Genomic DNA, 115,343 nt, shown 5'->3' on the forward strand with positions numbered 1-115,343 from the left:
GCCCGGGGCGACATCGAGCACCTCGTCGAGCTGCACGACCGCGCCCGGGAGGACCTCGTCGACGCGACCGTCCGCACGGGCGGTGACGGCGTCGCCGAAGCCGTGCGCCTCGTGGCCGAGGCCCCGTTCCGGGAGCGTCGCTGGGCCCTGCTCGCCATCGCCCAGTACCGGGCGGGGCGGCAGCAGGACGCCCTCACGACGCTGGCCCGGGCCAGGACGACGCTGGTGGAGGAGCTGGGGCTGGACCCCGGCCCTGAGCTGCGCGACCTCGAGCGGGCCGTCCTGGCGCAGGACGAGGCGCTGGCGTCCCAGGCCGCCCTGCCCCCGCCCACGCCGCACTGCCCCTACCCCGGCCTGGTCGCCTACGACGTCACGGACACGGCGGTGTTCTACGGCCGCGAGGCGGACACCTCCTCGTGCCTGCGTCGCCTGGCCACGGCGGGCGTCCTCGCCGTCGTCGGGCCCTCCGGCATCGGGAAGTCCTCGGTCGTGCGGGCCGGCGTCGCCGCGACCCTCGTCGCCGACGGCACGCGGGTCGACGTCGTCACCCCGGGCCGGCACCCGCTGGACGTGCTGCGCGGCGTGGGTCCGGGACGCGACGACGTCCTCGTCGTCGACCAGCTCGAGGAGGTGCTCTCGCCGGAGGTGCCCGAGGACGAACGCACCGCCTTCCTCACGGCGCTGGTCGAGCGGGCGGGCTCCGGGCGCCCGCTCGTCCTGTCGCTGCGCGCCGACCGGATCGGCGACCTCGGCACCCACCCCGGGATGGCGGGGCTCCTGGAGCGCGGGCTGGTGCTGCTCGGCCCGATGTCCGCCGGCGACCTGCGGCGCGCGGTCGAAGGACCGGCGGGCGAGGCGGGTCTGCGGGTCGAGGCCGGTCTGGTCGACCTGCTGGTCGCGGAGGTCGACGGCGAGCCGGGAGCCCTGCCGCTCCTCGCGCACGTGCTGAGGTCGACGTGGGCCCAGCGCGAGGGGCGGGTGCTGACGCTCGACGGCTACCGCAGGTCCGGTGGCGTGCGCGACGCGGTCGCCCGCACGGCGGAGTCGGTGTACCGCACCCTCGACCCCGAGGGCCGGCGCGCGGTCCGCGACCTGCTCCTGCGGCTGGTGAGCCCGGGGCCCGACGGGGTCCCCGTGGCCAACCGGCTCCCCACCCGCGCGGTGCCGGCCGACGCGGCCCACACGGATGCCGTGGAACGCCTGCTGCGCGCCCGCCTCCTCGGCAGCGACGGCGAGACCGTCTCGGTCGCCCACGAGGCGGTCGCGGACGCGTGGCCGCGGCTGCGGTCCTGGCTCGACGACGACGTCGAGGGGCAGCGCATCATGCGCCACCTCGCCGTGACCGCCGACAGCTGGGACGAGCTGGGCCGGCCCGAGAGCGAGCTCTACCGCGGCAGCCGCCTGTCCCGCACCAGGGACTGGATCGAGCGGGCCAGGCCGTCGCTCACCACCACCGAGGACGACTTCCTCGAGGCGTCCACCGACCTTGCCCGCCGCGAGGCCCAGGATGCCGAGGAGCGCCTACGCCGCGAGCGCCGGCTCACCCGCCGGCTGTACGCCGGCCTGGCGACGGTGGCCGTCCTGCTCGCCGTCTCGGTGCTGGCGGGGACCGCGGCCATATCTGCGGCCGACCGGGCCGACCGCCAGGCGACCGTCGCGGACGCGCGACGGTTGGGGGCCGAGGCGCTGCGCACCCCGGACCTGGACCGCGCGCTGTTGCTCGCCGCGGCGGGGGTGGGCCTGGACGACTCGCTCGAGACGCGCAACAACCTCCTCACCAGCCTGGCCCGTGGCTCCGCGCTCGCCGGCAGCGCACGAGCCTCCGGCGGGATCTTCGGCATGAGCGTGGACGGCTCCACGGGGCAGCTCGCGGTGGCGGCCCCCTCCGGCGCGATGGAGCTCTACGACGGGCAGAGCCTGCGACGCGTGGCCGTGGCTGACGGCCTGAGCGCGAAGGGGGTCGTCAGCAGCCCGGACCGGGAGCTGTACGCGGTCTCGAAGGCGGACGTCGAGATCGGGAACGGACCTGCCGTCGTGCTGGTCGACCACACGCTGGAACGGTCCCCGGTGCAGCTCGGCGGGCAGCCCGAGGACGTCTACGCGTGGGACTCGGGTTTCAGCCCGAACGGACGGTGGTTCGCCGTGTCCCTGATCCACCTCAGGCGCGCTCGGCCCCCGGTCACCGGCGTCTGGGACCTGAGGTCGCCCTCCCGCCCGGTCGCGGTGCTCGAGCTCGAGGCACAGGCCGCCCCGACGGTGAGCGACGACGGGCGCACGTTGTACACGGTGGGCAACGGCACGCTCCAGGTGACGGACCTGCCGAGCGGAGCGGTCCGACGGGTCGTCGAGCCCGAGGCGCTGCGGGTGCGTGAGCTCGGTGAGCAGCTCGCGCAGAGCCCCGATGGCCGGCGGCTCGCGGTGGGGGCAGGCGTCGAAGCTGTGCTCGTCGACCGAGAGACGCTCGAGCCCCAGGCGTACCTCCCCGGGGAGGGCTGGGTCTCCGGCCTGGCCTTCTCCCCCGACGGCCGCCAACTCGCGGCGAGCGGGGAACGTCTTGCCGTGTGGGACGTGAGCGGGCCGGAACCTACGGAGATCCTGCGGCAGGAAGGCCCCACGGACGTGCCTGGCTTCAGCTCGGACGGGCAGACCGTGTACACGGCCCACGGCAACCTCATCCAGGCCTGGGACCTGTCGGGGACACGGCGGTTCCTCGCGCGCCAGCCCGGTGAGGTCCTCGCCTGGGACGCACCGGCCGTCGGTATCTCCCCGGATCGACGCCGGATCGGTTACGCGGCGACGATCCCCCTGCGGTTCCGGGTCAGGGACCTGGTCACCGGCGGGCTCGGCAAGGAGGTGGTGGCCGAGGGGATGGAGCACGGGACGTTCTTCGACCTGGCGTGGCACCCCGACGGGACGCTGCTCACCATCACCAGCGGGGCCCCGGAGGTCCGCACCTGGGACGCGGCCACCGGCCATGAGGTCGCCAGGCACCGGCTCGGGCCACCCGGCTCGGAGGAGGGCGCCTCCGTCGCCCGATTCAGCCTCGACGGCCGGCACCTCCTCGTGGGGACCACCACCGGACGGCTGCACGTGCTCGACGGCCACACGCTCGTCCCCGCCCGGGACCCGATCCAGGTGTTCCCGCCGGACGAGGACTCGGACTCGGACTCGGAGGTCATCGTGTCCTTCGGGCCCGGTGGGGACGGCCGCACGGCATTCGTCGGCAACCGCGTCGTCGACTACCGCGACGGCACGGTGCGCCCGCTCCCGGACCTCGGCGACCCCGCCCCCGAGGTGGTTGCGTCACCTGACGGACGCCGGCTCATGGTGAGTGCCGGTGCCGCGGGCGTCGGTCTCCTGGACACCACGACCATGCAGTGGATCTCGCGGCCCGACCCCGCACAGGCGGGTCTCGTGGGAGCCAGGAGTGCCTTCAGCCAGGACGGCTCCCTCTTCGCGAGCTCCTCGAGCGACCACCTCAGCTACTGGAACGCGGCGACGGGGGCCCTCCTCGGATCCAGTGTGGTCGATGTGGAGGGGGCACCGGCGTTCAGCGCGGACAACTCGGCGTTGACGCTGGCCGGAACCGAGGGGTCGGTCCTCACCTGGAACCTGGATCCCCGGTCGTGGGTGCGGACGGCCTGCCAGCTCGCCGGGCGCGAGCTGACCGAGGAGGAGTGGCGCTCCTACCTGGGCGAGCGCCCCTACGAGCCGGTTTGCCGTGGCTGAGCACCGTGCGCCAGCTCGCGCAACGCCGAGCGCGCCTCGGCCTCGGCCCCGGCGAGAGCAGCGCGGGCACGCTCGAGGCGCGCGACGGCATCCGGCCGCGGCTCGAGACCCCGGCGCCGCACGCGCGCGAGCACCTTGTCGGCCGCGAGGTGCGGGGGCAGGGTCTCGGGGATGCCGTGCAGCAGGTCGGTGTCGTACCCCGCGCCCCCGGCCGCCTGCTTCTCCTCGGCCTTGATCCGCTCCCAGGCCTGCTCGACCTCGGCCGGGGTGCTCGCGTCGCCGTCGGCGAAGACGTGGGGGTGGCGGCGCACGAGCTTGTCGACGAGCAGGCCCGCGACGGTGTCGATGTCGAAGGCCGCCTCCCCCGCGTCCTCGGCGACCCGGGCGTGGAACACGACCTGGAGGAGGACGTCCCCGAGCTCCTCGGCGAGGTGGCGCGGGTCGTCGGCCGCGATGGCGTGCAGCACCTCGTGGGCCTCCTCGACGAGGTAGGGCGCGAGGCTCGCGTGGGTCTGTTCGGCGTCCCACGGGCAGCCACCGGGCGAGCGCAGCCGGTCCATCGTCGCGACGACGTCGAGGAGCCGCCCGCCCTGGACGTCCCACGACCCGACGACGAGCTCGACGTCGGGCGGGGCCTCGAGGCGCGACACCTCCGCCGCGACCGCGTCGGCGAGGCCGGGGTCGCCGTCGGACGCCCCGAGCCACACGACCGGCACCGTGGCGGCGAGGTCGACGAGCCGCCGGGCGAGCTCGGGTGGCGACGCGTCACCGACCTCGTCGACGGCGAGCCCGGCCTCCTCGACGGCCTCGGCGAGGGGGTCGTCGAGGCTGCGGGCCAGGCGCACCGCCGAGGCGTCGACGACCTGCCAGGCGCCGTGCGACAGCAGGCCCGGGGCGACCCGCGGCGAGGTGACCAGCAGCGCGAGCCGGCCGGGGGTCGTCACTGGGCGTCGACGGGCGTGACCCACTCCGGCGAGACGAGCTGGACCGAGGCGGTGTCGGGGTCGAAGGTGCCGTAGCGCGGGTTGACCTCGATGTCGAGCGACCGGAGCTGCTCGGTGAGGGCGGCGCCGTCGGCCTCGGTGAGCTGGCCGGACTGCTGGGCGGCGGTGATCGACGAGGCGAGCCGGATGATGTCGAGCGTGCCCTCGCTCGGGTCGGTGACGCCGCGCTCGCGGGCCTCGCGCCGGGCGAGCGAGTCGGAGACGACGATGCCCCGCTCGCCGAGGTAGCCGAGCACGACGGGCGCCTGGACGAGCGCGGTGAGGGTGCCGGTGGGGGTGAGGGGCTGCTGGAGCAGCGCCGGGTCCATGCCGTTGACCTCGGCCATCGCGGTCTGCAGGTGGGTCTCGCTGATGACGGTCCCGTCGACGACGGCGGCCCGGTCGGGCCCGGCGGCCCCGCAGCCGGCGGTCACGAGCGCGGCACCGACGGCGAGCGCCGCGAGGGAGCGGCGAACCGAGAGAGTCACGGGCAGTCCTTTCGAGGTCGGGTCCCGCTACGCGCGGGCGGTGGCCACCCGGGCGGCCTGCCCCACATTGTCCATGACGACCGACCGGATGACCTCACCAGCCCACTCGAGCACCTCGCGGTCGCGCAGCGGCCGGCCGGCGACCGGCGCCGTCACCGGCTTCGGCACGAGCACGGTGCCGAGGGCCGCCTTGACGATCGAGCGCGGGTGGAGGCGCTGGAGGCGCAGCTCCTGGCTCTCGCGCAGCGCGACCGGGCCGAACCGGACGTGGTTGCCCTGGACGCTGATGTCGGCGATGCCGGCCGCCCGGGCGACGGTGCGCAGCCGGGCCACCTCGAGCAGGTTGCGCACCGGCTCGGGCGGGGCGCCGTAGCGGTCGACGAGCTCGGCCTCGATCTCGGCGAGCTGGGCCTCGTCGGCGACGGCCGCGAGCTTCTTGTACATCTCGAGGCGCAGCCGCTCGTGCGGGACGTAGTCGTGCGGCAGGTGCGCGTCGACGGGCAGCTCGATCCTGATCTCGGCCGGGGTGTCGTCGGCCTCACCGCGGAAGCTCGCGACGGCCTCGCCGACGAGCCGCACGTAGAGGTCGAACCCCACCCCGGCGATGTGGCCGGACTGCTCGCCGCCGAGGAGGTTGCCGGCACCGCGGATCTCGAGGTCCTTCATGGCGACGTGCATCCCGGACCCGAGGTCGGTGTGGCTCGCGATCGTCTGCAGGCGGTCGAGCGCGGTCTCGGTGAGGGGGCTCTCGGGCGGGTAGAGGAAGTAGGAGTAGGCCCGCTCGCGACCGCGCCCCACCCGGCCGCGCAGCTGGTGCAGCTGCGAGAGGCCGAGCCGGTCGGCGCGCTCGACGATGAGCGTGTTGGCGTTCGAGATGTCGAGGCCGGTCTCGACGATCGTCGTGCAGACGAGCACGTCGAAGCGCTTCTCCCAGAAGTCGACGACGACCTGCTCGAGCCGGTGCTCGCCCATCTTGCCGTGGGCCACGGCGATCCGGGCCTCGGGGACGAGCTCGCGGATGCGGGCCGCGGCCCGCTCGATCGTCGACACCTTGTTGTGGACGAAGAAGACCTGGCCCTCGCGCATGAGCTCGCGCCGGATGGCGGCGGTGATCGTCTTCTCGTCGTAGGCGCCGACGTAGGTGAGCACCGGGTGGCGCTCCTCGGGCGGGGTCTGCAGGGTGGACATCTCCCGGATGCCGGTCACGGCCATCTCGAGGGTGCGCGGGATCGGGGTGGCCGACATCGCGAGGACGTCGACCGACGTGCGCAGCGCCTTGAGCTGCTCCTTGTGCTCGACGCCGAAGCGCTGCTCCTCGTCGATGACGACGAGGCCGAGGTCCTTGAAGCGGACCTCCTTCGACAGCAGCCGGTGCGTGCCGATGACGAGGTCGACGGTGCCGTCGGCGAGGCCGTCGAGCACCGCCTTGGCCTCGCGGTCGGTCTGGAAGCGCGACAGCGCCCGCACGACGACCGGGAACCCGGCGTAGCGCTCGGAGAAGGTGTTGACGTGCTGCTGCACGAGCAGCGTCGTCGGGCAGAGCACGGCGACCTGCTTGCCGTCCTGGACCGCCTTGAACGCAGCCCGCACCGCGATCTCGGTCTTGCCGTAACCGACGTCCCCGCAGACGAGCCGGTCCATCGGCACCGAGCGTTCCATGTCGGCCTTGACCTCGTCGATGGTGCTCAGCTGGTCGGGGGTCTCGACGTGGGCGAAGGCGTCCTCGAGCTCGCGCTGCCACGGGGTGTCCGGGGAGAACGCGTGCCCGGACGTCGCCATCCGTGCGGAGTACAGGCGGATGAGCTCGGCGGCGATCTGCTTGACGTAGCGCCGGGCCCGGCTCTTCGTCTGGTGCCAGTCCGAGCCACCCATCCGGTTGAGGGTGGGCTGCTCGCCGCCGACGTAGCGGGTGACCTGGTCGAGCTGGTCGGTGGGCACGTAGAGCCGGTCGCCGGGGTGGCCGCGCTTGCTCGGGGCGTACTCGATGACGAGGTACTCGCGGGTGGCCGTGGCGACGGTGCGCTGCATCATCTCGACGAACCGGCCCACCCCGTGCTGCTCGTGGACGACGAAGTCACCCGGGCGCAGCTGGAGGGGGTCGACCTGGTTGCGGCGGCGCGACGGCATCCGCCGCATGTCCTTCGTCGAGGTGCCCGAACCGCCCGCCGAGCCGGTGAGGTCGGCCTCGGTGACGACCGCGAGCCGCACGCCCGGCACGAGGAAGCCCGGGCCGACGGCCCCGGTCGTCACCGTGACGACGCCGGGCCGTGGGTCGGCGTCGTCGGCGACGAGCCGGCTCGCCACCTCGTGGTCGGCGAGCACCTCCGTGACGCGCTTGGCCAGCCCGGGACCCTCGGTGGCGACGACGACCGACCACCCGTCGGCGACGAGCCGGCTCAGCTCGGCGACGGCCGCCTCGGTGTCGCCCCGGAACGTCGGTGAGGGCTCGAGACCGAGGTCGAGCGTGTCGTCGTCGGCGTCACCGGCGAACGGGGTGAGGTCGAGCCAGCGCACCCCGAGGTCGCGGGCCACGGCCCGCAGCTCGGCGAGGGTGCGGAAGGATGCCGTGCCGAGCACCGCCTGGAGGTCGATGGGCACGGCGTTGCCGCTCGCGGCGTTGGCCCACCCGGCCTCGAGGAACTCCTGGCTCGTCGCGACGAGGTCGTGGGCCCGGGTGCGCACCCGCTCCGGGTCGCACGCGACGAGCAGGGAGCCCTCGGGCAGGACGTCGAGGAGGGTCTCCATGCCGTCGACGAGGGCCGGCGCGAGCGACTCCATACCCTCGACGGCGATGCCGTGCGCGAGCTTCTCGAGCAGGTCGGCCGCGCCGGGCAGCCGGTCGGCGAGCGACGCGGCACGCTCGCGGACGGCATCCGTGAGGAGCAGCTCGCGGCACGGCGGTGCCCACAGGCCCTGGTCGGCGACCTCGAGAGAGCGCTGGTCGGCGACCTTGAACCACCGGATCTCCTCGACGGTGTCGCCCCAGAACTCGAGGCGCAGCGGGTGCTCCTCGGTGGGCGGGAAGACGTCGAGGATGCCGCCGCGCACGGCGAACTCCCCGCGCCGCTCGACGAGGTCGGTGCGGGTGTAGGCCGCGGCCGCGAGGTCCTCGACGACGCGGTCGAGCGGGACCTCGTCGCCGGCCGAGAGGGCGACCGGGCGCAGCTCGCCCAGCCCCGTGGAGAAGGGCTGGAGCACGGCGCGGACCGGGGCCACGACGACGGCGAGCGCGCCGTGGCTGGCGTCGCCCGCCTCGGGGTGGGCCAGGCGGCGCAGCACCGACAGGCGCTGGCCGACGGTGTCGCTGCGGGGGCTGAGGCGCTCGTGCGGCAGGGTCTCCCAGGACGGGAACAGGCCGACGACGCCGGCGCCCAGGCTCGCCTCGAGGGCCGCCTGGAGGTCCTCCGCCTCGCGGCCCGTCGCGGTGACCGCGAGGACGGGCGCCCCGGAGCGGGTCGGGGCGAGCGCCGAGACGACGACGTGGCGGGCTCCGGGAGGGGCCGAGGCGGTGACCTCGGCGTCGGGGGCGGCCAGGGCCTCCCCGAGGCGCGCGATGCCGGGAGTCGCGAGGGCGCGGGTGCGCAGGGCGGACAGCGAGGGCATTTCTCACACTGTAGTCGCGGCCGCCGACCGCCCCGGCATCGGCGGCCCGGCCCGCTCGCCCCGTCGGGTCAGCGCGGGGCGTGGACGCGCTGCTGGGCGTCGAGCAGGCCGAGGACGACGAGCGACTCGACCGCGTCGGCCGCGTCGTCGAGGAGGAAGGGCAGGTCCTTGCGCTCGGTCGGCGAGAAGTCGCGCAGCACGAAGTCCGCGGCATCCATCCTGCCCGGCGGGCGCCCGATGCCCACCCGGACCCGGTGGTAGTCCTTGGTGCCGAGTGAGGAGCTGACCGACCTCAGCCCGTTGTGGCCGCCCTCACCGCCGCCGCGCTTGAGCCGGACCGTGCCGGCGTCGAGGTCGAGCTCGTCGTGGACGACGACGAGCCGCTCGGGCGGCACCGAGAAGAACCGCAGCAGCGCCGAGACCGGGCCGCCCGACTCGTTCATGTAGCAGCTCGGCACGGCGACGACCGCGGCCGGGCCGGGGACCCCGCCGGGGCCGGTGCCGAGCCGCACCTGCGCCGCCTGGGCCCGGGCCTTGTGGGAGCGCAGCGCCACCTGGTGGCGCCGCGCGAGCTCGTCGACGACCATGGCGCCGACGTTGTGGCGGTTGCGGGCGTACGCCGGACCGGGGTTGCCCAGCCCGACGACGAGCCAGGGTCCGCTGTCGGTCACCCGTCCAGTATGCCGGGCGCGGGTGCACGCGCCGGGGCCCGGTCCGTGCGGACCGGGCCCCGGTGTGCGGTGCGGTGCGGCGGTGCGGCTCAGGCCTCGTCGGCAGCCGTCCCGGCCTCGGCGGCCGCGTCGCCCGCGGCGGGGGCGGACCCGGCGGCCTCGTCGGACTCCTCGCGCTCGATGCCGGCCTCGGCCTCGGCCTCGGACAGCTCGGCCTCGAGGGCCTCGGCGGTCACCTGGGCGGTGACGTTGACGACGAGTGCCTCGGCGTCGGTGACGAGCGCGGCGCCCTCGGGCAGCTCGACCTGGCCGGCGAGGATCTGGGTGCCGGCCTCGGCGCCCTCGACGGAGACGACGACGTGCTCGGGGATGCTCGTCGCCTCGACCTCGAGCTGCAGGCTCGTGTGGTCCGTGGTGACGACGGTCTCGGGGCCGGCCTCACCCTCGAGGTGGACGGGGACGTCGACGACGACCTTCTCGCCCTTCCTCACGATGACGAGGTCGACGTGCTCGATGACCGGCTTGATCGGGTCGCGCTGGACGTCCTTGGCGAGCGCGAGCTGCTCCTTGCCGTCGAGGACGATGGTGAGCAGCGCGTTGCTCGACTTGAGCGCGAGCATCGCGTCGTGGCCGGGGAGGGTGATGTGCACCGGGTCGCTGCCGTGGCCGTACATGACGGCGGGGATCTTGTGGTCGCGGCGGATCTTGCGCGCCGCGCCCTTGCCGAACTGGGTGCGGGGCTCGGCGGTCAGCTTGAGGTCGGACACGGGGACTCCTGGGGAGTGAGGGGAATCGGGCAGTCGGTCCTCGACGCGGGACGCGGCACCGGAGGACCGGCGCGCGAACGCCCGCGGATCACCAGGATCTGCGGCCGCCAGCGTCGATCACGGATGCGTCGACCGCGTGTGCGGTCTCCCGGACGCCAGTGTCCGGTGCGACGTCCCTCGCCGAGGCAACCCCGCGAGTCTAGGCGACGGGCGAGGGAACCTCGAAATCGGCCTCTCGGGCGGTGGCGCGGTCGCGGTCGCGCTCACCGAGCCGCACGACGACGACACCGCCGAGGAGGACGACGCCGCCGAGCAGCTGGATGAGCCCGGGCAGCTCGGCGAGGACGAGCCAGGCGAACAGGACGGCGAAGAGCACCTCGGTGAGGCCGACGAACGAGGCCAGGGTCGAGCCCAGGTGGCGGGCGCCGAGGATGCCGAGGACGTAGGCGAGCGCCGCGGCGACGACGACGAGCTCGGCGAGGGCCACCCAGGCCGGCACGTCGGCGCCGGCGACGGACACGGTGGCCGCGCCGACCTCCATGGGGATGACGCCGAGCGCCCCGACGAGGGCGAGGGCGACCGCCCCGGTCGTCAGGCCCAGGCCGGCGAACGCGACCGCCGGCAGCGGGGTCGGCCGGGCCGCGAGGACGTAGTGCCCGGCCAGGCCGGTCGCGGCGAGGAGCCCCCAGAGGACACCGACGAGGTCGGGCGTCGCCTGGCCGGTGACGTCGAGCACGAGGGCGAGGCCGACGAGCGCGAGGACGATGCCGACGAGGGTGAGCCGGTGGGGGGCCCGGCGGGTCAGCGCCCACACCCAGAGCACGACGAGGACGATGCCGAGGTACTCCACGAGCAGGGCGACGCCGACCGGCATCCGGGCGACGGCCTGGAAGTACCCGAGCTGGGCGGCGGCCACCGCGAGGGCGCCGTAGAACGCGGCGTGCGGGAGCGCGCGCAGCAGCACGCCCCAGCGCCCGCGCACGACCCAGAGCGTGAACGGGAGCAGCACGAGCGCCGCCCCGGTGATCCGGGCGAGGACGACGGCACCGGGGGTCCAGCCGGCCTCGATGAGCGCCTTCGCGAACGGCCCCGACGTGCCGAAGGCGGCGCAGGACAGGAGCATGGCGAGCAGGCCCAGGCCCATGTGCCGCCGCATCGCCTCGACCACGGCATCCTCCGTCTCGCGCCGTCGCCCCGACGTCCGGCAGGTTGGGCCCCTGGGGCCCCACGGTGCCGGACGTACCGGCTCAGACCCGAGCGTCAGGAGCAAAGTATGATGTCACCCATGACACTAGTCGTCCCCGACGTCAGGAGTCAAGATGATTTTCACCCATGACACCGACCTGACGCTCATGCATGCCGCGGCCTTGGCCAACACCGGCCCGGCGCGCGGCAGCGAGCACCGGGAGGAGCTGCCCGACCTCGCCTCGCTGCTCGCGTGGATGGACCGGTGGGAGTGGACCGGGCGCCGACCGGGAAGCGAGGCGGAGGCGGCTGCCGTGCGCGCGCTGCGCCCGCGGCTGCGCGAGATCTGGGGGCGGTCCGAGGACGGTCTCGTCGAGGCCGCGAACGCCCTGCTCGAGGAGGGGCGGGCCCTGCCGCGCCTCGTGCGGCACGGCCCGTTCGGCTGGCACGTGCACGCGACGTCCGACGACGCGCCGCTCGCCCGCCGGGTCGCCGTCGAGGTGGGGATGGCCCTCGTCGACGTCATCCGCGCCGGCGAGACCGAGCGGCTCAAGGTCTGCGCCGGCGACGACTGCGAGGACCTCATCGTCGACCTCAGCCGGAACCGGTCGCGCAAGTTCTGCGACGGCACCTGTGGCACCCGGGCCAACGTCGCGGCCTACCGCGCCCGCAGGAGCCGCGAGGCCAGCACCCCCTGAGCGCTGCTCCATGCGGAGTCAGGAGCACTTCGCCGGCTCATGGTCGTGTACGGCCCTGACTTCGCGGAGTGCTCCTGACTTCGCGAGAGGAGTGCGCCGGGTCAGGCGCGGCCGGCGAACAGGCTCGTCACCGAGCCGTCCTGGAAGACCTCCTTGACCGCCGCGCTGATGAGCGGGGCGATCGAGAGCACGGTGAGGCAGTCGATCTCCTTCTCGGGCGCGATCGGCAGGGTGTTCGTCACGATGACCTCGACCGCGGCGCAGTCGCGCAGTCGCTCGACCGCCGGGTCGCTGAGGATCGCGTGGGTCGCGGCGATGACGACGGCCCGGGCGCCGTCGGCCATGAGCGCGTCGGCGGCCTTCGTGATCGTGCCGCCGGTGTCGATCATGTCGTCGACGAGCACGCAGACCCGGTCGCGGACGTCGCCGACGACCCGGTTCGCGACCATCTCGTTGGGACGGTTGATGTCGCGGGTCTTGTGGATGAACGCCAGGGGCACCCCGCCGAGCCGCTTCGACCACTGCTCGGCGACCTTGATCCGGCCGGCATCCGGCGAGACGACCGCGAGGTCCTGGTCGCCGTACCTGCCGGCCACGTACTCCGAGAGGATCGGGATGGCCATGAGGTGGTCGACCGGCCCGTCGAAGAAGCCCTGGATCTGGTCGGTGTGCAGGTCGACGCAGATGAGCCGGTCGGCCCCGGCCGTCCTGAACATGTCGGCCATGAGGCGGGCGCTGATCGGCTCGCGGCCCCGGTGCTTCTTGTCCTGGCGGGCGTACCCGTAGAACGGCATGACGACGGTGATCCGCTTGGCACTGGCCCGCTTGAGCGCGTCGACCATGAGCAGGTGCTCCATGATGCACTCGTTGATCGGGCTCGTGTGGCTCTGGATGACGAAGGCGTCCGACCCGCGCACCGACTCCTCGAAGCGCACGTAGATCTCACCGTTCGCGAAGTCGTACGCGCTCGTCGGCACGAGCTCGGTGCCGAGCTGCGACGCGACCTCCTGGGCGAGCCCGGGGTTCGCGCGCCCCGTAAACACCATGAGCTGCTTCTTGGGGCGCTTGCGGATGTTCGCCGAGGGTGGTCGCTGTTGGCTCACGTCTCGGTCCCCTCCGGGGCGTCCGGCCGGGGCTGCGGATGCCGGGCGCGCGCCTGCGCGGCCGCCGTCGCCGTCGCCGTGCCAGGCCGGGCGCGCTCCACCCAGCCGTCGACGTTGCGCTGACGCGACCGGGCGACGGCGATCTGGCCGGGCCCGACATCCGCGGTGAGCGCGGTGCCGGCCGCGACGTAGGCACCGTCGGCCACCTCGACCGGGCTGACGACGACGGTGTGCGAGCCGACGAAGGCGTGCCGCCCGACGGTCGAGTGGTGCTTGGCGACGCCGTCGTAGTTCGCGAAGACCGTGCCCGCCCCGATGTTGGCGCCCTCGCCGATGGTGACGTCACCGGCGTACGTGAGGTGGGGCACCTTCGCCCCCTCGCGGATGTCGGCGTTCTTCGTCTCGACGAAGCCGCCGATCTTGCCGCGCGCCCCGAGCCTCGTGCCCGGGCGCAGGTAGGAGTACGGGCCGACCGTGGCGCCGGGCCCGACGGTGGCGAGGTTGGCGACGGCCCGGGTCACCTGGGCGCCGTCACCGACCTCGGTGTCGGTGAGGGTGACCTCCGGCCCGACGACCGCGTCGCGCCCGATGCTCGTCGCCCCGAGCAGCTGGGTGCCCGGAAGGACCGTCGTGTCCTGCCCGATGCTCACGTCGACGTCGATCCACGTCGTCGCCGGGTCGACGATCGTCACCCCGGCGCGCATGTGGGCCTCGCAGACCCGGCGGTTGAGCTCGCGCCCGAGCGCCGCGAGCTGGACCCGGTCGTTGACGCCCTCGGTCTGCCAGAGGTCGTCGACGACGTGCGCCCGCACGGGGTGGCCCGCGGCGTGCGCGATGGCGACGACGTCGGTGAGGTACCGCTCGCCCTGGGCGTTGTCGGTGCCGACCTCGGCGAGGGCCGCGCGCAGCACGTCGGCGTCGAACGCGTAGATGCCCGAGTTGATCTCGGTGATCGCGCGCTCGTCGGGGGTGGCGTCCTTGTGCTCGACGATCCGCTCGACGCGCCCGTCCGCGTCGCGCACGACCCGGCCGTACCCCGTGGGGTCGGCGATGTGGGCGGTCACGACGGAGACGGCGCTGCCCGTCTCGGTGTGCGCGACGGTGAGCTCGACGAGGGTGTCACCGGTGAGGAGGGGGACGTCACCGTAGGTGACGAGAACGGTGCCGGAGAGGTCGGCCGGCAGGGCGCCGAGACCGCACTCGACGGCCCGGCCGGTGCCCTTGACGTCGTCCTGGTCGGCGATGACGAGGCCCTCGTCGAGGGCGGCGCACTGCTCGACGACCCGTTCGCGGTCGTGGCGCACGACGACGCCGACGTGCTCGGCACGGGTCGCGCGGGCGGCGCGGATCGCGTGGCCGACGAGCGGGACGCCACCGATGCGGTGCAGGACCTTGGGTGTCGCGGACCTCATCCGCGTTCCCTCACCGGCGGCGAGGACGATGACGGCGGCCGGGCGGGGGGTGCTCACGCGCGAGGACTCCAGGTCTGGTGCGGGGTGCCACGGGACGGGCGCCATGCTACCGGTGACCACCACCGCGCCGGTCATCCGCGGCCCCCCACCGGCCCGCCCGACGGGCGAAGTCGCAGGTCATCCACCATGATGGGCCCGAACCGGCGCAGACGCCGGGCACCCAAGGCCGGAGAGGAGCTCGCCGTGACGTCGACGACGCCGCGCGTCACCGCACCCGACGGGGCGCGCCGACCCGCACGAGCCCCGGCCACCGGGCTCGTCCGCCTCGTCGCGTCGGTCGCCGTCGCCGCCACCGCGTCGGTCGCCGTCGCCGCATCGGTCGCCGTCACCGCGCCGGTCGCGACCGCCGCGCCGGTCGCCGTCGCCGCGCCGGCCGTGGCTCCGCTCGCCGGCGCCCCGGCGACGCCTCCCCCCGCACGGGCCGCGGCCGTCGCGTCCCCGGCCGTCTCGACGGCCGCGCACGTCGCGACGATCGGCTGGATGCCGGCGGTCACCGACGGCGCCACCGCCGGCACGACCGGGCGCGCCCTGGACCTGCAGGCGCTGCGGGTCACGACCACCGTGCCCGGCACCGGCATCCGCTACCGCGCCCACGTCGCCACCGTGGGCTGGCAGCCCTGGCGCACCTCCCCCGACACCATCGGCACGACCGGGCGCTCGCTGCGCCTCGAGGCCCTGCAGATCACCCTGACCGGCGACGCCGCCGCCCGCTACGGCATCGAGTACCGCGCCCACGTCGCCGGCATCGGCTGGCAGCCCTGGCGCGCCGAGGGCGCCGTCGCCGGCACCACCGGGCAGGGCCGGGCCGTCGAGGCCGTCGAGGTACGCCTCGCTCCGCTGCCCAGTGTGTCGACGAGCGCCCACGTCGCGACGATCGGCTGGATGCCGGCGGTCACCGACGGCGCCACCGCCGGCACGACCGGGCGCGCCCTGGACCTGCAGGCGCTGCGGGTCACGACCACCGTGCACGGCACCGGCATCCGCTACCGCGCCCACGTCGCCACCGTGGGCTGGCAGCCCTGGCGCACCTCCCCCGACACCATCGGCACGACCGGGCGCTCGCTGCGCCTCGAGGCCCTGCAGATCACCCTGACCGGCGACGCCGCCGCCCGCTACGGCATCGAGTACCGCGCCCACGTCGCCGGCATCGGCTGGCAGCCCTGGCGCGCCGAGGGCGCCGTCGCCGGCACGACCGGGCAGGGCCGCGCCGTCGAGGCCGTCGAGGTACGCCTCGCTTCCCGCACACGGATCACCGCCACCGCCGACACCGGGATGGCCGCGGCCGCGCAGGGCGTCTTCGCCGGGATGGGCGCGCGCCGGGCCGACCTCAACCTCGTGCTCGGCGACCTGTCGTACGAGCCGATCGGTCGCGAGCCCGCGTACTGCGCCATGGTCCGGGCCCGGGTCAGCGGCCCGACGCTCGTCCTCGCCGGCAACCACGAGGACGTGAACATCCGCGAGGGCACGATCGAGAACTTCGCCCGGTGCCTGCCCGACCGGGTCGGCGTCACCGGGGCGTACGGCAAGGACTACTGGGTCGACTCCGGCCCGGTCCGCACGATCCTCATCAGCCCCTCCATCGCGCTGTCGACGGGCACGAAGACCTACCGGTCCGGCACCGCCGCGGCCGCGTGGCTCACCGCGGCCATCCGGCAGGCCCGGGCCGAGGGGCGGTGGGTCGTCGTCGGGATGCACCTGCCGTGCCTCACCGTCGGCATCCACGGGTGCGCCTCCCACCCCGAGCTCACCGACCTGCTCATCCGCGAACGGGTCGACCTCGTCCTCGCGGGTCACGACCACAACTACAGCCGCAGCCACCAGCTCGGCGGCACGACGGGCGCCCCGGTCGTCGTCGACCGCGACGGCCAGTTCGTCCGGGGGTCCGGCACGGTGTTCGCCGTCGTCGGCAACGGCGGTCACGAGGCCCGCACCGTGGGCCCCCAGACCGCCCTCTGGGCGGCCGTCAACGGCACGAACAGCCCCGGTGGCTTCGTCTACGGGTTCGCCGACGTCGATGCCACGACGAGCCAGCTCAGCTACCGGCTCGTGCGCACCTCCGGCGGCACCCTGACCGACGGCTTCACCCTGACCCGCCCGTAGCCGCGAGGGCCACGGGCGGGAGGACAGCGGGACGGCCGCCCCGGCATCCGCCTCGGGTGCGGACGTGGTCGCTGGGACGACCACGTCCGCACCCGAGGGCGGGGGTGCTCGCGTCAGAGGAGGTCGGTGAGCTCGCTGCGGGCGGCCGCCCGGACCGTCTCGAGCGCCTCGCGCGCGGTCGCCGCCGTTCGCGCGGCCGCCGCGAGGGCCTGGCACTCCGGGAGGGTGTGCAGCGACAGGGCGAGGCGCACGACCGGCACCTTGCTCGGCGCCATCGACAGGCTCGACACCCCGAGCCCGGTGAGCACGAGCGCCAGCAGCGGGTCGCCCGCCGACTCCCCGCACACGCCCATCGGGCGACCCGTCGTCCGCGCCCCGTCGCACGCGGCCGCGACGACGTCGAGCACCGCCGGCTGCCACGGGTCGAGCAGGTCGGACAGCGCGCCCTGCATGCGGTCGGCCGCCATCGTGTACTGGGCGAGGTCGTTCGTGCCGAGGCTGCCGAAGTCGACCTCCGCGAGCACGTGGGCGGAGCGCAGCGCCGCCCCGGGCACCTCGATCATCACCCCGGCCTTGGGCAGGCCGTTCTCGCGGACCCGGCGCGCGAACCACGCGGCCTCCTCGACGGTCGCGACCATCGGAGCCATGACCCGCACGTCGGCCCCGGTGTCCTTCGCCGCGACGGCGAGCGCCTCGAGCTGGGCGTCGAGCAGCTCGGGGCGCTCGGCCGACAGGCGCAACCCGCGCCGGCCGAGGGCCGGGTTCTCCTCCGGGCCGAGGTCGGCGAACGCGAGCGGCTTGTCCGCCCCGGCGTCGAGCGTGCGCACGACGACCCGTCGGTCGCCGAAGGGCCGGAACACCTGCCGGTAGATCTCGGCCTGCTCCTCGACCGTCGGGGCCCGGTCGGCGGACAGGAAGACGAACTCCGTGCGGAACAGCCCGACCCCCTCGAGGTCGAGGCCACCCGCCGCCTCGGCGTCCTGGACGCCGCCGATGTTCGCGAGGAGTGCGACGGGGTGGCCGTCGCGGGTGACGCCCGGCCCGCGCCCGCTCGCGAGGGCGTCGGCCCGCCGCTCCCGGCGCAGCCGCTGCGCCTCGACGAGCTCGGGGTCGGGCGAGATCGTGACCTCCCCGGAGTCGCCGTCGAGCGCGACGAACGTGCCGGGCGGGATGCCGGTGGCGTCCGGCAGCTGGACGACCGCCGGGATGCCCATCTGCGCCGCGAGGATCGCGGTGTGGCTCGTGCGCCCGCCGGCCTGGGTGACGATGCCGACGACGAGCGAGCGGTCGAGGGTCGCCGTCTCCGCCGGCGCGAGGTCCTCGGCGACGACGACGCTCGGCTCGGTGAAGTGCGGGACCCCGGGGGCCGGCACCCCGAGGGCGGCCGCGACCGCGCGGGAGCCCACGTCGCGCAGGTCGGTGACCCGCTCGGCGAAGTAGCCGCCGAGGGCCTCGAACTGCGCGCAGTACTCCTCGACCGCGTTCGCGATGGCCGTGGCCGGGCCGCGCCCCGCGGCGAGCTGCTTGTCCGCGGCCTTGACCAGCCCCTTGTCCCGGGCGATGAGTGCGGTGGCCTTGAGGATCTGCTGGGCGGTGTCGTCGGCGTGCCGGGCGCGCCCCTCGAGGGCGACCGCGACGGACTCGAACGCCGCCCGCACCTCGGCCAGCGCGGCCTCGCGGTCCGGCGCGGCGGGCTCGTCGGCCGGCGGCCGGACCGGGGGCGCGACCTGCACCACCGGCCCGTACGCCGAGCCCGGGCTGACCCCGATGCCCAGGCGGGTCTGCGTCGCGGTCACCGCGCTCACTCCGCGTCGAGGTCGCGCGAGAGCAGGGCGACGAGTGAGTCGAGCGCCTCGTCGGCACCATCGCCCTCGGCGGTGAGGACGACCTCCTCGCCGTGCTTGGCGCCCAGGGCCATGACCCCGAGGATGCTCGTCGCGTCGACGGCGTCCTCACCGGGGCGACCGATCTCGACGTCGAGGCCGGTCTCGCCCGCCGCCTCGACGAACAGGGCGGCCGGGCGGGCGTGCAGGCCGACGGACGAGGCGATGGTGACGGTGCGCTGTGCCATGGGGTGCTCCTTGGGTCTCATGTGGTGCGCGGGACGGTGCATGCGTGCGTGGGGGTGCGTGGGGTGACGCTACGGGAACGGGAGGGGGCGGGGAGGGTGGAGGCGGACGGCATCCGGGCGATCGTGACCGGATGCCGTCCGCTCACCGGGCGGTCAGACGGTGGCGACGGCCTCCACCTCCGCGAGCCGGCTGTCGCGCGACTTGAGGAAGATGACGGTCGAGGCCATGACGGCGACCCCGACGGCCAGGGCCACGACGAACAGCAGGACCTGGGTGATGCTGCCCATGATCGGCGTCACCCACAGGCCACCGTGGGGGGCCCGGATGCCGACGCCGAAGGCCATCGCGAGGGCACCGGTGATCGCAGACCCGACGACCGACGAGGACATGATGCGCACCGGGTCCGCGGCGGCGAACGGGATGGCACCCTCGGAGATGAAGGACGCGCCGAGCAGCCAGGCCGCCTTGCCGTTCTCGCGCTCGGGCTCGGAGAACAGCTTCGGGCGCACGGTGGTGGCCAGGGCCATCGCGAGGGGGGCGACCATGCCGGCGGCCATGACCGCGGCCATGATGAGCAGCTGCGGTGAGTCGGCCGCCGCACCGGCGCCGGCGAGGCCGGCCGTGGCGAACGCGTAGGCGACCTTGTTGACCGGGCCACCGAGGTCGAAGCCCATCATCGCGCCGAGGATGGCGCCGAGCAGGATCGCGCTCGTTCCGGTGAGGCTGGACAGTGCGTCGTTGAGGGCGTCGGTGAGGGCGACGATCGGGCGGCCGAGGAGGGTGATGAACAGGCCGGCGGTGATGAGCGTGGACAGCAGCGGGATGACGACGACCGGCATGACGCCGCGAACCCCCTTGTGCACCTTCCAACCGGAGATCCACCGGGCCACCAGGCCACCGACGATGCCGGTGACCAGGCCGCCGAGGAAGCCGGCGCCCATCGTCGCGGCGATCGATCCGCCGACGATGCCGGGCACGAGCCCGGGCCGGTCGGCGATGGCGAACGCGATGAACCCGGACAGGATCGGCACGAGGAAGCCGAAGGCCGCACCGCCGATGACGAAGAGCAGGGCCGCCCACGACGTGAGGCTGAGCGGGCTGAAGTTCTGGGTGATGTTGAACTCGCCCTCCTTGAGGAGCCCGTACTTGACGATCTCGATGGCACCCTGTTCGCCGATCGCGAACTGCGCGAGCATGAAGGACAGGGCGATGAGGATGCCGCCCGCGGCGACGAACGGGATCATGTAGGACACACCGGTCATGAGCCACTGGCGCACCTTCGTCGCGGTGCTCGCGTCGCTGTCGACCTTGGTCGCGAGCCCGCCGGACACCGCCGGACCCGCCGCCATCGCCTCGGCCGCGAGCTGCGGGTGGGCCCGCCACTGCTCGGCCATCCGCTCGGCCTCGGCGACGAGGGCCGGGCCGTCGGAGATGCCCTTCTTGACCCCGACGTCGACGATCGGCTTGCCGGCGAAGCGGCCGGCGTCCTTGACCGGGAGGTCGTGGGCGAAGATCACCGCGTCGGCGGCGGCGATCTCGGCCGCGCTGAGGGGGGTCGACCCGGCAGAGCCCTGGGTCTCGACCTTCATCGTGTGGCCCGCCGCCTTCGCGGCGTTCTCGAGTCCCTCGGCGGCCATGTAGGTGTGCGCGATGCCGGTCGGGCACGACGTGACGCCGACGAGGTTGAGCGAGCGCGGCGCCTCCGCGACGGCCGCGGCGGGCGCCGCCGATGCCGCGGCGGATGCCGGGGCGGATGCTGGGGCGCCTGCGGGCGGCGCGGTGGGAGCGGCGGGCGCGGGACCGGCATCCGGCGTCGTGGCGGCCACCGCGGGTGCGGAGGCAGCAGGCGCGGCCGCGGGCGCGGCATCCGGTGCGGGGTCGAGCGCGACCTCGGCCTCGACGATGCGGACGACCTCGGCCTCGGTCGTGGCGGCGGCGAGGGCCGCCTTGAAGTCCTTCTTCATGAGCGCCCGGGCGAGCTTGGGCAGCATCTGCATGTGCGCGTCGCCACCGCCCTCGGGGGCCGCGATGAGGAAGACGAGGGTGGCCGGGCCGTCCTTGGCGCCCCAGTCGATGCCGTCGGCCGAGCGGCCGAAGACGAGCGAGGGCTCGGTGATCGCGGCGCTGCGGGCGTGGGGGATGCCGATGCCGCCGGGCAGCCCGGTCGCCATCTTGCTCTCGCGCTCGCGCACGTCGGCGATGAAGGCGTCGAGGTCGGTGCATCGGCCGCTGGCCACGAGACGCTCGGCGAGGGCGCGGGTGGCCTCGTGGCGGTCGGCACCGGACAGGTCGAGGATGACCTGCTCGTCGGTGATGAGGGGCATGGTGCGTCCTTTCGGGGTCAGCTGAGCTGAAGGGTCGGGTCGGGGGTGCCGGTGACCTCGACGGGGATGCCGAGGAGGTCGTCCGGGGTGGGGACGCGGCTGCCGGGCAGGGTGACCGCGGCGGCCCCCCACGTGACGGCAGCCGCCAGGGCGTCGGCGGCCGGCAGGCCACTCGACAGACCGTGGAGCAGGCCGGCGAGCATGCAGTCGCCGGCGCCCACGGTGGACAGGGGGGCCGTGATGGTGGCCCGGGCGTGGACCACCTCGTCGGCGGTGACGAGCAGCGCGCCGTCGCCACCCAGGCTCACCGCGACGACCTCGATGCCGTCGGCGACGAGCTCGCGGGCGGCGGCGTGCACGTCGCCGAGGGTGGGCAGGGGGTGGTCGACGAGCTCGGCGAGCTCTTCGTGGTTGGGCTTGATGAGGCTGGGGCGCGCGGCGACGGCGAGCGGCATCGGGGCCCCGGACGAGTCGACGGCCACGCGGATGCCGTGCGCCCGCACCCGGGGGACGAGGGCGGCGTACAGGTCGGTCGGGGCTCCCGGCGGGAGGCTGCCGCAGCCGACGACCCACGCGGCGTCCCCGGCGGCGTCGAGGGTGGCCGCGAGGAGGGCGTCGACCTCGGCGGCGGACAGCTGCGGGCCGGGCTCGTTGAGCTTGGTCGTCGTGCCGTCGGGCTCGAGGACGCTGACGTTCATCCGCAGGCTCCCGGCGACGGGCACGCTGCGGCGGGGCACCCCGGCGGCGTCGAGGAGCTCTTCCATGAGGTGGCCCTCGGGGCCACCGGCGGGCAGGACGGCGAGGGTGGCGCCGCCCTGGGCCGCGAGGGCCCGGCTGACGTTGACGCCCTTGCCCCCGGGGTCGATGCGGCTCGAGGTCGCCCGGTGCACCTCGCCCCGGTGGAGGGCGTCGATGACGATCGCCCGGTCGATGCTCGGGTTCGGGGTCAGGGTGACGATCACGCCGTCACCACCTCGGGGCCAGCGGCGCGCAGCTCCGCAGCGACGTCGTCGGCGAGGTCGCGGTCGGTGACGACGAGGTCGACGTCGGCGATCTCGGCGAAGCGGTGGAGGTGGTCGTCGCCGGCCTTGCTCGAGTCGGTGGCGAGCACGACCCGCCGCCCGGCGCCGACCATGGCGGCCTTGACGCGGGCCTCGGCCTGGTCCGGGGTGGTGAGCCCGCGGCTCACCGAGAAACCGTTGGTGCCGAGGACCGCGACGTCGACGACCACCCCCGCGAGGGCGGCCGTGGCCCAGTCGCCGACGGCCGCGCCGGTGACGCCGCGGACCCGTCCGCCGAGGAGGTAGAGCTGGATGCCGGGGTGCGTCGACAGCGCCGCCGCCGCGGCGACCGAGTTCGTGAGGACGGTGAGGTCGAGGTCGGGGGGCAGCAGCTGGACGACGGCCTGGGTCGTGGACCCGGAGTCGATGAGGACCGTGCCGCCCGTGGGCAGCTCGTCGAGGACCCGGGCGGCGATGCGGCGCTTGACGTCGGCGAGGCGGGTCGAGCGGGTGGCCAGGCTCGGCTCGACCTCGAGCCGCTCGACGGGGATGGCGCCGCCGTGCACCCGGCGCAGCGACCCGCGCAGCTCGAGGGCGGTGAGGTCGCGCCGCACGGTCTCGGCGGCGACCCCGAGGTTGTCGGCGAGGGCGGCGACCTCGACCCGACCGGCCCGGCGGGCCTCCGCCATGATCCGTTGCTGCCGCTCCGCTGCGTACATCGGACTCCCTCGTCCTCACCGGTGACCCCTCGTCGGGTCGTTGTGACCATCAAACCACCTGACCGGGCTGATGTAAAGAGATACGGGCACCCGTTTTTGTGGGTTTCGCCCCGTGGATGTGGGGAGTCGCGGTCGGGCGGGGGCCGGGGACGGCGGCGGGGCGGGGACGCCAGGTCGGGCGGGGGCGGGGACGGCGGCGGGGCGGGGACGCCCGGCGGGCGGGGCGGGGAGGCCGGGCGCACCACCCCCGGCCTCCCAGCGGAACCGAACGCGCCGGCATCCGTGCGCGCCGGCATCCCTGGGTACTCGACCGCCCGCGGCGAGTGCGGAAACGGTGGCCCGGACCACCACGTTCGCCCGCGGTGCGCTCCCCGGGGCGGAGCCGGGTCCCCGAGCGACCTTCCCTCGGCGCCTCGGTGACGCTCGCGGACTCCTGCCCGGGCGCTGGCGTGCTTCGTTGCGCCAGCTCCCCGGGTAGGAATCGAAACTCTCACCCATAGGATTGTGGTCGGTGCTGTCGACCTGCCGAAATGCCTATTTGCCCTGCTGAGCGCCACAATACGCAGGAGGCACGAGCGTGCACAAGTGAACACGCGGTACCGTTGATGTCGCACGCTAGTAGCACGATGACAGGGGCCACCGATGGGCAGGCGACGCGGTTTCGGCTACCTGCGACGACTCCCCTCGAAGCGCTGGCAGGCTTCCTACATCGGCCCGGACCTCGGGCGGCACAACGCGCCGGACACATTCGAGACGAAGGGCGACGGCGAAGCCTGGCTGGCGGCCGAGCGTCGTCTCCTCGCCGCTGACGACTGGCTACCGCCCGGGCAGCGTCGCCGCCAGGGTCTGACGTTCGAGGCCTACGCGGGTCACTGGCTCGAGGCGCGAGAACTGAAGCCGAGCACGCGAGCCCTGTACCGCGGCATCCTTCGCCGCGAACTGCTCCCCGAGTTCGGGGAGACATCCGTGACGCGGATCGGCGCTGCCGACGTGCGCGCCTGGTACGCCACGCTCGACCCAGGACGCAAGACGCGCCGAGCCCACGCCTACTCGCTGCTGCGGGCCATCCTCGACACCGCCGTCACCGAGGAGGTCATCCCGTCCAACCCGTGCACGATTCGCGGGGCAGGGCAGACGAAGCGGGCGCGACGAATTGAGCCGGCGACGATCGACGAGCTGGCCGCCCTCGTGGCTGCGATGCCCGAACGGCTGCGCCTCATGCCCTTGCTCGCCGCGTGGTGCGGTCTGCGATTCGGGGAGGTGAGCGAGTTACGCCGCCGAGACCTCGACCTCGAGCGGGGCCGGCTGGCCGTGGCCCGTGGTGTGGTGCGTGTCGACGGGGCGGACGTCGTGGGAACGCCGAAGTCCGCCGCGGGGGTGCGAGTCGTCGCCATCCCGCCCCACCTCGTGCCGGTCATCACTGCGCACCTGGCCGAGCACGTCGGGCCCGGGCGTGAGGCCCTGCTGTTCCCTCACAGCGCCGCAGAGCCCAAGCGCCACATGACGCACGCGCGCTACTACGGCCGGTTCCACATGCCGGCGCGCGAGGCGGCGGGCCTTCCCGACCTGAGGTTTCACGACCTGCGCCACACCGGGGCAACCCTCGCCGCCCAGACCGGCGCGACGCTGGCCGAGCTCATGGGCAGGCTGGGGCACTCGACCCCCGGTGCCGCTCTTCGCTACCAGCACGCCGCCCAGGGGCGAGACGCCGAGATTGCACGGCTGCTGTCCGTCATGGCCGAGCCGCCGAAACGTCGAAAGGGCAAGGGCCGCCGGGGCGCCGGCTGACCCCGCGAGACGCGGTCCCGACGCAGCTGGCCCAGCAGTCGCGGGCAAAGCAGGGACGTGACCGATGCGCGGCCAGAGTGAGACGTTCTCCTCTTCGACGATGCCAACCACTCCCCGGCGCGGCAGAGCGGGTGGAAGAAACATCGTCAACTAGCGGTTGACCCCTCGTGCGTTGTCAGCCTAGGGTTGACGGGGTGAGGGTGACGGACTCAGCGTTCAAGCACGGCATCGCCGAAGCCGACATCCTGCACGCGTACACCAATGCCGTGCGACTAGTGGAGGTCGAGCAGTACGGCGAGGACCGGCTCATCGTCATTGGGCCGGACCGGGCAGGCAACTGGTTGGAGCTGGTGGCCATGCCCGCCGACGAGGCCGATCGGATCATCCACGCCGACCGTCTCCGACCGAAGTTCTATGAATTCCTGAAGTGAGGTGATCTGACATGGCAACCACGAACATCAACGAGGTCGAGGACATGCTCGACAATCTCGACCCCTCGACGGTCAAGGCCCGCGATGCGGTGCACTTCCGGCGGATCATCGCGGCCCAACACGGTGTGGCCCGCGCCGATCGTGAGCTTCATGACGCGGTCCGCGCTGCGCGTGAGGCCGGGGACTCCTGGCTGAGTATTGGAATGGCCCTAGGCGTCACCAAGCAGGCGGCTCAGAAGCGCTTCGGACACTGACGCCCCACGCCCTGAAGCGCCGACAGCCGTCTGGCCCGACAAGATGGTCACAGCACCGTCCGCGGCAGAAGCGGACGATCTCCGGCATGCTGCTCGCGTGAACGCTTGGGAATCTGAGGGTCGTCACTTCGAAGTGCTCATGGCCTCGGATGTGGTTCGCGACGGCATGGGCTTGGAGCTCACAGACCTTGGCCAGACGTCCGGACCGGGACCGGCGCTGGAGATCTTCTACTCGGACGAGGACGGCAGCATGACGTTCTCAGCCCTCAGGGCTGTCGATGTTCCTCTCGAGATCCTGACGCGCTTCGTCGAGGAGGCGCGAGCGAAGCTTCCGCCGACCCGGTAGCCAAAGCTACTCACACAGAGCGGCATGTCCGGTAAACCACCCACGCTGATGCTCGCCCGTCCGAGGGTGGCGACACACTCGCCCTGCCTTTGACCGATCATGGACCTCATGGACGATCAGCCTCCAACCGAGATCCACCCCTACATCTACCGAGGGGACAACTACGGCGGGATCATGGCCCCCGTCTTCGCCGTCGTGTTCGGGGCTGTGTGCGTCTTCGTGCTTGCTACATCCCTTCGTGGGGATGGGCCGCCCCTTTGGTTCGCCCTGCTGTGGGTCTCACTCGTGATTGCCATCTTGGGCACCACCACGTTCCTCTTCGCCACGAAGATCGTCGTTAGCCACACGCTCATCAGCTGGAACTACCTGGGCCGGCGCGGTGGGTCTGCCCTCGTGGAGGACATCGAGAGCGTCGGGGCCTTCGGGTGGGCGATGCCGGGGTGGGTACAGCTTAAGGACGGCCGCCGGATCTGGATCCAGACCACTCCTGGCTTTCGCCACCTGCGCGAGGCGATCGGCCAAGTCAGTCCCGGCGCCCGCGTCTGAACTCCACCGGCCGCTTGAGGAGCAGGCACAAGTGCGTCTGGCACGCGGCAATTGGGGAAGCATCTGGCTCCATCCGCCGCCGAGAGGCGTGTGCGCGAGCCTGTACTCAGTGCCTGCGTTCCCGCTGACGACGCAGCCTGCGAACCTGGAACGGCGACATGTCTCCTCGTGCGTGAGGGGGCATGGCCACACGTGGCCAGTAGAAGTAGGGGAGGATCAGACCGGCCCAGATGAAGGCCTGTGACGCGAAAAGAATCCAGATCTCCCCGTCGAAGCTGGCGTGAAACAGGCTGTCCCACAGCCCAAGCCCGACGATCAGGAGGAGGCCGATGTAGATCGGCCATCCCAGCGCTACCAGCCCACGGGCGTATGCCTGCGATGGCTGGAACCTGCTTACGGCCGACAGCCGTCCGGCCTGTTTGAGATATGCCTCGCGGTCTCTGCGCCAGCGGATCGTCTTGACGAGCACAAAACCGAGGACCAGAGCCATGAGACACAGCAGGGCGAGGGCGTATCCAGGGTGGCGATTGAGGAATTGATCCTCCGGTCGCTCCATCACCGGCGAAGTATCGCAGCGGACCTTTCACCCCAAGGGGAGAACGTGCGGACATCGGCATTATGTGGGTGATCGGTGTCAAGAGGCTTCGGTGTCCTCCAGGCCGGTGATGAGCTGGTCGAAGATCTCGGCTCGTCGGACTTGGCCTTTGTTGCAGGCGTCTTGGCGTTGGGCGAGCAGGGTGGGTCGGAACTCGATGCTGGTTTGGAAGAACGTGCACGACTCGCAGATTTTCTCGAACTGGCAGTCCATCACCTTGGGTCGGGCGCAGTAGCCGTTGCCGAGCATCCGGTGGTGCTCACGGTTCAGGCGGGCCATGTTCGGCCCGAGGTCGTCGGCGGGTAGCTGGGCGGGTGAGGCGTACAGGGCGTCGACCTTCTCGGCGACGGTGAAGTACTCCTCGGCCACGGTGCGGTTGGCCATCTTGGCGTACACCAGCGTCATGTCCAGCGACTTGTGGCCCAGCATCGCGGCGATCGCCTCGATGCTCATGCCTCGGTTGATGGCCTGAGTGGCCAGGGTGTGCCGCAGCTGGTGGGGGTGGATGTGACCCAACCCGGCCGCGGCGCCGGCCTTGTTGATGTAGCGGGTGACACCGTGGCGGTCCATCGGTTTGCCGTTCTCGCGTGGGAGCAGCAGCGGGTGCCCGGTCGGGACGTGCGCGGCGCGGTAGGCGTCGATCAGTTCCACGATGCGCGGGTGCAGCGGCAGGTAGCGGTCTTCGTGGAGCTTGCCGACCGGGACGTGCAGCCAGTGGGTGTCACCGATCAGCACGACGGCGTCGGCGGGCAGGGCGGTGTACTCCCCGACCCGTAGCCCGGTGCGCAGGAGGAACTCCACGGTGACCCCGACGAGCATCCGCTTGTCGGCTTGGGCGGCGCGCAGCAGCTTCGCGGCGGTGGCGTCGTCCAGGGCCTTGGGCAGGGCGTGGTGCTGCTTGGGGACGTCGCCGAGGAACATCGGCACCCGCGGCGGTGCGTCGTCCCAGCCCCATTCGTCGATGCGCAGGAAGAACACCCGCAGCGTGCCGAGGCGGTGCGCGATGGTGGCCGGGGTCAGCTGGGCACGGTTTTGTCCCGGGCGGGCCGCCAGCCACGGCTTGAACCCCTCGATGTGCGCGCGCCCGATGTCGCGCACCCGGTGCAGCTCAGGGTGTTGATCGGCCAGGTAGGTCGCCAACGAGCGCAGCGCGAGGTCGGCGCCACCGACGCTGCCCGGTCGCAGCACGCACGCGATCTGATCCAGGTAGGCGCGCATCGTGGCCACCACCTGCGGGTGGGTGACCTCCAGGTCGCGCCAGGTGGGCAGCAGCAAAGGCCCGCTCACCGCAGCCTCCGAAAGCCCGGGATCGGCGCCCGCTGCGTCGGCGGCGGTGGTGGGCTCCCGGTCGGGGCGCCGGCGAAGACCTGGGCGTCGATGACCTCCGCGGCGCGGCGGTACTGAGAGGCCAGCCAGTCATCGGCCAGGTGCAAGTAGATCCTGGTCGACTCGATCGACGCGTGCCCGGCCTGGGCCTGGACCGCCTCCAACGGCATCCCCGCTTCACGCAGCCGGGTCAGGCAGGTGTGCCGCAGCTCGTGGCAGGACGCGTGCGCCAGCCCGGCTCGGGCCCGGGCGTCGTCCATGACCTGGTCGATCCCGTACGCGGTCAACGGCTGGCCCCGGCGGGGACGTTTGAGGACCAGGAACAGCGCGTCGGTGTCGGCGTCGGCGGGGCGTTCCTGGTCCAGGTAGGCGGCCAGGTGCTCGAAGAACCGCGGGGAGATCGGCACCAGCCGCTGCGAACCGCCCTTGCCCTCGTTGATGAACACCCGCCGCTCACCCGCGTTGACGTCACCAAGTCGAAGACCAAGGACCTCGCAGCGGCGTAGCCCGCCCAGGACCATCGCGGCGACCATCGCCCGGTCCCGGTGGGTGCGCAACGCACCGGTCAACGCGTCGACCTCGGCCGGGGTCAGGATCCTCGGCAAGGTCCGGCGCGGGGCCCGCACCAACGGCACACCCTGACCGGGTCGGCCCTGCTCACGGCGGGTCGGCAACCCTCGCGGGACCGGGTTGGTCGGCACGTCCCCGCGCACCGCCAAGAACGCGTACAACCCACTGACCGTGGACAGCCGGCGACGGATCGTGCGCGAGCACACACCCACCGGGTCCGTTGGCGCCGCCCGCACACCGGGCTCGGGCAGGCACCGGGCGCCGGTGCGCTGCGCGGTGATGAACCCCAGCACGTCAGCCGCGCTCACCGCGGCAACCGGTTTGGCCACCACCTCGAAGAACACCTTCAGGTCGAACCTGGCCGCCATCACAGAGTTCGGTCGGCACCGAACGGCCAGGAAATCCAGGTAGTCATCCAGCAGCGGCTCACCCAACCGATCAGGCGCCACCACCTCAGCAGGCGGAATCAGACACGGCAGAACACTCGACATCAGGGTGCCTCCTCGAGGAGAACGGACACCCCAACGTAGGAGCGCCGGTGACCACGCGGATCACCCACATATCAAGCATGTGGGTGAACATCCGGGCTCGGGGGAAGGCCACGAATCTTGGCGGGACTAGCGTGAGGTCCTGCGGACCCAGGCGGTGCCGAGTCGCTCCAAGGCCGGCCCGAGCGCGACGAAATCCCGGTCGTAGATCCGACCGGTTTCCAGCCCGGCCGAGAGCCGGTCGACCGCCCAGATGAGCTCAGGCACCGTGGCCGAGGAGGCGGGCGGCGCCGGCGCCGGGTCGGGCTCTCGTCGCACCGGCAAGGTCGTGACCGGCAGGTTGCGAACGGAATGGCCGAGCCTCGCCCGGACGTCGGCCCAGACCTCGCTGTCGAGCTCACCGGCCAGCCTGCGCCGTTCCAATCGGTCCAGCAGCTGGCGAGTCAGTCGTGAGGATCGGGCCACTCGTGAGAGCGCCGACTCGTCGCGTTCCTCCCTCGTCGGGACATGCCCGGGACGCGGCTTGGGCGCCTTGGGGACATCGATCATCCGGATCTCAACAGCCGCCTCACGCGCACCGCGGCGGGTGACCGCGGCGGTGTTCCGGCACCGGCTCGAGCACCAGACCGGTCGCCGGCCGCGGCCCCCGTAGGAGACCGCCGCTCCGCACTGCGGGCACCTCCTGAGCTCCTCTCGTGCCATGCATGCACGGTACCGAAATGAGTGGCATTTGGCATCACTGAAACATCCCCAACCCGAGAATGCATCGGGTGTGCCGTTGACGGCGGTTCGGCATTGCGGGGGAGGAACTTTCGTCGGGGCACGAGGCTGCGTCGTCCCATAGAGTCCACGCATGCTGTCGGCTGATTGGGTGGGGTCGCTCGACTGGGGCACGGTGCCTGAGTGGCTGGCCGCCGTGGGCGGTATCGGTGCTGCCACTGGCGCGCTGGTGCGCTCAGGCGCGAGGGGGCGCAACTACAGGACCTCCAGCGCGCCGAGGTGCAGCGGGCGAAGCAAGAGGAACGGAAGTACGCGACCCGCGAGTTTGTCAGCGCGCCCACAGTAGGTGGGATCTCGTCCAACGGGACTCAGGCCTCGCGGAAGGTGAAGGTTGCCGTGACGAATGAGAGCGAATCGGTGGTCAACAACCTCGTGTTGACCGTGGCCCTGGTTGACCCGACTGGCGTCACTGGACCGGCCTCCGTTGATCACCGCCGCGCACGCCTGCTGCCGGGCGCCCGAGAGGATCTCGAGTGTCACTTCACCTTTGACGCTCAGGGCAAGGCGGCCAGCCATCCGTACCCTGAGGCCGTCCGCGCTTCCCTCGACTTCGAGGACGTCAACGGGGTGCGGTGGCACATCGGCCCGGACCATAGCCTGACGCGCGAGTGAGGCGCGTCCCGGGGGAGACCGGCGGGACCTCGACCCCGAGACGCTAAGCCCGCATCACCCGGGGGGGGACAGGCGCTTTGGGCCTACTCCGATTTTCCCAGCACGCGCCGCCCTCTGGGGGTGAGTGTGACGCGCCGAACCGCCCCGCCCTCGGTGTGAGGACGGGGCGGTTCGTGTGAGGCCGTCAGGGTGCCTATGCGGGGTCGAGCCCTAGCACCTCCTCGAGCGTCATGCCGAGCGTTGCCGCGAGGGCCGCCACCTGGCTGGCGTCGACTGCGGTCGAGCGGATCCGTTCCGCCACTCGCCGGGCAATGTTCGAGGTGCTCGTGGCCGGGGCACCCTCGAGCAGGTCGCATGTGGCGACGATGGCGGCAGCAAACGCCCGCCCCTGGTCAGTGGTCATCTGGCCGTCCGCGTCCGCGTCGAGCGCGGCCGGGGTCGGGCCATCCACGGAGTGACCGACGACCCACCGGCCCTCGGTGGTCTCGCCCTCGACGTCTGCGCCGATGTGGAGCGTGGTGTCGCCACCCCACTGGACGCCGCCGTGCACGTCCTCGGGACGGACATGGTTGACGCACCAGCTCGGACAGTCGGTGGTGGTCATGGGGGTGGTGCTCGTGATCGTGCTCATGGGTGGTGCCTCTCTCTCGGTTGTGTGAACTCTCTCGCCGCCTACCGACGGCGGACCCGCGTGCGCGGGACTGGTGGCCTTGCTTGACCCCTCCCCAACAACCCACGAACCAAAGCCCCGCTATCGCGTCGCGCCCAGCACTGATAGCCCCGCGGCGGTGAGCGCGCGTGGCTTGCTGGACCCGGCGCGCGGTGATCATTCGCAGTCGCTGGGTGCCCTCGCCCGGCTCGAGGGTCTAGGGCCCGGGTGTCTACCGTTTCGCGGCTGGAGACGAGGAGAGGCGCCGTGGTGCTGCTCAGGTGCCGGTGTGCACCTCGCTGCCTGTCGTGGCCGCGGAGTGCGCCCTGTCGGCACGCGAGGGCAGGCCCTCGCCACGCTCGAGGCGACGCACGCACGCCGGGCACTGCCACAGTGAGCCGGTGGACCCGTCCGGGTGCGTGAACGTCGGGCGGAAGGGTGCTTCACTCCACCCGCGGGGCAGGTCGAACAGTGACAGGCGCCCATCCGACGCGAGGGCCACCGGGCGACTCATCCGGCCGCAGAACTCGCAGCACGCGCGCACGCGGCCCGAGGCCGTCGTCACGGTGTTCACGACTGGTCGCCCTGGTCGGGCGTGGTGAGGATGAGCCACGCGGCCGGCACGATGGCAAGGCCGAGGAGCGAGAGAACTAGGGCGACGTTCGCGGCGGACTGCCACACGTCGGGGGAAGCGGATACGCTGTGTCCCACGATGAACCCTTCCCGGTTCGTCGTCAGGCCCTCGGACGCTCCAACGTCGCGGGGGCCGATCTATGGTCGCAGCGGGTGCCATGTCGCACGCTTATCGCACGCGAAACGCCCGCTGACTGCGTTTTCGCAGGTCAACGGGCGTTTTGGCTTGCTCCCCGGGTAGGAATCGAACCTACGTCGCTTGTCCTGATTCAAAGTCAGGCGGGCCCTGCCAGCAGACCAACCGGGGACCGCCGCGCCCGGTGGGCGCACGGCATACGGCGAGGGTAGTGGACCCGGGCCGGGCACCCACGCGACGGATGCCGGGCGCCGGCGCCCCGCTGGGCTGCGGCGCGCCACCCACCCGCACGCGGGCACAATGGCCGGGTGAGCGATCCCTCGAGCGACAAGCCCTCCCGCGCCGGGCGAGCCCGGATGACCGGACGAGAACGGCGCGAGCAGCTCATCGGCATCGGCCGCAAGCACTTCGCCGACAAGGGGTTCGAGGGGGCGACGATCGAGGAGATCGCCGCCTCGGCGGGGGTGAGCAAGCCCGTCGTCTACGAGCACTTCGGCGGCAAGGAAGGGCTCTACGCGGTCGTCGTCGACCGCGAGATCGAGAGCCTCCTCAACGCCGTCCAGGGGGCCCTGACCTCCGGCGGGTCCTCCCGCGAGATCATCGAACGGGCCGCGCTCGCGCTCCTCGGCTACGTCGAGACGTCGACCGACGGGTTCCGCATCCTCGTGCGCGACAGCCCGGCCGGCCAGGCGACCGGCTCGTTCGCGAGCCTCATGAGCGACATCGCGAGCCAGGTCGAGCACATCCTCGCCGCGGAGTTCAAGAGCCACCGGCTCGACCCGAAGGCCGCGCCGATGTACGCCCAGATGCTCGTGGGGATGATCGCCCTGACCGGGCAGTGGTGGCTCGACTCGCGCAGGTTCAAGAAGCACGAGGTCGCCGCGCACGTCGTCAACCTCGCGTGGAACGGCCTCACCGGGCTCGAGGCCAAGCCGACGCTGACGACCGACCAGACCTGAGGGCGCGCGGACGGCATCCTCTCGGGCTCCTGGGCCGGACCGAGGTCGTGCATCCGTTCGGTCCCCGACGGGACCGAGGTCGTCAGGAGGTCTCAGGAGGTCTTGCGGGCGACCGCGAAGACGCGCCGGAACGGGAAGAGCACGCCGAGGGGGGTGCGGGGGTACGCCTCGGCGAGCAGCGCGGCGTACGGCTCGAGGAACGCCCGGCGCTCGTGCTCGTCGGTGAGGATGTCGAGCACCGGCCGCAGCCCGGTCGCGGTGACCCAGCTGAGCACCGGGTTGTCCTCCTCACCGTCGGGATCGAGGACGTGCAGGTAGGTCGTCTCCCACGCGTCGACGGTGCAGCCGAGCCGGGTGAGGTAGCGCAGGTAGGTCGCCGGCTCCCCGACCGCGGGCAGGTCGAGGGCGGCGCCGAGCTCGCCGGCCCGCTCGTGGTGCTCGGCCGTCTCGCGCATGAGCCGGTGGCTCGGGGCGTCGAAGTTGCCGGGCACCTGTAGGGCGAGCCAGCCCCCGTCGGCGAGCGCCGCGACCCACGCGTCGAGCAGGTCGAGGTGCCCCGGGACCCACTGCAGGGTCGAGCTCGTGACGACGACGTCCGGCGCCTGCCCGAGGGAGGCCGGGTCCCACGTGCGCAGGTCGCCCTGGACCCACTCGACCCGCCCGGACCGGTCGAGCTCGCGGGCCGACTCGAGCATCGCCTCGGACGCGTCGACGCCGACGACCCGCGCCCGGGGCCAGAGCTCGGCCAGCGTGAGCGTCGCCGGGCCGTGGCCGCAGCCCAGGTCGACGACGAGCTCGGGGTCGTCCGTGCGCACCTGCGCGAGGAGGTCGGCGAAGGGGCGGCTGCGCTCGCTCGAGAAGCGGGCGTATGCCGTGGGGTCCCAGCTGACGTGCTCGCTCATGTCGCCTCCTGGCGGGGTCGGATGCCGTGGCGCCCGGACCGTCGTCCGTCGCGCGTGGTGCCGGATGTCGTGCTGCCGTGTCGTCGTCGGTTCGAGGTTCGGCTCCGGCACCCCGTCGAGGCCGCGCCCGAGGCAGGCGCTGTCTCGATGTCAAGAAACTTGACGGGCAGTAGAGTCGGTCCATGGCCGCTGACGATGTCGACCGTATCGTCTCCGCGTGGCGCCGCGAACGTCCTGACCTCGACGTCACGCCACTCGAGGTGTTCTCGCGCGTCTCGCGCCTGGCCCGCCGGCTCGACCTGGCGCGCGGCACGGCCTTCGCCGAGTACGGCCTCGACGGGTGGGAGTTCGACGTGCTGTCGGCTCTGCGCCGGGCCGGGAGCCCGTACGAGCTGAGCCCGGGCCAGCTCGTCGCCGAGACCCTCGTGACGAGCGGCACGATGACCAACCGCGTCGACCGGCTCGCCGCGCGCGGCTACGTCGAGCGCCACCCCGACCCCACCGACCGCCGCGGCGTGCTCGTGCGGCTCACCCCGAGCGGCATGGCCGTCGTCGACGCCGCCCTGTCGGACCTCCTCGCCCACGAGCACGACCTGCTCGCCGAGCTCGGGGTCGGTGAGCGGGGGGAGCTCGCCGGGCTGCTCCGCCGGCTGTTGCGCCCCTTCGAGTCCGACGCGGGCTGAGCCACCAGCGGCGCGCCCGAGGCGCGTCACACCACCGCCCGACGTACGTCACACCCCCGCACGACGCACACCAGCCCATCCGCCCGACGTACGTCACACCATCCGCCCGACGCACGTCACACCACCGTCGCTTGAGAGGTAAGGCTTACCTCACTACTCTCGCCGTGTGCCCGTCCCCCCCACCGCGCGACCCACCCCCGCCGCGACCCTCCCCACCCCGCGGACTCAGGGGAACTCCGCGGGCTCAGGAGGGCACGGCATCCTGAGTGGGCGAAGTGCTCCTGACTTCGCGGTCGGGGACCTCGGCGGGTGGCTCGGTACGCCGGTCCGGGTCGGCACGCCGGCGGATGCCGTGCCGGCACCTCCCGCGGACCTGGCGGATGCCGTGCCGGCACCTCCCGCGGACCCGGCGGGTGCCGTGGCCGCACGTCCCGCGGACCCGGCGGACGCCGCGGTGTCGACGAGCCCGGCGGACCCCTCGGCGCCGGCCGTCCACCACCGGGCGGCCGACGGCTCCCTCGAGACGCTGACCCGGGGCGACCTCGCCGACCGGGTGCACGCCACCGCACGGCTGCTCGCCGGAGCGCGGCGCCTCGTCCACGTCCACGGCAGCCAGACGCTCGGCAGCCTCGTCGGCTACCTCGCCGCCCACGCGGCCGGGCACGCCGTGCTCCTCAGCCCGCCCGGGTCCCCTGCCGCGGCCCTCGCCGCCACGTGGGACCCGGACGTCACCGTCGACGCCGAGGGCGCCGTCGAGGTGCACCGCGAGCACCCCGCCCGCGCGCTCCACCCCGACCTCGCCCTGCTCCTGAGCACGAGCGGGTCGAGCGGGTCGCCCCGGCTCGTCCGCCTCTCGTGGGACAACCTGCGCAGCAACGCCACGGCGATCGCCGACTACCTCGCCATCCGGCCCACCGACCGCGCCGTGACGAGCCTGCCGCTGCACTACTGCTACGGGCTGAGCGTCGTGCACAGCCACCTCCTCGTCGGCGCCTCGGTCGTGCTCACCGACCTCTCGGTGGCCGACGACTGCTTCTGGCGGCTCGCGCGCGACACCGGGGTCACGACGCTCTCGGGCGTTCCCCACACCTTCGAGCTGCTCGACCGCGCCGGCTTCGCGGCGATGGACCTGCCGCACCTGCGCACGGTGACCCAGGCGGGCGGGCGCCTCGACCCCGACCGCGTCGTGCAGCTCGCCACCCTGGGCCGTCGACGCGGCTGGGACCTGTTCGTCATGTACGGCCAGACCGAGGCGACCGCGCGGATGGCCTACCTCCCGCCGGACCTCGCGCTCGAGCACCCGGACGCCGTCGGGGTGCCCGTGCCCGGCGGCCGGGTCGACGTCGTCGACGGCGAGATCGTCTACTCCGGCCCGAACGTCATGCTCGGCTACGCCACGACCGGCTCCGACCTCGCCCTCGGCCGCACCGTCGACCGGCTGCACACGGGCGACCTGGGCCGGTGGAACGCCGCCGGCCTGCTCGAGGTCACCGGGCGGCGCTCGCGCGTCGCGAAGGTCCTCGGCCACCGCGTCGACCTCGACCACGTCGAGCGCACCCTGCGCGCCGAGGGCTGCGACGTGCGCTGCGTCGACGGCGGCGAGTCGCTCGTGCTGTGCGCCGCCGGGACGACCGACCCGGGCGACCGGCCCCGGCTCGCCGACCGCGCGAGCCGGCGGGCCGGCATCCCGACGCGCTGCGTGCGGGTCCTCGCGCCGGGCGACCTCGGCCTCGACTCGCTGCCCCACCTGCCGACCGGGAAGGTCGACTACGCCACGCTCACCGGGCTCGCGGCATCCGCGCCCCCGCCCGAGGAGCCGTCCGCGGCCTCGGGCACGCTGCGCGAGCGCTACGCCGCGCTGCTCGGCCTCGCCGCCGTCGCGCCGGAGGACTCGTTCACCTCGCTCGGCGGCGACTCGCTCTCCTATGTCGAGGTCTCGCTCCACGTCGAGGAGCGGCTCGGGTACCTCCCGGCGGGCTGGCACGTGCTGACGGTCGCCGAGCTCGAGGCGCTCGAGGCGGGTGCGGTCGCGGCGCTGCCGGATGCCGGGGACGTCGCCGGCGCGCGGGACGGTTCGGCTGCCGGGCCCGTCGGCGGCGTGCGGCGCCGCGCCTGGTTCGGCGGCCGGCTGCCGACCCGATCGGTCGAGACGAGCGTCGTGCTGCGCGCCGTCGCGATCCTGCTCATCGTCGGCACGCACGCCCACGTGTTCCGGCTCCAGGGCACCGCCCACGCCCTGCTCGTGCTCGTCGGCTGGAACCTGGCCCGCTTCCGGCTCGGGGAGGCACCGCGCGCCGAGCGGGTCCGAGGGCTGCTCATCGCCGTGCGCCGCATCGCCGCACCTGCCTTGGTGGTGGTGGCCGGCGCGCACCTGCTCACGGGGCAGTACGCCTGGTCGACGATGGCGCTGCTCAACTGGGCGTTCGGCGAGGAGCGGCTCGGCCCGGAATGGCGGTTCTGGTTCATCGAGGCCGCCGTGCTCGTGCTGCTCGCCGTCACGGCGGTCGTCGCGACGCCGTGGGGCGATCGCCTCGAGCGGCGCCACCCGCTGGGCGTCCCGCTCGGTCTCGCCGCGGTCGGGATGGCGTGGTGGCAGGGGTGGCTCTTCCCCCCGGTGCCGCACATGCAGGGGTCGGCGCTCGTCGTGTCGTGGCTGTTCTGCCTGGGCTGGGCCGCCGCGAAGGCCCGCGGCCAGGCGCAGCGGCTCCTCGTGACGGCGGTCGCGGTGCCCACGATCGGGACGTTCTCGGGCAACCCGCGCCGCGACCTGCTGACCCTGACCGCGGCGTTGCTCGTCATCTGGGTGCCGACCCTGCGGGTGCCCCGCGCGGTCGTCCCGGCCTTGCACGTGCTCGCCGCGAGCTCGCTGTTCGTCTACGTGCTGCACTGGCAGGTGCTGCAGGCGATGCGCTCGACTCCGTGGCTCGGCTATGTCGCGGGACTGGTCGCCGGGGTCGCCTACTGGTGGGTGTGGACGCGCGGGCCGGGCCTCGTCCGTGCCTCGCGGACCCGGCGGCTCGAGTCACCGGATGCCGCCCAGGCTGGCCTGCTCCGAGTCGAGTGAGCACAACACGCCCGGGATGCAGGAGCCCCACCGGCGTGTTGCGCTCACTCGACTGCAGCCCGACGGCGACGCCGCCCTTCATGTCGACGGCCCGGCACCGGCCGGACACCCCTGACTCTCAGCCGATGACCTCGGCCGCCTCGAGCCACTCGAGCTCGAGCACCTCGCGCTCGTCGACGATCTCGCGCAGCTCGCGGTTGAGCGTGAGGACGCGCTCGTGGTCCGTCGCCGCCGCGAGCATCGCCGCGTGCACCCGCTCCTCGCGCACGGAGAGCCGGGCGAGCTGCTTCTCGACGCGCGCCATCGCCTTGCGGGCCTCGCGGGCCTGCGCGGGCGAGACGGCGGATGCCGCGCCCGTGCCACCCCCGCTCGGGTCGCCGCCGGGGGCCGCCGAGCCCGAGGCGGCGCCCGGGCCGGCGAGGGCGGCCGTCGTGGACGCCGCAGCCGCAGCCGCAGCCGCAGCGGCAGCCGAGCGCCCGGCATCCCAGGAGGCCGCCGGCCCGCCCGCGGCCGCGGCCCGCAGCCGCAGGTACTCCTCGACACCCCCCGGGAGGTCGCGCAGGCGGCCGTCGCCGAGGAGCGCGACCTGGCGGTCGCACACCCGCTCGAGCAGGTAGCGGTCGTGCGAGACGACGACGAGGGTTCCGGCCCACCCGTCGAGGAGGTCCTCGAGCGAGGTGAGCGTCTCGATGTCGAAGTCGTTCGTCGGCTCGTCGAGGAGCAGGACGTTGGGCTCGTCCATGAGCAGCCGGGTCAGCTGGAGCCGGCGGCGCTCCCCGCCGGAGAGGTCGCCGACCCGGGTCTGCTGGCGCGGCCCGGTGAAGCCGAGCCGCTGCGCGAGCTGCGCCGCCGTGAGCTCCCTGGAGCCGAACCGCACGACCGACCGGACGTCCTCGACCGCCTCGATGACCCGCCGCTCGGCCCACGCCTCGAGCTCGCGGACCTCCTGCGAGAGCATCGCGAGGCGTACCGTGACGCCGACCGTGCGCCGACCGCCGGCGAGGGGCGCCTCGCCGGCGATGGCGCGCAGCAGGGTCGACTTCCCGGCGCCGTTGACCCCGACGACGCCGGTGCGCTCGCCGGGCGCGAGTCGCCACGTGACGTCGTCGAGGAGCACCCGGTCGCCGACGGTGATCCGGGCGTCGAGGAGGTCGACGACGTCCTTGCCCAGCCTGGTCGTCGCGAACCGCACGAGCTCGACGTCGTCGCGCGGCGGGGGTTCGTCGGCGATGAGAGCGTTCGCCGCGTCGATGCGGAACTTCGGCTTGCTCGTGCGGGCCGGGGGTCCTCGGCGCAGCCAGGCGAGCTCCTTGCGCAGGAGGTTGTCGCGCCGCTCGGCGACGACGCCGGCCTGCCGCTCGCGCTCGGCCTTGGCGAGGACGTAGGCCGCGTACCCACCCTCGTAGGAGTGCACCGCGCCCGAGTCGACCTCCCAGGTCCGGGTCGCGACGGCGTCGAGGAACCACCGGTCGTGGGTGATGGCGACGACGGCGTTGTCGGGGCGGGCGTGCCGGGTGACGAGGTGGTCGGCGAGCCAGGCGACGCCCTCGACGTCGAGGTGGTTCGTCGGCTCGTCGAGCAGCAGCAGGTCGGGGGCCGCGACGAGCAGCCCCGCGAGGGCCACCCGCCGGCGCTCCCCGCCCGACAGCGGGCCCACCGGTGCCGACAGCCCGCCGACGACCGGGGCGTCGAGGCCACCGAGGAGGCCGCTGAGCACGTCTCGGATGCGCGGGTCGGAGGCCCACACGTGCTCGGGGAGGTCGCCGAGCACGCTGGCCCGCACGGTCGCGAACGGGTCGAGCTCGTCGTCCTGGGTGAGCACCCCGACGGTGAGCCCGCCGACCCGGGCCACCCGCCCGGCGTCGACCTCCCGGATGCCGGCGAGGACGCGCAGCAGGGTCGTCTTGCCGCCGCCGTTGCGCCCGACGACGCCGATCCGGTCGCCGCCGCCGACACCGAGGGAGATGCCGTCGAGCACCTGGGCGGTGCCGAGCGCGAGGGACGCGCGCTCGACCGAGACGAGGTTGGCCACTTAGTCGACCCGGTGGTGGATGACGTGGGCCCCGTGCACGGGGCCGCTCGCCCGCCGGACGTCGCGCACGACGCCGCTGGCCGTCAGGGCCACCGCGAGGTCGATGCCCGCCTCGTTGTCCTCGACGAGGAAGGCCGTCGTCGGGCCGGAGCCGGACACGATGCCCCCGAGCGCGCCGTACTCCATCCCGGCCGAGAGCACCTCCCCGAGGTCCGGGCGGAGCGACAGCGCGGCATCCTGCAGGTCGTTCGCGAGCTGCGGCGCGAGCTCGTGGGGGTCCCCGCTGCGCAGCGCGCTCATCAGGGCCGGGTTGGCCACCGGGTCGGGCACCGGTGTCGAGCCCCGCAGGCGGTCGCACTCGGCGTAGACGGCCGGGGTCGGCAGCCCACCCTCGGCGAGGGCGAAGACCCAGTGGTAGGTGCCGCGGGCCAGCACCGGGGCGAGCAGCTCGCCGCGCCCGCTGCCCACGGCGGTGCCCCCGGCGACGAGGAACGGCACGTCGCTGCCGAGCTGGCTCGCGAGCTCCTCGAGCTCCTCACGGTCCAGGCCGAGCTCCCAGAGGTGGTCGAGGGCGACGAGCGTGGCGGCGGCGTCGGCCGAGCCGCCGGCCATCCCGCCGGCGACGGGGATCCCCTTGCGGATCGAGATGTGCACCGGCTCGACGTCGAAGCGCGCGTCGACGAGGCGGGCGGCGCGCATCGCGAGGTTGTCCGCGTTCTCGGGAACCCCGTGCGCGAGCGGGCCGTGGACGCTGACCCCCCACTCCTCCGCAGCGGCAACGGTGACGTCGTCGTAGAGGCTCACGGCCTGGAAGACCGTGGACAAAGCGTGGTAGCCGTCGTCGAGGCGGGGCCCGACGAGGAGCTCGAGGTTGACCTTGGCGGGGACGCGCGCCGTCACGGGGGCGGGCACGAGGGAGGCCGAGGTCATGCGCACACCCTAGTCAGGCGCGAGGCCCCCCGGAGACCCGTGCGCGGGCCGAGGCGATCGCCGCGAAAGCGGCCACGTCGAGCTGCTCACCACGGGTGCGCGGGTCGACTCCGGCCGCGACGAGGGCCTCCTCGGCGAGCGCCGGTGAGCCCGCCCAGGGGGCGAGGGCGGCCCGCAGCGTCTTGCGGCGCTGGGCGAACGCGGCGTCGACGCAGGCGAACACCTCCTCGCGGGTCGCGACGCTCGGCGGCGGCTCGCGCCGGGTCAGCGCGACGAGCCCGGAGTCGACGTTGGGCACCGGCCAGAACACGCTGCGGGACACCTGGCCGGCGAGCCGGACGTCGGCGTACCAGGCGGCCTTGACGCTCGGGACGCCGTACGTCCTCGACCCCGGCCCGGCGGCGAGGCGCTCGGCGACCTCGAGCTGCACCATGACGAGGAGGGTCCGCAGGGTGTCGAAGAGCTCGAGGAAGCGCAGCACGACCGGGACCGAGACGTTGTACGGCAGGTTGGCGACGAGCGCGGTGGGCGCCGCGCCGGGCAGCGCGCTCACCGCGAGGGCGTCGGCGTGCACGACCTCGAGCCGGTGGGCGAGCGCCGGCGCGTGCCGGAACACGGTCTCGGGCAGGGCCGCGGCGAGCACGGGGTCGACCTCGACGGCGACGACCCGCTCGACGGCCGGCAGCAGGGCGAGGGTCAGGGAGCCGAGCCCCGGCCCGACCTCGACGACGGTGTCGTTCGAACCGACCTCGGCGACGCGCACGATGCGACGCACCGTGTTGCCGTCGACGACGAAGTTCTGTCCCCACTGCTTCGTCGGCCGGATGCCGTGGCGCGCCGCGAGCTCGCGGATCTCACCGGCCCCGAGCAGTGAGGCCTCGGGGCCGGGGCGGACGGCGTCGGGCCTGGGGATGGAGGGGGCGGCCCCGGGCGGGGAGCCCTCGGGGCCGGGGCGATCGGCGTCGGCCCCGGGGAGGGAGGCGTCGGGCCGCTCGGTCATGGGCTCACCCTAGCCACGCCCCCGACAGCGGAACGTGGGTGAAGACCGTCGCCTCGGCGACGGTCTTCACCCACGTTCGCAGGCCTGGGGGTCAGGCGGCGTGCGCGCAGCCCCAGGGGGAGAGGCCGGCCTTCGCGTAGTAGCGGTTGGCGACGGTGATCTGCTCGGCGCGCGACGCGAGGTCGGCGCGCGGGGCGAAGTCGTCGCCACCGTTGGCCAGCCAGGAGGCGGTCGCGAACTGCAGGCCACCGTAGTAGCCGTTGCCGGTGTTGATGCTCCAGTTGCCACCGGACTCGCACTGGGCGATGCGGTCCCACATCGCGGCGTTGGCGAGGTTGATGCCGGCCCCGGAGGTGTTGCCGGCCGAACGCCCGGTGGAACCCCCGGACGAGCTGCCCGACGACGTCGCGGGACGCGACTTGGTGCCGACCTTGACGACGGCGGTCACCGGCTTGGCGACGACCTTCGTCGACACGATCCTGCTCTTCGACTTCTTGCCGTCGACGTAGGTGACCTCGCGCACGACGGTCTTCTTGCCCTTCTTGCCGGCCTTGACGACCTCGGTCTGGCCCTTGTAGAGCGAGGAGTCCTTCTGCTTGGTCGTCTTGTAGCCGATTGACTCGGTCGCGGTCTCCTTCTTGACGTCGACCCGCTTGAGGACGACCTTCATGCCCTCCTCGACGGCGGTCGGCATCCCCGGGTTGACGACGTCGTTGAGGCGCTTGGTGACCCCGAGCTCGGCGAGCAGGCCGAAGACGGTGTGGCTCGTCGAGGTGACCTTGCGGGTCTTGCCGTCGACGACGACGGTGACCTGCTTCGGGGTCGTCACGGCGAAGGTGAGGCCACCGCGGCCCAGCGCCTGGGAGCGGGATGCCGTGAGCACGGCACCGTCGGCACGGATGCCGAGCTCGTCGAGGGCGGAGTCGACCGTCGTGGCCGTCGTCCAGTACTCCTTGGTGACGCCGTCGAGGGTGACGGTCAGCTTGCGGCCGTACCGCACCGAGATGCGGTCGCCGTCACTGACCTCGGTCGCGGGCGAGGGGACGACGACGTCGTGGGGGCCGATCTCGATGCCCTCCTTGTCGAGGACGTCGGCGACGGTGCTGCCGAGGACGTGCACCGAGGTGGCCTGCCCGTCGACGGTGAGGTCGACGGCCTTGTCGTAGTGGGCCACGGCCACCGAACCGGCGGCCACGACGAGCGCGGCGGCGCCCTGTGCGGCAAGGCGAAGAGGTCGAGAGAAAAGCACACGTGCTCCAGGATTCGTGTTCTCCGGGCACCGGCGTCGGACCCAGCCGCGGGCGGCCACGCGCCCCGGTCGGGGCGCCCGCGCACGACCAAGGGGGCCTCCGGCACCTGCGGCGGAGGGGGTGGTCGTGCGTGTCGTCCGAGGCGAACCGGCCCCGGCCATCCGTTCCAGCCTGCAGGAGCGTTCGCGCCAAGGTCAAATTTCGGTAACGGTGCGGCGGCCGCCAGCGCGCCCCATCAGCACCACCAACCCCATCGGTCACACGCGCAACGAGACGTCCGTCACGGGGCGGGTCAGGAGCGCACGACAGCCGACCGACCGGCCTGCAGCCAGCGCCCAGGAGCTCAGCGCTTGGCTGAGCTGTCCTCCGTCCCAGGTGGTCGGCCGCGCGTCACGGACACTCGACCCGTCACCAGGGGCCGTAGAGGCGTTCGGCGTTCTCCGACAGTGCCTCGCACAGCGTGGGCACGGCCACCCCGAGCACCGCCGCCATGGCCCGCACGGTGAGCGGCACGAGCTCGGGGCTGTTCGGCGCCCCCCGCCACGGGTGCGGTGTGAGGTAGGGGGCGTCGGTCTCGACGAGGAGCAGCTCGAGCGGGGTCTGGGTCAGGGCGTCGCGCAGCACCTTGGCGCTCTTGAAGGTCACCGTGCCGCTGAACGACAGGTGGTAGCCGCGCGCGACGCACTCGCGGGCGAGGTCGGGGCCGCCGGAGAAGCAGTGCATGACGGTGCGCTCGGGAGCGCCCTCCTCGGCGAGCACGCGGAGCACGTCGTCGTGGCTGTCGCGGTCGTGCACCTGCAGCGCCTTGCCGAGCCGCTTCGCGAGGTCGATGTGCCACCGGAACGAGTCCTGCTGCGCCGGGACGCCGTCCGGGCCGGTGCGGTAGTAGTCGAGACCGGTCTCGCCGACGACGCGCACGCGCGGGTGCGCCGCGAGCCGCTCGATCTCGGTGTACGCCGCGTCGAGACGACCGTCCGCCACGAGCCCGGGCACCTCGTTGGGGTGCAGCGCGACGCCGGCGAGCACACCGGCATACCGCTCCGCCGCCTCGACGGCGAACCGCGCCCCGGGCACGTCGCAGCCGACCTGCACGACCCGGTCGACGCCGACGGCAGCACCCGCTGCGAGCACCGGGGCCAGGTCGTCGACGGACACCTCGAGGCCCTCTCGGTTCATGTCGAGGTGGGTGTGGTTGTCGACCACCGGGATCGGCAGCGGGTCGGGGGGTTCCGGGATGCCGCGGCGGCTCGGCTGGGTCGTCACGGGTCAGCGACCCTCGGCGCGCGCGAGCTCCTCGTCGACGACGGACTCGTCGAGCTTCGTGAACACCGGAGCGGGCTTGCTGATCGGCGTGCCGACGACGACCGGGCGGGACTGCCACCGCGGCGTCCCTGAGTAGTCCCCCGTGATGACGGGGTACGAGCGCCCCTCGTCGCCGGCGTCGAGCCCGGCGACCGTCTCGAGCCGCGGCATCGGCACGAAGGCACCGTCGCCGCCGAGCACGGCGTCGACCCGGTTGGCCGCGTGCGGCAGGAAGGGCGCGAGGATCGTGTTGAGGTCGGACACGCACTGCACGAGGGTGTGGAGCACCGTGGCGAGGCGCTCGCGCTCGTCGGCCCCCTTGAGCTTGAACGGCTCGGTGCGCGAGACGTAGGCGTTGACCTCCCCGACGACGCGCATCGCCTCGGCGATCGCGGCCTTCTGCCGGTGCCGCTCGAGGAGGTGGCCGACGCCGTCGAAGCCGGCGAGCACCGTGGCCCGCACCTGCTCGTCGACCGGCTCGAGGGGCCCCGGGGCGGGGACCTCGCCGAAGTTCTTCGCGACCATCGCAGCCGTGCGCGAGACGAGGTTCCCCCACCCGGCGACGAGCTCGGAGTTGTTGCGCTGGACGAAGTCGCGCCACGTGAAGTTGGCGTCCTGGCTCTCCGGGCCGGCAGCGCAGATGAAGTACCGGATGCCGTCCGGCCCGTAGCGGTCGAGCACGTCGCGCACGAGGACGGTGTAGCCGCGCGAGGTGGAGAACTGCCTGCCCTCCATCGTGAGGTACTCGCTCGAGACGACCTCGGTGGGCAGGTTGAGCTCGCCGAAGACCCCCGGCTCCCCGCCCCGCTCACCCCTGCCGGCATACCCGAGGAGCTCGGCCGGCCAGATCTGCGAGTGGAAGGTGATGTTGTCCTTGCCCATGAAGTAGTAGGACAGCGCCTGCGGGTCGTTCCACCACTCGCGCCAGCGCTCGGGGTCACCGGTGCGCCGGGCCCACTCCACCGACGCGGACAGGTAGCCGACGACCGCGTCGAACCACACGTAGAGCCGCTTCGACGGGTTGTCGCGCCAGCCGTCGAGCGGCACGGGGATGCCCCAGTCGATGTCGCGGGTCATCGCCCGAGGCCGGATGTCGTCGAGGATGTTGAGGCTGAACCGGATGACGTTGGGACGCCACGTCCCCGACGCCTCGCGCCCCTCGAGCCAGGTGCGCAGCGCGTCGGCGAGCGCGGGCAGGTCGAGGAGGAAGTGCTGGGTCTCGACGAACCGCGGGGTCTCGCCGTTGATCCGGCTCCGCGGGTCGATGAGGTCGGTCGCGTCGAGCTGGTTGCCGCAGTTGTCGCACTGGTCGCCGCGCGCCTCGGCGTAGCCGCAGATCGGGCAGGTGCCCTCGATGTAGCGGTCGGGCAGGGTGCGGCCGGTCGACGGGGAGATCGCACCCTGGGTGGTCTGCTCGACCATGTAGCCGTTGCGCCACACCTGGGTGAACAGCTCCTGGGCGACGGCGTAGTGGTTGGCCGTCGTCGTGCGGGTGTAGAGGTCGTAGGAGCAGCCGAGGTCGGTGAGCTCGGCAGCGATGACGGCGTGGTTGGTGTCGACGAACTCGCGCGGCGAGACCCCGGCCTGGTCGGCGAGCACGAGGATCGGGGTGCCGTGCTCGTCGGACCCGCTCACCATGAGCACGTCGTGGCCCGCCATCCGCATGTACCGGCTGAAGACGTCGGAGGGCACCCCGAACCCGGCGACGTGGCCGAGGTGGCGCGGGCCGTTGGCGTAGGGCCACGCGACGGCGGAGAGGACCTTCATGGGTCCAGATCCTAGGCGGGTCGCCGCCGTTCCACCGACGTCGGGTGCCGGGGGCCAGGTGCGATCGCCGGCCTACCCCGCCTCCCCGATGCCGGGTATCCCGGCACCCCCGTCGCCGGCTGCGGGCCAGTCGAGGATCGCGCGCACCGACGGCTCCACGGGGCGCGGGACGACGGCCTCGCGCGGGAAGCTGAGGGCCGCGAGCACGAGGGAGAGGAGCACGGCGGGGGTCCCCTCGAGGCGCCGGCCGCAGTCGGCGAACACCGCGACCACCCAGGACCGGCCGTCCAGGTCGTACCCGCCCGCGCCGACGACCGCCTCGTGGCCGCCCTCGACCAGCGCACGGCGCTCGGCGTCGTCCCCCGTGCGGCGGTCGGCGCGGAAGACCCCACCCTCGCTGGCCCGCATCCGTGCGGGGTGGTCGCTCGACAGCAGCGACCTCCTGGAGCCGGTCGTGCCACCGACACCATCTCCCTCGGCGCCGGTCGGCTCACCGGCACGAGCCACGTCGTGGAGCCGCCCGTGGTGCGCCACCTCGACGCACCACGAGCTGGCCCCCACTGCTGCCGCCACGCGGCTGGTGACGAGCGCGAGGCGGGCTCGGGTCGTGGCGTCCGGCATCAGGTCGAGCACCTCGGCGCAGTGGAGGACCACGTCCACGAGGTCGTCGGGACCCGCGCGCCCGGTGTCCACGTCCGTCGCCGCCGGCTCCCGAACCGTTGCGGACGATGCATCCTGCTCGGCCCGCACGCTGAGGAGGGCCACGCCGAGCACCGCCGCGAGGAGGCGACCGCGGCGGACCTCGGCCCGGCCGGGCGGGCCCTGGAGGTAGGTCAGGCGCAGCTCACCCCAGGGCTCGCCGTCGCACACGACGGAGTGGCTGCGGACATGCCCCTGCACCGGCCCCGCGTGGTCGCCCGGCCCACCCGTGGCGCGCTGCCCCGGCCGCACCTCGACCTCGTCGCAGCCCACGAGCGCCGGGGCACAGGACTCGACGTACGCGAGCAGCTCGTCGAGGGACGGGCTCGATGGTGCGACGACGAGGATGTCGGTGAGCGTGGCGGACCTGAGGTGGCTGTCATCGAGCACGGTGCGCTCCCAACGTCATGCCCGGGCCGGTCACCTCGCGGCGCCGCCCAGCGGCCCATCCCTGCCGGCGAGATGTTGCACCGTGGGTCGCTTACGGACATCAGGGAGAGTCTGCCTCGCCCCCGCCCATCTGCGCACTCTTTTGAGGAATTCGGTCGGCGGGCTCTTGCGGAGCTCGGTCGGCGGCCACGGCCCGGGGGGTGCCGGTCAGGAGGCGACGAGCACCAGGCTGCCGGTGTCGGGTGTGCCGGCGAAGCCCATCCCACGCATGACCTGGAGCGAGTACGCGCCGTAGGCCTCCTCACGCTCGGCACCCGTGAGCGGACCGAAGACCTCGAGCGAGACGGCGCCGACGAGCGCCGAGACGGCGCCGACCGCGAGGGACCAGGCCTCAGCGGTCACCCCACTGCTGCTCGACAGCGTCGGCGTGGCGACGGGCACCGCCGGCGCGGGCACGAGGTCGCCGCTGCCGATCGCCCGGTCGACCGTCTCGACCGGCACGCTCATGAGCCGTTCGGCAGCCGCCATCAGGTCGGGGTGACCCGGGTCGATGCCCGCCAGCCGCGGTGCGATGACGAGGGAGTACTCGTCGACGTGGTCGAGGGCCCAGCTGCGCATGACGAGCGACCCCCGGAACCAGCGCGTCGTGGGGTCGTCGTCGGGGTGAGCCGACTGGGCCTGGGTCAGCGCGGTGCGCAGCGAGTCGCGGGCGTCGACGCACAGCGCGGTCAGCAGGGCCCCGTGGTCGTCGAAGTACCGGTACAGGCCGGACGGGGTCATGTCGATGGCCCGGGCGACGCCGCGCATGGTGACGCCCCGGGCACCGTGCTGCCGCAGCTCGTCGAGCGCCGCCGCCTTGATCTCGCGGACGGCCGAGTCACGGCCGCGCTGCCGCCGGGACGTGGTGAGGGGAGGCGCGGGAGAGGTGGTCATCGGCAGGGCTCCAGCGGAGGGACGGGGGACGGCATCCGGTCGCCGAGGCGTGGCGGACGGACGGTAAGCACTTCGATGGTAGCGCTCATCGACCCCCCTCGCCCGTCGAGAGGCACTCGAAAGCGAACATTGTTCACGATGTGATTGCGAACACTGTTCACGATGTGTACGGTGTTCACAACTCGCCAGGCGGGTTCGCGGCTCCAGCAGGGGGAGCGACGAGCCGGCGCCGCGGACGACGACTGCCCCCCTGCGCCCGTTTCGTCGCACGCGACCCGGCCCCAGGAGAGCAATGTCGACCATCCTCCCGCAGTCGTCCGCCACCGCGCCGCACCCCGCCCGGGCCGCCGAGCCACCGCGCGTCCGGGGCGAGCGGTAGGGCGTGCGATGACCACCGCGACGCCGTCCGCCACCGCTCGGCCGGCCGCGGGCGCTCGCAGGGCGGTGCACGTCGACCTCGCGGAGTACGGGCACGCGAGGGTGCGCCACGACCTGCGGTCGTGGCAGCGGCAGCACCGACTGCTCACGCTCGTGACGGACGCCGCGGCGGCCGCGCTCGGCCTGCTCGTGGGCCTGAGCGTGCGGTCCCTCGTCGTGGGCCACGACGCGGCGCTGTGGGGCTCGACCGACGCCATGGAGGTCACCTCGGTCGCCATCGCCGCGCTGTGGCTGCTCCTGCTGGGCCAGCGCGGCGCCTACGCCACCCGGTTCATGGGTGCGGGCACCGAGGAGTACCGCGCCGTCGCTCGGGCGGCCGTCACCCTCGTCGCGGTCGTCACCTTCGTGTCGTTCACCGTCAAGCTCGAGTTCTCGCGCGGCGTCCTCTTCGTCGCCGTGCCCACGATGCTCTCGGCGACGATCATCGGCCGCCACCTCCTGCGCCGCCGGCTGGCCGTGGCCCGGGACCACGGGCTGTGCCTGCAGCCGGCGGTGCTCGTCGGAGACGCCCGGGCCGTCCTCGAGCTCGCGCGCCGGATCGGAGCAGCCCCGCGCACGACCGGTCTGCAGGTCCGGGGCGTCTGCGTCGGCGACCCGACCTCCGCTGCCCTGGCCCCCGAGGAGCTCGACGGGCTCCCCGTCCTCGGCGCCGAGGCCGACACCCTCGCCGTGGTCGACCGGGTCGGGGCGGAGGTCGTCGCCGTGGCGAGCTGCCCCTCGCTCGCCGGCCAGGCGCTCCGACGGCTCGGATGGGCCCTGGAGCAGCGCAACGTCGACCTGCTCATCGACCCGGGTGTCATCGAGGTCGCCGGGCCCAGGCTCACCCTGCGCCGGGCGAGCGGGCTTCCCATGCTCCACGTCGAGCGACCCGTGTGCAGCGGCGTCCGGTACGCCGCGAAGCTCGCGGTCGACCGCCTCGCCGGGCTCCTCATCCTCGTGCTGGCCGCTCCGCTGCTGCTCCTCGTCGCCGCCCTCGTCAAGCTCGACTCCCCCGGGCCCGTGCTCTACGGCCAGCGGCGGGTCGGTGAGGGCGGACGCCTCTTCACGATGCTCAAGTTCCGCACGATGTGCGCGGACGCCGACGCCCGCCGCGAAGCCCTGGAGGGCAGCCACGACGGCAACGAGCGGCTGTTCAAGCTGCGGCACGACCCCCGCGTGACGCGCCTGGGCGCCGTGCTGCGCCGCTACTCGGTCGACGAGCTGCCACAGCTGCTCAACGTCGTCCGCGGGGAGATGTCACTCGTCGGCCCGCGCCCACCCCTGCCCCGGGAGGTCGACCAGTACGAGAGCGACGCGGTCCGCCGGCTCCGGGTGCGCCCGGGGATGACCGGCCTGTGGCAGGTGTCCGGGCGCAGCGACCTGCCCTGGGTGGAGTCGCTCCGCCTCGACCTCTGGTACGTGGACAACTGGTCCCTGGCGCTCGACGCGCAGATCCTCGTGCGCACGGCCGGCGCCGTCGTCCGCGGGCGCGGGGCGTACTGATGACCACGGCGCGCGCGGTGGCGACCACCCGGCATCCGACCCCGCCCGGGGACGGCGACGGAACCACCCGGTGTCGGGGGGCGCGGAACCACTCCGTCGTCCCAGGGGACCTCTCCAGGAAGCGAGTGCAGTCATGAGAGTTGCCATCTTCGGCCTCGGGTACGTGGGAACCGTGACGGCCGCGGGCCTGGCGTCACAGGGCCACGACGTCGTCGGTGTCGACGTCGAGCGGAGCAAGGTCGCCGCGATCAACCGTGGCGAGAGCCCCGTCGTCGAGCCCGGCGTCGACCGGCTCGTCGCCCAGTCGGTCTCCGCGGGCAGGTTGCGAGCCACGACCGACGTCCGGGAGGCGGTGGACCGGGCCGACGTCTCGCTCGTGTGCGTCGGGACGCCCTCGACGTCGCGGGGTGACACGAACCTCACGTACATCGCCCGGGCGCTCGCCGACCTGCGCGAGGCACTCGCCGACGCCACTCCACCCGCGTCGGGGTTCCACTCCGTCGTCATCCGGTCCACCGTGCCGCCCGGCACCGGGTCCTCGGTCGTCGCCCCCGCGTTCACCCCGGAGCTGCTGCCGGCCGGCTGGTCGGTCGGGACCGCCATGTGCCCCGAGTTCCTGCGCGAGGGATGCGGGGTCGACGACTTCTTCTCGCCGCCGTTCGTCGTCGTCGGCGCCGCGGACCCTCGGACCCGGGAGGCCTGCGATGCGCTCTTCGACTTCCTCGACCACGAGATCCACCACGTCGACGTCGCCACGGCCGAGGCGCTGAAGTACGCGTGCAACGCCTTCCACGCCGTCAAGGTGACCTTCGCCAACGAGATGGGCCGGATCTTCTCGCAGTACGGCGTGGACTCGCGGGGCGTCATGGAGATCTTCTGCGAGGACCACAAGCTCAACATCTCCTCGTCCTACCTCCGGCCCGGCTTCGCCTTCGGCGGGTCGTGCCTGCCGAAGGACCTCCGGGCCCTGCAGGGCATGGCGCGGGCCAGCGGTGTCGACGTCCCCCTCCTGAGCTCGACGCTCACGAGCAACGAGATCATCGTGCGGGCGCTCGTCGACCGGGTGCTCGAGACCGGCCACCGCCACGTGGCGATCCTCGGGCTCAGCTTCAAGATGAACACCGACGACCTGCGCGAGAGCCCCAACCTCGAGATCGCCGAGCGCTTCGTCGGCAAGGGCCTCGACGTGCGGATCTACGACCCGATCGTCAACCCGGCCAGGCTCGTGGGCGCCAACCTCGAGTACCTCCAGAGCAAGCTCCCGCACGTCAGCCGCCTCATCGTCGACCGGCCCGGGCTCGCCCTCGAGGGCGCGGAGGTCGCCATCGTGGCGACCTCGGACCCCGACTGCCTCGCGGCGCTGCAGGTCGCCGCCCCGGAGCTCGTCATCGACCTCGACGGCCGGCTCGGCGAGGCGGTCGAGCACATCGAGGGATACCGGGGAGTGAGCTGGTGACCCACCGGACCCCGACACCCGGGCAGCGACCCCGGGTGGCCATCATCGTCCAGAACCTCCCCGTCCCGTTCGACCGGAGGGTGTGGCTGGAGTGCCGGTCGCTCGTGGACCGGGGCTACGACGTCACCGTCGTGTGCCCGCAGGGTGAGGGGACCGGCCCCTCCCAGGTCGTCGACGGTGTCCGGATCCTCGCCTACCCCGCGTACGCCCCGGGCGGGAGTGCCCTCGGCTACCTCGTCGAGTACGCCTGGTCCTTCCTCTCGACGGCGCGGCTCCTGCGCACGGCCCGGCGCGACGGCCCGTTCGACGCGCTGCAGGCGTGCAACCCACCGGACATCTTCTGGCCGATCGCGCGGTGGCTGCGACGGCGCGACGGCACGCGGTTCGTCTTCGACCACCACGACCTGTGCCCGGAGCTGTACCTCTCCCGCTTCGAGGGCACCCGGGGTGCCCAGTACAAGGGCCTGCTCCTCCTCGAGCGCGAGACGTTCCGGGCCGCCGACCGCGTCACCTCGACGAACGAGTCGTACGCCGCCATCGCCTCCTCCCGGGGTGGCAAGCCCCCCGAGCACGTCAGCGTCGTGCGCACGGGACCCGACCCGGACCGGCTGCGTCGGCACGAGCCGGTGCCCGACCTGCGCCGCGGTCGGCGGCACCTCGTGGCGTACCTCGGCGTCATGGGCCCGCAGGACGGGGTGGACCTCGCCCTCGCCGCGGCCGACGTCGTCGTCAACCGCATGGGGCGTGACGACGTCGCGTTCACGTTCATGGGGTCCGGCGACTCCTACGACGAGCTCGTCCGGCGCCGCGACGAGCTCGGCCTCGCCGACGCCGTCCACCTCCCCGGACGGGTCCCGGACGACTTCGTGCGCGACGTGCTGTCCACCGCTGACGTGGGGCTGTGCCCCGACCCGCTCAACCCCCTCAACGACGTCTCGACGATGAACAAGACGATGGAGTACATGGCCTTCGGCCTCCCCGTCGTCGCGTTCGACCTGCGCGAGACCCGGGTGTCCGCCGCCGGCGCGGCCCACTACGTGCGGCCCAACGACGTCGACGAGTACGCCCGGGCCCTGACCTCCCTGCTCGACGACCCGGCGAGACGCTCCGAGATGGGACGGCAGGGGCGCGAGCGCGTCGAGCGGCACCTCGCCTGGGAGCACCAGCAGGAGGGCTACGTGCGGGTCTTCGACGAGCTCGTCGGCCGCACCGCCGACACGGCCCCGCTCGCGGACGCGGGGGCCTGACGGTGTGCGGCGTCGCGGGGGCCTACCAGCAGGCCGACGGCAAGGTGCTCGTCACGGCGATGACCGACCGGATCTCGCACCGGGGACCGGATGCCGGTGCCGTCGTCGAGCTCGTCGACCCCGACACCGCGGTCGTCCTGGGTCACCGCCGGCTGTCGGTCATCGACCTGTCGAGCGCCGCCGACCAGCCGTTCGCCAAGGGGGGCCTCACCCTCACCTACAACGGTGAGCTCTACAACTACCGCGAGCTGAGGCACGACCTCGAGGGGCGCGGGGCCCGCTTCGCGACGGCATCCGACACCGAGGTCGTGCTCGAGGCCTGGCGGGCCTGGGGACCGGGCGCACTGCGGCGCTTCCGGGGGATGTACGCGTTCGCGATCCACGACGAGCGCACCGGGGACCTCACGCTCGCCCGCGACCCGCTCGGCATCAAGCCGCTCTACGTCATGCCGCGCGGCGACGGCATCCTCTTCGCCTCCGAGCTCAAGGCGATCGTCACCGCCGTCGGGCCCGAGCTCGTCATCGACCCGGCCGCGATGGTCGCGTCGACCCTCTACTACTGGCTGCCCCAGGAGTTCGACGCCGTCCGTGGCGTGCAGCGCCACCCCGCCGGCACCTGGGCCGAGTACCACCGGGACGGCTCGGTGACCCGAGGACGCTTCTGGGACACCGCGGCCGAGGCGGCACTGGCCGCGCAGGGCCCTCGCGCGGACATCCGCGACGTCGTGGCGACCTCCGTGCGGGCGCACCTCGTCGCGGACGCCCCCGTGGCGTCGTTCCTCAGCGGTGGTCTCGACTCGAGCATCGTCACGGCGCTGGCTCACCGCAGCGACCCGTCGATCGAGGCCTACACGATCGTCTTCCGCCCCGAGGACCAGCGCCTCGAGTCGATGCCCGACGACGCCCGCTACGCCCGCCGCCTCGCCGAGCACCTCGGGATCCGGCTGCACGAGATCGAGATCCACCCCGACATCGTCGACATGCTCCCCCGGATGGTCGACATCCTCGACGAGCCGATCGGGGACCCCGCCGCCATCAACACGCTGCTCATGTGCGACGCCGCGCGCGACGCCGGGGTCAAGGTCCTGCTCTCCGGGATGGGTGCCGACGAGCTCTTCGGCGGCTACCGCAAGCACCTCGCCATGCTCGTGGCGGAGCGCTACGGCCGGATGCCGGGAGCCGTGCGGGCCGCCGTCGGCCCCGCCGTGCGCGCCCTCCCGGTGGCCGTCGGAGGCCGCGGGCTGCGCACGGTCCGCTGGGCACAGCGCTTCCTCTCCTTCGCCGACCTCCCGGAGCAGGAGGCGTTCCGGCGCAGCTACACCCTCTACGACCGGGACGAGCTCACCGGCCTGCTCGACCCCGCACTGACCGGGCACGTCGACACGGTCCTCGACCGCCATCAAGAGATCTACGACGACAACGACCTCGCCGACGTCGTGAGCCGGATGTGCCTCGCGGACACCCGGATGTTCATGCCGGGGCTCAACCTCACGTACACCGACCGGGCCAGCATGGCGGCATCCACGGAGGTCCGCGTGCCGTTCGTCGACCCGGTCGTCATGGCCGCGGCGTTCTCGCTCCCCCCGTCGGAGAGGATCAGGGGCCGGCAGCAGAAGGCCGCGCTCAAGGACGCCGCCCGCGCCTGGCTGCCCGACGAGATCGTCGACCGGCCCAAGGCGAGCTTCGGAGCACCCCTGCGGGCGTGGGTCACCAACGACCTGCGGGAGCTCGTCGACGACGTGCTGCTCCACGGTGAGCTCGTCGGCACGGGGTTCCTCCGGGCCGCGCCCCTGCAGCACCTCGTCGACGACCAGCGCAGCGGGCGACGCGACGAGTCCAAGCAGGTGTGGCAGCTGCTCAGCCTGGAGCTCTGGTACCGCAACGCCCGTGCCGCGGGGGTGGGGACGCCATGACCCGCGGGGACGACGTGCGCCGGCAGCAGCCCGGACGACCGAGGAGGACGCGATGAAGCAGGTGGGGCAGAACTACCGGTCGGGCGAGCTCGTCGTGCTCGACGTGCCCGAGCCGGCGTGCCGGCCCGGAGGCGTCCTCGTCCGCTCGCTGTACTCCCTCATCTCCACCGGCACCGAGCTGATGAAGGTCACCGAGGCCCGCCTGTCCCTCCTCGGCAAGGCCCGGGCCCGGCCCGACCAGGTGAGGAAGGTGCTCGACTCGATGTCCCAGCAGGGACCGGTCGCGACCTACCGGAAGGCGATGACCAGGCTCGACAGCTACACCCCGCTCGGCTACTCGCTGTGCGGTGTCGTCATCGAGGTCGGGGCCGGCGCGGAGGAGTTCGCCGTCGGCGACCTCGTCGCGGCGGCCGGCAACGAGTTCGCGCTGCACGCCGAGGTCAACTGGGTGCCGGTCAACCTCTGCGTGCCGGTCCCCGAGGGCGTCGCCCCGGAGCACGCGGCCTTCGCCACCGTCGGGGCCATCGCGATGCAGGGGGTGCGCCGCGGGGAGCCGCAGCTCGGCGAGATGGCGTGCGTCATCGGTCTCGGGCTCGTCGGCCAGCTCGTCGTGCGGCTGCTCGTGGCGGCCGGGGTGCACGTCGTGGGTGTCGACACCGTCGACGAGCGCTGCCGGCTCGCCGAGTCCGCCGGTGCCGTGAGCTGCGCCGCGCCGGACGACGAGGGCGCCGCCTACATCGAGCAGGTCATCCGCACGGCGACCGGGGGCCTCGGGGCGGACCACGTCTTCCTCGCCGCCGGAGGCCACAGCAACGGGCCGGTCGAGCTCGCCGCACGGCTGGCCCGTGACCGGGCCCGTGTCGTCGACATCGGGAAGACCCGGCTCGACCTGCCGTGGAACGCCTACTACGAGAAGGAGCTCGACGTCCGCTTCTCGCGCTCCTACGGCCCCGGCCGCTACGACGACCGCTACGAGCTCGACGGCATCGACTACCCCGCCGGCTACGTCCGCTGGACCGAGCGGCGCAACCTCGGCTGCTTCCTGGACCTCATCGCGAGCGCCTCGCTCGAGGTCTCCTCGCTCGTGTCGGGCACCCGGCCGGTCGTGGACGCCGCCGAGGTCTACGAGCAGCTGCGCACCGGCTCCCTGCGCGGCGTGGGCTTCCTGTTCGAGTACCCGCGCGTCGACCCCCCGGCCGGCTCCGCAACCGGCTCCACGGCCGGCCCCGCAACCGGCACCGCGGTCGGGTCGGGGGCGGTGGCGGTCCCGTCGCTCCCCCTCCGGCCCACCCGGCCCACGACGTCCACGGTGCGCGTCGGGTTCGTCGGCGCCGGCAGCCATGCGTCCTCGATGCTGCTGCCCCACCTCGCGAAGCACACCGGGGTCACCCTCACCCGGGTCGCCACGACGCGGTCGCTGTCGGCGGTCAACGCCCAGCGCACCTTCGGGTTCGAGGGGACGACGACCGACGCCGACGAGGTGCTGGCCGACCCGTCGATCGACGCCGTCTTCGTCGTGACCCGCCACCACTCCCACGCCGCCTTCGTCTGCCGGGCCCTCGAGCAGGGCAAGGCCGTCTTCGTCGAGAAGCCGCTGGCGCTCACCCGAGCCGAGGTCGACGGCATCCTCGAGGTCGTCGCGCGCACCGGGAACGACCGGCTCATGGTGGGCTTCAACCGGCGCTTCGCCCCGCTCCTGGTCGGGATGCGGGAGCGCTTCGGCACGGCCGGCTCCCCGCTGAGCGCGAGGTACCTCGTCAACGCCGGCCGGCTGGCCGCCGGCAGCTGGTACCTCGACGAGCAGCTCGAGGGCTCCCGGTTCCTCGGTGAGGGCGGGCACTTCATCGACACCGTCAGCTGGTGGGTCGGCCAGCACCCCGTCGAGGTCTGGGCCCTGGGCACCCCCGACGGGGCGGACCTGCAGGCCACGATCCGCTTCGGCGACCGCTCACTGGCGACGATCACCTACTCCACCGACGGCGACGCGCGGGTGCCGAAGGAGACCCTCGACGTCTCCGGCGGCGGGCGCAACGCCCGGCTCGACAACTTCTCCCGCGCCACCGTGTGGACCGGGGGCGGTCGCGACACCAAGCGGTCCCTCGTCGGCCAGGACAAGGGCCAGCGCGCCGAGCTGGACGCCTTCGTCGAGGCGGTCCGCGTCGGTGCGGCCATGCCCATCGGCCTGGAGTCGCTCGTCGCGACCACCCGCACGACGATCGCCGTGGGAGAGAGCCTCACGAGCGGTGGGGCGGTGGCCCCATGAGCCGTTCGGTCCAGTGGTACGCGCAGCGGCTCCGCCGGATGTCCCCGGAAGAGGTCATCACCCGGGTCGGCGACCGGATGCGGCAGGCGCGCTGGGCCGAGCGCCAAGTTCGACCGGGCGAGGCGGCGCCCCCGGCGGGGGCCCTGCTGACCCCCCGGGGGCTCGCGAGCCCGGTCCCGCGCGCGGCCCGGGCGCACGTCGCGCCCGAGGCCGCGCGACGGCTCGTCGCCGCCGCCGACCGCCTGCTCGCCGGGGACTGGGAGGTGCTCGGCACGCCCCGACCCGACGTCGTGGACCCCGACTGGTTCCACGACCCCGTGACGGGCCGGCGCGCCCCGGACTCCGCGCTGGCGTTCGGCATCGACCACCGCGACGAGGCCGTCACGGGCAACGTGAAGTCGGTGTGGGAGCTCTCCCGCCACCACCACCTCACCGTGCTCGCTGCCGCCTGGTGGCTCACGGGTGACACCCGGTACGCCGACGTCGTCGCGGCCCAGCTGCGGTCCTGGTGGGGCGCCAACCCCTTCCTGACCGGCATCCACTGGACGAGCGGGATCGAGCTCGGCGTGCGGCTCGTCAGCTGGGTGTGGGTACGCCGGCTCCTCGACGACTGGCCCGGTGTGGCCGACCTGTTCGAGGAGAACCCGCAGGCCCTCGCGCAGCTGCACTGGCACCAGGAGCACCTCGCGGCCTTCCACAGCCGGGGGTCCTCCGCGAACAACCACGCGGTGGCCGAGTCCGTGGGCCGGCTCGTGGCGGCGTGCGCCCTCCCGTGGTTCCCCGAGAGCGAGGGCTGGCGCCTCGACGCCAGCCGTGAGCTGGCGCGGGAGCTGGACGCGAACACCTTCCCCAGCGGCCTGAACCGCGAGCTCGCCACCGACTACCACCGCTTCGTCACCGAGCTCGGGCTCGTCGCCCTCGTCGAGACCGAGGCAGCCGGGCAGCCCCTCGACGACGCGACCCGGTCGCTCCTCGCGCGTTCGCTCGACGCCGCTGCCGCCCTGCTCGACGCGGCCGGCGCCCCGCCGCGACAGGGGGACGGTGACGAGGGGCGAGCCCTCGTCCTGGACGCCCCGGACGCCGACCCGTGGGCCGTGCTGCTGGCCTGCGGCGCAGGCACGCTCGGCCCCTGCGACTGGTGGCCGCCGGTGGCACCGGGGGTCATGGGCACCCTGCTCGGCGCGGTCGCGCCGGCGCGCACCGTGACCGCGCGGCCCGCCGTCGCCCCGCGAGGGTTCCCGGATGCCGGGCTGCACGTCCTGCGCACCTCGCCGGCCGACGGGCCCGAGGTCTGGTGTCGCTGCGACGGCGGCCCCCACGGGTTCCTCTCCATCGCGGCGCACGGTCACGCCGACGCCCTGTCGATCGAGGTGCGGCACGACGGCGTCGAGCTGCTCGTCGACCCCGGCACGTACTGCTACCACGGTGAGCCGCAGTGGCGCAGCTACTTCCGGTCCACGCGGGCCCACAACACCGTCGAGGTCGACGGCGAGGACCAGGCCCTCGAGGCGGGCCCGTTCATGTGGGCACAGCACGCCGACGCCGTGCTCGACCTCGCCGTCACCGGACCGCAGGGGCCGCAGGTGTGGGCGGCCCACCACACGGCGTACTCGCGCCTGGACGCCGCACTGTGCCACGACCGCGAGGTCGTCCTCGACGCCACCGGGCCCCGGCTGCTCGTCACCGACACCCTGACCGGCAGCCGGCAGCACGGGCAGCGGATGTTCTGGCACCTCGGCCCGGACGTGACGGCGGAGCTCGTCGACGGCGCCGCGCGGCTGACCTGGACCGGACGTGACGGCAGGACCCACGTCGGCCACCTGAGGCTGCCGATCGCCCTCGAGTGGTCGGCGCACCGCGGCGAGACCGACCCGCCCCTCGGCTGGTACTCCCCGAGGTTCGGCACCCGCGTCCCCACGACGACGCTCGTCGGGGTGGGCGACTGGGTCGGAACCCTGACCCTGCGCACCGAGCTCGCCCTGCCCACCACCGGCGGCCCGGACGCGACCACCACGGCCCGCGCCGCCGACCCGGCCGATGCCGGGGCGCCCGCCCCGTCGCCCGAGGCCGTGGGCGCCGGACGGGGGGACAGGCCGTGAGCGAGCAGGTCGTCGACCTCCGGTCGACGTGGGCGATCCTGCGCCGGCGGGGAGGCACCCTCGCCGCTGCCGCGGTCGTCGGTGCCGCGGCGGGGGTGGGGGTGCTCTACCTCAACCCACCGCTGCACGCGAGCACCGGCATCGTCCTGCTGCCCGCGAGTGCGACGCCGGGCTCGGCGGACACCGCGACGTACGACGCCCAGACGCAGGTGCTCATCGCCGAGAGCGCCGAGGTCCTCGGCCGCGCCGGCAGCAGGGTCGACCCACCCCTCGACGCCGCAGGCGTGGCCGACCGGGTGGAGATCACCGCACCGGCCCCCACCGTGCTGCGGTTCACCGCCACGGGGCGGACCGCCGACGACGCCGAGGCGCTGTCGTCGGCCCTCGCCGAGGCCCACGTCGCCTACCTCCGGGAGGCGTCGACGTCCCTGACGCGGGAGCGCCAGGCGGCCCTGCAGGAGCGGGAGGCGACGCTGACCGCCAGCCTCCAGGCCCTCGAGGCCGAGATCAGGACGACCTCCGACCGCCTGGCCGTCGAGGGCCGGGCCTCCCCCGAGGGCCGGGCCGACGCGGCGACGCTCTCCGAGCTCACCGCCCAGCGTGCGGGCACCGTCCTCGAGCTCGACGACCTCACGACGCAGCTCGAGGGCGAGGGCACGACCGGCAGCGGACCGCTCTCCGTGCCGGCCAGCGTCATGCAGCACGCCTCGCCGGCGGAGAGCTCGGACCTGCTCAACCGGCTCCTCACCTTCGTCCCGGGCAGTGCCGGCCTGGCGCTGCTGCTCACGGCGGCCTACCTCGTGCTCACGACGCGCCGTGACCTCAAGCTGCGCTCCCGGGACGAGATCGCGGATGCCGTCGGCGTGCCCGTCGTCGCCTCCGTGGCGAGCCGCCCGGCACGCAGCGCGAGCGGCTGGACCGAGGTCCTGCACTCCTACGCACCGGACAACGTCGACGGGTGGGCTCTCCGTCGGCTCGCGCGTCGGGTCATGTCGCCCGAGACCGGCACGGGCACTCCACGAACCGTCGTCGTCATCTGCCTCTCCGACGACCACGGCGCCCTCGCCACGGCGCCGCAGCTGGCCTCCTTCGCCGCATCGACCGGCATCGACACGGCGCTCGTCGCGGCCCAGTTCCACGAGTCGGCGATGGCGCTGTGGGCCGCGTGCTCGCGCACCCGTGACGAAGGGCCGCCACGCCGCGGGCTGACCGTCACCACCCGGCACGACGAGCCGGTCGGGGCCGACCTCGTCGTCCGCCTCGTCGTGCTCGACGCCGACCACCCCCAGCCGGACCCCGCCGACGCCGCCGGTGCGCTCGCCCTGCTCGCCGTGAGCGCCGGGCGAGCCACGGCATCCGGGCTCGCAGCGGTCATGGTGGTCGCGGATGCCGCGGGCTACTTCGTCGAGGGCGTCGTCGTCAGCGACCCCGACGCGCTGGACCGCACGACCGGGCGCCTCGTCCCCCGTGAGCCCCGCAACGCGCCGACGCCCGCCACCCCGGTCGCCGAGGTCGCGTCGCGCTCGCAGCAGGCACCGGCGAACGGCCGGCCGAGCGGGTCCAGGGCCCGGGGCGGGAGCCGCCCGTGATGGACACGAGGTGGCGGATCGAGGACGAGGTGACCGACCAGGACGTGGCCGGCGCTCCGCGACCCCTGCTCACGACCTGGCACGTGCTGCTCGGCGCGCTGCGCCGCGGCTGGCGCACCTGGGTCTTGCTCGCGGTGCTCGGGGGCCTCGCCGCCCTGGCCGTGCTCGTCGTCCGCCCACCCGGTGGAGTCGCCACCGCGACGATCCTGCTCGTCCACCCGACGGCGAGCGACCCCTCCGCGATGGCCACCGACGTGAGCCTGCTCGAGACCCGCGCCGTCGCCACGCGCGTCATCGCCGACCTCACGCTGGACCTGAGCCCGGACGCCTTCCTCTCCACGGTGTCGGCGGAACCGGTGACCAACCAGATCCTCGAGGTCTCCGTCACGGGCCCGACCGACGCCGCGGCACTGCAGCGGGCCGACTCCCTCGTCTCGGGCTTCCTCGACTTCCGCAGTGACCAGCTCCGTTCCCTCTCGGGCGGACTCGTGCGTGGCTACCAGGAGCAGGTGGTCGAGCTGCAGGCCCAGCTCGAGGACGTGACCCGCGAGTACAACGAGCTGGGTGGCACGGACGCCGCGTCCCGGACGCGGGCGACGGACCTGCTCAGCGCCCGCACCCAGCTCAGCTCGGAGATCAACGCCACCCAACGTGCCATCGAGGACGCCTCGTTCTCGACCGACGCCGCCATCTCGTCGACCCACGTCGTCGACGACCCCTACCCCGTACCCCACTCCCGGCTCAAGGCCGTCGTCCTCCACCTCGGCTCGGGCGTCATTGTCGGTGCGGCGCTGGGGTTCGGTCTCGTCGTCTTCCGCGCCCTGACGTCCGACCGTGCCCGCACCCGCCGCGAGGTGTCGCGGGCCCTCGGGGTGCCCGTCCGTGCCAGCGTGCGCACGGTCGGCGCACCGACGAGCTGGCTCGGACGACTCGTGGCCTCGACGGCGGCCGGAGCCGCCTCGGCGCTCGACCGGGTCCCCCGGGCGGCACGACTCCTCCGGGGGCACCTGCGCCGCCGGGGAGCGCCGGCACCGGGTGCCGCGGTGCTGGCCGACGCCCTGGCGCAGGCGCTGCCCCGCGCCCGGAGCCGGCCGGCTCCACCCGCCCGCCCGGGCCGGGCGCCGGCACCCGAGGCCCTCACGGCCCAGCGGATCCGCGCGGCCACGACCGGGGTGGGGCTCGCCGCCATCGACGACGCGCGCGCCGCCGCGCTCGTGCTGCGCGCGCTCGGCAGCCGCCTGGTGGGCCGGGGGCTCACCGTGCTCCTCGTCGACCTCAGCGAGTCGGGGGCCCTCGCGGACCCCGACGAGGAGGGCACCCCGGTCTTCCGTCCCTCCGGCGTCCCGTGGTTGTCCCGCGGGCCGGGGCGGCCGGGCTCGGGCGCCGTCATCGACCTCCAGGAGCAGGACCGGCTGCGCGGGGCCTGGGGTGACGCGGACGTCGTGCTCGTCCTCGTCGAGATCGACCCCGGGATGGACATCGCGAACCTCGCGTCCTGGGTGGATCGGGTCGTGCCCCTCGTCACCGCGGGCAGGAACCGGGCCGAGCTGCTCTCCACGATCGCCGAGGTGGTGCACGCCGCAGGAATCGCCCTGCCCTTCGCCCTCATGACGGGCTCCGACACCACGGACTCGACAGCCGGCATCCCCGACGAGCCGGAGGCAGCGGACGAGGCGAGCGCGCCACGGTCCGCGGGGCGACGATGAGCACCCGGCGCGCGCCGCTGGCGCTCCGGGCGACCGCGCCGGGGGGCACCCTCGTGACGAGCGCGGGTCGCATCCCGCGGCTGCTGCTGGTCGTGTGGGCCCTGCTGCTGTTCAACGTGCTGGCGCCATCGGCGAACCCGACCCTCGTCCCGATCCCGCGCAGCATCGCACAGGCCCTGGCGCAGGGGTCGCTCGTGCTCGCGCTCGGGCTCGCCCTCGTGCTCAACCGCCGGCTCCTCATCCGGCCGAACCACCTCCTCGTCCTGCTCAGCGTGCTCGCGGTCATGTCGCTCGTCGCGAGCCTGCACAACGAGTTCGTCCTCGGCTCGGTCTACCGGGGGCTGCGCCTCATCGCCTTCGTGACCTGCCTGTGGCTGCTCACGCCGTGGTGGGGACGGCGCGACATGGTCCTGCTCAGGGCCCACCGGCTCTGCCTCTGGGGGGCCCTCGGCACCGTCGTCATCGGGGCCGCCCTCGCACCCGGCAAGGCCTTCTCGTTCGAGGGGCGGCTCTCGGGTGCGGTGTGGCCGATGCCGCCGCCCCAGGTGGCCCACTACGCCGCCGTGCTCTTCGGCACCTCCGTCATCCTGTGGATGTGCCGGGTCATCACCGGCCGACACGCGCTCCTGGCGGGCATCGTGACCGTGGGCGTGCTCGTCGGGACGCACACCCGGACCGCCATCGCCGGCGCCGTCGTCGGCCTGGCCATCGCATCAGCCAGCCTGTTCCTCGGTCACGCCCGAGTGCGTCGTGTGTCGGCCTCGACCCTGCTCGGCCTCGGGGCGGCGGTGCTCCTCTTCGCCCCGCAGATCGTCACCTGGCTCGCCCGGGGGCAGTCCGCCCAGGACGCCACCCAGCTGACCGGACGCACCAAGGTGTGGTCCGAGGTCTTCGCCACCCCCCGGCCCACGCTGGAGCAGTTCTTCGGCTCGGGCCTGTCCAACAAGTCCTTCCGGGGGTTGGCGGTCGACAGCAACTGGGTGGCGACCTACCTCGACCAGGGCTGGTTCGGCATCGTCGTCGAGGCCGGCATCCTCGTCCTGCTCCTGCTCATGGCCGCCACCCACGTGCGCGGTCCGCGACGGGCCGTCGCCCTCTTCCTCGTCGTCTACTGCACCGTGGCGTCGTTCACCGAGACCGGGCTCAGTGACGCCTCTCCCTACCTCCTCGACCTCGTCGTCGCGGCCTCCCTCCTCGTCCGACCCCCGCAGCGGGTGGCCCCGTGAAGGTCGTCGTCGTGCACGGGAGGTACCGCTCGACCGCGCCGAGCGGGGAGAACCACGTCGTCGACCAGGAGCGGGCAGCACTGCGTCGAACCGGCCACCGCGTCAGCACCTTCGAGCGGCACAGCGACGACATCGCCGCCTGGTCGCTGCCCCGCAAGGCGGGACTACCGCTGCGCAGCGTCCGTGACCGGGGGACGCGCCGTGACCTGGCCCGGCACCTCGAGCGGGAGCGACCCGACGTCGTCCACGTGCACAACACCTTCCCGCTGCTCAGCCCCTCGGTGCTGCAGGCCTGCGCGGACGTCGGAGTGCCGGTCGTCGCGACGATCCACAACTACAAGCTGCTCTGCGCGAGCGGCGACTTCTTCCGCGACGGTCGGCCCTGCCACGACTGCGCGGACGGGCGTGGCGCCCCGGGCCTGCTCCACGGGTGCTACCGCGGCAGCCGCCTGGCCACCGCACCGGTCGTCCTGGGCTCGGTCGCCAACCGCGACGCGTGGCGCCGGCTCGTGTCCGCCTACGTCTTCATCTCGGGTGCGCAGCGTGACCTCATGGCGCCGCTGCGCCTGCCCGCGGACCGGGTCTTCGTCAAGCACAACTTCGTCCCCGAGCCGGGACCGGTGCCCGGTGAGCGCGAGCGGTGCGTCACCTACGTCGGTCGCCTCGACGCGGCCAAGGGCGTTCCCCTGCTCATGGCGGCGTGGGACTCCTTCCGGCGCCGGCACCCCGACTCGACCCTCCGGCTCGCCGTCGCGGGCGGCGGGCCGCTCGACGGGCCGGTCCGGGCGTGGGCCCGCACCCACCCCTCGGTCGACGTCCTCGGCCTGGTCCCGCGCGAGGAGGTCTGGCCCCTGCTCGCCCGGTCGATCGCCGTCCTCGTTCCCTCGCAGTGGGAGGAGACGTTCGGGCTGGTCGCCGTGGAGGCGATGGCCGCATCCGTCGCCCCGGTCGCGCCGGCCTCCGGTTCCTTCCCCGAGCTCGTCGACGACGGCGTGGACGGCACGCTCTTCCGCCCCGGGTCCGCCGAGGGCCTGGCGCTCGCCATCGCGGGCGCGGACGCCGACCCGGGCTCGTACGTCGAGATGGGCCGGCGCGGTCGCCGGACGTACGAGCGGCGGTTCACGCTCGAGCGCGGCGTGGACCGGCTCGTCGAGATCTACCGCTTCGCGACGACGCACCCGGTGGTCCGGGACCGATGACGGCGCCCGAGCTGCAGGCCGGCGACGTCTCCGCGCGTGCCGCCGGGTCACCGCGCCGGCCTCCGGGCGGACGTGCCGTCGCGACCGCCGCGGTCGCCCTCGGCGTCCTCCTCGCCCTGTCGGCGCTCGTCGCCTCCGGGAGCACCGTGCCACTGGACGACCGGGCGAGGGAGCTGTTCCGGCCGAACGACGAGTGGGGTGCCCTCCAGGTCCGCGTGGACACCGTCGTCGAGGGTCTGCGGCCGCGTATCACCGGTGCGCTGGTCGTCGTGCTGGCGGTGGTCCTCGGCCTCGTGCGGCGCTCGTGGTGGCCGGTGCTCTCGGTCGCGGCGGTCGTCACCACCGGGGCTCTGCTCACGCTCACCCTCAAGGGCCTCGTCGGCAGGGCAGACACCCACGGCGACCTCGGCGCGCTCGGTGGCAGCTACCCGTCCGGGCACGTCGTCATGGTGCTGCTCCTCGGCGGCTGCACGGCGCTGCTCGTGCGGGAGCACCCGGGTCCCCTCGCCTGGTCGCTCGTGGGTCTCGGGGGCGCCGTCATGGCGTGGGCCCTGCTCGTCCAGACCGCCCACTGGCTCACCGACGTCGTCGGGGGCGTGCTCGTCGGCGTCGTCGTGCTCGCGCTCGCACCACGGCTGCCGTTCACGCCAGCGAGCGGCTCGGCGACGGCCGGACCCCCTCGTCGGAGCCGAGCAGCGCGGACGAGACCGCGGTGAGGTGCGCTGCCACGTCGCGCTCGACGTCGACGAGCGCCGCGGCGATGACCCGGGTGACGGCGTCCTGCGTCGCGAGGAGGCGGTCGACGTCGGCAAGCACCCGCTCGACGTCGAAGGCGTCGACCGGCTGGTCGAACCCCTCGAGCCCGAACCGCTCGAGCAGGTCGGCGTTCTTGCCGGCGTAGCCGAGCGAGACGACCGGGCGCCGGGCCTTCAGGGCGCAGATGATGTTGTGGAACCGCGTCGCGACGACGACCTCGGCCGCGGCCATCTCGGTCATGAGGCCCGCCAGGTCGCGTGCGTGGGACGTCGTCAGCGAGTCGCCGAGGAGGGGCCGCGCCTCGCGCACCCTGTGTTCGAGCGTCTCGGCGAGCCCGAGGTCGGCCCGGTCCCCGACGAGGAAGGTGACGGTGTGGCCGCCGTCGAGCAGCCGGGTGACGACCTCCGTCATCCGCGCGCGGTACGCCTCGGCCACCTCGGGGCCGCGCCCGGGGTCGTCGGCCGCGCCCGAGTAGGACATGACCCCGACGACGACGTGACCGGGTCGCACGGCGACGCCGACGGGGTCCGGCAGGGCGAAGGCGACGTCCGGGGCGACGGTGCCGGGACGCCCGGCCGCCCCCATGCCGCGGGCGGCCTGCGCGGATGCCGTGTCGCGGTACGTCACGTGGGTGGCGGACCGCACCGCCTGCCGCATGAGCAGGCGGGTCGCGGCGCGGGTCGCCGGTTCGGCTCCGACGCTGACGAGGGCACTGGGCCGTCCCCGCAGGTGGCAGGCCGTGAACGCGATGGCCATCCAGTAGGGAAGGCCCCAGGGGGTGGACATCAGACGGCTCTCGAGCACCCCCGTGCCCGGGACGACGAGCACGTCGACCTGGCCCACCATCCGCACCGTCCGGGGCACGTCCCACAGGCGCCCGAGCACCTTGCGCGCCCGGGTGACCAGCCGTCGGTCGCCCGGACGTGCCCGGAACGCCATGAGCTGCCGCCCGGGGACGCCGTGCTCGCGCTCGACCTGGGCGGCATCGGCCCCGAAGCACACGACCTGCACGTCGGGGTGTGCGGCCCGCAGGTGCGCGACGACCGCCGCGAGGGAGCCCTCGTTGCCGAGGTTGCCCATGCCGAAGAAGCCGTACAGCCCGACGCGCAGCGGCTGCGTCGGCGCGACCGCCATCACGTGACCGGGACGTGCAGCTGACGGGTGCGACCGATGCGTGCGGTGACGGTGCCGACCCAGCGGGTGACCTCGACGTTGCAGCGCCACCGGTCGGCGGCGCTGAGGGGCGCCCTCCGGATCGTGCGGTAGTAGCCCGCGACGTACTCACCGTAGAGGCGCACCTCCGGGTGCCGAAGACGGCTGCGCCGCAACGGGTCCAGCCCGGCCGCCCGGTCACGGGTCGAGGCTCGGCTCAACCGGTTGGGGTGCTCGCGCCGGAAGTAGAGCACCTCGGGCACCTGGTGGAACGGCCCGTAGAGGGACAGCCCGGCCACGAAGACCCGGTCGGCGTTGAAGTAGCTCCCGTGCGGCCCGAGCCGTCTCAGCACGTCGGTGCGGATGACGCCGTAGAAGTCGTCGCCGCCGTCCGTGTGGAGCAGGCTGCGCAGCCGGGCCGCGGGTGACGGGTTGGCCGTGTCGAGGGTGTACGGCCGCTCCGGCAGGCGGTTGCCCTCGGGGTCGATCCGGGCGTCCCAGCAGTGCACCAACGTCGCGTCGGGGTGCATGCGGAACACCTCCATGCACTTGCGGAGCAGCTCGGTGTCGTAGACGTCGTCGTGCGACGCCCACTTGAAGTACGGTGCCCTCGCCATCGGGGGCAGGATGTTGTGGTTCGGCCCCGCGCCGATGTTCGTCGGTTGGCGCACATACCGGATCCGCCGGTCGTGCGCGGCGTACTCACGGCAGATCTCGGCGGTGCCGTCGGTCGAGGCGTTGTCCGAGATGATCAGCTCGAAGTCGGTGAACGTCTGCGCGAGAAGGCTGTCCAGCGACAGGCGGAGGTACCGCTCCCCGTTGTGGACGGGGAGCCCGAGGGTCACCGCGGGCACCCGGCCCTCGGACGACGGGGTCAGGACTGGGATCTCGGACGTGGATGTCACTGGGCCTCCTGGACGGTGACTGCGGCGGGACGCGACGACGGCTCGTCGCGGCGGTCGTGGAAGTCGTGCTCGTGGTAAGCCCGGAGCAGTCGGCTCCACCAGATCCCCGTGGCGATGGTGGTGGCGCACGCGACGCCCCAGCACGAGCCGCGGGCGCCGTCGAGGACGGCTCCGCCGACACCGCCCACGAGGTACAGCGCGGCGTTCGACAGCTGGGCGGCGAGGCTGTGGCGCGCCGCGCCGAGGGCCCGGACCCCGGTCATCGCGCCGTTCTCGAAGCAGCCCACCGCCATGTTGATGAGCACGGGCAGCAGCAGCGCGTACGCTCCCACCCACAGCTCGCCGAGCAGGAGCTCACCGAGCCCCCGGGGGACGAGCACGATCATGAGGGCGCCCCAGGCGACCGCCGCCAGGGCCTGGACCGACCCGAGGAGCAGGCTGAACCGCAGGAGCCGGTGCCCCGAGCGCTGCAGCACCCGCACCCCCTCGGGCACCGCCACCTGGCTCACGCCCATGAGGATGACCATGAAGGGGCCCATGAGGATCTCGGCCGCCCGTACCTGCCCGACGGCCGCGAGCCCGGCGATGACCCCGAGCAGCGTCATCCGCAGCTGGCGGGCGCCGCTGATGCTGAGGTTCTCGGCGGCGTACCGCAGGGCGAGGGAGCGCTGGGTCACGAGCCACCAGCGCACCCGGCCCACGTGGGGCAGGACCCGCAGCTGGAGCCACCCGACCATGGCGGCGACGAGCGCGGTGGCCCCGAACGCGAGCGTGGCGGTTGCGACGGTGACGTGGCAGGTCAGGTACAGCGCTGCCGCAGAGAGGGTCTGGAGCGTTGCCCAGACGACGTCGTTCGCGAAGGCGACGGCCGGCCGCCCTGCCGCGAAGGACGCGAAGCGCAGGGCGTCCTGAAGCAGCAGGCCCGGGAGCACGACCCCGAGCGCCATGACAGCCGTACCGAGCGGTTGGGACAGAACGGATCCCACGCCGACGCACACGACACCGCTCACCGCGCCCACCGCCACGGCCGTTCCCGTCGAGGCCTGCACGGCTGACCGCCAGGCCGAGTGACCGCCATGGCTGAAGCGCACCACCAAGGGGTCCGTCGCCAGTCCTCGCGAGAGGTTGAGAAGCATGCCGTAGGTGACCCAGGCGAGCGCGAAGGCGCCGAACTCGTTCGGGGACAGTGCTTTTGCAACCAGGATCGAGAACGCGAAGTTGCCGAGGCTCGCGACACCCTGGTCCGCGACACCCCAGCCGAGCCGTGCCACGGGCGCGAACCACCCCGTGGTCACAGCGACCATGCGCCCTGCACGCATCCGCACCGCGTCACACCTACCCGTCCGGGTCACCGCTCGTCGGGCACGAACCGGCGTACTGTCCGATGGGCCACCTCCGTCACGATGATAGGGACTGAGGCGTTAGAGAACAATGTTCTCCAAACCCCTTACGCAGCGGTCGTCGGACTGGCAGCATGCTGTCCACAGACCGAAGGCAGGGGTGTCGTCCATGCGTGTACTCGTCACCGGTGACCGCGGCTACATCGGCCAGGTCCTCGTCCCCACGTTCCGGTCCGCGGGCCACGAGGTCGTGGGTCTGGACGCCTGCTGGTACGAGGGGTGCGACTTCGGCCCCCTCGTCGACGACTACGAGCAGCGGGTCGGCGACGTGCGCGACCTCGGCCCCGACGACCTCGAGGGGTTCGACGCGGTCGTCCACCTCGCGGCGATCTCGAACGACCCCATCGGGCACCTCAACCCCGGTGCGACGTACTCGGTCAACGCCCACGGCGCGGAGGTCACAGCCCGCGCGGCGAGGACCGCCGGCGTCCCCAGGTTCGTCCTCGCCTCGTCGTGCAGCCTCTACGGCGCGGCCGGGGACGCCCCCGTCGACGAGGAGTCACCCTTCAACCCGGTGACCCCCTACGGCGAGAGCAAGGTCATGGCCGAGCGGGCCCTGTCGGCGCTCGCGGGTGAGCACTTCAGCCCGACCTACCTGCGCAACGCGACGGCCTACGGATCGTCCCCGCGGCTGCGGGCCGACATCGTCGTCAACAACCTCACCGGCACCGCCCTGACCCGCGGCGAGGTCAGGCTCCAGTCGGACGGCAGCCCGTGGCGGCCACTCGTGCACGCGTCGGACATCTCGAGCGCGGCCCTCGCCGTGGTGGAGGCGCCGCGTGGGGTCGTCCACGACCAGGCCTTCAACGTCGGCCGCGACGAGGACGTCGTGCAGATCCGAACCATCGCCCTCCAGGTGGCCGAGCAGACCGACTGCCCCGTCACCTTCGCCGAGGGCGCCGGCCCCGACGCCCGCAACTACCGGGTCAGCTTCGCCAAGATCAACCGGCTCCTTCCCGCCTGGCGGCCGCAGTGGACGGTCCCCCAGGGCATCGCCCAGCTCGTGGCGCACATGCGCGAGTACGGCCTGACCGCCGACGACTTCGAGGGGGCCCGCTACGTGCGGCTCGCCCGGATCCGTGAGCTCATGGGCGCCGGCCGCCTCGACGAGAACCTCCGGATGACGACGGCGGGAGTGGCCCGATGAGCGCCCCCCTCTGCCGGCTGTGCCGCGCGGAGCTCACGGTGACCTTCGTCGACCTCGGCATGTCGCCTCCCTGCGAGAGCTACCTCGCGGCCGACGAGCTCGACCGGGGTGAAACCTTCTACCCGCTGCACGTGCGCATCTGCTCCGAGTGCCTCCTCGTCCAGCTCCCGGCCTACATCTCGGGTGAGGAGATCTTCAGCCACTACGCCTACTTCTCCTCGTACAGCGACTCGTGGGTCGCGCACGCGAAGGCCTACGTCGACGACGCCGCGCAGCGGCTCGGCCTGGGTCCCGGCTCCTTCGTCGTGGAGGTCGCGAGCAACGACGGCTACCTACTCCAGCACGTCGTGGAACGCGGCATCCGGTGCCTGGGCATCGAGCCCGCGGCGAACGTCGCGGAGGCGGCCCTGGAGAAGGGCATCCCCACCGAGGTGTTCTTCCTCGGAGAGGAGTCGGGCAGCAAGGTGCGGTCCGCCCACGGGCCCGCCGACCTCGTCGCCGCGAACAACGTCTTCGCCCACGTGCCCGACATCGTCGACTTCGCCAAGGGGCTGCGGGCGCTGGTCGCCGACACCGGCCGGGTCACCATCGAGATCCCGCACCTGCTGCGGCTCATCGAGGGCAACGAGTACGACACGATCTACCACGAGCACTACTCCTACCTGTCGCTGCTCACGACCCAGCGGGTGCTCGCCGCCGCCGGGCTGACCGTCGTCGACGTCGAGGAGCTCCCGACACACGGCGGGTCCCTGCGCACCTGGTCGGCACCCACCGAGCACGCACCGCAGCCCTCCCCGGAGGTCGAGCGCCTGCTCGGCGCGGAGGCCGCGGCCGGCCTCGGCACGGTCGAGGGGCACGCAGGGTTCGCCAGCCAGGTCGCCGAGGTGCGCAACGACCTGCTCGAGTTCCTCATCTTCTGCGCGCGCCGCGGGGAGACCGTGGTGGCGTACGGCGCCCCCGGCAAGGGCAACACGCTCCTGAACCACTGCGGCATCCGGTCCGACCTCGTGCGGTTCGCGGTCGACCGGAACCCGTTCAAGCACGGGAAGTTCCTTCCCGGCACGCACATCCCCATCCATCCCGTCGAGGCACTCGCCCCGGCCCGACCCGACTACGTGCTCATCATGCCGTGGAACCTCCGCGAGGAGATCTCCGCCCAGCTCGCCCCCGTCGTCACGGACTGGGGTGGTCGCCTCGTCGTGGCACTGCCGCACCTCGAGGTCATCTGACGCAACAATCCGCCAAGACCTCTGCAGGGAGGGTCCGGGATGAAGGTCGTTCTGTTCTGTGGTGGGCTCGGGATGCGCATGCGTTCCGGCCCGGAGTCGCTGCCCAAGCCCATGATGCCGATCGGCAGCCGCCCGGTGCTGTGGCACGTCATGCGCTACTACGCCCACTTCGGGCACACCGAGTTCATCCTCGCGCTCGGCTTCGGAGCCCACTCGGTGAAGGACTACTTCCTCCACTACGAGGAGACCGCGTCGAACGACTTCGTGCTCACCAAGGGCGGGGCGCACGTCGAGCTGCTCGGCAGCGACATCTCCGACTGGAAGATCACCTTCATCGACACCGGCATCGACACCCCGATCGGGGAGCGGCTGCGACGGGTGCGCGACCACCTCGAGGACGACGACGTCTTCCTCGCGAACTACGGGGACGTGCTCACGGACGCCCCGATGAACACGATCATCGACGAGTTCCTCCCGACGGATGCCGTGGGCTCGCTCCTCGCGGTGCGCCCCCAGGACTCCTTCCACGTGCTCGAGCTGCGGGACGAGACGACGATCGCCGGCTTCCACCCCGCGGCCGACATGGCCTTCCGGATCAACGGCGGCTACTTCGTCCTGCGTCAGGAGATCTTCGACTTCATGGGCCCGGACCAGGACCTCGTCATGGACGCGTGCGTCAACGCCGCGGCGGTGGGGCGGATGCGGGCGGTGCCCTACGAGGGCTTCTGGGCGCCCATGGACACGCTCAAGGAGCGCGCGGCCCTGGAGGAGATGTACCGCCACGGCGAGTGCCCGTGGGCCGTCTGGCGTGCGGACCGGTTGGCCCTGGGCAGGCGGACCAACCCCGTCGACGTGGCGATCCCGGTGTGACGGTCACCGACTCCCTGCCCGCGAGTGGCACCTTCGCGTGCCGGGCCTGTGGCCGGCCCGACCCACCGCTCGTGCTCGACCTCGGGGAGGTGCCGGCCTCCGACCAGTTCCCGCGGGCGGACGAGCCGGGTCCCGACCCGACGTGGCCGCTGACGCTGCACATGTGCCCCTCGTGCCTCCTCGTGCAGCTCGGCCCGGGGCGCGGGGCGTTCCCCGAGCCCCAGCTGGCCGTCGACTCGGCGACCGCGCTGCAGCACGCCCGCACCTCGGTGACCGAGGTGCTCGCCGCGGAGGGCATCGGCCCCGGCGCCACCGTCATCGAGCTCGACAGCTCGCACGGTGCCTCCTGGCTGCCGCGGTTCCTCGAGGCGGGACTGCTCGAGGCTCCCCCCGACGGCCGGGCCGACCTCGTCGTCGACGTGCACCACCTCATGCACGGCGAGGACCCGAACCCGGTCCTCGCCGCCCATGCGGCCCGCGTGGCCCCCGGGGGGCGGTTCGTCTGCGAGTTCTTCCACGTGCTCCCGGTCGTCGAGCAGACCCTCATCGACACGATCCGGCACGGCCACTTCGTCTACCTGTCGGTGCTCGCGGCACGCCCCCTCCTCGCCCGGCACGGGCTCACCGTCACCCGGGTCCAGCTCGTGGACGTGTACGGCGGCAGCGTGCGGCTCACGGCAGCGCGCGCCGACGAGGCACCGGTCGTCGACCCCGGGGTCGAGGAGGTGCTCGCCCGGGAGCGGGCCGCGGGCCTCGACCGACTGGAGACGCTCGAGGCGCTCGGCGCACGCGGCGCCCGTGCGGCGAGGGAGTTCCGATCGCACCTCGAGCTGTTGCGCGGCGAGGGCCGACGGGTCGCCGGCTACGGCGCCCCGTCCAAGGCTCCGGTCCTGCTCGCCCTCTCGGGGGTGGGTGCCGGCCTGCTGCCGTACACGGTCGACCTCTCACCGGCCAAGGGCGGGCGCCGGGTGCCCGGCGCGGGCGTTCCCATCCGGTCCGTGCAGTACCTCGTCGACGACCGGCCCGAGGACGTCATCGTCCTCACCTGGGACATCGTCGATGAGGTGGCGGCCCAGCTGGCCCGGATGAGTGCGGGCAGCGGGTGGCAGCCGCGGCTCTGGGCACCGCTCCCCGAGCCCCGTGAGCTGTCGTTGCCCTGATGCTCCGTCCCCAGCGGTCGTGGGCGCCGCCCGCCGTCGGCGTCGCCGTCGCCGTCGCCCTCGCGATCGTCATCGGTGTGGACTCCTCGCGCCGGGCCGCCGGACCAGAGGGTTCGGCGACCCCGACGGCCGTGGCCGCCGGATCGGCGTCGGCCACGCCGACCACCACCCTGACGCCCGCGCCGGACCCGCCCCCGGCGGTGTGCGACTCACCGGAGCTGCGCGGGCCGTCCAGCCCGCCGGACGGCGCGGTCGTCGTCCCGACCTCCGAGCACCTGGGCCGGCTCACCGAGGCCAGCCCGCCCGGAACGACGTTCTGGCTCGCGCCGGGGCGCCACCTTCTCGACGACGGGGAGTACGACCAGGTCGTCCCCAAGGCGGGGAACCGCTACGTCGGTGCACCCGGAGCCGTCCTCGACGGCCGCCGGCTGAACCGCTACGCCTTCACGGGGCAGGCAGCCGACGTGCACATCGAGCACCTGACCATCGAGCACTTCGGACGCCCGGGCACGAACTCGGACGAGGCCGTCGTCAACCACGACGCGGGGCCGGGATGGGTGCTGGCCCACCTGACCGTGAGGGAGAACGCCGGGGCCGGCGTCATGCTCGGCGACGGCACCGTCGTCGAGGACAGCTGCCTCGCCGACAACGGACAGTACGGGTTCAACGCCTACTCCCCCGACGGGGTGCGGGACGTCACCTTCCGCGACAACGAGGTCACCGGGAACAACACCGACGACTGGGAGCGGCGCAGGCAGGGGTGCGGCTGCACCGGCGGCGGCAAGTTCTGGGAGACCCGTGGAGCGACGATCACGGGCAACGCCATCCACGACAACCGTGGTGTGGGCCTCTGGGCCGACACGAACAACGCGGGCTTCCTCATCCGGGGCAACCACTTCGCGGACAACGACGACTCCGCCATCGTCTTCGAGACGAGCTACAACGCCGCCATCACCGGCAACACGTTCGTGCGCAACGCCTTGCGCGCGTGGCGCGACGCCCCGGGGTTCCCGGTGGCGGCCGTCTACGTGTCGGAGTCGGGCTCGGACGAGCGGGTCGACACGGCGCACCGCAGCACCTTCGAGGTCGCGGGGAACCTCTTCGTCGACAACTGGGGTGGTGTGGTCGCCTGGGAGAACGCCGACCGCTTCGCGGGGTCGCCCGCCAACACGAGCACGGACGCCACGACCCTGGTCAACCCGCGTGCGACGCTCGCGCGCTGCCGAACGCCGGACGTCATCCGCCGCACGCCCTACGTCGACGACTGCCGGTGGAAGACGCAGCACCTGCGCGTCCACGACAACACCTTCGTGTTCTCCCCCGAAGAGGTCGGGCCGGAGTGCACGGCGGCGAACCTGTGCGGCTCCTCCGCGTTGCTGGCCAACTACGGCAGCTACCCCGACTGGTCGCCCTACCTCGGGCCGGGGGTGCAGCAGGCCGTCGCCCTGCACCAGGACAACCTGTGGTTCGACAACACCTATCGCGGGCCCTGGCGCTTCCTCGTGGTCGACCAGTCCACGACGGTGTCGTTCTCCGAGTGGCAGGGCGCGCCCTACGGGCAGGACCGCGGAAGCACCATCGGCTGACGGGACCACCGTTGCGTGCCACCCACGAGGCGTGGTCAGGAGCGGCGGGGCTCCGCGTACCGGCGCAGGGCCGGCGCCACGGGCGGGCCGACGAGGAACCCGTCGGTCGTCTCGGCGGCGATGGCCTTGGCGTAGACGGCAAGTGCCCCGTCGGCCGCCTCGAGGGTGCGCTCGACGTCGTCGTCGGTGTGGGCCGCGGAGATGACGAAGGACTGCGCGAGGACGCCTCGGGCGAGCATCTCCTGCAGGAAGAGCGCCCGGAACGCCTGGGACGGGACCTCCCGGTGGTCACGGGTGCCGAACACGAGGCACGAGGGCCGGCCGGTCACCTCGACGACGCCCTCGAGCCCGTGGTCGGCCACCACGGCCCGGAACCCGGCGCGCAGCGCGGCGCCGCGGGCCTCCATGACCCCGACGACGTCCCGCTCGCGGTAGGCGTCGCTGACCGCCAGGAACGCCGCCAGGCCGGTGGTCTCCGCGCCGTGGGTCGTCGAGAGCAGGAAGACCCGCGGCTCACCGGTGCTCAGCCCCCCGAGCTCCATGAGGTGCCGGCGGCCCGCGAGCGCCGACACGGCGAACCCGTTGCCGAGGGCCTTGCCCCACGTGGACAGGTCGGGCGTCACACCGTAGACCGCCTGCGCGCCGGCCGCGGACCACCTCATACCGGTGATCATCTCGTCGAAGACGAGGACGAACCCGTCGCGGTCGGCCAGCGCCCGCACCCCCTCGAGGAACCCCGGGGCAGGCTCCGCGGTGCACGTCGCCGGCTCGAGGAAGACGGCGGCGACCTGGCCCGGGTGCGCGTCGAGCAGCGCCTCGAGCGACGCGAGGTCGTTGTACCGGAACGTGACCGTGGCTTCGCGGACGCTGCGCGGGATGCCGGCATCCATCGGGGTCGTGCCGATGAACCAGTCGTCGACCGAGAAGAAGGGGTGGTCGCCGCAGATGGCGACCAGGTCACGACCGGTCGCGGCGCGGGCCAGTCGCAGGGCCGCGGTCGTCGCGTCGGAGCCGTTCTTGGCGAACTTCACCATCTCGGCGGTCGGCACCTGCTCCACGAACCGTTCGGCCGCCTCCAGCTCACGCACCGAGGGCCGGGTGAAGCTGACCCCGTCCGACGCCGCCCGGCAGACCGCGTCGACGACCGGCCGGTACGCGTGGCCGAGGGTCACGGACCGCAGCCCCATCCCGTACTCGACGAACTCGTTGCCGTCGACGTCGACGACCCGGGCGCCCTGACCGCGGACGATCACCGGCGCCTGGTCCGCGGGGTACTGGTCGGCGCCACGCGCGTACGTGTGCGCTCCTCCGGGAACGAGCTCATGGAGGCGGCGCTGGGCCGCCACGGAGCGGGCGAAGTCCATCAGGCGGCACCCCCTCTCAGCACGTGGCGTCCATTGTGCCCGCAGCGGCGCTGTCGTGTCAGGCATTGGACGAACACTCGACCTCACCCGAGGTCCAGCACCACCTTGTGTGCTGAGAAGGCCTCGGCGTACCGGGACTTGCACTCGACACCCCGCAGGCGCATCAGCCCCAGGAACAGCTCCTCGTCCCACCAGTCCCTGTCGTGCTGGCTCGGGTAGTGCGCGTCGAGCAACGCCACCTTGCGTCGAGCCATGTCCGGCGAGACCGGGACGTAGTGCGTCGGTGGGTGGAGGTCGGCGTCCCACTTCGGGATCTCGTAGTGCAGCACGAGGGCGTCGCGCCAGACCGTGGGCACGAGCTGCCCGAGCAGCCGGTGGTCCTGGTGCGCGTCCCCCGGCCCGGGGCAGAGCACCACGTCCGGCGCCGCCCTCGTGGCGAGCTCGTGGAGCACGTCCTTGACGGCCTCCCAGTGGGCCGGGAGCCGGCCGTCGGGGAACGCGTGCGCCTCGAGGGCGGCACCCGGCACGAAGGCCGCCAGCGCCCCGGTCGCCTCCTGGACCCGCGCGTCGGACCCCGTGAGCACCACGCCCCGAACGGTCGTGCCCGGGCGGGCGGCGAGCGTGAGGAGCGTCGCCCCGCACCCGATCTCGATGTCGTCGGGATGCGCGCCGACGGCCAGCACCTGGAGAGGGCCTGCCGCGGGCGCCAGCGCCTTCACCGGTGCCGTCGCTGGGGGTCGGCCACTGCCGTCGGGGTGGGGCTCATCGTCAGCGCTCCTGTCACCGGTTCCGCGCAGTCTCTGGTCAGGGTGCCACAGCCTGCGGTTGGATGGGAGGCGTTCCGAGGGCGGAGCAGGGCCGCAGAGGAGGGACCGCCGGTGCAGGTCACGCGCACGCAGATCCCGGGCGTCGTCGTGTTCGCACCGACGCCGCACCGGGACCACCGCGGCTTCTTCAGCCGCACCTTCGACGCAGCGGCGGCGCGCGCCGGGGGGGTCGACCCCGCCGCGTTCGTCCAGGACAGCATGTCGCGTTCGCGCCGGGGCGTGGTCCGGGGGCTGCACGTGCGGGTGGGGCTGGGCGAGGCCAAGCTCGTGCGGTGCTCGTCCGGTGCCGTCTTCGACGTCGTCGTCGACCTGCGTCCCGGCTCGCCCGCGTTCGGCCGGTGGCTCTCCTTCGACCTCGACGGTGACACCCAGCGGTCGGTGTACATCCCACCCGGCTGCGCCCACGGCTTCCAGGCGCTGACCGAACCGGCCGACACGTCGTACCGCATCGCCCGGGAGCACGACCCCACCGAGGACCTCACCATCGCCCACGACGACCCGACGCTCGCGATCCCGTGGCCGCTCGAGGTGAGTGCGATGTCGGAGGCCGACGCGGGTGCGCTGCCGCTCTCCGCGCTCGGCCCGCAGCTGCGGCGCATCGAGGCGTCCGTGACGTGACTCCCCCGGCGCGCCCCGGTCCACCGCGAGCAGCCACGACCCACCCGCCTCGCCCCACCCACCGGGACTAGGATCTGGCCAGCCTGCGTTGCACCGTCGGCACGACCGTCCGGTCGTGGGCGCGAAGGAGGACACCACCGTGCTCGCTGCCCTCACGGGGATGGGGCTGTCCGCCGCCGCGGGCCTGAACGCCTACATCCCGTTCCTCGTCGTCGCGCTCGTCGCACGCTTCACCGACTACATCACGCTCCCCGCCGGGTACGAGTGGATCGAGAGCAACTGGGCCATCGGCATCGGCGCGGCCCTCCTGCTCGCCGAGGTCATCCTCGACAAGGTGCCCGTCGTCGACACCGTCAACGACACGATCCAGACCTTCATCCGCCCGAGCATGGGTGGGCTCATCTTCGCCGCGTCGACGGCGGCCTCCGAGCTCGACAACTCGACGTGGATGACCGAGAACCCGTGGGTCTCGGTCGTGCTCGGCGTCGTCATCTCGGGTCTCGTCCACACGGGCAAGATGGCCGCCCGCCCGGTCGTCAACGCGGGGACGGTCGGCATGGGTGCACCGGTCGTGTCGACGGTCGAGGACGGCGCATCGTTCGGCCTCACCCTCATCGCGCTCATCGCCCCGCTGCTCGTCATCATCGCGCTCGCGCTGCTCGCCTGGCTGCTCATCTGGATGTGGCTGCGGGTGCGCCGCTGGCGGCGGACCCGCCGCGACCCCGCCTACGACCCGGTCTGACCCACACCCGGCCGCAGGACCGCGGGAGCGGACCGGCATCCGGACGGACGTCAGCCCTCGACGACCTGCGAGGACTCCGGCGCCTCGAACACCTGCGCCCGGCCCCAGTCGCTGAACTCGAGGTCGGACGGCGCGCTCTGCGGGCCGACGGCCCGCAGCAGCGTCGCGCTGCCGTCCGCGGAGACCCACAGGCGGGCCCCGCCCTCCTCGCCGAGGACGTACGCGGCGCGACCCTCGACCTCGGCCTCGCCCACCGGGCCGGTGTCGGTCTCGAACGCGGCGAACTCGGGCAGCGCGAACTTCTCGGACAGGATGCTGCGCAGCGTGAACGAGCCGAGCTCGGTCGCGTCGGACTCGGTGATCTGCACGTACTTGCCGACCATGTCCCGGCCGGCCGCCTCGTCGCCGGTCTGCTCCACCCAGAAGGCCTCGTCGCCGCCGAGCCAGTAGTCGCCGTCGACGGTGCGCACCTCGGCGGTGCCGCCCTCTGGCGTCGTGATGAAGACGGTCTGGTTCGACCCGGCGGCGTTGCCCTCGACGTCGATGCGCAGGGTCTTGCCCTCGCGGGTCTGGGTTCCGACCGCGTGGCCGGATGCCGCGGACAGTGCCGCCGTGCGCGCCTCCCGGTAGACCTCGGCGACGGTGGGTGCCGTCGAGACGGGTGTGGGGCCCGCGGTCGCCGTCGCCGTCGCCGTCGACGAACCGGTGCCGGAGGCGGAGGCCGTGCCCGACCCGCCGTCGCCGGAGCAGGCGGACAGGGCCGCCGCCACGACGACCACGACGAGGCCGAGGGCCGGTCGGCCCGAGATCGTCACCACTGCGCACTCCTCACGTCCACGGACCGCCATGGTAGGCGGGCCGACCCCGGACCCCGGACCGCGGCACGCGGCATACCCTGTCGCCCATGCGCCGTCAGCACCTCACCGAGACCTGGCTCGTGCTCGGGGTCTCGCTCGGCGCGTCCGCGGTGTGGTCGCTGCTGCGCATCGTCGACCGGCTGACCCGCGCCGAGGCCCTCGGGTCGCAGACGACCGCGATGAACTCCTCGGTGACCCCCGACCGCCCCTGGCTCGACCTCGCGTACCAGCTCACCGGCATCGTGCTCGCGCTCGTGCCGGTGCTGCTCGCCCTCCACCTGCTGCGCCGCGACGACCCCGACGAGCCGCACACGATGGGCTTCGACCTGCGCCGCCCGTGGCAGGACCTCGCCCGCGGGGCGCTGCTCGCCGCCGCGATCGGCATCCCCGGCCTGGCGCTCTACGCCGCCGCGAAGGCCCTCGACCTCAACACGACGGTCGCCGCCGCCAACCTCGCCGAGACGTGGTGGACCGTGCCCGTGCTCATCCTCGCCGCGGCCCAGAACGCCGTGCTCGAGGAGGTCGTCATGGTCGGCTACCTCTTCCGGCGCTGGGGCCAGGTCGGCTGGGGCACCTGGCAGGTCATCGTCACGAGCGCCGTCATCCGCGGGGCCTACCACCTCTACCAGGGCTTCGGCGGGTTCGTCGGCAACCTCGTCATGGGACTCGTCTTCGGCTGGCTGTACACCCGCACGAGGCGGGTCATGCCCCTCGTCGTCGCGCACACGGTCCTCGACGTCGTCGCCTTCGTCGGCTACGCGCTGCTCAGGGAGCAGGTCGGCTGGCTCTAGCGGGCGGTGCAAGACGGGTGCAAGCGACCTGCAGGGCCCCCGGGCCACGGTGGTGGCACCACCACAGCCCACGAGGAGCAGACCATGACGAGCACGACGACCACCCCCGTCCTCGACACCGCCGAGATGCCGGCCGTCCACACCTTCTTCCGCCGCGAGCTGCGCCTCGCGGGGGCCGCGGTGCGCCGCGTCCCGGTCGGCGACGTCCGCCGCGCCCGTGTCGTCGCCGCCCACCTCGAGTACGTCGGGCACGCGCTGCACCACCACCACACCGCGGAGGACGAGCTCGTGTGGCCGCTCCTGCTCGCCCGGGTCCCGCTCGAGCTGGCCCCGATCGTCGAGCTCATGCAGTCGCAGCACGAGCGGGTCGACACCCTGCTCAGGGAGTCCGATGCCGCGGCCACGCGGTGGCTGCGCGCCGCCGGGGGCCCCGAGCGCGACCACCTCGCCGACGTCCTCGACACACTCCACGCCTCGCTCGCCGAGCACCTCGACGCCGAGGAGCAGCGCCTCCTGCCGATCGCGGCCCGCTGCCTGAGCCAGGCGGAGTGGGATGCCGTCGGCGCGCGAGCCCGCGCCGGCACCCGCCGCGGCGAGCAGGTGCTGACCTTCGGCATGATCCAGCACGACGGCGACCCCGAGGTCGTGACCCGGATGCTGTCCGGGGCGCCGGCGCCGGTGCGCCGGGTGCTCCCCGTGCTGGCGCGGCGGGCCTTCCGGCGCCGGGCGCTGCTCGTGCACGGCACGGCGACGCCGTGACGCGGTTCAGCCGCCCCCCGACAGGCCGAGCCGGTCGCCGAGCTCGTCGGTGAGGCGCACCCAGAGGTCGAGGCCGAGCTCCTCGTGCACCCGGCGCGCGTGCGCGAGGTGCTCGGTCGCGGCGTCGCGCTCGCCGGCCGTCGCGGCCAGCTCGGCGAGCGCGAGCTCGACCGAGCCGAGGAAGGCGACGGCGACCGACCCGGTCGCGAACCGGTCCGCGAACGGGGTGAGGTCGGCGCGCAGGGCTGCGACGGCATCCGGGTCCCCGAGCCGGCACCACAGGCGGGCCCGGACGACGGTGAAGATGACCCAGAGGTAGTTCCACGGCACGGGGGGCTGCTCGGACCACGGGCCGAGCAGGGTGCGGGCCTCGTCGTGGCGGCCGGCCTCGACGAGCGCCAGGGCGTGCATGTCGCGGAAGAGCGGGCTGCTCGCAGCCGCCCGCAGCTCGGGCTCGAGCTCGGGAAGGCGGCCGTCGATGAGCCGCAGGATGCTGCGCTTGTACAGCGGGATGCCGTGCCCCGCCATCGAGAGCGTGGCGTCGAGGGCGGCCGTCTCGGCGATGACGGCCTCCGCGGCGGCCTCGTCGCCGTCGAGCTGGTGGAGCGTCGCGCGAGCCCAGCCGGCGATGACGACGTTCTGCGGCAGGCGGTGCCGTCGCGCGATCGCATCGGCACGGGCGATGTCCTCGCGCCCCTCGGCGAGGCGGCCGAGGTCGACGCGGTCGGACGCCCGGCCGGTGAGCCCCGTGCTGAGCGCCGAGGTGTCGCCCACGGCGTCGGCGAGCTCGACGAACTCGTCGTGGAGCGCCGCCCGGTGGTGGAGCAGGTCGGGCCGGGGCATGGCCTGGAGCGCGAGGCGGAGCACGTGGAGTCGCTGGGCCGGGCTCGCTCCGCACCGCCGCACCGTGCTGACCGCGGTGTCGGCGAGGGCCGTGGCGCGACCGGCCGCGCCGGGGACGTAGAGCAGCTCGGCGGCCACCGCGGCCCGGACGTGCGCCCGGGTCGCCTCGCGGTCCGCGGGCAGGAGGTCGAGCACCCGCTCCCACAGGGCGACGGCGTCCTCGTCGTACTCCGAGGTCTGGCGCCAGCCCCAGACGCTCCCGAGGGTGATCGAGATGAGGGCCGTGGCAGCGGCGTCGACGTCGCCGCGGGCCAGGGCCGACCTCGCAGCCTCGGACACGACCGGCCAGGCCTGGATCGGGTGACCGAGGCGCAGGAGGGCGGCCGACCGGCCGAGCAGCACGCCCTCGCGCTCGACCGGCGTGGCGGCCGCGTCGGACTCCTGGAGCGTCGCGGCGAGGTCGTGCAGGCGCAGCGCCTCGTCCCACGCCGACTGGGCCGCCGCCGCCTCCGCGGCGCGGGTCGCGAAGAGCCACGCCGACCGGGCGAGCGCGGGGCCGGCCAGGCGGTAGTGCTCGGCGAGCTCGGAGACGTGGGCACCGACCGCGCCGGCGTACCGGTCCTCGAGCGCGGTGGCCACCGCCGCGTGGGTCCGGGCTCGGGTCGGGGGCGGCACCATCGCGTAGAGGGCGTCACGCACGAGGGCGTGGGTGAAGCGGTAGCGGCCGACGTCGTCCGCCTCGACGAGCCCGAGCACGAGCGCGGACTCGACCGCCTCGTCGACGGTCGCGCCGTCCTCACCGCAGGCGCGCTCGACGACGAGCAGGTCGAACACCCGCCCCGCCACGGCCGCGGTGCGCAGCACGTGCGCCGAGCCGGTCGGCAGTCCTGCGGTGCGGTGCCGCACGAGGTCACGCACGTTGTCGGGCACCGTGCGCCACGCGGGCGCGTCGAGCGAGCCGAGCGCGCCGTGCCCCACGAGCAGCCGCACGAGCTCGCCGACGTACAGGGGGTTGCCCCCGGAGCGGTCGACGAGGGCGGCGGCGACCTCGGCCCCGACCTCGACACCGGCCCGGCCGGCCACCCAGTCGGTGACCGCCGCGACGTCGAGGCCGCCGAGCTCGACACGCACGGGGTCGAGGCGGGCCAGCCCGGCCAGCATCGAGGCGACCGCCGGGCCGTGGTCGGCCTCCGACGAGCGCAGCCCCGCGACGACGACGAGCGGCACCGACCGCACCCGGGCGGCGACGCGCAGGAGCAGGCGCAGGCTGTCGGCATCCGCCCAGTGCACGTCGTCGAGGAGCAGGAGGGTGGCCTGCCCGCCCTGGAGCGTCGCCACGAGCGCATCGGCCTGCCGGACGCTGACCGACGCCGCGTCGACGTCGTCGCCGGTCGCCGCCACGAGGACGTCCGCCGCGCCGAGGGCCTCGCCGACCGCGTGGGTCCAGCCCCACAGCGCCGGCACCGCCTCGGTCTCCCAGGTGCCCGCGCCGCACCGCATCCCCAGGGCTGCGGCCCGGCCCGCGAGCGCCCGCAGCAGGCTCGTCTTGCCGATGCCGGGCTCCCCGGTCACGAGGACGAGCCGGCCCCGTCCCTGCCCCGCCGCCTCACCGAGCACGGCGGTGAGGTCGTCGAGGACGCCGTCGCGCCCGACGAGCGGCTCGGTGTCCGGGACGGTCGGCGGGGTGGTCCGGGCGGGGGCGGCCAGCAGGACCGGTGCGGCCGGTACGGCCGGGGCGGCCGAGGCGACCGGTGAGGCCGACGGGGCCGGTGGGGTCGGTGGGGTCGGTGGGGTCGGTGCGCCCGCTGAACCCGGCGTCGCAGCCGATGCGGCCAAGGCCCGGGCCGGCGGCGGTGCAGGTGCGTCGAGCTCGGGGTCCTGGCGCAGCACGAGCTCCTCCACCCGGCGCAGCTCGGGCCCGGGGTCGACGCCGAGCTCGTCGGCGAGGTGGTCGCGGGCGCGCCGCAGGGCCGCGAGGGCGTCGCCCTGCCGGTGCGCGCCGTAGAGCGCCCGGGCGAGCAGCGCCCACAGCCGCTCGCGGAGGGGGTGGAGGGTCACGAGGTGCTCGAGCTCGGCGACCGCCTCGGGATGCCGGCCGGCGCGCACCCGCAGCTCCCACAGGTCCTCGAGGGCACCCGCGCGCAGCTCGTCGAGCCGCACGGCCTCGGCGGCCAGGGCCGAGCCGGGGAGCCCGGCGAACGCGTCCCCGCGCCAGAGGTCGAGCGCCTTGCCGAGCAGGCCCTCGGCGGCCCCGGGGTCCGGGGCCGCGCGGTCCCGACCCCGCCCGAGCAGTGCCGTGAAGCGGCGGGCGTCGACGGCATCCGGGGGGAGGTCGAGGGAGTAGCCCCCGGGGTGGGTGCGCAGCACCCGGGCGGCCGCGCGCGCGTCGCGGGCGGGCTCGAGCACCCGGCGCAGGCGCGCGACGTAGGACTGGAGTGAGGCCTCGACGCGCTCGGGGGGCTCGTCGCCCCAGATCTGGTCGATGAGGTGCTCGATGGAGACCGGGCGACCCTCGCCGACGACGAGGAGGGCGAGCAGGGCGCGCGGCTTGGGGCCGCCGAGCTCGAGGGGCACGTCGTCGACGAGCACCTCGAGGTCGCCCAGCACGCGCACCTGCATCGGCCGATGCTAGCGCCGGTCCCGGCCGTGAGTGCGGAAACGGTCGCCGGGGCAACCGTTTCCGCACTCAGGGCGAGGAGGGTGTCAGGCGGGGACCCGCTGGGGCACGCCAGCAGCGTTCGAGGGCAGCGCCTCGGCCGACGCCGCACCGTGCGGGGTGCTGGTGCGCGGCGAGCGGACCCCCGCGATGGCGGTGCCCATCGCCCAGACGGCCGTGAGGATGCCGGCCGCGGCGAACACCGGCGACAGCTCGGCATCCGGAAGCACGAGGGTCAGCGGAACCGACACCGCCTGGGCGAGGCCGGCGACGACACCGACCGCCGCGACGGCGCGCCGCCAGCCACCGAGGGCCCGGCCGTACGACAGCGCGAGGCCCGCGATGGCGAGACCGGTCACCGGGTAGAGCACGATGCTCAGCCCGACGTGGGTGAACGCGACGGGAGCCGCCCCGCCGTGGGCGAGGGCGTGGCTGTCGACGACCGCCGCGAGGTGGAGGACCGCTTCGACGACGTAGACCGACGTCGCCAGGGCGCCGACGGTCAGGGAGCGCCGGGTCGACAGCGGCCAGGTGCCGCTCGCCCGGGCCGCCCACAGGCCGAGGGTCAGGAGGACGGCGCTCACGAGCACGAGCGCGTGGGCCGGGACCCAGTCGGGGTGTGCGGTCATCGTCGCGAGCTCCTCCCGGAGCGGGTGGCTGGCGTCGGCCTCGGGGTGCCGGGGGCCGCCGGCCATCACGAAGACGCCGGAGCCGAGGAGGAGCAGGCGCCAGCCGTGGGTGCGCAGGGTGGTCATGGGTGGTGTCCCTTCATCGGTGGTGTGGTGGGACCACCGTCCCGGCCCGCCCTTGCAGCCCACTTGACGCCGACTTGGACACCCTCGCCACGGCATCCGGCAGCGCTGTCTCCCGCGGCGAGGGCGGAGACGGTCGCCGGGGCGACCACCCCCGCACCCACGGCGAAGGCCCGCCCCCCTCTCGGGTGGGCGGGCCTTCCGGCTCGGCGGGCCGCGGCGTGGACGGCGGCCTCAGTGGCCGGTGCGCATCGCGGTGCGGAGGTCCTTGTTGAGCGTCGAGATGACGTCCTGCGGGATGCCCTTGGGGCAGGCCTGCGAGCAGGCGCCGACGTTCGTGCAGCCGCCGAAGCCCTCGTGGTCGTGCTGGTCGACCATGGACACGACCCGGGCCATCCGTTCCGGCTGGCCCTGGGGCAGCTCGGCGAGGTGGGTGACCTTGGCCCCCATGAAGAGCATGGCGCTCGCGTTCGGGCAGGCCGCGACGCAGGCGCCGCAGCCGATGCACTCGGCCGCCTGGAAGGCCCGGTCGGCATCGGGCTTGGGCACCGGCGTGGCGTGCGCGTCCGGGGCGGAGCCGGTGTTGACCGAGATGTAGCCGCCGGCCTGGATGATCCGGTCGAAGGCGCCGCGGTCGACGACGAGGTCCTTGATGACCGGGAAGGCGTTGGCGCGCCACGGCTCGATCGTGATGACCTCGCCGTCGCTGAAGCTGCGCATGTGCAGCTGGCACGTCGTCGTCTTCTCGGGGCCGTGGGCCTCGCCGGAGATCATCAGGCCGCACATGCCGCAGATGCCCTCGCGGCAGTCGGAGTCGAACGCGATGGGCTCCTCGCCCTTGGCGTTGAGCTGCTCGTTGAGGACGTCGAGCATCTCGAGGAAGCTCATGTCCGGGCTGATGTCCTTGACCTTGTAGACGACGAGGTCGCCGGTGTGGCGCGGTCCGGCCTGGCGCCAGATCTTCAGGGTGAGGTTCATGCGCGGGGTCCTTGGGTGGGCGCGTCGGGGGTCAGTGCGTGGGGCGAGCGGGGTCGGGGGCGACGCCCGCGGTGCGTCATTTGTAGCTCCGCTGCTTGAGCTCGATCGCCTCGTAGACGAGGTCCTCCTTGTGCAGCACGGGGGCGCCCATCTCGCCGTCGCCGGTGCCTCCGGCGAACTCCCACGCCGCGACGTAGAGGAACTCGTCGTCGTGGCGCAGGGCCTCGCCGTCCTCGGTCTGGGACTCGGCGCGGAAGTGGCCGCCGCAGGACTCGCGGCGGTGGAGGGCGTCGATGCACATGAGCTCGCCGAGCTCGAGGAAGTCGGCGACCCGACCGGCCTTCTCGAGGCTCTGGTTGAGGGTGTCGCCGGCGCCGAGCACGCGCACGTTGCGCCAGAACTCCTCGCGCAGGCCGCGAATGAGGTCGATGGCCTTGAGCAGCCCCTCCTCGGAGCGCTCCATGCCGCAGTACTCCCACATGATGTGGCCGAGCTCCTTGTGGAAGGAGTCGACGCTGCGTTCGCCCTGGATCGCGAGCAGGCGCCGGGTGCGCTCCTCGACCGACGATCGCGCCTCGACGACGGCGGGGGCGTCGGCCGACAGCGGCTCGAACGGGCCCCTCGCGAGGTAGTCGCGGATCGTGTTCGGCAGGACGAAGTAGCCGTCGGCGAGGCCCTGCATGAGGGCCGAGGCGCCGAGCCGGTTCGCGCCGTGGTCGGAGAAGTTGGCCTCGCCGGTGACGAAGAGCCCGGGGATCGTCGACTGGAGGTCGTAGTCGACCCACAGCCCGCCCATGACGTAGTGCACAGCGGGGTAGATCCGCATCGGCACCTCGTAGGGGTTCTCCCCGGTGATCCGGGCGTACATGTCGAACAGGTTGCCGTACTTCGCCTCGACCGCCGCCTTGCCCAGGCGGGCGATGGCGTCGGTGAAGTCGAGGTAGACGCCCCGGCGGAAGTCGCCCACCATCGGGCCGACACCGCGACCCTCGTCGCACACGTTCTTCGCCTGGCGCGAGGCGATGTCGCGCGGCACGAGGTTGCCGAAGCTCGGGTAGATGCGCTCGAGGTAGTAGTCGCGGTCCTCCTCGGGGATCTGGCGCGGGTCCTTGTCGCAGTCTTCGCGACGCTTCGGCACCCAGATCCGGCCGTCGTTGCGCAGCGACTCCGACATGAGGGTCAGCTTGCTCTGGTGGTCGCCCGAGACCGGGATGCACGTCGGGTGGATCTGCGTGTAGCAGGGGTTGGCCATGTAGGCGCCCTTGCGGTGGGCGCGCCAGGATGCCGTGACGTTGGAGCCCATCGCGTTCGTCGAGAGGAAGAAGACGTTCCCGTAGCCCCCCGAGGCGAGGACGACGGCATCCGCGAGGTGCGTCTCGATCTCACCGGTGACGAGGTCGCGGGCGATGATGCCGCGCGCCCGGCCCTCGGAGACGATGACCTCGAGCATCTCGTGGCGGGTGAACTGCTCCACCGTGCCGGCCGCCACCTGCCGCTCGAGCGCCTGGTAGGCGCCGATGAGCAGCTGCTGGCCGGTCTGGCCGCGGGCGTAGAACGTACGTGACACCTGCACGCCACCGAACGAGCGGTTGTCGAGCAGGCCGCCGTACTCGCGGGCGAACGGGACGCCCTGCGCGACGCACTGGTCGATGATGTTCGCGCTGACCTCGGCGAGGCGGTAGACGTTGGTCTCCCGGGCACGGTAGTCGCCGCCCTTGACCGTGTCGTAGAAGAGCCGGTAGACGGAGTCGCCGTCCTCCTTGTAGTTCTTCGCCGCGTTGATACCGCCCTGGGCCGCGATCGAGTGGGCGCGGCGCGGGCTGTCCTGGAAGCAGAACGCCTTGACGTTGTAGCCGGCCTCCCCGAGCGTCGCGGCGGCGGCGCCGCCGGCGAGTCCGGTGCCGACGATGATGACCGACAGCTTGCGGCGGTTGGCGGGGTTGACGAGGGCCGCCTCGAACTTGCGCCGCGTCCACGTCTCGGCGATCGGGCCGGCGGGGGCCCTGGTGTCTGCGATCTTGTCGCCCTCGGTGAACAGGCCGTGGGCGATCCCGGCGTTGACGGTCGTCTCGGTCATGGTGTCAGTGCCTCACTTGATCAGGCCGAAGAGGATCGCGAGCGGGGGGATGGAGAAGCCGACGGCGATGACGGCGGCGGTCGCGTGGCCGACGACCTTGGCGCGCCGGTAGGCCGCCGGGGTGTTGGTCAGGCCGAGGGTCTGCTGGGCGCTGAAGACGCCGTGCGCGAGGTGCAGCGCGAGCGCACCCATCGCGAGGAGGTAGATCAGGGTCATCCACGGCACCTGGAAGCTCGCGACGACGAGCTCGTAGGGGTTGTTCTCGACGTCGGGGCCGGTGGCGTCGGGGTTCGGGGAGACCTTGAGGATCGTGAAGTGCAGGAGGTGCCAGGCGAGGAAGAGGATGAGGAAGACCCCACCCCACCGCATCCACGCGGTGCGCATCGCCGTCTTGGCGGCGGCGTACTTCGTCCGGCGCGCGGTGCCCGCCCGGCTCCACAGCGAGAACGCCGCGTAGACGTGGCCGACGAGGCTGAGCACGAGCACGACGCGCACGATCCACAGCAGCCCCTCGTAGGGCAGGATCGGCTCCCCGAAGGTGCGCAGGTGCTCGGCGTAGGTGTTGAACGCCTCCTCCCCCAGGAGCACCTTGAGGTTGCCGTACATGTGAAGCAGGACGTACCCGACGAACACCAGCCCGGTCCCCGCCATGAGGATCTTGAGGGCGATGGTGGTGCGGCGGGCCGACGCGGGACGCGAGGGAGCTGTCGTTGTGGCCACGGACGGCACCCTAACGTGGCCCGCCGCGCGGGGCGAGGGTGGCACGAAGGTCTGCGGTTGTGAGATGCGCCCGGTTACCAGCCGGTATGCCGGGGCGGCGAGCTGCCCGACGTCGGGGAGGTGCGTCGCCGGGCACGAGGGCCCGGCACCGCCGCGGTCCGGCGGGGACGACGGTGCCGGCCCGTCCGAGGAGGACGGGCCGGCACGGTCATGAGGTGGTGCGGGTGGTGCCGTTCGGCGTCACTCGACCTCGAGCTCGTGGCCGTCGGCGTGCCCGGACTGGAGCGACGTCGACGGCCGCGGCTTGTCGGTCGGCTGCGCCGGGGGGAAGTTGCCCTTGCCCGGCTTGCCGTTGACGTCCACGGTGCTCATCGCGTACTGGAGCACCGCGAAGCCGATGGCGTCGCTGTTGACGTCGAGGGCCTTGGAGCTGAGGTTGTCGATGTCGTCGCACGCCTGGTGGTAGCACGGGTCGTAGGCGATGCCGGCCGTGCCTCCCCAGATGGACTCCTCCTCGGCCGTCTTGATGCCCTCGGCACCGGTGAACAGGCCACCGGACGGGATGCCGGCGGCGATGAACGGCCCGTAGTCGGAGCGACCGCTGAAGTCGGTGCCCTTGAACGGGATGCCGCGCTGGCTGTAGAACGCCTCGAAGGTCTTCTCGATCTCGGCCGAACCGGCCGGGCCGGGGCCTGCGCCGATCGCGTCGGAGTCGTCACCGTCGTAGACGAAGAACACGTAGTTCGGCGAGCCGACCATGTCGAAGTTGAGGTACAGGGCGATCTGTTCCTTCTCCTCGGCGGTGAGGCTGTTCACGTAGTACGTCGAGCCGACGAGGCTGGCCTCCTCGGCGCCCCACCACGCGAAGCGCACCGCGTTGACCGGCTTGACCTTGGCCATCTGCTCGGCGACCTCGAGGAGCGACGAGGACCCGGACCCGTTGTCGTTGATGCCCGGCCCGGCGTTGACCGAGTCGAGGTGGGCGCCGGCCACGACGACGTTGTCGGTGTTGCCACTCGTCTGGGCGATGACGTTGGACGTCGTGGCCTGGCCCCGGAACGTGTCCGTCTGGACGCGCATGGTCAGGCCGGCCGTGCTCGCGAGCGCGGCCCCGTCGGCCTGGGTCACGGCCAGGACGGGGATGTCGAGGGTGAAGTCGTTGCCCAGGGTGCCGTTGATGACGCCCGGCGCGTTGTTGTAGATGATGACAGCGGATGCCCCGGCATTGTATGCGTTCGTCGCCTTGATCGCGAAGGTGCACGAACCGCGGCTGATCAGCGCGATGTTGCCCGCCGAGAAGGTGGCGAAGTCGGAGGCTTCGCAGCCCGGTGTCGCGTCGGCGGGGGGCGCCGGCAGGGCGGTCACGGCGGCGGTGACGTCTCCGCTGCCGGAGTAGCTGAGGATCGACGTGGACACCGAACCGGCCGGCGGTGGCGACACCCGCTCGAGGACCGGGGGGCTCAGGCTGATGAAGGTCTGGAAGGTGAACTCCTGGACCTCGGGCGTGTACCCAGCCTTCTCCAGCCGCTCGACGACGTACTCGACGGACTCGTCGTAGCCGGGGCTGCCCGACACACGGGTGCCGTTGTTGGCGTCCGCGATGTCCTGAAGGGCTTGCTGGTGCTCCATGACGCCGTCGAGCGTGATGCACTCGAGCAGCTTGGCGTGGGTGTTGTTCACGCGCGTGTCGCAGGCGTTCGGGCCGGCGAGCACCGGCGGGGTGAACGCGACCGCGGCCGCGGCGGCGGCGACGACGGCGGCGCCGATCCGCAGGGGGGTACGAGACATGTGCGATCTCCAAGGTGTCTCAGTGGGTGGCCCCGGTTGGGGTGGCCCGACGCTAGTCCCGCACCCACGCCGCGTGAACCAAGAGCGGGTCAAGAGATGGTCAGCACATGGTCAGGACGGCAGGACACGGCACCCGTCGGACGGCATCTGTCGGCGACGACCCGCCGACGCACGGCGCGCGCACACGGCATCCGTGGGGCGCCGACCCGTCCGGCCAGCCCTCGCGCCGGGTGCGTCGACTTCGTGCGGTTGACCCACGGTTTCCCGTCGGCGATCTCCCAGAACCCGTACCCAGGTCGCACGAGGTCGAGGAGAGCCGGCGCGAACGGGGTCAGGGGCGGCCGACCGCCGCGTCGTAGAGCGCCTTCTTCGACAGCCCGGTGGCGGCGGCCACGTCGGCGCAGACGTCCTTGAGCCGCTCTCCCTCGTGGACCCGCTCGCGGATGCCTTCGAGCTGGCTCTCGAGGTCGGCCACGGGCCCGCTGGCGCCCGCCACGACGAGGGTGACCTCGCCCCGCACGCCGTCCGAGGCCCAGGCGACGAGCTCGGTGAGCGAGCCCCGCCGCACCTCCTCGTACGTCTTCGTCAGCTCGCGGCACACGACGGCCCGCCGGTCCGGCCCGAAGGCCTCCTCCATCGCGGCGAGGGTCCGGGCGAGGCGGTGCGGGGCCTCGAACAGCACGAGCGTGCGGGGCTCGCCGGCGAGCGCGGCGAGCGCCCGGGCCCGCTCCCCCGCCCGCCGGGGCAGGAAGCCCTCGAAGCAGAACCGGTCGACCGGCAGCCCGGACACGGCGAGCGCCATGAGCACCGCCGAGGGCCCCGGCACGCAGGTGACCCGCACGTCGATCCCGACGGCGGCACTGACGAGGCGGTACCCGGGGTCGGACACGGACGGCATCCCGGCATCCGTCACGACGACGACCCGGGCGCCCTCGCGCAGCAGCTCGACGAGCTCGTCGGTGCGCTGCGCCTCGTTGTGCTCGTGGTAGCTGAGCACCCGACCCGTCGGGTTGACGTCGAGCGCCTCGCAGAGCCGGCGCAGCCGGCGGGTGTCCTCGGCGGCGACGACGTCGGCGAGCCGCAGCTCGTCGGCGAGGCGCGGCGCCGCGTCGCGGGGGTCGCCGATCGGGGTCGCTGCCAGGACGAGGACGCCGCCGCTCATGGCCCGATCCTCGCACGGCCGGCGCCACCCCGCGGGCGCCGGGAGGGCACGGACACCCCACCTAGGATGACCCGGTGACCCGGACCGACGAGCTGCGCCTGCGCCTGCTCGGGACCGGGCCGACGGACCGGTTGTGGGGGTGGCTGGGCCCGGGGCTCATCGCCCTCGTCGGCGGCGCCCTGCGGTTCTGGGACCTCGACCGGCCCCGGGCCCTCGTCTTCGACGAGACGTACTACGTCAAGCAGGCCTGGTCGATGCTGCGCTTCGGCGTCGAGATGCGGGTGCTCGACTCGCTCACGGAGCCCGACGCCGCGTTCGTCGGCGGCAACCCGGACGTCTTCTCGAGCGTCGACGGCGACATGGTCGTCCACCCGCCGGTCGGCAAGTGGGTCATCGCCGTCGGCGAGGCGCTTCTCGGCGCGGGGTCGGGGTGGGGGTGGCGCTTCTCGGTCGCACTCCTCGGCACGCTGTCCATCCTCGTCGTGGGGCGGGTCGCGCGCCGGATGTTCGGCTCGACGGCGCTGGGCTGCGTCGCGGCGTTCCTCCTCGCCTTCGAGGGGTCGCACTTCGTCATGTCGCGCACCGGCATCCTCGACATCATCGTCATGTTCTTCGCCCTCTGCGGGTTCGCGGCGCTGCTCGTCGACCGCGACCGGAGCCGGGCGATCCTCGCCGAGAAGGTCGGCGCGCTCCCGCAGGGGACGTGGCCCGAGGGGATGGGGCCGTGGCTGGGCTGGCGCCCGTGGCGGTGGGTGGCGGGCCTGTCCCTCGGGCTGTGCACGAGCACGAAGTGGTCGGGGCTGTTCTTCCTCGCCGCGTTCGGGCTGCTCACCGTGTGGTGGGACATGGGGGCCCGGCGAGCGGCGGGCGTGCGCCGCTGGGGGCTGGGGGCACTCGTCAAGGACGGCCCGCTCGCCGCGCTGGCCATGGTCGGCACGAGCGCGGTCGTGTACGTCGTCTCGTGGAGCGGCTGGTTCCTCACCGACATCGGCTACCACCGCCAGTGGCACACCTTCCACCCGGGGGAGGGCGTGCTGTGGCTGCCGCCGACGCTGCGCAACTGGGTGACGTACCACCAGGACGCGTTCGACTTCAACACCACGCTGCAGACCCCCCACCCCTACCAGTCGAACCCGTGGTCGTGGATGGTGCAGACCCGGCCGACGTCCTTCTTCTACGAGAGTCCGGGACGGGGGGTCGACGGCTGCACCGTCGAGCAGTGCTCGCAGGCGGTCAACCCGATCGGCACGCTCTCGGTGTGGTGGCTCGGCATCGTCGCGCTGCTCGTCGTGCTGTGGTGGTGGCTCGTGCGCCGCGACTGGCGGGCCGGGGCGATCGCTGCGGGCTTCGCCGGCGGCTACCTGCCGTGGTTCGTCTTCCAGGACCGCACGATCTACACCTTCTACGCCGTGGCGTTCGAGCCGTGGGTCGTGCTCGCGGTCACGTTCCTCATCGGCCTCTGGCTCGGGCGCCGCGACGACGACCCGGCCCGCTGGCAGCGGCGCTGGCTCGTCGTCGGCGCGTACCTGCTGCTCACCCTCGCGCTGTTCGCGTTCTTCCACCCCGTCTACGTCGCCGACACGATCCCCTACGAGCAGTGGCGCTGGAGGATGTGGTTCCCGAGCTGGATCTAGCCGCACCCCCGTCCGGGTCGGGTGCCCAGCCGGCTGCCCCGGCGACCACCTCAGCACCCGACCCCGGATGCCGTGGCCTGCCGGATGCCGTGGCGCACCTCGGGCCTGTCGGTGGCCGGCGTTAGGTTCGGGTCATGTTCCTCCTCGGCGACGCCCGGCTCGTCATCAGCGCCAGCGACCTGCGCACCGCGTCGGCGTGCGAGTTCGCCCTCGTGCGCGGCCTCGACGTGCTGCTCGGCCGCGCCGAGGTCGCGCCGGTCGCCGCCGACCCGATGGCCGCACGGGTCGTGCAGCTCGGCAACGAGCACGAGCAGGCCGAGCTGCGCCGACTGGTCGCCGAGCACCGGGGCCGCGTCGTGCAGCTCGAGCGACCCGGCTACACCCGCGAGGCGCTCGAGGGTGCCCACGCCCGCACCGTCGAGGCCCTCGCCTCCCCCACGACCGACGTCGTCTACCAGGCGACGTTCTTCGACGGCGGCTTCGTCGGCCATGCCGACTTCCTCGAGCGCACCCCCGACGGCTGGCTCGTCAGCGACACGAAGCTGGCGCGCACCGAGAGCGTGCCCGCCCTGCTCCAGATCGCCGCCTACGCCGCGATGCTCGCGGGAGCAGGCGTGCCCACCGCGCCGGTCGCCCGGCTCGTCGTCGGCAGCGGCGAGGTGCGCGACTTCGCGCTCGACGACATCGTCCCCGTGTACCTCGCGCGGCGGGCCCGGCTCGACGCCCTGCTCGCCGAGCACCACGCGTCGGGGGCGGCGGCGCGGTGGGGCGACCCCCGCTGGCTCGCGTGCGGGCGCTGCGAGGTGTGCGAGCCCGAGGTCGAGGCCGCCCGCGACCTCCTGCTCGTCGCGGGCATGCGTGGACCCACCCGCCGGCGACTCCTCGAGGCGGGCGTCACGACCCTCGACGACCTCGCCGTGCGCACCGAGCCGGTCCCCGACGTGCGGGCCACGACGCTCGAGCGGCTGCGCGAGCAGGCCCGCCTCCAGCTCGAGGGCGAGCGGTCGGGGGAGGTGCGCTCCGAGGTGGTCGACGCCGAGCCGCTGCGCCTCATGCCCACGCCCAGTCCCGGCGACGTCTTCTTCGACTTCGAGGGCGACCCGTTGTGGTCCGAGCGCGGGTCCTCGGTCTGGGGCCTGGAGTACCTCTTCGGCATCGTCGAGGTCGACACCGGCGCCCCGGTGTTCCGGGCGTTCTGGGCGCACGACCGCGTCGAGGAGCGTCAGGCCCTCGTCGACTTCGTCACGTGGCTGACGCGGCGGCGGCAGCGCTGGCCCGACCTGCACGTCTACCACTACGCGCCCTACGAGACGGCAGCCCTGCTCCGGCTCGCGGCCCGACACGGCGTCTGCGAGGACGACATCGACCAGCTGCTGCGCGACGGGGTCTTCGTCGACCTCTACGCCGTCGTCCGCTCGGCCGTCCGGGTGTCGCAGCGCTCGTACTCGATCAAGAAGCTCGAGCCGCTGTACATGGCGGCCCGCGAGGCCGCCGTCACGAACGCCGCCGACTCGATCGTCGTCTACCACCAGTTCGTCGCGGCGACGGTGGCCGGGCGCACCGACGAGGCCGCCACCCTGCTCGCCGAGATCGCCGACTACAACCGGGACGACTGCGAGTCGACGTGGCGGCTGCGCGACTGGCTCCTCGCGCAGGGGTCGGCGGTCGGGGTCGTCGGCGCCGGGTCACCCAGCGACGGCCAGTCGGCGGAGCCCGCCACGGCGCAGGTCGCGTCGGACCAGCGGCGCGCCCTCCTCGACCTCGAGGCGCTGTTGCGCGAGCGCCTCGTCGGGGTCAGGCCGCACGAGCGCTCACCGGAGCAGCAGGCCGTCGCGCTCGTCGCGTCCTCGGTGCTCTTCCACGCCCGCGAGGACAAGCCCGGCTGGCAGGCGCACTTCGAGCGGCTGCGCACCCCGGTGCGCGACTGGCGCTCCGCCGAGGGTTGCTTCGTCGTCGAGGCGGGCGAGGTCGTGCAGCCCTGGCACAAGCCCCCGGGTGCCCGCAGCGCCAGGCGTCGGCTCCGGCTCGACGGTGAGCCGATGCGCGGCCTCGCGCTCGCCCCCGGCGCCCGCGTGAGCACCGTCTACGCCGACCCGCCGCCCAGCGGCATCACGACCCTGCCAGGCCACGCCAACGCGTGCTCCTCGGCCGGAGTCACCGTGCTCGAGGCGGTCGACCGGCTCGCCGCCAACGGCCGGCTCCACCAGACCCTGCTCGTCGAGGAGCTCCAGCCGAGGCCGGCCTGCGAGCACACCGACCTCCCGCTCGCGCTCGTACCCAACGACCGGGTGGGCACCGGGCCCATCGACGCAGCCCTCGCCGAGGTCGCCCGGGCGGTCATCGACGCCGGCGACTCGCTCCCCCGCACCGCCGGGATCGACCTCCTCCTCCGCCGGCCCCCACGTCAGGTGGCGAGCCGAGGGCTGCCTCCCGTGGGCACCGGGGCCGCCCGACACCGCGACGCCGTCACCGAGGCCCTCCTCGACAGCGACGGCTCCTACCTTGCGGTGCAGGGCCCGCCCGGCACCGGAAAGACCCACGTCGCGTCCCGCGTCATCGCCCGGCTCGTCCTCGAGCACGGCTGGCGGGTCGGCGTCACCTCGCAGGGTCACAAGGCGATCGAGAACGTCCTGCGCGCGGTCGTCGCCGCCGGGGTGCCCGCAGCCCAGGTCGGCAAGGCCACCCGCGACACCGTCGACGCACCGTGGACCACCCTGGCCCGGGCCGACGAGCTGGGTGCGTTCGCCGCCACCCACCGGGCCGCGGGCCGCGGGTACGTCATCGGCGGCACGGCCTGGGACCTCACGAACACCAAGCGGGTGCAGCGCGGCGAGCTCGACCTCGTCGTCGTCGACGAGGCGGGGCAGTTCTCCCTCGCCAAGACACTGGCGTGCGCCGTCGCGGGCTCCCGGCTGCTCCTCCTGGGCGACCCGCAGCAGCTGCCCCAGGTCTCCCAGGGCATCCATCCCGACCCCGTCGACGCCTCGGCCCTCGGTTGGCTCGCCGCCGACGAGCCGGTCCTGTCCCCGCGACTCGGCTACTTCCTCGAGACGACGTGGCGGATGCACCCCGCCCTCACCGACGCGGTCTCGCGCCTGTCGTACGCCGGCCGGCTGCGCTCCGAGGAGTCCGTCACCGCGCGGCGCACCCTCGAGGGCGTCGAACCCGGTCTGCACGTACGGTTGGTCGACCACCACGACAACTCGACGTGGTCGCCCGAGGAGGCCGACGCCGTGCTCCACCTCGTGCGCCACCTGCTCGGGCGCACGTGGCACGACCCCGCCGAGCTCGGCTCGGGCGGCGCGCCCGTCGGGGCCCGGCCTCTCGTGCCCTCCGACGTCATCGTCATCACCCCCTACAACAGCCAGGTCGGGCAGCTGCGGCGCACCCTCGACGACGCGGGTCTCGACGACGTCGCCGTCGGCACGGTCGACAAGTTCCAGGGCCAGGAGGCCCCGGTCGCCATCCTGTCGATGGCCGCCTCCTCGCACTCCGACGTCTCCCGCGGCATGGGCTTCCTCCTCGACCGGCACCGCCTCAACGTCGCGGTGTCGCGAGGGCAGCACTGCGCGTTCGTCGTCCGCTCACGCGTGCTCACCGACTTCGCGCCCCGCTCACCCGACGAGCTCATCGCCCTCGGGGCGTTCCTCGGGCTGTGCGCCGGCGCCGTGACGACCGAGACGGTCGCGCCCGACCTCGTCCCGGCCTGAGCACGGCGACACGTCGCCGACCCCGGCACCTCGCGACTCCGGCACCTGGCGACCCCGGCACCTGGCGACCCCGGCACCTCGCCACCGATGGGATGCAGCTCCCCCGGCTCACTGCCCGGTGCGGCCGTCGATGCACTCGCGTAGCAGGTCGGCGTGGCCGAGGTGACGCGCGTACTCCTCGACGAGGTGCACGAGGACACCGCGCACGCTCACCGGCTGCCCGTGGTGGTGCACCTGCCGCCCCAGAGCGGCGTCGTCGAGCGTGTCGAGCCACGCATCGGCGTCGGCGACCTCGCGCTCCCACGTCGCGAACGCCTCGGCGACGACCTCGTCGTCCGCCACGGCCCCGGTGAAGTCCCAGTCCCGGTCATCCGGGCGGCGGTACAACCGGGTCACGGGCCGGCCCTGGAGCACGCCCCGGAACCACGACTGCTCCACGGCCGCGAGGTGCCGCACCAACCCGAGCAGGCTGAGCGTGCTCGGCGGCACCGAGCGACGGGCGAGCTGCTCGGCATCCAGCCCCTCGCACTTCATGGCCAGGGTCATCCGGTAGTGCGTGAGGTAGTCGCGGTACGTCGCGAGCTCGCCGACGGGCGAACCGGCGGGCCTCGGGTCGTCGGCCGGGGGCACCCACATGTCGCTCATGGCGTCCAGCCAAGTCCACAGCGCGGCGCCCCACAACCCCCGCGGGCCCACGGCCACGGCACTCGTCAGGGCGGCAGCTGCACGACCCGGCGTCAGGGCCGGCTCAGCCCGGCGCCTTCACCCGCTCGGCAGTCCCGGCGTCGGCCGGCAGGTCGGTGCGGTGGCCCAGGCGCTCGAGCCACCGCACGAGCTGCCGGTGCACCGTGTCGGCCCCCCGCAGCCGGCCGCGCTCGTCGAGCAGGTCGGCGTCCACGGGCCACTCCGCCGGGTGGACGAGCAGGGGGCGGGTCTGCCAGCCCCCGAGCCCACCGTGGCACCCGACGAGCTCCTCGAAGGCCGCGACCTCGTCGAGCACGGGGTCGTAGAGGGAGTTGACGTAGATGTCGGGGGCGTTCGGGAAGGCCGACACGTGGAGGAAGTCGCCGACGGCATCGGGCCCGAAGGGAGCGAGCGGGTCGTCGCCGACGACCTCGCCGGTCGCGAGGTCGTGGGTGCCCGCCGCGCCGAGCGCCACCGGGCCCGCGTCGCCCAGCACGACGACGAAGCCGATGCCCGGGTGCGCCGAGAGCGCAGCGAGCAGCCCGGGGTGGAGTCGCTCGATGTCGGTCGCGGTGAGGCGCTCCGGGTGCCGGCTGAACCACACCCCGCCGAGGTTGCCCGAGCCGACGACGGTGAGCTCGGCCGGTGCGTCACCCGGGCCCGAGGTGTCCTCGACGACGCCCGACGGTCCGACCGGGGCCTGCGGGTCGCGGTCCGCGATGGCGCGCTTCGTCAACCGCCCGGAGACCGAGTCCTGCCCGGAGAGCTGGCCGAGGAGCAGGTTGACCGGCCCCCACGCCTCGATCTCCCCGGTCGCGGCGGTCACCGTGGCGTCGCCGTGCAGGTGCTGCAGCACGAGGTCCTCGAGCGAGGTGCCGTACCGCTGGAGGAAGGTCGCCCCTTGGCTCTGCCCGTGGTCCGAGACGAGCACGACGTGGTACGGACGCGGCGTGATGCCCGAGTCGATGACCTGCTCGATGCTGCGCAGGGCCTCGTCGAGGCCGTAGAGCGCGGCGAGCGACTCGGCCCGGGTGACCCCCGCGTGGTGGGCGACCTCGTCGTAGTCGACGAAGTCGACGTACACCGACTTCGAGCCGCGCATCATCGCCTCGACGACGAGCGCGACGTTGAGGTCCCGGAGGAAGACGTTCGTCGCAGCCCGCAGGGCGACGTACGCCCCACCGCGGTGGATGCGTGGCTCGACACCCCGGCGCACCTGGCGCCGGGCCTGGAAGACCTCCTTGACCATCTCGCCGACCGTGAGGATCACGGCGCGCAGGATGCCGGCCGGGTGGGTGAAGAACGCGGCGTACGACGACGACGGGCCGAGCCCGCGCCGCCCCTCCTTGAGGCCGCTCATCGTGAGCAGCGACGTCGGCGCGTCCCCGGAGAAGAGGTTGGAGATGCTCACCCCCCCGTCGGCGAGGAGGCCGTGACCGGTGGAGACCCGGCTCTCGATGAGCGCGGCATCCGCCGGCTTGTTCGCGACGACGAGGCGGCCGAGCTCGCGGTCGAACCAGCGGAAGGCCGGGATGCCGTCGTTCACCCCGTGGAGCAGGCCGGCCTGGCTCACCGGGGTCGTCGAGGGGACCCGCGCAGTCCACTCGGTCCACGTGTGGCTGCCGCTGCGGATCCACCGGCTGATGGTGGGGATGTTCCCTGCGCGGATCTCGTTCTGCAGCAGGGGCGCCGGCACTCCGTCCAGCTGGACGAAGACGACCCCGGGGACGTCCGAGTGAGGAACCTCACCTTCCTTGGCGCCCATCCGCATCGCGTGCACCGTGAGGTAGTCCCGACCGTTGATGCTGAACGCCCAGGTGAGCAGGGTCATGACGAAGGCGTAGATCCACGAGGCGGCCACCGCGCTGAGGACGCTCGACACCGTGACGCCCGGGGTGACGTAGAGCCCGATGCCGATGACGGCCGCGTTGGCGAAGAGGGCGAGCAGCACCGCCCCGAACCAGCCGAAGACGAGCGCGACCCGCAGGAAGAAGGGCTGGAGCAGCCACCCGGCGAACGAGATCATGACGACGGCGAGCAGCAGCGACGCCGTGGACTCGACCTCGATGCCCGGCGCGAGCGCGATGGTGGCGCCGAGCACGGTGAGGCGCAGGAGGAAGTCGAGCACCCGCGCCCCCGACCGGCGGTCCGGGTCCTGGTGCCCGGGCTCGTTCAGCGTCTCGGCGAGCGCCTCCTCGCGGTGCCGGTCGAACCACGTCGAGGTCGAGGGGTTCCACAGGAGGAAGACGATGACGACGGCCAGCGCCAGCCCGGAGAACCCCTCGACCCGACGCGCGGGGAGCCCGTCGAGCACCGTCCACGAGTGGGCCTGCTGGGCCAGGAGCACGAGGGTCGTCGCGAGGCGCGCCCCGTTGACCCCGCGTGCGAGGAGCACCGCGATGCCGAGCTGCAGCAGGCCCAGGACGACGAGCACCACCCCGACGATGCGCAGCGCGGTCACGGTCTGGGCCGGGTCGAGCCCCGCCATCGGTGTGGCCTCGGGGGCCGCCGCCACGACGAGGACCCCGAGGACGAGGTTCCCGACCGCCTGGAGCACGGTCAGGACGACGACGATCGTCACCGCGAGCGGGCGACGGCCGGTGGGGCGGGCAGACATGGCGTCAGGATCCCAGGGGTCGTGACGTGCGGGCCCGCGCGGGGGCGACGACGACCTCCGCGGCCGGTGCGGACGGCATCCGGGCGCGGCGGCGACGCAGCACCTTGCCCACCTCGACGGTGATCGGCAGCAGGGCGGCGAGGCCTGCGCACGCGAGCCACTGGCCGGGGGTGAGCTCGACGGTCTGCAGGGAGGCGCGCAGGGTCGGCAGCTGGGTGGCGAGGAAGACCATCCCGACCGGGAACATGCCGATGGCCAGGGCCTTGACGACGGGTGCGGTCAGGCCGCTCGTCGGGTCACGCCGGTTGACGATCGCGTTGAACACCGTGCCGAGCCCCATGACGGCGAAGGTCATCGTCATCGACGTGCTCGCGGCGGTCGGGCTCGGCTCGTCCGGGCCGGCGACGAGCGGCACGAGCGCCCCGACGAACAGGGCCACCGCGTAGACGACCCAGCCGGTCACGGCCGACCGGTTCGTGATGGTGACGGCGGGGTCGCGCGGCGGACGCGACATGACGTCCGGGTCGCCCGGGTCGACGGCGATGATGACGACGCCACTGGCCGTGGCGAAGAAGAGGAGGTAGAGCACCATCGAGGGGGTCATCGCGACGCCGTCGTTGATGCCGAACACGCTCGCTGCGATGAAGAGGAGCACGAGCGAGAGCAGCTGGGTCATCTGGTAGCGCACGTACGAGACGACCTTGTCGTAGACGCGGCGACCGATCTCGACCGCGTGGACGAGGGTGCCGAAGTTGTCGTCGGTGAGCACCATCCGCGCGGCCTGCTTGGTCACCTCGCTGCCGCTGCCCATCGCGACCCCGATGTCGGCCTGCTTGAGCGCGGCGGCGTCGTTGACGGCGTCACCGGTCATCGCGACGATCTCGCCCTGCTCCTGCATCGCCCGCGCCAGCCGGAGCTTGTCCTCGGGGGTGACCCGGCCGAAGACGTGCAGCTGCGGCAGGCTCTCCTTGAGCTCGGCGTCGGTCAGGGCCTGCAGCTCGCTGCCGCTGATCGCGCCCGGGCCGAGCCCGAGGTCCTCGCCGATGGCCTGGGCCGTCACGGCGTGGTCGCCGGTGATCATCCGCACGTCGATGCCGGCCGCGAGCGCGGTGGCGACCGCGACCTTCGCCTCGGCGCGCAGCGGGTCGATGATGCCGGTGAGGCCGACGAAGGACAGCTCGGTCGTCAGCGCCATCGGGTCGCTCTGCATCGTCGAGAGCTCGTCGTCGGCGACGAGGCGGGCCGCGAAGGCGAGCACCCGCAGCCCCTTGCCGCCCATCCGGGCGTTCGCCTCGTTGATGCCGTCGCGGGCCTGCTCGATCGGCACCTGGGAGCCGCTGAGCGGGCCGCCGGCTCGGCTGCAGCGCGCCAGGACGACGTCGGGAGCGCCCTTGACGAGCTCGATGACGTGCTCGGCCCCGTCGAGCGTGGCCCGGTGGAAGGTCGCCATGAACTTGTAGTCGGAGTCGAAGGGGACCTCGGCCAGCCGGGGGTAGGCCCGGCGGGTCTCCTCGGCGTCGACGCCGAGCTTCGCCGCGAGCACGACGAGGGCCGCCTCGGTCGGGTCGCCGATGACCGCCCCGTCGTCGCTGACGACCGCGTCGCTGTCGAGCACGAGCCCCATGGCGAGGCGGGTGAAGTCGGGCACCGGGGCGCCGGCGACCGACCGGACGGCGCCGGTCTTGCGGTAGCCCTCGCCGTCGACGGTGAACCACGACCCCGCCGAGTAGACGGTCGAGACCATCATCTCGTTGAGCGTCAGCGTGCCCGTCTTGTCGGTGTTGATGGCGCTCGTCGCGCCGAGGGTCTCGACGTCGGTGAGGTTCTTCACGACGGCCTTGGCGTCGGCGAGCTGTCGGGCCCCCATCGACAGCAGCCCCGAGACGAACGCCGGCATCCCGGTGGGGATGGCGGAGATCGCCATGGCGATCCCGAGCAGGAGCAGCTGGTCGACCGGCATCCCCCGGACGAGGCCCGCGACGATGATGATCGCCACGGCGCCCCACGCGATGATGCCGAGCACCTTGGTCAGGGAGTCGAGCTCACGCTGCAGCGGTGAGCGGCTCCGGGTCACCGAGGTGAGCATCGTCGCGATCCGGCCCATCTCGGTGTCCATGCCGGTGGCGGTGACGACGAGGGTCGCGGTCCCCCGGGTGACCGAGGTGTTCTGGAAGAGCATGTTCGTGCGGTCGCCGAGGGCGACGTCGGCCGCGCCGAGCACCCCGGCATCCTTGGCGATCGGGGCGCTCTCCCCCGTCAGGGCCGCCTCCTGGGCCTCGAGGGTCGCGGACCGCACGATGCGCCCGTCGGCGGGGACGACGTCACCGGCCTCGACGAGGACGACGTCGCCGGGGACGATGCCGGTCGCATCGGTGAGACTGACGGCACCGTCGCGCACGACGCGGGCCCGGGGCACCTGCATCTTCGCCAGGGCGTCGACGCTGGCGCGGGCCGTGAGCTCCTGACGGGTGCCGAGGCCGATGTTGAGGAGGATGAGGAGGCCGACGATGATGCCCGTCGAACGCTCGCCGATGAGCAGGCTGACGACGACGACCCCGACGAGCATGATGTTCATCGGGTCGCGGAACTGCTGGGCCGCGATCGCCCAGGCCGACGGCGGTGGTTCGGCCGCCACCTCGTTGGGGCCGTGCGTCGCGAGGCGGTTCGCGGCCTCGGCGGCGCTCAGCCCGGCACCCTGGTCCGTGCCGGCGGCGGCGAGGACCTCGTCGGCGGTCATCGCGTACGGCGGTGTCGGCGCACCGGCGGGCACGGTCGACGCGCCTCCCGTCGTGCCTGTCGCGTCGGTCTCGCTCACGGCCCGTCTCCCTATCACCCGGTGGTCCCGGCGGCCGGGCCGGGTCACCCCACGCTAGGGACGGGTCGGCGGGGTCCGGACCACCCTCGCGGGGTGGTTCCCCTGCCCCGGCCGCCGCGGCCCGGTGATGGGCTCCACCGTGATCGGGCTACGTGGCCAGGATCCGCTCGAAGAGGTCGAGGTGCTCGCGCACCATGCGGTCGGCGGAGAAGTGGCCCTCGATCGCCCGCCGGCACGCCGCGCGGTCGAGCTCGTCGATCCGGTCGAGGGACGCGGCCAGCTCCTCGACCCTGTCGAAGACGAACCCGTGACACCGTGCTCGACGATCTCCGGAGCGGCACCCGAGCGGAGCGTGAGCACGGGCGTCCCGCAGGCCAGGGCCTCGGTCATGACCAGGCCGAAGGGCTCGGGCCACAGGATGGGGTTGAGCAGCGCGCGTGCGGACCCGAGCAGCTTCTGCTTCTCGACCATGCCGACCTCGCCGACGTACTGCACGTGGGAGTCGAGCAGCGGCTCGACCTGGTCCTTGAAGTACTCGATCTCCTCACGCTCGCGCATCTTGGCGGCCATGATGAGCGGCACCCCGGACAGGTGGGCGACGAGCGCCGCCTCACGGGCTCCCTTGTCGGGCGAGAACCGGCCGAGGAAGAGCAGGTAGTCGCCCTCCCCCTGCCCGACGGTCCACTCCTCCGGGCGCAGGCCGTGGTGGATCACCGCCGACACCGGCTCGCTCGCGCGGGATGCCTGGTCGTGGGAGATCGCGACGACCTCCGCGTGCCGCCCTGCGCGGGCGTAGATCTCGTTGAGCTCGTTGGTGAAGGGCCCGTGGTTCGTCGTGACGACCCGGCCCTTGGCCCTGCTCTCGGCGATCACCGGTCCGACGATGGTGTGGTCGTGGATGATGTCGTAGTCCGCCACCTCGTCGTAGGCGTGCAGGAGGTGGTGGACCTCCACGTAGGACTGTCCGATGTACTCCGGGACCGCACGCTCGCGGACCCACGCCTTGGGCACCGAGCAGGTGCTGTCGCCGGTGGTGTACAGGAGCACCTCGTGCCCGGCGTCCCGGAAGCCGGTGGCGAGCCGGTCGATCACCCCTTCGGTCCCGCCGTACGCCGGTGGCGGCACCGGCAGCCACGGCCCAGCGACCAGGGCGATCCGCATCAGGATTTCCTCTCCTCATCCCCGGACGTGGAGACGGCCCGGGGCAGACTTGTCTTCGTTCTACCCCTTCCCGGCCACCTGCAACCCGGCAGCTGCCGGGACGTGCTGAGAACCACATCGACGAACGGGTGCGACATGACCGCCGACACGACCCCACCTGCACTGGGTCTGCAGCGCCCGTGGAGCGACTACCAGGCCCTGCTCTTCGACCTCGGCGGCGTCGTCACCCGCACGTCCTCACTCCAGGCGGCGGCGTGGAAGCGGCTGTTCGACGACTTCCTCGCGGCCCGGGCCGCCGCCGACGGCACCGGGCCCTTCGTCCCGTTCGACATCGAGTCGGACTACCTGGCCTACGTCGACGGACGCCCCAGGGAGGAGGGCGTGGCCACCTTCCTCGCCTCGCGCGGCATCCCGGTGGACCTGGGTGACCCGGACGACCCGCCGGAGGCGGCGACCGCCCACGGACTGGGCAACCGGAAGAACACCTTCGTCGCCGACGCGCTCGAGCGGGACGGCCTCGAGGTGTTCGCCGACGCGGTCGCCCTCGTCGACGCGGCGCAGGCGGCGGGTGTGCGGACCGCGGTCGTCTCCGCGAGCCGGAACTGCGTTCCGATCCTCCGGCGGGCGGGGCTCCTCGACCGCTTCGAGGTGCGGGTGGGCGGGGAGGAGGCCGCGGCCTGGGGGTTGCGTGGGAAACCCGCACCGGACACGTTCGTTCGTGCGGCCGACCTGCTCGGGGTGGCGCCCGCCGACGCGGTGGTGCTCGACGCCGCCATCGCCGGCGTCCGCGCGGGCCGCGAAGGGAACTTCGGCCTCGTGGTCGGCGTGGACCGGCTGGGCCGTCCGGAGGTGCTCGCCGAGAACGGCGCCGACATCGTGCTCAGCGACGTGCGCGACCTCCTGCGAGCGGCGCCGCTGGCATTCCCGGCCGTCGCGGCACCCGCCCACGACACGCGAGCGGAGGGAGTCGTCGTCTGCCTGCCCCCGGGCGTCACCCCCGACGCCGCGCCCGACCTCAGCGCGCTCGCGGATGCCCTGCGCCACGAGGGCGTCGACGTCGTGGTGACGACCAAGGACCCGTCGGCCCAGCTCGCCGCGATGGCGTCCCGGCTGGACGGACGTGGCATCGGCTCGGGCCTCATCCTCGTCATCGGCTGGCTCGACGACCTGCCCCTGCCGGCCGAGGCCACCCGCGCGCGCGTGGTGTCGGTCGCCTCCCAGCCGCCCGCCGCCACGACGGTCGAGTGGGTCGGCGGCGAGGGCAGCGCGTGCGCCGCGATCCTGCAGGAGCAGCTCGACCGCCGTCGGGAAGGTCGGATCCCCAGCATCGACCTCGACCCGACCTGGACGGTCACGGTGACCGGCGACTCCCTGGCGTCACGCCGTCCGCTGCAGGCCGTTCTCACCGTCTCGGACAGCCGGTTCGGCACTCGCGGGGTGCGGGAGGAGGACAGCCACGGCGCCCTGCCGCGCGTGTTGGCCGCCGGTGTCTTCGACGACAGCCAGGACCCGCCCGCCCTGCTCGAGGGTCCCGGGTGGACCGGTCTGCACCTGCTCCGGCACCTCGACCACTCCCGGGACCGCCGCACGCTCGACCTGCGCACCGGCATCCTCGTCCGGGAGCAGCCGGCCGAGCCGCATGCCCTGCGTACGGTCCGCTTCGCCACCCTGGCGCGGCCCGGCGGCGCCGTCCTGCGGGCCGAGGGCCCGGTCGACTGGCTGCATGCCGGCGCCCCGCTGCTTCCCCCCGCCACCGACGGCACCTTCGAGCGCTTCCAGCGGGACGGCCGGTCCACCGCCCGCACCCGCGCGGAGGTCGGTGGCAGCATCGCGGCGGCCGCCGCGCAGCGGGAGCTGGCCTCCGACGGATGCCGGGTCGTCGAGCGGCTCGCGTTCCTGCGCGCCGACCCCGACGGCGCGCTCACCCTGGACGCCGCATCCGAGGGGCTGGGTGAGCTGCAGGAGGTGGGCTTCGAGGGGCTCCTCGCCGAACAGCGAAGCGCGTGGGCCCGCCGCTGGGACGACGCGTTCGTCGCGATCGACGGCGACCCCGACCTCACCCTGGCCGTCCGCTTCTGCCTGTTCCACCTCATGGGGTCGGTCCCGACGCAGGACGAGGCGGCCGCGGGGGCGCGCGGGGTCACCGGTCCCGCCTACCGCGGCCACGTGTTCTGGGACGCCGACGTGTTCATGCTCCCGTTCTTCGCCGCCACCTGCCCCGCAGCGGCCCGTGCGATGCTCGAGTACCGGGTTCGTCGGCTCGACGCGGCTCGCTCGCGGGCCGCCGAGCACGGTCGGCTCGGCGCTCGCTTCCCGTGGGAGTCGGCCCGAACCGGCGTCGACGTCACGCCGACCGAGTACCGGCCGCTGGACGGCCCGGTCATCCCCATCCACACCGGTCGTCTCGAGGAGCACATCGTCTCGGACGTGGCCTGGGCGGCGCTGCACTATGCCGCGTGGACCGGCGACGAGGAGTTCCTGCGCGGCCCGGGGCGGCCACTCGTCCTGGACGGCGCCCGGTACTGGGCGTCCCGGGTCGAGACCGACGACGACGGGGTGGCGCACATCAGCAACGTCATCGGCCCCGACGAGTACCACGAGCAGGTCGACGACAACGTCTTCACGAACGGCATGGTGCGCTGGCACCTGCGCACGGCGGCCGACCTCGCGCAGGCCGGCGGTGACGTGGCCGACGACGAGATCGGGCACTGGCGCGCGGTGGCGGACACCCTGGTCGACGGCTACCAGCCGGAGACCGGTCTCTACGAGCAGTTCCGGGGGTTCTTCGACCTCGAGGACGTCGACATCACCGACAAGGCCGCGACACCGTACGCGGCTGACCTGCTCCTCAGCAGCGCGGTCGTCCAGCGCTCTCAGATCATCAAGCAGCCGGACGTGCTCATGCTCCATCACCTCCTGCCCGAGGAGACGCGGCCGGGGTCACTCGAGAGGAACGTCGAGTACTACGAGCCCCGGACCTCGCACGGCAGCTCGCTGTCCCCGGCCATCCACGCCTCGTTGCTCGCCCGCGTCGGCCGCTTCGACGAGGCGTTGCGCCTGTTCACCATGGCGTGCCGCCTCGACCTGGACAACCTCAACCACAGCACGGCAGACGGCCTGCACACCGCGACCTTCGGCGGCGTCTGGCAGGCGCTCGTGTTCGGCTTCGCCGGCATCCGACCGACGCAGCGAGGACTGGTGGTCGACCCGCGCGTGCCCGCCCAGTGGCAGTGCCTGCGCCTGCACCTGTGCTTCCGGGGGCGCCTCGTCAGGGTGGCCGCGGGTGCGGACAGCCTCGAGGTGTCCGCCGACGGGCCGGTGCCGCTCGTCGTGGGTGGCGCGGAGCCCGTGGAGGTGGGGGCCGCACCTCGGCGCTGGCAGCGCACCGACCACGGCTGGGACGTCGACCCTGACGACGTCGTCCGCGCTCGGTAGCGAGCCCGGCTGGACGTCGAACCCGACGACGTCGTCCACGCGTGGTAGCGAGCCCGGCAGGCCCGCGGCGTGGCGCGGCAGGTCCGGTGACCCGTCACGGCGCCGCCCCGTGATCGAGGCGCGCGAGCCCCGCCATGACCGCGTCGGCGAAGGCCGCGTGAAGCGCCGGACTCGGGTGGAAGCCGTCGTCGGCGAACATCTCCGGTGAGAGCGGCTCGGTGGCCTGGATCCGGAAGACTCTCCGGCGGGCCCGGACCGCGGCGACCCCGATGGCGTCGAAGACGCGGCCACGCCAGCCGAGGGCATCGGCCAGCGGCCGGGGAAACGCCGGAAAGTGGTCGAGCGGTGGGATTCCGAGAAGGCACACCCAGGCTCGTGGTGCAGCGGCGAGGACCGCATCGAGGAGCGTCGCGAGCTCACGGCGGAAGCGAGAGGCACGGTGCAGGTTCTTCAGGTCGTTGACACCGACGGACACGAACACCAGGTCGGCGTCGTGCAGGGCACCGGGAGTGACGAGGGCCAACGCGCGGCCGGCGGTCGCCCCGGTCATGGCGCAGGCCTGCCAGTGGACCGTCGCCCCGTAGCGGTCGGCGAGTCGCCCGGCGAGCTGACCCGCCACGGACGACCTGTGATGGCCGACCGCGTACCCCGCCGCCACGCTGTCACCGAGGGCGACGACCTTCAGGTGGCGGTCGCCGGTGCCGACCTGCCCCGTGACCCCGTCGGCATCCGAGAAGCGTGGGATGGTGCGAACGAGCCGGTATCCCTGCACCGGCACGACGGGAAGGCCGAGCCACCACCACCGAGCACCCCAACCGCCCCGGGCGAGTCCTCGAGGCCCACCGCGTCCGGCACGGACGAGATCGATCGGCATCACGGGCCAGATGCTATGCCGCGCCTCCTCGTCCCCCTCGAGGCGCGCTGAGCCACCTCCCGGTCTCTCGCACGTCGTCGGCGTGGGATGGTGAGGCATGGCCGACCCGGACGACAGCGAGCTCGACGCCTTCTGGGACATCGCCCGGGAGCACGCGGGTCTTGCCGGTGTCCCGGTCTACACCGGCGCCAACCCGATGCGAAGCCTCCGGCCCCCCGCGTGGGCGTTCGGGGCGACGCCCGAGCAGGCCGACGACCTGCTCGCGCTCGTCCTCGGCGGCACCAAGACCGCGACCTCGAGTGCGCACGCCGACTACGTGTCGGCCGGTGAGGAGCTGCCCGCGCCCGGGATGCTCGGCATCGTCCTCGACGGCGCCGGCCACCCTCGTGCCCTCGTCGTGACGACCGAGGTGCGGGTCGTCGCCTTCGACCACGTGGATGCCGGCCACGCCCGTGACGAAGGGGAGGGCGACCGCACCCTCGAGCACTGGCGCGCGGTCCATGAGCGCTTCTTCACCGAGCACGCCGCGGGTGGCTTCCAGCCGGACATGCCGGTCGTCCTGGAACGCTTCCGCCTCCTCCACCCGTCGGCCTGACGCGAGGGAAGATCCGAGCAGGGACACCCCCAGGTGCCGAGCAGCAGTGCCGGTCCGACGGGCTGACACGCCGCCCCACCACGCTCAGGTGCGTGGGGGCTCCGTCCCACGGTGGGTGGCCAGGTAGCCCTGCCAGTCCCACCCCGCGAGGAACCGGGTGGCGGCCGTCCGGCCGTTCTCGAACAACGTCGTCGCCTGCGCCCGGCTGAGCCCGAAGTCGACCGGGTTGACGCCGCCGGTGTCGACCTGCATCGTCCGCACCTTGACCCACGGCTTGGCGAGGTGTGCCTGGTCGCGCCCGACGATCGTCGTCATCACGAGGTCGGCGGCCAGGGCCACGGGACCGTGCTTGACGAGGCCGACGACGGGAAGCAGCTTGGCGGCATCCATGGGGAGGACCGGGAGCAGCTTGACCCCGAAGGTCGGCCAGCGTGGCGGCTGCCCGTCGGTGCGGTCGAAGACGTCGATCGGGAAGTTGGACAGCACCCCTCCGTCCACGAGGGTGGACGACGTCCCGTTCGAGCCTCGGAGCGTGACCGGCTCGAAGAAGAACGGGATCGACATCGACGCCCGCACGGCATCCGCCACGCGCTGCCGGCCCGGCACGAGGCCGTAGATGCGCTCGTAGTCCCACGGGAGGTGCACGAGCTCACCGCGGGTCACGTCGGTGGCGGTGACGACGAGCCGGAACCGGCGCTCGGGCGGAAGCGAGGATGCCGGGTCGTCGACCGCGAGGTCGGCGAACGTCTCGACGCCGCACTCGTCGACGAGCAGGTTGCCCAGCCACTCCCGCAGGTGGTCGCCCTCGAAGACCCCGTCGTCCAGGAGCAGGGACAGCAGCGGCCCGCCGATCGGGACCCGGTCCAGGAGGGACCGGTCGGCGAACCTCCGGTAGTCCAGCGTCGCCATGATCTCGGTGAGCCGTGACGCCGGCATCCCCGCGGCCACGAGGGCGCCGACGATCGAGCCGGCCGACGTGCCCGCGACCCGGGGGAACGAGTAACCGGCGTCCTCGAGCACCTGGATGGCTCCGACGTGCCCGATGCCCAGGACCCCGCCACCCTCGAGCACGAGGTCCGCGGTCAGGGACGGCGACCGAGTCATGAGCTCCACTCCCGCGGGTCCAGGGGGCGCACCCGGACCGGGGCGCGTGGCGACCGTAGTCCGCGGGGCTCAGCCGCGCAATCGGGCCGGGATGCCGGCCGCGGCGCGAGGATGCCGTGGACGCGCGGGGCGGCGTTCGTGGTTCGCCCGCGTGCGCCCCGGCCGTCGTCCTACATTCGCGGGATGGACGTGGAGCAGTACCTGACCCTCGACGCGACCGGCCTGGCCGCCCTCGTGGCCTCGGGGGAGGTGTCACCCGGCGAGCTGCTCGCCGTGGCGCGTGAGCGGCGCGACGCCGTCGACCACGCCCTCAACGCCGTCGTGGTTCCGCTGACGCGGCCCGCGGACGACAGGGCAGCCGACCCGGCGCTGTCCGGGCCGTTCACAGGCGTGCCGTTCCTGCTCAAGGACCTCGCGCAGGAGTACGCCGGCTACCCGACGAGCAGCGGGTCGCGCGCCCTGGCCCACGACGTCGCGGCCGAGCACGCCCTGGTGACCCAGCGGTTCCTCCGCGCGGGGCTCGTGGTCTTCGGCAAGACGAACGTCCCGGAGTTCGGCGCGAAGGGCGTCACCGAGCCGGTGCTGTTCGGGCCCGCGCGCAACCCGTGGAACCTGGCCCACACCCCGGGTGGCTCCTCCGGTGGCGCCGGGGCAGCCGTCGCCGCCGGCATCGTCCCGGCCGCCGGGGCCAACGACGGCGGCGGCTCGATCCGGGTCCCCGCCGCGTGCAACGGCCTCGTGGGCCTGAAGGCGAGCCGCGGCCTGACCCCGTACGGTCCGCAGACCGGCGAGCTCATGATGGGGATGGTCACCCAGGGCGTCGTCACCCGCACCGTGAGGGACAGCGCCGCCCTGCTCGACGCCATCATCGGACCCCACCCGGATGCCGCGTACGAGGCGGTCCGGCCCCCGGTGCCCTTCGCCGAGCTCATCCAGCGACCCGTGCCCGCGGTGCGGGTCGGCTACTCCTGGGCGTCGGCGATCAACGCCCACCCGCACCCCGAGGCGGTCGCCGCCGTCGAGCAGGCCGCGGCCCTCCTCGCCGACCTGGGGCACCACGTCGAGGAGGTCGCACCCCCGCACGACGACGAGGCGCTCGCCCGGGACTTCCTCACGATCTGGTTCGCCCAGCTGTACGCCCAGGTCAGCGACGCCAGGCGGCGCTTGCGCTCCCCCAGCTCCAGCTTCGAGGCCGACACCCTCGCCGCCGCGGAGCTGGGCCGGGCGGCCGGGGTCCGCCCGCTGCTCGCAGCCGTGACGAACGTCAACGCCCACACCCGCGCACTCGCGTCGTTCCACGAGACGTACGACATCCTGCTCACCCCGACCCTGGCCCAGCCACCCCTGCTCGTGGGCGCGCTCACCCCCAGCACCGCGCTGCAGCGCGCCTCCCGGGCGGTGGCCAGGGCGCGCGCCGGCCGGCTCCTCGCGGCCTCCGGGCTCCTCGACGAGATCATCTCCGAGAACCTGAGCTGGGTGCCGTACACCCAGCTCGCGAACCTCACCGGGCGGCCGGCGATCAGCGTGCCGCTGCACTGGACCGCGACCGGCCTGCCGCTCGGTGTGCAGCTCGTCGGCCGCCTCGGAGCCGACGGGGTACTGCTCCAGCTGGCCGCCCAGCTCGAGGAGGCCCACCCGTGGTTCCACCGCTACTCGCACCTCGACCCCGCCCTGACCACCCGCGAGTACCGGGCGCCCCTCACGGGGTCGGGGCGTCCTGCTCCAACGCCTGGGTCAACAGGGTGACGAGCGCCTCGAGCTGGACGTCGGCCGACGAGCCGACCTCCTCGTCCGAGCCGTCGAGGGCTCGTGCCGCCAGCCCGGCCTTGTCGTCGATGAGCTCTGCGAGCCGTGGGTCGATGGTGCCGGCGGCGATGATCCGCCACGCGGTGACCGGCTCGGTCTGGCCGATCCGGTGCACGCGGTCGATGGCCTGCGTCTGCTCCGCGGACGTCCACGACAGCTCGGCGAGCACGACGTTGGAGGCGACCTGGAGGTTGAGCCCCACCCCGGCCGCGGTGAGCGAGCACACGATGACGGCGACGTCGGGGTCGGTGAGGAACGCCTCGATGTTCGCCTTGCGCGCCTTCGGCGTCTGGTCGCCGCGAACCGAGGAGTAGCCGAGGCCGCGCTTGGCGAAGGTCTGCTCCGCCGCGTCCATGACGTCGACGTGCTTGGCGAAGAACACGACCTTGCCGACGTTGCGTGCCAGCTGGGCGGCGTAGTCCGCGGCCAGGCCGGCCTTGGCCTGGCCGATCCTGCGCATCACCGTGAAGACGTTGTCGCCGCTCTGGTCCGTGCCCGCGTTCTTGCGCTCCGCCGCGGCCACCCGACGGACGAGATCGTGGTCGACGCCGACGACCGGCGTGCCAGCCCTGCGTGCGGCGACCGCCGCCTCGTAGCGCGCGACGAGGCGCCGTGCCAGCTCCTGCTCCGCGGCGCGGATGGAGCGGCTCGCCTCGTCGTCGAGCTCGACCGGGAGGTCCGCGACGCGGCGGGCCGGGATGTCCGAGGCGACGTCGACCTTGCGCCGCCGCACGATGCCCAGGTCGATGACGCTCCTGCGCGCCGCGGCGTAGAACCCGCGGTCGGCGGGGCTGAGCCCGGTCTCCTCGAGCGCGGCCATGAGGGCGTGCCGCGGCTTCGTGTCGTCGATCCAGCCGAGTAACTGCCAGATCGCCTTGAAGTCCTCGATGTCGTTGATGAGCGGGGTGCCGGTGAGCGCCATGAACAGCGCGTTGGCACTGCGGGCCCGGATGCGTTCGGAGAGCTGCAGCACGTGCTTCGAGCGCTGCGACGCCTTGTTCTTGATGAAGTGCGCCTCGTCGACGACCATGCCGCGGAAGCCGTGCTGGCCCAGCCAGCCCACGTGCCGGTCGAGGAGCTCGTAGTTGACGATGACGACGTCGGCGAAACCGTCGATGGTCTCGCCGTCGCCGTGGATGACGGTCGGCACCCGGTGCGGGGTCCACAGCTCGGCTTCGTGCGCCCAGTTGGCCTTGACGACGTTCGGGACGACGACGAGGAGGGGGAAGGAGTCCGCCGCCTCGGCGCACAGCAGCGCCTGCGCCGTCTTGCCGAGCCCGGGCTCGTCCGCGAGCAGGAAGGTCCGGTGCCCGTCAGCGGCTGCCGCGACGACCTGGGCCTGGTGGTGCATGAGCTCGAGACCCCGGATGCCGTGGGGCACCTCCGTCGGTTCCGGCAGGGGCATGCACGTGGCGTCCCCGCCGTACTCGAAGGCGCGGAACAGCGGGGTCAGCAGCTCCCAGCTGCCGAGCCGGTTGGTCCTCGGGCGCGGGGAGGGCACCCCCGAGAAGTCGGGCGCGAGGAAGGGGTTCGCCAGCTGACGGGCCAGGACCGTCGGGGGGACGACGCGACGAGTCGTCGGCATGGGTTCGACGGGCGCCTCCTCCGGCTCCTCCTCGGGCTCGCGGCCGGCGGCCCGCAGCAGGTCGTTCCGCAGGCTCACCGCCGAGGGCGAGACGACGGCATCCTCGGCGAGCAGCTCGATGAGCGAGGTGTCGAGCGCCGCGGTCTTGGCGAGGATCGTGGCGATGCCGTCGAGGCGGGTCAGCGCGGCGGTGCGCTCGGGCTCGGGCACGGAGGTGTCCCCCTTGAGCCGGGCGCGCTCCTCCCGGACGAGGAGGGCGACGACCTGGTACGCCGTGCGGCTGCTCGGCCGGACCTTGCCGCGCTGCGCAGCGGCCTCGACCTGCCGGACGGTCCTGGCCAGGACGGGCATGAGGCCCTTGTCGTCGCGGGCGCGGGGACCCTGCCGGTCGCGCGGCGCGGTACGCGACGCGCCGTGGCGGCGCGGTGGTCGCTGTGCCAAGCGGTTCCTTCTCCTGAGTCGGTCTGACGGGGTGGCGCCGGGGTGTCGATGCGACGGGACCGGCGAGGTCGCACCGCCGGGTGCCGGGGCGCGAGGCGACACGGCCACCGCGCTGGTCGGCGCGGCATCGACAGCCGAAGCGGACGCTCGCCGGGGGCGAGGCCCCGGTCCCCTGCGTCGCTGGGGCGTCCTCGCCGAACGACGGGAACGGGACAAGCGTATGCCGTGCCGCGTCGTGCCGGGGACCATCCGCGCCGACGAGTGGGTCAAACCTCCGCGGCCGGGAGGCGCCACCGCCGGTCGAGGTCGGCGCAGACCTCTGCGTGACGGACGAGGAAGGCGCGTTCGTCGAGCCGCTTGCGGCGCAGCCAGCCGGTGACCTCGTCGTTGCACTTGCTGGCGTTGCACGAGGAGCACGAGGGGACGACGTTGGTGAGGGTGTAGCGCCCACCACGGGAGATCGGCAGCACGCAGTCACGCTGGAGCGGCCGGGCCGCGGCGCCGCAGTACGCGCACCCGCCCCAGGAGTCCTGGAGGGCCGTCCACTGCTCGTCGGTCAGGTCGTGGGCCACACGGCCCATGCGGCGGGTGCGGCGCCGGGCCGCGCGGGCCTTGCGGGCGTTCGTCGCCATGGGCCCAACCTAGGGCTGCGAGGGCACCCGCCGGGGCGACGGCGCGCACGACGGCCTCGTGGACGTCGGCTACGGACCTCGCCGTCGAGCAGGGCTCATGGGCCCCGGGGGGCCACGCCGACGGTGGTCGGTGCACCGCAGGCGAAGGCAGACCCGCCACTGGAGGTCGCCGTCCGCGCTCCCTGCCAGGTCCCGGTGCCCACAACTGCTTTCACCGCGAAAGGAATTCCTTCTGCGGTGACAGCAGTTGTCCCGGGGGTCCAGGGCGCGAGGAGAGCCGGGCCGGGCAGGGCGCGAGGAGAGCCGGGCCGGTGGCCGGGCCCTTGGCGGAGCGAGCCGGAGCGCGGGTGTCACCCCCGCCCAGCGGGCGATCACCACCGACGTTCGCCTCCGGGGTGCGGGTCGCGACGGGTTCGTCCGGACGCCGAGCGCGTCCGCCAACAGGCAGTGGGGGGCAGAAGCGCCCCCCAGGGAGCACGCGGCCCCCGACCGATGACAGGGCACTGCCTGTCC

General features: G+C 73.4%; 86 protein-coding genes and 1 tRNA gene (1 of these 87 cut by a window edge). 37 read left to right on the plus strand and 50 right to left on the minus strand.

What is annotated here, in order from left to right:
• A protein-coding gene (locus ABD899_RS00525; protein WP_345201118.1) for an nSTAND1 domain-containing NTPase crosses the window boundary here: on the plus strand, positions 1-3,729 show its 3' portion. The gene continues 417 nt to the left of window position 1, outside the view; only the last 3,729 of its 4,146 coding nucleotides appear in the window; its start codon lies off the left edge, out of view; its stop codon occupies positions 3,727-3,729.
• On the opposite strand, the gene ABD899_RS00530 is transcribed toward ABD899_RS00525, so the two are convergent.
• The 6 genes from ABD899_RS00530 to ABD899_RS00555 form a co-directional block, all read right to left on the minus strand.
• Positions 3,705-4,673 (minus strand): MazG family protein, encoded by a 969-nt coding sequence (locus ABD899_RS00530; protein WP_345201120.1) that lies wholly within the window; start codon positions 4,671-4,673, stop codon positions 3,705-3,707. The genes ABD899_RS00525 and ABD899_RS00530 overlap by 25 nt on opposite strands.
• Positions 4,670-5,200, minus strand: coding sequence for a SurA N-terminal domain-containing protein (locus ABD899_RS00535; RefSeq protein WP_345201122.1), 531 nt, complete (start codon positions 5,198-5,200; stop codon positions 4,670-4,672). Before ABD899_RS00535 ends, ABD899_RS00530 begins: the two co-directional genes overlap by 4 nt.
• A 27-nt stretch (positions 5,201-5,227) precedes the next feature.
• Positions 5,228-8,803, minus strand: a complete 3,576-nt coding sequence (mfd, locus tag ABD899_RS00540; protein WP_345201124.1) for a transcription-repair coupling factor — start codon at positions 8,801-8,803, stop codon at positions 5,228-5,230.
• Positions 8,804-8,871: 68 nt separating this feature from the next.
• Positions 8,872-9,474, minus strand: coding sequence for an aminoacyl-tRNA hydrolase (gene pth, locus ABD899_RS00545; RefSeq protein ID WP_345201126.1), 603 nt, complete (start codon positions 9,472-9,474; stop codon positions 8,872-8,874).
• Between the two features lie 89 nt (positions 9,475-9,563).
• Complete coding sequence (locus tag ABD899_RS00550) at positions 9,564-10,241, minus strand: 50S ribosomal protein L25/general stress protein Ctc (RefSeq protein ID WP_345201129.1); 678 nt, start codon at positions 10,239-10,241, stop codon at positions 9,564-9,566.
• A gap of 199 nt (positions 10,242-10,440) precedes the next feature.
• Complete coding sequence (locus ABD899_RS00555; protein ID WP_345201131.1) at positions 10,441-11,409, minus strand: EamA family transporter; 969 nt, start codon at positions 11,407-11,409, stop codon at positions 10,441-10,443.
• A gap of 151 nt (positions 11,410-11,560) precedes the next feature.
• Between ABD899_RS00555 and ABD899_RS00560 the strand changes: the two genes are divergently transcribed.
• Positions 11,561-12,124 carry a CGNR zinc finger domain-containing protein gene (locus ABD899_RS00560; protein WP_345201133.1) on the plus strand — a complete coding sequence of 188 codons (564 nt, stop codon included), beginning with the start codon at positions 11,561-11,563 and terminating at the stop codon, positions 12,122-12,124.
• Positions 12,125-12,225: 101 nt separating this feature from the next.
• Here ABD899_RS00560 and ABD899_RS00565 read toward each other — a convergent pair whose 3' ends face one another.
• Together ABD899_RS00565 and glmU are read right to left on the minus strand one after the other, a co-directional pair.
• Positions 12,226-13,170, minus strand: coding sequence for a ribose-phosphate diphosphokinase (locus ABD899_RS00565; protein WP_425474926.1), 945 nt, complete (start codon positions 13,168-13,170; stop codon positions 12,226-12,228).
• A gap of 53 nt (positions 13,171-13,223) precedes the next feature.
• Positions 13,224-14,696, minus strand: coding sequence for a bifunctional UDP-N-acetylglucosamine diphosphorylase/glucosamine-1-phosphate N-acetyltransferase GlmU (gene glmU, locus ABD899_RS00570; RefSeq protein ID WP_345201137.1), 1,473 nt, complete (start codon positions 14,694-14,696; stop codon positions 13,224-13,226).
• Between the two features lie 186 nt (positions 14,697-14,882).
• Between glmU and ABD899_RS00575 the strand changes: the two genes are divergently transcribed.
• Complete coding sequence (locus tag ABD899_RS00575) at positions 14,883-16,799, plus strand: metallophosphoesterase (protein ID WP_345201139.1); 1,917 nt, start codon at positions 14,883-14,885, stop codon at positions 16,797-16,799.
• A gap of 113 nt (positions 16,800-16,912) precedes the next feature.
• Here the strand turns inward: ABD899_RS00575 and ptsP are convergent, their stop codons facing one another.
• The 5 genes from ptsP to ABD899_RS00600 all read right to left on the minus strand — a co-directional run bounded on the left by ptsP (position 16,913) and on the right by ABD899_RS00600 (position 22,915).
• Positions 16,913-18,595 carry a phosphoenolpyruvate--protein phosphotransferase gene (ptsP, locus tag ABD899_RS00580; protein ID WP_345201142.1) on the minus strand — a complete coding sequence of 561 codons (1,683 nt, stop codon included), beginning with the start codon at positions 18,593-18,595 and terminating at the stop codon, positions 16,913-16,915.
• 5 nt (positions 18,596-18,600) lie between these two features.
• Positions 18,601-18,870: an HPr family phosphocarrier protein gene (locus ABD899_RS00585; RefSeq protein WP_345201144.1), complete on the minus strand. Its 270-nt coding sequence runs from the start codon at positions 18,868-18,870 to the stop codon at positions 18,601-18,603.
• Between the two features lie 153 nt (positions 18,871-19,023).
• Positions 19,024-21,195, minus strand: coding sequence for a PTS fructose transporter subunit IIABC (locus ABD899_RS00590; RefSeq protein ID WP_345201146.1), 2,172 nt, complete (start codon positions 21,193-21,195; stop codon positions 19,024-19,026).
• 17 nt (positions 21,196-21,212) lie between these two features.
• A complete protein-coding gene (gene pfkB, locus ABD899_RS00595; RefSeq protein WP_345201148.1) occupies positions 21,213-22,157 on the minus strand; it encodes a 1-phosphofructokinase in 945 nt (314 codons plus the stop codon).
• Positions 22,154-22,915 carry a DeoR/GlpR family DNA-binding transcription regulator gene (locus tag ABD899_RS00600; RefSeq protein ID WP_345201150.1) on the minus strand — a complete coding sequence of 254 codons (762 nt, stop codon included), beginning with the start codon at positions 22,913-22,915 and terminating at the stop codon, positions 22,154-22,156. The genes pfkB and ABD899_RS00600 overlap by 4 nt, the downstream gene beginning before the upstream one ends.
• 642 nt (positions 22,916-23,557) lie before the next feature.
• Between ABD899_RS00600 and ABD899_RS00605 the strand changes: the two genes are divergently transcribed.
• The 5 genes from ABD899_RS00605 (at position 23,558) to ABD899_RS00625 (ending at position 26,280) form a co-directional block, all read left to right on the plus strand.
• Positions 23,558-24,703, plus strand: coding sequence for a tyrosine-type recombinase/integrase (locus tag ABD899_RS00605; protein ID WP_345201153.1), 1,146 nt, complete (start codon positions 23,558-23,560; stop codon positions 24,701-24,703).
• Between the two features lie 194 nt (positions 24,704-24,897).
• On the plus strand, positions 24,898-25,134 hold the full coding sequence (locus tag ABD899_RS00610; protein ID WP_345201156.1) for a hypothetical protein: 237 nt from the start codon (positions 24,898-24,900) through the stop codon (positions 25,132-25,134).
• An 11-nt stretch (positions 25,135-25,145) separates the two neighbouring features.
• A complete protein-coding gene (locus ABD899_RS00615) occupies positions 25,146-25,388 on the plus strand; it encodes a hypothetical protein (protein WP_345201159.1) in 243 nt (80 codons plus the stop codon).
• A 97-nt stretch (positions 25,389-25,485) separates the two neighbouring features.
• Positions 25,486-25,734 carry a hypothetical protein gene (locus ABD899_RS00620; RefSeq protein ID WP_345201162.1) on the plus strand — a complete coding sequence of 83 codons (249 nt, stop codon included), beginning with the start codon at positions 25,486-25,488 and terminating at the stop codon, positions 25,732-25,734.
• 99 nt (positions 25,735-25,833) lie between these two features.
• Entirely contained in the window at positions 25,834-26,280 is a 447-nt protein-coding gene (locus ABD899_RS00625; RefSeq protein ID WP_345201164.1) for a hypothetical protein, read from the plus strand.
• 106 nt (positions 26,281-26,386) lie between these two features.
• Here ABD899_RS00625 and ABD899_RS00630 read toward each other — a convergent pair whose 3' ends face one another.
• The 4 genes from ABD899_RS00630 to ABD899_RS00645 form a co-directional block, all read right to left on the minus strand.
• On the minus strand, positions 26,387-26,839 hold the full coding sequence (locus ABD899_RS00630; RefSeq protein WP_345201167.1) for a hypothetical protein: 453 nt from the start codon (positions 26,837-26,839) through the stop codon (positions 26,387-26,389).
• A gap of 75 nt (positions 26,840-26,914) precedes the next feature.
• On the minus strand, positions 26,915-28,162 hold the full coding sequence (locus ABD899_RS00635) for a tyrosine-type recombinase/integrase (RefSeq protein ID WP_345201169.1): 1,248 nt from the start codon (positions 28,160-28,162) through the stop codon (positions 26,915-26,917).
• The gene (locus ABD899_RS00640; protein ID WP_345201172.1) at positions 28,159-29,262 is read right to left on the minus strand and encodes a tyrosine-type recombinase/integrase; all 1,104 of its coding nucleotides are present in this window, start codon (positions 29,260-29,262) and stop codon (positions 28,159-28,161) included. The genes ABD899_RS00635 and ABD899_RS00640 overlap by 4 nt, the downstream gene beginning before the upstream one ends.
• 126 nt (positions 29,263-29,388) lie before the next feature.
• Positions 29,389-29,808, minus strand: a complete 420-nt coding sequence (locus tag ABD899_RS00645) for a hypothetical protein (RefSeq protein ID WP_345201174.1) — start codon at positions 29,806-29,808, stop codon at positions 29,389-29,391.
• Between the two features lie 567 nt (positions 29,809-30,375).
• Between ABD899_RS00645 and ABD899_RS00650 the strand changes: the two genes are divergently transcribed.
• Positions 30,376-30,651: a hypothetical protein gene (locus tag ABD899_RS00650; protein ID WP_345201175.1), complete on the plus strand. Its 276-nt coding sequence runs from the start codon at positions 30,376-30,378 to the stop codon at positions 30,649-30,651.
• Positions 30,652-30,844: 193 nt separating this feature from the next.
• On the opposite strand, the gene ABD899_RS00655 is transcribed toward ABD899_RS00650, so the two are convergent.
• The 3 genes from ABD899_RS00655 to ABD899_RS00665 form a co-directional block, all read right to left on the minus strand.
• Positions 30,845-31,282, minus strand: coding sequence for a hypothetical protein (locus ABD899_RS00655; RefSeq protein ID WP_345201176.1), 438 nt, complete (start codon positions 31,280-31,282; stop codon positions 30,845-30,847).
• Between the two features lie 588 nt (positions 31,283-31,870).
• A complete protein-coding gene (locus ABD899_RS00660; RefSeq protein ID WP_345201178.1) occupies positions 31,871-32,011 on the minus strand; it encodes a hypothetical protein in 141 nt (46 codons plus the stop codon).
• A gap of 151 nt (positions 32,012-32,162) precedes the next feature.
• Positions 32,163-32,241 (minus strand) — tRNA-Gln (locus ABD899_RS00665).
• A 184-nt stretch (positions 32,242-32,425) separates the two neighbouring features.
• Between ABD899_RS00665 and ABD899_RS00670 the strand changes: the two genes are divergently transcribed.
• Complete coding sequence (locus ABD899_RS00670) at positions 32,426-33,028, plus strand: TetR/AcrR family transcriptional regulator (protein ID WP_345201659.1); 603 nt, start codon at positions 32,426-32,428, stop codon at positions 33,026-33,028.
• Between the two features lie 92 nt (positions 33,029-33,120).
• Here the strand turns inward: ABD899_RS00670 and ABD899_RS00675 are convergent, their stop codons facing one another.
• Positions 33,121-33,930, minus strand: coding sequence for a methyltransferase domain-containing protein (locus ABD899_RS00675; protein WP_345201180.1), 810 nt, complete (start codon positions 33,928-33,930; stop codon positions 33,121-33,123).
• Between the two features lie 182 nt (positions 33,931-34,112).
• Between ABD899_RS00675 and ABD899_RS00680 the strand changes: the two genes are divergently transcribed.
• Together ABD899_RS00680 and ABD899_RS00685 are read left to right on the plus strand one after the other, a co-directional pair.
• Positions 34,113-34,613, plus strand: coding sequence for a MarR family winged helix-turn-helix transcriptional regulator (locus ABD899_RS00680; RefSeq protein WP_345201182.1), 501 nt, complete (start codon positions 34,113-34,115; stop codon positions 34,611-34,613).
• Positions 34,614-34,779: 166 nt separating this feature from the next.
• On the plus strand, positions 34,780-37,677 hold the full coding sequence (locus tag ABD899_RS00685) for an AMP-binding protein (protein WP_345201184.1): 2,898 nt from the start codon (positions 34,780-34,782) through the stop codon (positions 37,675-37,677).
• 118 nt (positions 37,678-37,795) lie between these two features.
• Here the strand turns inward: ABD899_RS00685 and ABD899_RS00690 are convergent, their stop codons facing one another.
• The 8 genes from ABD899_RS00690 to ABD899_RS00725 all read right to left on the minus strand — a co-directional run bounded on the left by ABD899_RS00690 (position 37,796) and on the right by ABD899_RS00725 (position 47,980).
• Entirely contained in the window at positions 37,796-39,709 is a 1,914-nt protein-coding gene (locus ABD899_RS00690) for an ABC-F family ATP-binding cassette domain-containing protein (RefSeq protein ID WP_345201187.1), read from the minus strand.
• On the minus strand, positions 39,710-40,639 hold the full coding sequence (locus ABD899_RS00695; RefSeq protein ID WP_345201189.1) for a 4-(cytidine 5'-diphospho)-2-C-methyl-D-erythritol kinase: 930 nt from the start codon (positions 40,637-40,639) through the stop codon (positions 39,710-39,712).
• A 13-nt stretch (positions 40,640-40,652) separates the two neighbouring features.
• Complete coding sequence (rsmA, locus tag ABD899_RS00700) at positions 40,653-41,639, minus strand: 16S rRNA (adenine(1518)-N(6)/adenine(1519)-N(6))-dimethyltransferase RsmA (RefSeq protein ID WP_345201191.1); 987 nt, start codon at positions 41,637-41,639, stop codon at positions 40,653-40,655.
• A 91-nt stretch (positions 41,640-41,730) separates the two neighbouring features.
• A complete protein-coding gene (locus ABD899_RS00705; RefSeq protein ID WP_345201193.1) occupies positions 41,731-42,834 on the minus strand; it encodes a resuscitation-promoting factor in 1,104 nt (367 codons plus the stop codon).
• Positions 42,835-43,297: 463 nt separating this feature from the next.
• The gene (locus ABD899_RS00710; RefSeq protein WP_345201195.1) at positions 43,298-44,152 is read right to left on the minus strand and encodes a TatD family hydrolase; all 855 of its coding nucleotides are present in this window, start codon (positions 44,150-44,152) and stop codon (positions 43,298-43,300) included.
• A gap of 3 nt (positions 44,153-44,155) precedes the next feature.
• The gene (metG, locus tag ABD899_RS00715; protein ID WP_345201197.1) at positions 44,156-45,958 is read right to left on the minus strand and encodes a methionine--tRNA ligase; all 1,803 of its coding nucleotides are present in this window, start codon (positions 45,956-45,958) and stop codon (positions 44,156-44,158) included.
• 72 nt (positions 45,959-46,030) lie between these two features.
• On the minus strand, positions 46,031-47,047 hold the full coding sequence (locus ABD899_RS00720; RefSeq protein ID WP_345201199.1) for a hypothetical protein: 1,017 nt from the start codon (positions 47,045-47,047) through the stop codon (positions 46,031-46,033).
• A gap of 207 nt (positions 47,048-47,254) precedes the next feature.
• A complete protein-coding gene (locus ABD899_RS00725; RefSeq protein ID WP_345201201.1) occupies positions 47,255-47,980 on the minus strand; it encodes a TetR/AcrR family transcriptional regulator in 726 nt (241 codons plus the stop codon).
• Between the two features lie 387 nt (positions 47,981-48,367).
• On the opposite strand from ABD899_RS00725, the gene ABD899_RS00730 reads away from it, so the two are divergent.
• The 11 genes from ABD899_RS00730 (at position 48,368) to ABD899_RS00780 (ending at position 65,314) form a co-directional block, all read left to right on the plus strand.
• Positions 48,368-49,900, plus strand: coding sequence for a sugar transferase (locus tag ABD899_RS00730; protein WP_345201204.1), 1,533 nt, complete (start codon positions 48,368-48,370; stop codon positions 49,898-49,900).
• A 133-nt stretch (positions 49,901-50,033) separates the two neighbouring features.
• The gene (locus ABD899_RS00735; RefSeq protein ID WP_345201206.1) at positions 50,034-51,356 is read left to right on the plus strand and encodes a nucleotide sugar dehydrogenase; all 1,323 of its coding nucleotides are present in this window, start codon (positions 50,034-50,036) and stop codon (positions 51,354-51,356) included.
• A gap of 35 nt (positions 51,357-51,391) precedes the next feature.
• Complete coding sequence (locus ABD899_RS00740; RefSeq protein ID WP_345201209.1) at positions 51,392-52,603, plus strand: glycosyltransferase family 4 protein; 1,212 nt, start codon at positions 51,392-51,394, stop codon at positions 52,601-52,603.
• 2 nt (positions 52,604-52,605) lie between these two features.
• Entirely contained in the window at positions 52,606-54,516 is a 1,911-nt protein-coding gene (gene asnB, locus ABD899_RS00745; protein ID WP_345201211.1) for an asparagine synthase (glutamine-hydrolyzing), read from the plus strand.
• Between the two features lie 52 nt (positions 54,517-54,568).
• Positions 54,569-56,779 (plus strand): bi-domain-containing oxidoreductase, encoded by a 2,211-nt coding sequence (locus ABD899_RS00750; RefSeq protein WP_345201213.1) that lies wholly within the window; start codon positions 54,569-54,571, stop codon positions 56,777-56,779.
• Positions 56,776-58,878 carry an alginate lyase family protein gene (locus ABD899_RS00755; protein WP_345201215.1) on the plus strand — a complete coding sequence of 701 codons (2,103 nt, stop codon included), beginning with the start codon at positions 56,776-56,778 and terminating at the stop codon, positions 58,876-58,878. Before ABD899_RS00750 ends, ABD899_RS00755 begins: the two co-directional genes overlap by 4 nt.
• The gene (locus tag ABD899_RS00760; protein ID WP_345201217.1) at positions 58,875-60,467 is read left to right on the plus strand and encodes a hypothetical protein; all 1,593 of its coding nucleotides are present in this window, start codon (positions 58,875-58,877) and stop codon (positions 60,465-60,467) included. The genes ABD899_RS00755 and ABD899_RS00760 overlap by 4 nt, the downstream gene beginning before the upstream one ends.
• Positions 60,467-62,173, plus strand: coding sequence for a hypothetical protein (locus ABD899_RS00765; protein ID WP_345201219.1), 1,707 nt, complete (start codon positions 60,467-60,469; stop codon positions 62,171-62,173). Before ABD899_RS00760 ends, ABD899_RS00765 begins: the two co-directional genes overlap by 1 nt.
• Entirely contained in the window at positions 62,170-63,399 is a 1,230-nt protein-coding gene (locus ABD899_RS00770; RefSeq protein WP_345201221.1) for an O-antigen ligase family protein, read from the plus strand. Before ABD899_RS00765 ends, ABD899_RS00770 begins: the two co-directional genes overlap by 4 nt.
• Complete coding sequence (locus ABD899_RS00775; protein WP_345201223.1) at positions 63,396-64,598, plus strand: glycosyltransferase; 1,203 nt, start codon at positions 63,396-63,398, stop codon at positions 64,596-64,598. Before ABD899_RS00770 ends, ABD899_RS00775 begins: the two co-directional genes overlap by 4 nt.
• Complete coding sequence (locus tag ABD899_RS00780) at positions 64,595-65,314, plus strand: phosphatase PAP2 family protein (protein WP_345201225.1); 720 nt, start codon at positions 64,595-64,597, stop codon at positions 65,312-65,314. Before ABD899_RS00775 ends, ABD899_RS00780 begins: the two co-directional genes overlap by 4 nt.
• Here ABD899_RS00780 and ABD899_RS00785 read toward each other — a convergent pair.
• From ABD899_RS00785 to ABD899_RS00795, 3 genes are read right to left on the minus strand one after another with little or no spacing between them, the layout of a single operon-like run.
• Positions 65,241-66,488, minus strand: a complete 1,248-nt coding sequence (locus ABD899_RS00785) for a polysaccharide pyruvyl transferase family protein (protein ID WP_345201227.1) — start codon at positions 66,486-66,488, stop codon at positions 65,241-65,243. The genes ABD899_RS00780 and ABD899_RS00785 overlap by 74 nt on opposite strands.
• Positions 66,488-67,411 (minus strand): glycosyltransferase family 2 protein, encoded by a 924-nt coding sequence (locus ABD899_RS00790; RefSeq protein WP_345201229.1) that lies wholly within the window; start codon positions 67,409-67,411, stop codon positions 66,488-66,490. Before ABD899_RS00790 ends, ABD899_RS00785 begins: the two co-directional genes overlap by 1 nt.
• Complete coding sequence (locus ABD899_RS00795; RefSeq protein WP_345201232.1) at positions 67,408-68,715, minus strand: MATE family efflux transporter; 1,308 nt, start codon at positions 68,713-68,715, stop codon at positions 67,408-67,410. Before ABD899_RS00795 ends, ABD899_RS00790 begins: the two co-directional genes overlap by 4 nt.
• 205 nt (positions 68,716-68,920) lie before the next feature.
• Here ABD899_RS00795 and ABD899_RS00800 point away from each other — a divergent pair, with 205 nt between their 5' ends.
• The 5 genes from ABD899_RS00800 to ABD899_RS00820 are packed head-to-tail and all read left to right on the plus strand — an operon-like array spanning position 68,921 to position 74,803.
• A complete protein-coding gene (locus ABD899_RS00800; protein WP_345201236.1) occupies positions 68,921-69,958 on the plus strand; it encodes an NAD-dependent epimerase/dehydratase family protein in 1,038 nt (345 codons plus the stop codon).
• Positions 69,955-71,187, plus strand: coding sequence for a methyltransferase domain-containing protein (locus tag ABD899_RS00805; RefSeq protein WP_345201238.1), 1,233 nt, complete (start codon positions 69,955-69,957; stop codon positions 71,185-71,187). Before ABD899_RS00800 ends, ABD899_RS00805 begins: the two co-directional genes overlap by 4 nt.
• Before the next feature lie 39 nt (positions 71,188-71,226).
• Positions 71,227-72,057: a glycosyltransferase family protein gene (locus tag ABD899_RS00810; protein ID WP_345201240.1), complete on the plus strand. Its 831-nt coding sequence runs from the start codon at positions 71,227-71,229 to the stop codon at positions 72,055-72,057.
• Positions 72,054-73,217, plus strand: a complete 1,164-nt coding sequence (locus ABD899_RS00815; protein WP_345201243.1) for a methyltransferase C-terminal domain-containing protein — start codon at positions 72,054-72,056, stop codon at positions 73,215-73,217. Before ABD899_RS00810 ends, ABD899_RS00815 begins: the two co-directional genes overlap by 4 nt.
• The gene (locus tag ABD899_RS00820; RefSeq protein ID WP_345201245.1) at positions 73,217-74,803 is read left to right on the plus strand and encodes a right-handed parallel beta-helix repeat-containing protein; all 1,587 of its coding nucleotides are present in this window, start codon (positions 73,217-73,219) and stop codon (positions 74,801-74,803) included. Before ABD899_RS00815 ends, ABD899_RS00820 begins: the two co-directional genes overlap by 1 nt.
• A 35-nt stretch (positions 74,804-74,838) precedes the next feature.
• On the opposite strand, the gene ABD899_RS00825 is transcribed toward ABD899_RS00820, so the two are convergent.
• Complete coding sequence (locus ABD899_RS00825) at positions 74,839-76,167, minus strand: glutamate-1-semialdehyde 2,1-aminomutase (protein ID WP_345201247.1); 1,329 nt, start codon at positions 76,165-76,167, stop codon at positions 74,839-74,841.
• Positions 76,168-76,250: 83 nt separating this feature from the next.
• On the minus strand, positions 76,251-76,886 hold the full coding sequence (locus ABD899_RS00830; protein ID WP_345201249.1) for a PIG-L deacetylase family protein: 636 nt from the start codon (positions 76,884-76,886) through the stop codon (positions 76,251-76,253).
• 159 nt (positions 76,887-77,045) lie between these two features.
• Here ABD899_RS00830 and rfbC point away from each other — a divergent pair, with 159 nt between their 5' ends.
• Both rfbC and ABD899_RS00840 read left to right on the plus strand, forming a co-directional pair.
• Entirely contained in the window at positions 77,046-77,612 is a 567-nt protein-coding gene (gene rfbC, locus ABD899_RS00835) for a dTDP-4-dehydrorhamnose 3,5-epimerase (RefSeq protein ID WP_345201250.1), read from the plus strand.
• Between the two features lie 139 nt (positions 77,613-77,751).
• Positions 77,752-78,354: a DUF4126 domain-containing protein gene (locus tag ABD899_RS00840; RefSeq protein WP_345201660.1), complete on the plus strand. Its 603-nt coding sequence runs from the start codon at positions 77,752-77,754 to the stop codon at positions 78,352-78,354.
• Positions 78,355-78,404: 50 nt separating this feature from the next.
• On the opposite strand, the gene ABD899_RS00845 is transcribed toward ABD899_RS00840, so the two are convergent.
• Positions 78,405-79,169, minus strand: a complete 765-nt coding sequence (locus ABD899_RS00845; RefSeq protein WP_345201252.1) for a hypothetical protein — start codon at positions 79,167-79,169, stop codon at positions 78,405-78,407.
• Positions 79,170-79,258: 89 nt separating this feature from the next.
• Here ABD899_RS00845 and ABD899_RS00850 point away from each other — a divergent pair, with 89 nt between their 5' ends.
• A complete protein-coding gene (locus tag ABD899_RS00850) occupies positions 79,259-80,002 on the plus strand; it encodes a CPBP family intramembrane glutamic endopeptidase (RefSeq protein ID WP_345201253.1) in 744 nt (247 codons plus the stop codon).
• Between the two features lie 84 nt (positions 80,003-80,086).
• Complete coding sequence (locus ABD899_RS00855) at positions 80,087-80,761, plus strand: hemerythrin domain-containing protein (RefSeq protein ID WP_345201255.1); 675 nt, start codon at positions 80,087-80,089, stop codon at positions 80,759-80,761.
• A 6-nt stretch (positions 80,762-80,767) separates the two neighbouring features.
• On the opposite strand, the gene ABD899_RS00860 is transcribed toward ABD899_RS00855, so the two are convergent.
• The 7 genes from ABD899_RS00860 to rsmI form a co-directional block, all read right to left on the minus strand.
• On the minus strand, positions 80,768-84,223 hold the full coding sequence (locus ABD899_RS00860) for an ATP-binding protein (protein WP_345201258.1): 3,456 nt from the start codon (positions 84,221-84,223) through the stop codon (positions 80,768-80,770).
• Between the two features lie 84 nt (positions 84,224-84,307).
• Positions 84,308-85,015, minus strand: coding sequence for a hypothetical protein (locus ABD899_RS00865; protein ID WP_345201260.1), 708 nt, complete (start codon positions 85,013-85,015; stop codon positions 84,308-84,310).
• 231 nt (positions 85,016-85,246) lie between these two features.
• Complete coding sequence (locus ABD899_RS00870; RefSeq protein WP_345201263.1) at positions 85,247-85,990, minus strand: succinate dehydrogenase/fumarate reductase iron-sulfur subunit; 744 nt, start codon at positions 85,988-85,990, stop codon at positions 85,247-85,249.
• A 76-nt stretch (positions 85,991-86,066) separates the two neighbouring features.
• Positions 86,067-88,067: a fumarate reductase/succinate dehydrogenase flavoprotein subunit gene (locus tag ABD899_RS00875; protein WP_345201265.1), complete on the minus strand. Its 2,001-nt coding sequence runs from the start codon at positions 88,065-88,067 to the stop codon at positions 86,067-86,069.
• 12 nt (positions 88,068-88,079) lie between these two features.
• The gene (locus ABD899_RS00880) at positions 88,080-88,787 is read right to left on the minus strand and encodes a succinate dehydrogenase cytochrome b subunit (RefSeq protein ID WP_345201267.1); all 708 of its coding nucleotides are present in this window, start codon (positions 88,785-88,787) and stop codon (positions 88,080-88,082) included.
• Between the two features lie 240 nt (positions 88,788-89,027).
• Complete coding sequence (locus ABD899_RS00885) at positions 89,028-90,575, minus strand: M28 family metallopeptidase (RefSeq protein WP_345201269.1); 1,548 nt, start codon at positions 90,573-90,575, stop codon at positions 89,028-89,030.
• Positions 90,576-90,906: 331 nt separating this feature from the next.
• Positions 90,907-91,737, minus strand: a complete 831-nt coding sequence (gene rsmI, locus ABD899_RS00890; RefSeq protein ID WP_345201271.1) for a 16S rRNA (cytidine(1402)-2'-O)-methyltransferase — start codon at positions 91,735-91,737, stop codon at positions 90,907-90,909.
• A 74-nt stretch (positions 91,738-91,811) separates the two neighbouring features.
• On the opposite strand from rsmI, the gene ABD899_RS00895 reads away from it, so the two are divergent.
• Positions 91,812-93,371, plus strand: a complete 1,560-nt coding sequence (locus ABD899_RS00895; protein WP_345201274.1) for a dolichyl-phosphate-mannose--protein mannosyltransferase — start codon at positions 91,812-91,814, stop codon at positions 93,369-93,371.
• A 134-nt stretch (positions 93,372-93,505) separates the two neighbouring features.
• Positions 93,506-97,081 (plus strand): TM0106 family RecB-like putative nuclease, encoded by a 3,576-nt coding sequence (locus tag ABD899_RS00900; RefSeq protein WP_345201276.1) that lies wholly within the window; start codon positions 93,506-93,508, stop codon positions 97,079-97,081.
• A 108-nt stretch (positions 97,082-97,189) separates the two neighbouring features.
• On the opposite strand, the gene ABD899_RS00905 is transcribed toward ABD899_RS00900, so the two are convergent.
• The 4 genes from ABD899_RS00905 to ABD899_RS00920 all read right to left on the minus strand — a co-directional run bounded on the left by ABD899_RS00905 (position 97,190) and on the right by ABD899_RS00920 (position 104,358).
• Positions 97,190-97,726, minus strand: coding sequence for a DinB family protein (locus ABD899_RS00905; RefSeq protein WP_345201277.1), 537 nt, complete (start codon positions 97,724-97,726; stop codon positions 97,190-97,192).
• Positions 97,727-97,829: 103 nt separating this feature from the next.
• Positions 97,830-100,382 (minus strand): alkaline phosphatase family protein, encoded by a 2,553-nt coding sequence (locus ABD899_RS00910; protein WP_345201280.1) that lies wholly within the window; start codon positions 100,380-100,382, stop codon positions 97,830-97,832.
• A gap of 4 nt (positions 100,383-100,386) precedes the next feature.
• Positions 100,387-103,197, minus strand: a complete 2,811-nt coding sequence (locus tag ABD899_RS00915) for a cation-translocating P-type ATPase (protein WP_345201282.1) — start codon at positions 103,195-103,197, stop codon at positions 100,387-100,389.
• A gap of 54 nt (positions 103,198-103,251) precedes the next feature.
• Positions 103,252-104,358 (minus strand): glycosyltransferase, encoded by a 1,107-nt coding sequence (locus tag ABD899_RS00920; protein ID WP_345201284.1) that lies wholly within the window; start codon positions 104,356-104,358, stop codon positions 103,252-103,254.
• A 135-nt stretch (positions 104,359-104,493) separates the two neighbouring features.
• Here ABD899_RS00920 and ABD899_RS00925 point away from each other — a divergent pair, with 135 nt between their 5' ends.
• Positions 104,494-107,793, plus strand: coding sequence for an HAD family hydrolase (locus tag ABD899_RS00925; RefSeq protein ID WP_345201287.1), 3,300 nt, complete (start codon positions 104,494-104,496; stop codon positions 107,791-107,793).
• A 94-nt stretch (positions 107,794-107,887) separates the two neighbouring features.
• Here ABD899_RS00925 and ABD899_RS00930 read toward each other — a convergent pair whose 3' ends face one another.
• Positions 107,888-108,667 (minus strand): SGNH/GDSL hydrolase family protein, encoded by a 780-nt coding sequence (locus ABD899_RS00930; RefSeq protein ID WP_345201663.1) that lies wholly within the window; start codon positions 108,665-108,667, stop codon positions 107,888-107,890.
• Between the two features lie 97 nt (positions 108,668-108,764).
• Here ABD899_RS00930 and ABD899_RS00935 point away from each other — a divergent pair, with 97 nt between their 5' ends.
• Positions 108,765-109,262, plus strand: coding sequence for an ASCH domain-containing protein (locus ABD899_RS00935; protein ID WP_345201289.1), 498 nt, complete (start codon positions 108,765-108,767; stop codon positions 109,260-109,262).
• Positions 109,263-109,346: 84 nt separating this feature from the next.
• Here the strand turns inward: ABD899_RS00935 and ABD899_RS00940 are convergent, their stop codons facing one another.
• Positions 109,347-110,366, minus strand: coding sequence for a patatin-like phospholipase family protein (locus ABD899_RS00940; protein ID WP_345201291.1), 1,020 nt, complete (start codon positions 110,364-110,366; stop codon positions 109,347-109,349).
• A gap of 183 nt (positions 110,367-110,549) precedes the next feature.
• Here ABD899_RS00940 and ABD899_RS00945 point away from each other — a divergent pair, with 183 nt between their 5' ends.
• The gene (locus ABD899_RS00945) at positions 110,550-112,112 is read left to right on the plus strand and encodes an amidase (RefSeq protein ID WP_345201293.1); all 1,563 of its coding nucleotides are present in this window, start codon (positions 110,550-110,552) and stop codon (positions 112,110-112,112) included.
• Here the strand turns inward: ABD899_RS00945 and ABD899_RS00950 are convergent.
• Positions 112,066-114,198: a DEAD/DEAH box helicase gene (locus tag ABD899_RS00950; RefSeq protein WP_425474925.1), complete on the minus strand. Its 2,133-nt coding sequence runs from the start codon at positions 114,196-114,198 to the stop codon at positions 112,066-112,068. The genes ABD899_RS00945 and ABD899_RS00950 overlap by 47 nt on opposite strands.
• Before the next feature lie 266 nt (positions 114,199-114,464).
• On the minus strand, positions 114,465-114,830 hold the full coding sequence (locus tag ABD899_RS00955; RefSeq protein ID WP_345201295.1) for an HNH endonuclease: 366 nt from the start codon (positions 114,828-114,830) through the stop codon (positions 114,465-114,467).
• Positions 114,831-115,343: the final 513 nt, after the last annotated feature.

The organism is Fodinibacter luteus, from assembly GCF_039541575.1.
GTDB lineage: Bacteria > Actinomycetota > Actinomycetes > Actinomycetales > Dermatophilaceae > Fodinibacter > Fodinibacter luteus.

What these genes read in the sequence shown, in the direction of transcription:
- mfd (WP_345201124.1), bottom strand. Translation starts at nt 8,803, where the DNA reads ATGCCCTCGCTGTCCGCCCTGCGCACCCGCGCCCTCGCGACTCCCGGC.
- ABD899_RS00560 (WP_345201133.1), top strand. Translation starts at nt 11,561, where the DNA reads ATGATTTTCACCCATGACACCGACCTGACGCTCATGCATGCCGCGGCC.
- ABD899_RS00565 (WP_425474926.1), bottom strand. Translation starts at nt 13,170, where the DNA reads ATGGTGTTTACGGGGCGCGCGAACCCCGGGCTCGCCCAGGAGGTCGCG.
- ABD899_RS00585 (WP_345201144.1), bottom strand. Translation starts at nt 18,870, where the DNA reads ATGGCACAGCGCACCGTCACCATCGCCTCGTCCGTCGGCCTGCACGCC.
- ABD899_RS00590 (WP_345201146.1), bottom strand. Translation starts at nt 21,195, where the DNA reads ATGCCCCTCATCACCGACGAGCAGGTCATCCTCGACCTGTCCGGTGCC.
- ABD899_RS00600 (WP_345201150.1), bottom strand. Translation starts at nt 22,915, where the DNA reads ATGTACGCAGCGGAGCGGCAGCAACGGATCATGGCGGAGGCCCGCCGG.
- ABD899_RS00605 (WP_345201153.1), top strand. Translation starts at nt 23,558, where the DNA reads ATGGGCAGGCGACGCGGTTTCGGCTACCTGCGACGACTCCCCTCGAAG.
- ABD899_RS00615 (WP_345201159.1), top strand. Translation starts at nt 25,146, where the DNA reads ATGGCAACCACGAACATCAACGAGGTCGAGGACATGCTCGACAATCTC.
- ABD899_RS00625 (WP_345201164.1), top strand. Translation starts at nt 25,834, where the DNA reads ATGGACCTCATGGACGATCAGCCTCCAACCGAGATCCACCCCTACATC.
- ABD899_RS00640 (WP_345201172.1), bottom strand. Translation starts at nt 29,262, where the DNA reads ATGTCGAGTGTTCTGCCGTGTCTGATTCCGCCTGCTGAGGTGGTGGCG.
- ABD899_RS00645 (WP_345201174.1), bottom strand. Translation starts at nt 29,808, where the DNA reads ATGATCGATGTCCCCAAGGCGCCCAAGCCGCGTCCCGGGCATGTCCCG.
- ABD899_RS00655 (WP_345201176.1), bottom strand. Translation starts at nt 31,282, where the DNA reads ATGAGCACGATCACGAGCACCACCCCCATGACCACCACCGACTGTCCG.
- ABD899_RS00670 (WP_345201659.1), top strand. Translation starts at nt 32,426, where the DNA reads ATGACCGGACGAGAACGGCGCGAGCAGCTCATCGGCATCGGCCGCAAG.
- ABD899_RS00675 (WP_345201180.1), bottom strand. Translation starts at nt 33,930, where the DNA reads ATGAGCGAGCACGTCAGCTGGGACCCCACGGCATACGCCCGCTTCTCG.
- ABD899_RS00680 (WP_345201182.1), top strand. Translation starts at nt 34,113, where the DNA reads ATGGCCGCTGACGATGTCGACCGTATCGTCTCCGCGTGGCGCCGCGAA.
- ABD899_RS00695 (WP_345201189.1), bottom strand. Translation starts at nt 40,639, where the DNA reads ATGACCTCGGCCTCCCTCGTGCCCGCCCCCGTGACGGCGCGCGTCCCC.
- rsmA (WP_345201191.1), bottom strand. Translation starts at nt 41,639, where the DNA reads ATGACCGAGCGGCCCGACGCCTCCCTCCCCGGGGCCGACGCCGATCGC.
- metG (WP_345201197.1), bottom strand. Translation starts at nt 45,958, where the DNA reads ATGAAGGTCCTCTCCGCCGTCGCGTGGCCCTACGCCAACGGCCCGCGC.
- ABD899_RS00725 (WP_345201201.1), bottom strand. Translation starts at nt 47,980, where the DNA reads ATGACCACCTCTCCCGCGCCTCCCCTCACCACGTCCCGGCGGCAGCGC.
- ABD899_RS00730 (WP_345201204.1), top strand. Translation starts at nt 48,368, where the DNA reads ATGACCACCGCGACGCCGTCCGCCACCGCTCGGCCGGCCGCGGGCGCT.
- ABD899_RS00735 (WP_345201206.1), top strand. Translation starts at nt 50,034, where the DNA reads ATGAGAGTTGCCATCTTCGGCCTCGGGTACGTGGGAACCGTGACGGCC.
- ABD899_RS00750 (WP_345201213.1), top strand. Translation starts at nt 54,569, where the DNA reads ATGAAGCAGGTGGGGCAGAACTACCGGTCGGGCGAGCTCGTCGTGCTC.
- ABD899_RS00755 (WP_345201215.1), top strand. Translation starts at nt 56,776, where the DNA reads ATGAGCCGTTCGGTCCAGTGGTACGCGCAGCGGCTCCGCCGGATGTCC.
- ABD899_RS00765 (WP_345201219.1), top strand. Translation starts at nt 60,467, where the DNA reads ATGGACACGAGGTGGCGGATCGAGGACGAGGTGACCGACCAGGACGTG.
- ABD899_RS00770 (WP_345201221.1), top strand. Translation starts at nt 62,170, where the DNA reads ATGAGCACCCGGCGCGCGCCGCTGGCGCTCCGGGCGACCGCGCCGGGG.
- ABD899_RS00780 (WP_345201225.1), top strand. Translation starts at nt 64,595, where the DNA reads ATGACGGCGCCCGAGCTGCAGGCCGGCGACGTCTCCGCGCGTGCCGCC.
- ABD899_RS00785 (WP_345201227.1), bottom strand. Translation starts at nt 66,488, where the DNA reads ATGGCGGTCGCGCCGACGCAGCCGCTGCGCGTCGGGCTGTACGGCTTC.
- ABD899_RS00795 (WP_345201232.1), bottom strand. Translation starts at nt 68,715, where the DNA reads ATGGTCGCTGTGACCACGGGGTGGTTCGCGCCCGTGGCACGGCTCGGC.
- ABD899_RS00800 (WP_345201236.1), top strand. Translation starts at nt 68,921, where the DNA reads ATGCGTGTACTCGTCACCGGTGACCGCGGCTACATCGGCCAGGTCCTC.
- ABD899_RS00805 (WP_345201238.1), top strand. Translation starts at nt 69,955, where the DNA reads ATGAGCGCCCCCCTCTGCCGGCTGTGCCGCGCGGAGCTCACGGTGACC.
- ABD899_RS00810 (WP_345201240.1), top strand. Translation starts at nt 71,227, where the DNA reads ATGAAGGTCGTTCTGTTCTGTGGTGGGCTCGGGATGCGCATGCGTTCC.
- ABD899_RS00820 (WP_345201245.1), top strand. Translation starts at nt 73,217, where the DNA reads ATGCTCCGTCCCCAGCGGTCGTGGGCGCCGCCCGCCGTCGGCGTCGCC.
- ABD899_RS00825 (WP_345201247.1), bottom strand. Translation starts at nt 76,167, where the DNA reads ATGGACTTCGCCCGCTCCGTGGCGGCCCAGCGCCGCCTCCATGAGCTC.
- ABD899_RS00850 (WP_345201253.1), top strand. Translation starts at nt 79,259, where the DNA reads ATGCGCCGTCAGCACCTCACCGAGACCTGGCTCGTGCTCGGGGTCTCG.
- ABD899_RS00855 (WP_345201255.1), top strand. Translation starts at nt 80,087, where the DNA reads ATGACGAGCACGACGACCACCCCCGTCCTCGACACCGCCGAGATGCCG.
- ABD899_RS00860 (WP_345201258.1), bottom strand. Translation starts at nt 84,223, where the DNA reads ATGCAGGTGCGCGTGCTGGGCGACCTCGAGGTGCTCGTCGACGACGTG.
- ABD899_RS00865 (WP_345201260.1), bottom strand. Translation starts at nt 85,015, where the DNA reads ATGACCACCCTGCGCACCCACGGCTGGCGCCTGCTCCTCCTCGGCTCC.
- ABD899_RS00870 (WP_345201263.1), bottom strand. Translation starts at nt 85,990, where the DNA reads ATGAACCTCACCCTGAAGATCTGGCGCCAGGCCGGACCGCGCCACACC.
- ABD899_RS00875 (WP_345201265.1), bottom strand. Translation starts at nt 88,067, where the DNA reads ATGACCGAGACGACCGTCAACGCCGGGATCGCCCACGGCCTGTTCACC.
- ABD899_RS00885 (WP_345201269.1), bottom strand. Translation starts at nt 90,575, where the DNA reads ATGTCTCGTACCCCCCTGCGGATCGGCGCCGCCGTCGTCGCCGCCGCC.
- rsmI (WP_345201271.1), bottom strand. Translation starts at nt 91,737, where the DNA reads ATGAGCGGCGGCGTCCTCGTCCTGGCAGCGACCCCGATCGGCGACCCC.
- ABD899_RS00900 (WP_345201276.1), top strand. Translation starts at nt 93,506, where the DNA reads ATGTTCCTCCTCGGCGACGCCCGGCTCGTCATCAGCGCCAGCGACCTG.
- ABD899_RS00905 (WP_345201277.1), bottom strand. Translation starts at nt 97,726, where the DNA reads ATGAGCGACATGTGGGTGCCCCCGGCCGACGACCCGAGGCCCGCCGGT.
- ABD899_RS00910 (WP_345201280.1), bottom strand. Translation starts at nt 100,382, where the DNA reads ATGTCTGCCCGCCCCACCGGCCGTCGCCCGCTCGCGGTGACGATCGTC.
- ABD899_RS00920 (WP_345201284.1), bottom strand. Translation starts at nt 104,358, where the DNA reads ATGCGGATCGCCCTGGTCGCTGGGCCGTGGCTGCCGGTGCCGCCACCG.
- ABD899_RS00925 (WP_345201287.1), top strand. Translation starts at nt 104,494, where the DNA reads ATGACCGCCGACACGACCCCACCTGCACTGGGTCTGCAGCGCCCGTGG.
- ABD899_RS00930 (WP_345201663.1), bottom strand. Translation starts at nt 108,667, where the DNA reads ATGCCGATCGATCTCGTCCGTGCCGGACGCGGTGGGCCTCGAGGACTC.
- ABD899_RS00935 (WP_345201289.1), top strand. Translation starts at nt 108,765, where the DNA reads ATGGCCGACCCGGACGACAGCGAGCTCGACGCCTTCTGGGACATCGCC.
- ABD899_RS00940 (WP_345201291.1), bottom strand. Translation starts at nt 110,366, where the DNA reads ATGACTCGGTCGCCGTCCCTGACCGCGGACCTCGTGCTCGAGGGTGGC.
- ABD899_RS00945 (WP_345201293.1), top strand. Translation starts at nt 110,550, where the DNA reads ATGGACGTGGAGCAGTACCTGACCCTCGACGCGACCGGCCTGGCCGCC.
- ABD899_RS00955 (WP_345201295.1), bottom strand. Translation starts at nt 114,830, where the DNA reads ATGGCGACGAACGCCCGCAAGGCCCGCGCGGCCCGGCGCCGCACCCGC.